General features: G+C 67.6%; 89 protein-coding genes and 1 riboswitch (1 of these 90 running past the window's edge). Of the genes, 47 read left to right on the top strand and 42 right to left on the bottom strand.

The genetic code is table 11. The features are described 5' to 3' along the window. A protein-coding gene (locus tag HV783_RS02770) for an energy transducer TonB family protein (RefSeq protein WP_175188668.1) crosses the window boundary here: on the bottom strand, window positions 1–190 show its 5' end (the start). Its footprint begins 704 nt before the window's first position; 190 of the gene's 894 nt are visible here — the first part of the coding sequence; its start codon is at window positions 188–190; the stop codon falls past the left edge of the window. Window positions 191–206: 16 nt separating this feature from the next. Beyond that, entirely contained in the window at window positions 207–1,094 is an 888-nt protein-coding gene (locus HV783_RS02765; RefSeq protein ID WP_116792528.1) for a LysR family transcriptional regulator, read from the bottom strand. Between the two features lie 149 nt (window positions 1,095–1,243). Here HV783_RS02765 and HV783_RS02760 point away from each other — a divergent pair, with 149 nt between their 5' ends. Next, on the top strand, window positions 1,244–2,887 hold the full coding sequence (locus HV783_RS02760; protein ID WP_175188667.1) for a GMC family oxidoreductase: 1,644 nt from the start codon (window positions 1,244–1,246) through the stop codon (window positions 2,885–2,887). Window positions 2,888–3,010: 123 nt separating this feature from the next. Here HV783_RS02760 and cfa read toward each other — a convergent pair whose 3' ends face one another. Then, window positions 3,011–4,186 (bottom strand): cyclopropane fatty acyl phospholipid synthase, encoded by a 1,176-nt coding sequence (gene cfa / locus HV783_RS02755; protein WP_175188666.1) that lies wholly within the window; start codon window positions 4,184–4,186, stop codon window positions 3,011–3,013. A gap of 401 nt (window positions 4,187–4,587) precedes the next feature. Between cfa and HV783_RS02750 the strand changes: the two genes are divergently transcribed. The 4 genes from HV783_RS02750 to greB all read left to right on the top strand — a co-directional run bounded on the left by HV783_RS02750 (window position 4,588) and on the right by greB (window position 7,813). Further along, window positions 4,588–5,160: a P-loop NTPase family protein gene (locus tag HV783_RS02750; RefSeq protein WP_175188665.1), complete on the top strand. Its 573-nt coding sequence runs from the start codon at window positions 4,588–4,590 to the stop codon at window positions 5,158–5,160. A 140-nt stretch (window positions 5,161–5,300) separates the two neighbouring features. Beyond that, on the top strand, window positions 5,301–6,236 hold the full coding sequence (locus HV783_RS02745) for an alpha/beta fold hydrolase (RefSeq protein ID WP_175188664.1): 936 nt from the start codon (window positions 5,301–5,303) through the stop codon (window positions 6,234–6,236). A gap of 90 nt (window positions 6,237–6,326) precedes the next feature. After that, a complete protein-coding gene (locus HV783_RS02740; RefSeq protein ID WP_054502213.1) occupies window positions 6,327–7,172 on the top strand; it encodes a 3',5'-nucleoside bisphosphate phosphatase in 846 nt (281 codons plus the stop codon). A gap of 89 nt (window positions 7,173–7,261) precedes the next feature. Beyond that, window positions 7,262–7,813 (top strand): transcription elongation factor GreB, encoded by a 552-nt coding sequence (greB, locus tag HV783_RS02735; RefSeq protein ID WP_049073253.1) that lies wholly within the window; start codon window positions 7,262–7,264, stop codon window positions 7,811–7,813. Between the two features lie 186 nt (window positions 7,814–7,999). Here greB and HV783_RS02730 read toward each other — a convergent pair whose 3' ends face one another. From HV783_RS02730 to HV783_RS02720, 3 genes are all read right to left on the bottom strand, one after another. Continuing rightward, complete coding sequence (locus tag HV783_RS02730) at window positions 8,000–9,031, bottom strand: DctP family TRAP transporter solute-binding subunit (RefSeq protein WP_175188663.1); 1,032 nt, start codon at window positions 9,029–9,031, stop codon at window positions 8,000–8,002. A gap of 73 nt (window positions 9,032–9,104) precedes the next feature. Next, a complete protein-coding gene (locus HV783_RS02725; protein ID WP_064526845.1) occupies window positions 9,105–10,403 on the bottom strand; it encodes a TRAP transporter large permease in 1,299 nt (432 codons plus the stop codon). Continuing rightward, a complete protein-coding gene (locus HV783_RS02720; protein WP_054502215.1) occupies window positions 10,400–10,951 on the bottom strand; it encodes a TRAP transporter small permease in 552 nt (183 codons plus the stop codon). The genes HV783_RS02725 and HV783_RS02720 overlap by 4 nt, the downstream gene beginning before the upstream one ends. 367 nt (window positions 10,952–11,318) lie before the next feature. Here HV783_RS02720 and purL point away from each other — a divergent pair, with 367 nt between their 5' ends. Then, the gene (gene purL, locus HV783_RS02715) at window positions 11,319–15,368 is read left to right on the top strand and encodes a phosphoribosylformylglycinamidine synthase (RefSeq protein WP_116792523.1); all 4,050 of its coding nucleotides are present in this window, start codon (window positions 11,319–11,321) and stop codon (window positions 15,366–15,368) included. 272 nt (window positions 15,369–15,640) lie between these two features. Continuing rightward, window positions 15,641–17,266 (top strand): methyl-accepting chemotaxis protein, encoded by a 1,626-nt coding sequence (locus HV783_RS02710; RefSeq protein ID WP_054502217.1) that lies wholly within the window; start codon window positions 15,641–15,643, stop codon window positions 17,264–17,266. A gap of 101 nt (window positions 17,267–17,367) precedes the next feature. Here HV783_RS02710 and HV783_RS02705 read toward each other — a convergent pair whose 3' ends face one another. Continuing rightward, entirely contained in the window at window positions 17,368–18,090 is a 723-nt protein-coding gene (locus tag HV783_RS02705; RefSeq protein WP_175188662.1) for a LysR substrate-binding domain-containing protein, read from the bottom strand. Window positions 18,091–18,126: 36 nt separating this feature from the next. Further along, on the bottom strand, window positions 18,127–18,900 hold the full coding sequence (locus HV783_RS02700; protein ID WP_175188661.1) for a MipA/OmpV family protein: 774 nt from the start codon (window positions 18,898–18,900) through the stop codon (window positions 18,127–18,129). A gap of 140 nt (window positions 18,901–19,040) precedes the next feature. Between HV783_RS02700 and HV783_RS02695 the strand changes: the two genes are divergently transcribed. Continuing rightward, window positions 19,041–19,709 (top strand): response regulator transcription factor, encoded by a 669-nt coding sequence (locus HV783_RS02695; protein ID WP_054502220.1) that lies wholly within the window; start codon window positions 19,041–19,043, stop codon window positions 19,707–19,709. Then, window positions 19,706–21,064, top strand: a complete 1,359-nt coding sequence (locus HV783_RS02690) for an ATP-binding protein (protein ID WP_116792520.1) — start codon at window positions 19,706–19,708, stop codon at window positions 21,062–21,064. Before HV783_RS02695 ends, HV783_RS02690 begins: the two co-directional genes overlap by 4 nt. 54 nt (window positions 21,065–21,118) lie before the next feature. On the opposite strand, the gene HV783_RS02685 is transcribed toward HV783_RS02690, so the two are convergent. Both HV783_RS02685 and HV783_RS02680 read right to left on the bottom strand, forming a co-directional pair. Further along, on the bottom strand, window positions 21,119–22,105 hold the full coding sequence (locus tag HV783_RS02685) for a Bug family tripartite tricarboxylate transporter substrate binding protein (RefSeq protein WP_064526831.1): 987 nt from the start codon (window positions 22,103–22,105) through the stop codon (window positions 21,119–21,121). An 18-nt stretch (window positions 22,106–22,123) separates the two neighbouring features. Then, window positions 22,124–23,077 (bottom strand): alpha/beta hydrolase, encoded by a 954-nt coding sequence (locus tag HV783_RS02680; protein ID WP_175188660.1) that lies wholly within the window; start codon window positions 23,075–23,077, stop codon window positions 22,124–22,126. A 110-nt stretch (window positions 23,078–23,187) separates the two neighbouring features. Here HV783_RS02680 and HV783_RS02675 point away from each other — a divergent pair, with 110 nt between their 5' ends. Next, the gene (locus HV783_RS02675; RefSeq protein ID WP_144657909.1) at window positions 23,188–24,105 is read left to right on the top strand and encodes a LysR family transcriptional regulator; all 918 of its coding nucleotides are present in this window, start codon (window positions 23,188–23,190) and stop codon (window positions 24,103–24,105) included. Window positions 24,106–24,153: 48 nt separating this feature from the next. Next, the gene (locus HV783_RS02670; protein WP_020928243.1) at window positions 24,154–25,626 is read left to right on the top strand and encodes a M20 family metallopeptidase; all 1,473 of its coding nucleotides are present in this window, start codon (window positions 24,154–24,156) and stop codon (window positions 25,624–25,626) included. A 45-nt stretch (window positions 25,627–25,671) separates the two neighbouring features. Here HV783_RS02670 and HV783_RS02665 read toward each other — a convergent pair whose 3' ends face one another. Continuing rightward, complete coding sequence (locus tag HV783_RS02665) at window positions 25,672–26,055, bottom strand: hypothetical protein (protein ID WP_167517710.1); 384 nt, start codon at window positions 26,053–26,055, stop codon at window positions 25,672–25,674. 128 nt (window positions 26,056–26,183) lie between these two features. Next, window positions 26,184–26,555, bottom strand: coding sequence for a fluoride efflux transporter CrcB (gene crcB / locus HV783_RS02660; RefSeq protein ID WP_026382997.1), 372 nt, complete (start codon window positions 26,553–26,555; stop codon window positions 26,184–26,186). Between the two features lie 163 nt (window positions 26,556–26,718). Continuing rightward, window positions 26,719–26,782: riboswitch (Fluoride riboswitch) on the bottom strand. Between the two features lie 104 nt (window positions 26,783–26,886). On the opposite strand from crcB, the gene HV783_RS02655 reads away from it, so the two are divergent. From HV783_RS02655 to HV783_RS02645, 3 genes are all read left to right on the top strand, one after another. Next, window positions 26,887–27,444, top strand: coding sequence for a DUF1415 domain-containing protein (locus tag HV783_RS02655; protein WP_175188659.1), 558 nt, complete (start codon window positions 26,887–26,889; stop codon window positions 27,442–27,444). A 247-nt stretch (window positions 27,445–27,691) separates the two neighbouring features. Beyond that, a complete protein-coding gene (locus HV783_RS02650) occupies window positions 27,692–28,684 on the top strand; it encodes a Bug family tripartite tricarboxylate transporter substrate binding protein (RefSeq protein ID WP_054445107.1) in 993 nt (330 codons plus the stop codon). Window positions 28,685–28,693: 9 nt separating this feature from the next. Beyond that, the gene (locus tag HV783_RS02645; RefSeq protein WP_175188658.1) at window positions 28,694–29,992 is read left to right on the top strand and encodes an alpha/beta fold hydrolase; all 1,299 of its coding nucleotides are present in this window, start codon (window positions 28,694–28,696) and stop codon (window positions 29,990–29,992) included. Window positions 29,993–30,075: 83 nt separating this feature from the next. Here the strand turns inward: HV783_RS02645 and HV783_RS02640 are convergent, their stop codons facing one another. Genes HV783_RS02640 through HV783_RS02630 form a run of 3 tightly spaced genes read right to left on the bottom strand, consistent with a single transcriptional unit; the run spans window position 30,076 to window position 47,184 of the window. Then, the gene (locus tag HV783_RS02640) at window positions 30,076–30,834 is read right to left on the bottom strand and encodes a SapC family protein (RefSeq protein WP_054502231.1); all 759 of its coding nucleotides are present in this window, start codon (window positions 30,832–30,834) and stop codon (window positions 30,076–30,078) included. Between the two features lie 9 nt (window positions 30,835–30,843). Then, window positions 30,844–45,504 (bottom strand): filamentous hemagglutinin N-terminal domain-containing protein, encoded by a 14,661-nt coding sequence (locus HV783_RS02635; protein WP_175188657.1) that lies wholly within the window; start codon window positions 45,502–45,504, stop codon window positions 30,844–30,846. 24 nt (window positions 45,505–45,528) lie between these two features. Beyond that, window positions 45,529–47,184 (bottom strand): ShlB/FhaC/HecB family hemolysin secretion/activation protein, encoded by a 1,656-nt coding sequence (locus HV783_RS02630; RefSeq protein WP_175188656.1) that lies wholly within the window; start codon window positions 47,182–47,184, stop codon window positions 45,529–45,531. 486 nt (window positions 47,185–47,670) lie between these two features. On the opposite strand from HV783_RS02630, the gene HV783_RS02625 reads away from it, so the two are divergent. Then, window positions 47,671–48,495, top strand: coding sequence for a response regulator transcription factor (locus HV783_RS02625; RefSeq protein WP_081273577.1), 825 nt, complete (start codon window positions 47,671–47,673; stop codon window positions 48,493–48,495). Beyond that, window positions 48,488–51,172, top strand: coding sequence for a hybrid sensor histidine kinase/response regulator (locus tag HV783_RS02620; RefSeq protein ID WP_175188655.1), 2,685 nt, complete (start codon window positions 48,488–48,490; stop codon window positions 51,170–51,172). Before HV783_RS02625 ends, HV783_RS02620 begins: the two co-directional genes overlap by 8 nt. 14 nt (window positions 51,173–51,186) lie before the next feature. Here the strand turns inward: HV783_RS02620 and HV783_RS02615 are convergent, their stop codons facing one another. Continuing rightward, window positions 51,187–51,855, bottom strand: coding sequence for an O-methyltransferase (locus tag HV783_RS02615; RefSeq protein ID WP_175188654.1), 669 nt, complete (start codon window positions 51,853–51,855; stop codon window positions 51,187–51,189). 83 nt (window positions 51,856–51,938) lie between these two features. On the opposite strand from HV783_RS02615, the gene HV783_RS02610 reads away from it, so the two are divergent. After that, window positions 51,939–52,601, top strand: coding sequence for a TetR/AcrR family transcriptional regulator (locus HV783_RS02610; RefSeq protein ID WP_175188653.1), 663 nt, complete (start codon window positions 51,939–51,941; stop codon window positions 52,599–52,601). Window positions 52,602–52,662: 61 nt separating this feature from the next. On the opposite strand, the gene HV783_RS02605 is transcribed toward HV783_RS02610, so the two are convergent. The 5 genes from HV783_RS02605 to HV783_RS02585 all read right to left on the bottom strand — a co-directional run bounded on the left by HV783_RS02605 (window position 52,663) and on the right by HV783_RS02585 (window position 59,039). Continuing rightward, on the bottom strand, window positions 52,663–53,661 hold the full coding sequence (locus HV783_RS02605) for an Lnb N-terminal periplasmic domain-containing protein (RefSeq protein ID WP_175188652.1): 999 nt from the start codon (window positions 53,659–53,661) through the stop codon (window positions 52,663–52,665). Beyond that, complete coding sequence (locus HV783_RS02600; RefSeq protein ID WP_064527084.1) at window positions 53,658–55,037, bottom strand: HdeD family acid-resistance protein; 1,380 nt, start codon at window positions 55,035–55,037, stop codon at window positions 53,658–53,660. The genes HV783_RS02605 and HV783_RS02600 overlap by 4 nt, the downstream gene beginning before the upstream one ends. A gap of 135 nt (window positions 55,038–55,172) precedes the next feature. After that, window positions 55,173–56,624 (bottom strand): NCS1 family nucleobase:cation symporter-1, encoded by a 1,452-nt coding sequence (locus HV783_RS02595; RefSeq protein WP_054502434.1) that lies wholly within the window; start codon window positions 56,622–56,624, stop codon window positions 55,173–55,175. A 243-nt stretch (window positions 56,625–56,867) separates the two neighbouring features. Then, on the bottom strand, window positions 56,868–57,662 hold the full coding sequence (locus tag HV783_RS02590) for an alpha/beta fold hydrolase (protein WP_064527082.1): 795 nt from the start codon (window positions 57,660–57,662) through the stop codon (window positions 56,868–56,870). 75 nt (window positions 57,663–57,737) lie between these two features. Next, entirely contained in the window at window positions 57,738–59,039 is a 1,302-nt protein-coding gene (locus HV783_RS02585; RefSeq protein ID WP_054502240.1) for a UDP-N-acetylglucosamine 1-carboxyvinyltransferase, read from the bottom strand. 238 nt (window positions 59,040–59,277) lie between these two features. On the opposite strand from HV783_RS02585, the gene HV783_RS02580 reads away from it, so the two are divergent. Continuing rightward, window positions 59,278–59,709 (top strand): DUF1801 domain-containing protein, encoded by a 432-nt coding sequence (locus tag HV783_RS02580; protein ID WP_064527078.1) that lies wholly within the window; start codon window positions 59,278–59,280, stop codon window positions 59,707–59,709. A gap of 16 nt (window positions 59,710–59,725) precedes the next feature. On the opposite strand, the gene HV783_RS02575 is transcribed toward HV783_RS02580, so the two are convergent. Beyond that, window positions 59,726–60,208: a hypothetical protein gene (locus HV783_RS02575; RefSeq protein ID WP_064527076.1), complete on the bottom strand. Its 483-nt coding sequence runs from the start codon at window positions 60,206–60,208 to the stop codon at window positions 59,726–59,728. Between the two features lie 61 nt (window positions 60,209–60,269). Between HV783_RS02575 and HV783_RS02570 the strand changes: the two genes are divergently transcribed. After that, a complete protein-coding gene (locus HV783_RS02570; protein ID WP_054502243.1) occupies window positions 60,270–61,067 on the top strand; it encodes a hypothetical protein in 798 nt (265 codons plus the stop codon). 61 nt (window positions 61,068–61,128) lie between these two features. Here the strand turns inward: HV783_RS02570 and HV783_RS02565 are convergent, their stop codons facing one another. The 4 genes from HV783_RS02565 to HV783_RS02550 form a co-directional block, all read right to left on the bottom strand. After that, window positions 61,129–61,767, bottom strand: coding sequence for a hypothetical protein (locus HV783_RS02565; RefSeq protein WP_054502244.1), 639 nt, complete (start codon window positions 61,765–61,767; stop codon window positions 61,129–61,131). A gap of 179 nt (window positions 61,768–61,946) precedes the next feature. Further along, a complete protein-coding gene (locus HV783_RS02560; protein ID WP_254603824.1) occupies window positions 61,947–62,354 on the bottom strand; it encodes an EF-hand domain-containing protein in 408 nt (135 codons plus the stop codon). A 151-nt stretch (window positions 62,355–62,505) separates the two neighbouring features. Next, the gene (locus tag HV783_RS02555) at window positions 62,506–63,414 is read right to left on the bottom strand and encodes a DNA/RNA non-specific endonuclease (RefSeq protein WP_162876671.1); all 909 of its coding nucleotides are present in this window, start codon (window positions 63,412–63,414) and stop codon (window positions 62,506–62,508) included. A 163-nt stretch (window positions 63,415–63,577) separates the two neighbouring features. Continuing rightward, window positions 63,578–64,405: a DUF7822 domain-containing protein gene (locus HV783_RS02550; RefSeq protein ID WP_054502245.1), complete on the bottom strand. Its 828-nt coding sequence runs from the start codon at window positions 64,403–64,405 to the stop codon at window positions 63,578–63,580. Window positions 64,406–64,664: 259 nt separating this feature from the next. On the opposite strand from HV783_RS02550, the gene HV783_RS02545 reads away from it, so the two are divergent. The 3 genes from HV783_RS02545 to HV783_RS02535 all read left to right on the top strand — a co-directional run bounded on the left by HV783_RS02545 (window position 64,665) and on the right by HV783_RS02535 (window position 69,050). Further along, window positions 64,665–66,830, top strand: a complete 2,166-nt coding sequence (locus HV783_RS02545) for a TonB-dependent siderophore receptor (RefSeq protein WP_254603823.1) — start codon at window positions 64,665–64,667, stop codon at window positions 66,828–66,830. Between the two features lie 142 nt (window positions 66,831–66,972). After that, window positions 66,973–68,148: a GGDEF domain-containing protein gene (locus tag HV783_RS02540; RefSeq protein WP_175188651.1), complete on the top strand. Its 1,176-nt coding sequence runs from the start codon at window positions 66,973–66,975 to the stop codon at window positions 68,146–68,148. Between the two features lie 107 nt (window positions 68,149–68,255). Beyond that, window positions 68,256–69,050: a hypothetical protein gene (locus tag HV783_RS02535; protein WP_254603822.1), complete on the top strand. Its 795-nt coding sequence runs from the start codon at window positions 68,256–68,258 to the stop codon at window positions 69,048–69,050. Window positions 69,051–69,162: 112 nt separating this feature from the next. Here the strand turns inward: HV783_RS02535 and HV783_RS02530 are convergent, their stop codons facing one another. Beyond that, window positions 69,163–69,585 (bottom strand): hypothetical protein, encoded by a 423-nt coding sequence (locus HV783_RS02530; RefSeq protein WP_175188649.1) that lies wholly within the window; start codon window positions 69,583–69,585, stop codon window positions 69,163–69,165. A 203-nt stretch (window positions 69,586–69,788) separates the two neighbouring features. Here HV783_RS02530 and HV783_RS02525 point away from each other — a divergent pair, with 203 nt between their 5' ends. The 6 genes from HV783_RS02525 (at window position 69,789) to HV783_RS02500 (ending at window position 74,700) form a co-directional block, all read left to right on the top strand. Continuing rightward, on the top strand, window positions 69,789–70,769 hold the full coding sequence (locus HV783_RS02525) for a Bug family tripartite tricarboxylate transporter substrate binding protein (RefSeq protein WP_026382972.1): 981 nt from the start codon (window positions 69,789–69,791) through the stop codon (window positions 70,767–70,769). A gap of 59 nt (window positions 70,770–70,828) precedes the next feature. Further along, window positions 70,829–71,785 carry a tripartite tricarboxylate transporter substrate binding protein gene (locus HV783_RS02520; protein WP_254603831.1) on the top strand — a complete coding sequence of 319 codons (957 nt, stop codon included), beginning with the start codon at window positions 70,829–70,831 and terminating at the stop codon, window positions 71,783–71,785. A gap of 85 nt (window positions 71,786–71,870) precedes the next feature. Then, window positions 71,871–72,515, top strand: coding sequence for a flavin reductase family protein (locus HV783_RS02515; RefSeq protein WP_020928207.1), 645 nt, complete (start codon window positions 71,871–71,873; stop codon window positions 72,513–72,515). 37 nt (window positions 72,516–72,552) lie between these two features. Then, a complete protein-coding gene (locus tag HV783_RS02510; protein ID WP_063581554.1) occupies window positions 72,553–73,167 on the top strand; it encodes a glutathione S-transferase family protein in 615 nt (204 codons plus the stop codon). 13 nt (window positions 73,168–73,180) lie between these two features. Next, complete coding sequence (locus tag HV783_RS02505; protein WP_175142785.1) at window positions 73,181–73,795, top strand: carboxymuconolactone decarboxylase family protein; 615 nt, start codon at window positions 73,181–73,183, stop codon at window positions 73,793–73,795. After that, window positions 73,792–74,700, top strand: a complete 909-nt coding sequence (locus HV783_RS02500) for an amidohydrolase family protein (RefSeq protein ID WP_020928204.1) — start codon at window positions 73,792–73,794, stop codon at window positions 74,698–74,700. The genes HV783_RS02505 and HV783_RS02500 overlap by 4 nt, the downstream gene beginning before the upstream one ends. Window positions 74,701–74,713: 13 nt before the next feature. Here the strand turns inward: HV783_RS02500 and HV783_RS02495 are convergent, their stop codons facing one another. The 6 genes from HV783_RS02495 to HV783_RS02470 all read right to left on the bottom strand — a co-directional run bounded on the left by HV783_RS02495 (window position 74,714) and on the right by HV783_RS02470 (window position 82,455). Then, window positions 74,714–75,676 (bottom strand): LysR family transcriptional regulator, encoded by a 963-nt coding sequence (locus tag HV783_RS02495; RefSeq protein WP_049073298.1) that lies wholly within the window; start codon window positions 75,674–75,676, stop codon window positions 74,714–74,716. 63 nt (window positions 75,677–75,739) lie between these two features. Then, a complete protein-coding gene (locus HV783_RS02490; RefSeq protein WP_175188647.1) occupies window positions 75,740–76,711 on the bottom strand; it encodes a Bug family tripartite tricarboxylate transporter substrate binding protein in 972 nt (323 codons plus the stop codon). Between the two features lie 44 nt (window positions 76,712–76,755). After that, window positions 76,756–79,086: an acyl-CoA dehydrogenase family protein gene (locus HV783_RS02485; RefSeq protein WP_175188646.1), complete on the bottom strand. Its 2,331-nt coding sequence runs from the start codon at window positions 79,084–79,086 to the stop codon at window positions 76,756–76,758. After that, complete coding sequence (locus HV783_RS02480) at window positions 79,083–80,306, bottom strand: CaiB/BaiF CoA transferase family protein (protein ID WP_175188645.1); 1,224 nt, start codon at window positions 80,304–80,306, stop codon at window positions 79,083–79,085. Before HV783_RS02480 ends, HV783_RS02485 begins: the two co-directional genes overlap by 4 nt. Window positions 80,307–80,401: 95 nt before the next feature. Next, entirely contained in the window at window positions 80,402–81,199 is a 798-nt protein-coding gene (locus tag HV783_RS02475) for an enoyl-CoA hydratase/isomerase family protein (protein ID WP_175188644.1), read from the bottom strand. 35 nt (window positions 81,200–81,234) lie between these two features. Next, a complete protein-coding gene (locus HV783_RS02470) occupies window positions 81,235–82,455 on the bottom strand; it encodes a CaiB/BaiF CoA transferase family protein (RefSeq protein WP_054429765.1) in 1,221 nt (406 codons plus the stop codon). Window positions 82,456–82,637: 182 nt separating this feature from the next. Between HV783_RS02470 and HV783_RS02465 the strand changes: the two genes are divergently transcribed. The 4 genes from HV783_RS02465 (at window position 82,638) to fhuE (ending at window position 87,666) form a co-directional block, all read left to right on the top strand. After that, a complete protein-coding gene (locus HV783_RS02465) occupies window positions 82,638–83,783 on the top strand; it encodes an alpha-hydroxy acid oxidase (RefSeq protein WP_175188643.1) in 1,146 nt (381 codons plus the stop codon). Between the two features lie 154 nt (window positions 83,784–83,937). Then, window positions 83,938–84,612: a hypothetical protein gene (locus HV783_RS02460; RefSeq protein WP_175188642.1), complete on the top strand. Its 675-nt coding sequence runs from the start codon at window positions 83,938–83,940 to the stop codon at window positions 84,610–84,612. A 64-nt stretch (window positions 84,613–84,676) separates the two neighbouring features. Further along, a complete protein-coding gene (locus tag HV783_RS02455; RefSeq protein ID WP_175188641.1) occupies window positions 84,677–85,270 on the top strand; it encodes a DUF8467 domain-containing protein in 594 nt (197 codons plus the stop codon). A gap of 200 nt (window positions 85,271–85,470) precedes the next feature. Next, window positions 85,471–87,666, top strand: coding sequence for a ferric-rhodotorulic acid/ferric-coprogen receptor FhuE (gene fhuE / locus HV783_RS02450; protein WP_064527054.1), 2,196 nt, complete (start codon window positions 85,471–85,473; stop codon window positions 87,664–87,666). A gap of 83 nt (window positions 87,667–87,749) precedes the next feature. Here the strand turns inward: fhuE and HV783_RS02445 are convergent, their stop codons facing one another. The 4 genes from HV783_RS02445 to HV783_RS02430 form a co-directional block, all read right to left on the bottom strand. Next, a complete protein-coding gene (locus HV783_RS02445) occupies window positions 87,750–88,352 on the bottom strand; it encodes a hypothetical protein (protein WP_020928195.1) in 603 nt (200 codons plus the stop codon). Window positions 88,353–88,409: 57 nt separating this feature from the next. Further along, a complete protein-coding gene (locus HV783_RS02440; RefSeq protein ID WP_054497448.1) occupies window positions 88,410–88,853 on the bottom strand; it encodes a DUF695 domain-containing protein in 444 nt (147 codons plus the stop codon). A 170-nt stretch (window positions 88,854–89,023) separates the two neighbouring features. Then, entirely contained in the window at window positions 89,024–89,887 is an 864-nt protein-coding gene (locus HV783_RS02435; RefSeq protein ID WP_175188640.1) for a prephenate dehydratase, read from the bottom strand. A 23-nt stretch (window positions 89,888–89,910) separates the two neighbouring features. Then, window positions 89,911–90,792 carry a LysR family transcriptional regulator gene (locus tag HV783_RS02430; RefSeq protein ID WP_020928192.1) on the bottom strand — a complete coding sequence of 294 codons (882 nt, stop codon included), beginning with the start codon at window positions 90,790–90,792 and terminating at the stop codon, window positions 89,911–89,913. An 85-nt stretch (window positions 90,793–90,877) separates the two neighbouring features. On the opposite strand from HV783_RS02430, the gene HV783_RS02425 reads away from it, so the two are divergent. The 6 genes from HV783_RS02425 (at window position 90,878) to HV783_RS02400 (ending at window position 96,612) form a co-directional block, all read left to right on the top strand. Beyond that, complete coding sequence (locus HV783_RS02425; RefSeq protein ID WP_175188639.1) at window positions 90,878–91,723, top strand: HpcH/HpaI aldolase/citrate lyase family protein; 846 nt, start codon at window positions 90,878–90,880, stop codon at window positions 91,721–91,723. A gap of 34 nt (window positions 91,724–91,757) precedes the next feature. Beyond that, a complete protein-coding gene (locus HV783_RS02420) occupies window positions 91,758–93,050 on the top strand; it encodes a CaiB/BaiF CoA transferase family protein (protein ID WP_175188638.1) in 1,293 nt (430 codons plus the stop codon). Window positions 93,051–93,101: 51 nt separating this feature from the next. Beyond that, window positions 93,102–94,100, top strand: coding sequence for a cyclase family protein (locus HV783_RS02415; protein ID WP_175188637.1), 999 nt, complete (start codon window positions 93,102–93,104; stop codon window positions 94,098–94,100). Between the two features lie 70 nt (window positions 94,101–94,170). Beyond that, the gene (locus HV783_RS02410; protein WP_175166827.1) at window positions 94,171–95,157 is read left to right on the top strand and encodes a tripartite tricarboxylate transporter substrate binding protein; all 987 of its coding nucleotides are present in this window, start codon (window positions 94,171–94,173) and stop codon (window positions 95,155–95,157) included. Window positions 95,158–95,222: 65 nt separating this feature from the next. Further along, window positions 95,223–95,678 (top strand): carboxymuconolactone decarboxylase family protein, encoded by a 456-nt coding sequence (locus HV783_RS02405; protein ID WP_175188636.1) that lies wholly within the window; start codon window positions 95,223–95,225, stop codon window positions 95,676–95,678. Between the two features lie 217 nt (window positions 95,679–95,895). After that, window positions 95,896–96,612 (top strand): hypothetical protein, encoded by a 717-nt coding sequence (locus HV783_RS02400; RefSeq protein WP_144419121.1) that lies wholly within the window; start codon window positions 95,896–95,898, stop codon window positions 96,610–96,612. An 18-nt stretch (window positions 96,613–96,630) separates the two neighbouring features. Here the strand turns inward: HV783_RS02400 and HV783_RS02395 are convergent, their stop codons facing one another. After that, a complete protein-coding gene (locus HV783_RS02395) occupies window positions 96,631–97,029 on the bottom strand; it encodes a hypothetical protein (RefSeq protein ID WP_144419122.1) in 399 nt (132 codons plus the stop codon). A gap of 220 nt (window positions 97,030–97,249) precedes the next feature. Between HV783_RS02395 and HV783_RS02390 the strand changes: the two genes are divergently transcribed. Next, window positions 97,250–99,163, top strand: coding sequence for a B12-binding domain-containing radical SAM protein (locus tag HV783_RS02390; protein WP_175188635.1), 1,914 nt, complete (start codon window positions 97,250–97,252; stop codon window positions 99,161–99,163). Here the strand turns inward: HV783_RS02390 and HV783_RS02385 are convergent. Next, complete coding sequence (locus tag HV783_RS02385; protein ID WP_175142777.1) at window positions 99,099–100,079, bottom strand: helix-turn-helix transcriptional regulator; 981 nt, start codon at window positions 100,077–100,079, stop codon at window positions 99,099–99,101. The genes HV783_RS02390 and HV783_RS02385 overlap by 65 nt on opposite strands. Before the next feature lie 205 nt (window positions 100,080–100,284). On the opposite strand from HV783_RS02385, the gene HV783_RS02380 reads away from it, so the two are divergent. Continuing rightward, window positions 100,285–102,465, top strand: a complete 2,181-nt coding sequence (locus HV783_RS02380; protein WP_175188634.1) for a TonB-dependent siderophore receptor — start codon at window positions 100,285–100,287, stop codon at window positions 102,463–102,465. Between the two features lie 38 nt (window positions 102,466–102,503). On the opposite strand, the gene HV783_RS02375 is transcribed toward HV783_RS02380, so the two are convergent. Next, entirely contained in the window at window positions 102,504–103,490 is a 987-nt protein-coding gene (locus tag HV783_RS02375) for a helix-turn-helix transcriptional regulator (RefSeq protein ID WP_175188633.1), read from the bottom strand. A 226-nt stretch (window positions 103,491–103,716) separates the two neighbouring features. Here HV783_RS02375 and HV783_RS02370 point away from each other — a divergent pair, with 226 nt between their 5' ends. The 3 genes from HV783_RS02370 (at window position 103,717) to HV783_RS02360 (ending at window position 108,537) form a co-directional block, all read left to right on the top strand. Next, window positions 103,717–105,834 carry a TonB-dependent siderophore receptor gene (locus HV783_RS02370; protein WP_175188632.1) on the top strand — a complete coding sequence of 706 codons (2,118 nt, stop codon included), beginning with the start codon at window positions 103,717–103,719 and terminating at the stop codon, window positions 105,832–105,834. Window positions 105,835–106,022: 188 nt separating this feature from the next. Next, window positions 106,023–106,733 (top strand): NYN domain-containing protein, encoded by a 711-nt coding sequence (locus tag HV783_RS02365; protein WP_175188631.1) that lies wholly within the window; start codon window positions 106,023–106,025, stop codon window positions 106,731–106,733. Window positions 106,734–106,896: 163 nt separating this feature from the next. Further along, window positions 106,897–108,537 carry a restriction endonuclease gene (locus HV783_RS02360; RefSeq protein WP_175188630.1) on the top strand — a complete coding sequence of 547 codons (1,641 nt, stop codon included), beginning with the start codon at window positions 106,897–106,899 and terminating at the stop codon, window positions 108,535–108,537. A 65-nt stretch (window positions 108,538–108,602) separates the two neighbouring features. Here the strand turns inward: HV783_RS02360 and HV783_RS02355 are convergent, their stop codons facing one another. Both HV783_RS02355 and HV783_RS02350 read right to left on the bottom strand, forming a co-directional pair. Then, on the bottom strand, window positions 108,603–109,475 hold the full coding sequence (locus HV783_RS02355; protein WP_175188629.1) for a leucine-rich repeat domain-containing protein: 873 nt from the start codon (window positions 109,473–109,475) through the stop codon (window positions 108,603–108,605). Window positions 109,476–109,643: 168 nt separating this feature from the next. Further along, window positions 109,644–111,656 (bottom strand): DUF4034 domain-containing protein, encoded by a 2,013-nt coding sequence (locus tag HV783_RS02350; RefSeq protein WP_175188628.1) that lies wholly within the window; start codon window positions 111,654–111,656, stop codon window positions 109,644–109,646. 274 nt (window positions 111,657–111,930) lie between these two features. Between HV783_RS02350 and HV783_RS02345 the strand changes: the two genes are divergently transcribed. The 4 genes from HV783_RS02345 to HV783_RS02330 all read left to right on the top strand — a co-directional run bounded on the left by HV783_RS02345 (window position 111,931) and on the right by HV783_RS02330 (window position 114,860). Then, window positions 111,931–112,353, top strand: a complete 423-nt coding sequence (locus tag HV783_RS02345; protein WP_156330738.1) for a hypothetical protein — start codon at window positions 111,931–111,933, stop codon at window positions 112,351–112,353. Continuing rightward, on the top strand, window positions 112,353–113,771 hold the full coding sequence (locus HV783_RS02340; RefSeq protein ID WP_175188627.1) for an FAD-dependent oxidoreductase: 1,419 nt from the start codon (window positions 112,353–112,355) through the stop codon (window positions 113,769–113,771). Before HV783_RS02345 ends, HV783_RS02340 begins: the two co-directional genes overlap by 1 nt. 96 nt (window positions 113,772–113,867) lie before the next feature. Beyond that, on the top strand, window positions 113,868–114,512 hold the full coding sequence (locus tag HV783_RS02335) for a hypothetical protein (protein ID WP_175188626.1): 645 nt from the start codon (window positions 113,868–113,870) through the stop codon (window positions 114,510–114,512). A 135-nt stretch (window positions 114,513–114,647) separates the two neighbouring features. Further along, window positions 114,648–114,860 (top strand): hypothetical protein, encoded by a 213-nt coding sequence (locus HV783_RS02330; RefSeq protein WP_082401909.1) that lies wholly within the window; start codon window positions 114,648–114,650, stop codon window positions 114,858–114,860. Window positions 114,861–115,343 lie beyond the last annotated feature (483 nt).

The following is a 115,343-nucleotide window of genomic DNA, read 5'->3' as shown; positions in this document are numbered from 1 at the left end:
GCGCCGTGATCTTCAGGGACAGGCTGATCGGGCCGCTGAGGCGGTGCGCCTCTTTCGGATAATCCAGGCGGCTGATCAGGCGGCGTTGCACGGCCCGGGTCCATTCGGCTTCGTTGCCGGGGGCGGCGGCCATGACGGGGACGGCGGCGCAGGCCAGGGCCAGGCCGATAGCGAGCAAGCGTGAGCGCATGGGGAGTCTCTCCTGGTCAGCCGAATGCCGCCCGCACCGCGTCGAAAGACGCGGCGATCATCGGCTCCTCGCGCCGCGCGGCCAGCGTGATGAAGGCCAGTTCCGCCTCGATCGACAGCCCCGGCGCCAGCGCCAGCCCGTGCGCCTGTGATTCGCGCAGGGCGATGGAGTCGCGCGCCAGGGTCAGGCCGACGCCGGAGCGCACCAGGTCCAGCATCGAGGCCTCCTGGTCGACTTCGGCGACCGCGTTGGGGGCGACGCCCAGTTCGCTGAATTTCGTCGCGAGCAGGCGGTGATGGACCGAGTCGGGCGGCGTCCAGATCCAGGGCAGCGCGGCGATCTCGTGCCAGCCGCGGCCGGCCAGTTGCGGACCCCAACCCTTGGGAGCGACCACGTAGTAGGAGAACGCCGCCAGCGGCAGGGCATGCAGGGCGGGCTGGCCGCTGGCCTGGTCGCGCGGGCCGAGGGAAAAGCCGACGTCCAGCTCGCCGTTGCGCACCTGGCGCGCAACCGAGCCGGACATGCCGTGGCGCAGCGTGGGGCGGATCTTGGGATAGTGCTGGACCAGGTGGCGCAGGGTGGCGCCCAGCCGCAGGAATTCGGGGTCGAGGATGGTGCCCAGGCGCAGTTCGCCCTGCACCGTGACGCGCAGCGCGCCGATGGCGCGCTCGAAGTCCTCGAGCGCGTCCAGCACGCGCTGGGCCGAGGGCAGCAGCGCGCGCCCATCGGCGTTGGGCGCCAGGCCCTGGGCGGTGCGGGTGAACAGCGGCAGGTCCAGGGCTTCCTGGAAGCTCTTGAGCTGCAGGCTGAGCGCGGGTTGCGTCAGGTGCAGGTGTTCGGCCGCGCGCGTCAGGTTGCCGACGCGCGCCACCGCGGCGAAGGTGCGGATGTGCTTGAGGTCCATGGCTCCGGTCCCGTCAGGGCGATACCCATTATTAAAGAGTCTTATAAAGCGCTTTTCAACAATTCATTGGACAGGGGCGTCCGGCTGCGCGACAGTGGCGCAGCGACTGGTGACTGACAAGAAGTCGAGACTCAAAAGAAGAAGCGCAAATGGAGACATACGACTACATCATCGTGGGCGCCGGGTCGGCTGGCTGCGTGCTGGCCAACCGCCTGAGCCGTGACCCGGCGGCGCGCGTGCTGCTGCTGGAGGCGGGCGGCCGCGACAACTACCATTGGATCCACATTCCAGTCGGCTACCTGTACTGCATTGGCAACCCGCGCACCGACTGGATGTACCGCACCGGCGCCGAGCCTGGGCTGGGCGGGCGGTCGCTGATCTATCCGCGCGGCCGGGTGCTGGGCGGTTGCTCGTCGATCAACGGCATGATCTACATGCGCGGCCAGCGCCAGGACTACGACGAGTGGGCCGAGGCCGCCGGCGATCCGTCATGGCGCTGGGACGAGGTGCTGCCGGTGTTCAAGCGCAGCGAAGACCATTATCGCGGCGGCGACGAATTCCACGGCGTCGGCGGCGAGTGGCGGGTCGAGGCCCAGCGGCTGCGCTGGGACATCCTCGACGCCTTCGCCGACGCGGCGGAGCAGGCGGGCATCCCCCGCGTGGCGGACTTCAACCGGGGCGACAACTTCGGGGTCGGCTATTTCGATGTGAACCAGCGCCGCGGCTGGCGCTGGAACACCGCCAAGGCGTTCCTGCGGCCGGTGCGCGAGCGGCCCAATCTGCGGGTGATGACGGGAGCGCACGCTGAACGCCTGCTGTTCGAGGGCACGCGCTGCGTCGGCGTGCAGGTGCGCCGCGAGGGGCAGTCCGTCAGCGTCCGCGCGGCGCGCGAGGTGGTGCTGGCGGCGGGCGCCGTCAATACGCCGCAACTGCTGGAATTGTCGGGAATCGGCGAGCCGGCGCGCCTGCGCGAAAGCGGCATTGCGCTGCATCACGCCTTGCCCGGCGTGGGCGAGAACCTGCAGGACCACCTGCAACTGCGCGTCATCCTGAAGGTGCGCGGCGTGAAGACGCTGAACCGCATCGCCTCGACCTGGTGGGGCAAGGCCGGCATCGGCCTGGAATACCTGCTGAACCGCAGCGGGCCGATGAGCATGGCGCCGTCGCAGTTGGGGGCCTTCGCCAAGTCCGATCCGGGCCAGGCGCGCGCCAACCTGGAATTCCACGTGCAGCCTTTGTCGCTGGGCGCCTTTGGCGAGCCGCTGCATGGTTTCGATGCCTTCACGGCCAGCGTCTGCAATCTGCGGCCGGTGTCGCGCGGCAGCGTGCACGCGCAGGGCGCGGACGGTTCGCTGCCGCCGGTGATCACGCCGAACTACCTGAAGGAAGAACAGGACCTGAAGGTGGCGGCCGACGCCATCCGGCTGGTGCGGCGCATCAGCGCGGCGCCGGCCTTGCAGCGCTACCAGCCGGAGGAATGGCTGCCGGGCCCGGCCTGCCAGAGCGAGGCCGAGCTGCGCGAGGCGGCCGGCAAGATCGGCACCACCATCTTCCATCCCGTCGGCACCTGCGCCATGGGCCGCCGCCCCGACGACGGCGCGGTGGTGGACGCGCGCCTGCGCGTGCACGGCTTGCAGGGGCTGCGCGTGGCCGACGCGTCGATCATGCCGACGATTACGTCGGGCAACACCAATTCGCCCACCATCATGATCGCGGAGCGGGCGGCGCAGATGATTCTGGAGGATGCGGTGCGCGTCGGCGCCGAGGCGCAGGAGGCCGAGCTGGTGGCGTGACGCGGAGCGGGACGCGCCCGTGGCGCGTTGGAGGGGGGCGGCCAGGCCCGACATTTCCAGCCTGGGGCCCGGGCGGCGCCTTCCAGAGGAGGCGGTCCCCGGAAGGCGCTCCCCGAGTCCGCCTCAGCGCAGCGACCGGTACATCTCCTGGCGCTGCGGATGCGTCAGGATCACCTGCCACAGTTGCCCCTCGCGCGAGCGGAAGAAGCCGGCGCAACACATCAGGTAGTACTGCCACATGCGGTAGAAGCGCGTGCCGTAGCGTTCCTGCAATTGCGGCCAGGCGCGCTGGAAGTTGTCCCACCAGGCCATCAGCGTGCGGTCGTAGTCGGCGCCGAAGTTGTGCCAGTCCTCGATGATGAAGCGGCCTTCGACCGCGGTGCTGATCTCGCGGGCCGACGGCAGCTTGCCGTTGGGGAAGACGTAGCGGTCGATCCAGGGATCGGTGCTCTGGCTGGTCGAGGCGATGCCGATGGTGTGCAGCAGGAAGATGCCGCCGGGCGCCATCAGCCGTTGCACATTGGTGAAGTAGGTGTCGTAGTTCTTGGGGCCGACGTGCTCGAACATGCCGACCGACACCACCTTGTCGAAGCTGCCCTGCAGGTCGCGGTAGTCCTGCAGCAGCAGTTCCACCGGCAGGCCGCGCACGCGCTCCTGGGCCAGCGCCAATTGCTCCTTGGAGACGGTGATGCCGGTGACCTTGACGCCATAGCGTTCGGCCGCGAACTTGGCCAGCCCGCCCCAGCCGCAGCCGATGTCCAGCAGCGTCTCGCCGGGCTTGAGCTGCAGCTTGCGGCAGATCATGTCGAGCTTGGCTTCCTGGGCGGTTTCGAGCGTGTCGGCCTGTTCCCAGAAGGCGCAGGAATAGATCATGCGGCTGTCGAGCATGGCCTCGAAGACGTCGTTGCCGGCGTCGTAGTGCTGCTCGCCGACTTCGAAGGCGCGGCTTCGGGATTGCAGGTTGAACAGCTTGTGGCGCAGGTGTTCGGCGATCAGCTTGACGCGCGCCAGGCCCAGCGCGGCCGAGCCCATGTCGGCGCGCAGCAGGCGGGTGAAGAGTTCGTCGAGCTGCTCGCAGTCCCATTCGCCGTCCATGTAGGACTCGCCCAGCCCCAGCGACCAACTGGCGAAGACGCGCTCGTACATGTGCTTGTCATGGACCTGGATGTCCCAGGGGCGCGAGCCGTTGATCCGGACATCCGCGCGCGCCAGCAGGTCCTGCAGGACCTTGGGCGGTGCGGGGGGGCCGGCGTCGGCGCGGGGTGGCGTTAGCTGAGTAGTCGGACTGCTTTGGTGCATAGTGGCTCCATATCAATTCTGGACTGACTGATCTGGCAATGCTCGAAGCGCATAACTCTCGCCCGGACCGGCGGATGGAATCCAATTTAATGATTGAATCGGCTCGATAGGCAATCGTAATTTCAGCGGGGTGTCAGCGCCGTGACACCGCGGCCGCTGACCCGGGACCCGCCAATCTTAACCAACGTATGCTGCTGCGCAAGGCCCAGACGCATCCTGCCACCAACAGGGCCGGGGCCAGGATAAAGACCATGGGGCCAATGGTGCCGTAGGCGCCCGACAGACGGTCGCACGCCGCTACACTGGTTGCCTGCAACGGCGCCGCCCGGGCCTGTCCGGGCGGCATTCGTGCCTGTCGCCGGCGGATTCCGCCGGGTCGCATCCGTCTCAAGGAGAGTCCCATGGCTGCGCGCATCCATCTTTTCGGCGCGTCCGGCTGCGGCGCCACCACGCTGGGCGCCGCGCTCGGCGCACGCCTGGGCGTGCCCCACCTCGAAGCCGACGACTACTACTGGCTGCCGACCGATCCGCCATTCACCGACAAGTATCCCAAGGAGGAGCGTTGGCGCCGCATCCGCGAACGGCTGCGAGGGCATGACGATTGGGTGCTCAGCGGCGGTTCGGTCTACCACTGGGGCGAGGGCCTGATTCCCGCGTTCGCGCTGGTGGTGTTCCTGCGGCTGCCGGCGGCCGAGCGCATGGCGCGGCTGCGCCGCCGCGAGGTTGAACGCTATGGCGCGGCGCTGGAAAACGATCCCGCGGTGCGTGAGAAGAGCCGCCTTTTCCTGGAATGGGCCGCCGGTTACGACACGGGCGCCGAGGGAACGCGCACTTTGGCGCAGCACCGGGAATGGATCCGCCAACTGCATTGCCCGGTGCTGACGCTGGATACGCGCGCCAGCGTGGACGACCTGGCGGACCAGGTGCTGGCCGCATTGCCGCCGGACATGCGGGTATCCAGGAGTCCGGCCTGAGGCATTTCAGCGGCCATCCCGCGCCGACTGGGGCGCGGCCGCCGCGTCGGCGTCCGGGCGGCGGCGCGCGCTTCCGATAAGATACCCGCCATGCACGGCGCCGCCATTGCGGCCGCGCGCCGGTTTTTCGGAGCACAACGATGCTGGATGCGAGCCTGGAACCCCGTTTGGAATTCGTCACCTGCGCCAGCCCGGCGGGCCTGCACCGCATGGCGTACTGGGAGTGGGGCGATCCGGCCAATGACCGGGTGCTGGTCTGCGTCCATGGCCTGACCCGCAGCGGGCGCGATTTCGATACGCTGGCGCGGCGCCTGGCGGGGCAGTTCCGCGTGGTGTGCCCCGACGTGGTCGGCCGCGGTCGCTCGGACTGGTTGGTCAATCCGGCGTTCTATACCGTGCCGCAGTACGTGTCCGACATGACCACCCTGGTGGCGCGGCTGCGGCCCGCCTCGCTGGCTTGGGTCGGCACCTCGATGGGCGGGCTGATCGGCCTGGGGCTGGCCGGCGCCGCCGCGTTCGCGCGGGCGATGCTGCCGCTGCGCCCGCATGCGGGCATGCTGCCGCCGCAGGACGGCATCCGTTTGTCGAAGCTGGTGCTCAACGACGTCGGCCCGCGCCTGGAGACCGGCGCGCTGGCGCGCATCGGCCAGTACGTGGGCGAACCGGGCGCGTTCGGCTCGTTTGCCGAGGCGGTGGCGGCCATGCGCGCCAATTCCGAGACCTTCGGCCCGCACACGGACGCGCAGTGGGACCACCTGGCGCGCTTTGTCTATCCGGAGGAGGGCGGGCAGTGGGTCAAGCACTACGACCTGGCGCTGGCGCAGCCGATGGCGTTGCAGACCGGCGAGGAACTGGCCGCCGGCGAGCAGATCCTGTGGCGTTCGTATGACGCGGTCGACTGCCCGATCCTGATCGTGCGCGGCGAGCATTCCGATCTGCTGACCCGCGCCACCGTCGACGAAATGCGCCAGCGCAATCCGCGCGCCCGGCTCTACGAGGTGCGGGGCGTGGGCCACGCGCCGACGCTGATGGCCGACGACCAGGTGACGGCGGTGGCGGATTTCCTGTTGGCGTGACGGCCGCCTCGGCGGCCCCGTCGATCAATTGGGGACGCCGCTGGCCGGCGCCGCTACCCAGGGGGGCGGGGCTTCTCTACAATAGGTTCCATGACTACGCCCGTTCTCAACATCGATTTGCATTGCCATTCCACCGTGTCCGATGGCGCCCTGGCGCCGCGCGACGTGGCGCAGCGTGCGCACGCCAACGGTGTCGATGTCTGGGCCCTGACCGACCATGACGAGATCGGCGGCCTGGCCGAGGCCGCGGCCATGGCCGGTGAACTCGGCATGCGCTTTGCCACGGGCGTCGAGATCTCGGTGACCTGGGCCGGCCTGACGGTGCACATCGTCGGCCTGCGTTTCGATCCGTCCAATGTGGCGCTGGCCGACGGCCTGCGCAAGACGCGTTCGGGCCGCGCCGAGCGGGCCCGCCGCATCGGCGAGCGGCTGGCCGAGATGGGCATGCCTGGCGCCTACGAAGGCGCGCTGCCTTTCGCCGGCAACCCGGAATTGATCAGCCGCACGCACTTCGCGCGCTATCTGGTCGAGGCGGGTTACTGTCCCGACGTGCAGACCGTCTTCACCAAGCACCTGGGCGACGACCGCCCCGGCCACGTGCCCATGCAATGGGCCACCTTGGCCGAGGCGGTCGGCTGGATCCGCGGCGCCGGCGGCATTGCCGTCATCGCGCATCCGGGGCGCTACAAGTACACGCCGCTGCAGTTCGCCGCGCTGTTCGACGAATTCCTGCAGTTGGGCGGCGTGGGCATCGAAGTCACGACCGGCAGCCACACCGTTGAAGAGGCGCGCCAGTATGCCGAGGTGGCGCGCCGCTATGGTTTCCTGGCCTCGCGCGGGTCGGACTTCCATAGCCCGAAAGAAAGCCGCATGGATCTGGGCCGGCTGCCCCCGCTGCCGCCGGACCTGAAGCCGGTCTGGCACGACTGGTTCTAGCGCGGGCGGCGCGTCGCCGCCCGGCTCCTGGCATGGAGTGTCCATGCCGCCCTTGAATTGACTGATCGCGCGTCGACCGCGCCGCCGCCATGAACAAAGCATTTGTCAAAGAATCCGACAACGAGGACGACGATGACCTGCCGCAGGCCCAGGCATTGCCGGCCGGCACCAAGAACTACATGACGCCGGAAGGCTACGAGCGCCTGCGCGGCGAGCTGACGCACCTGATGAACGTGGAGCGGCCGGCGGTGGTGCAGGTGGTGTCGTGGGCCGCATCCAACGGCGACCGTTCCGAGAACGGCGACTATCTCTACGGCAAGAAGCGCCTGCGCGAGATCGACCGCCGCATGCGTTTCCTGACCAAGCGCCTGGACATCGCCGAGGTGGTCGACCCGGCCGCCCAGCCGAACCGCGACCAGGTCTTCTTCGGCGCCACGGTGCTGTATTCCGACAAGGCCGGCGAGGAACATACCGTCACCATCGTCGGCGTGGACGAGGCCGAGCCGCTGGCCGGCAAGATCAGTTGGATCTCGCCGGTGGCGCGGGCGCTGATCAAGGCGCGGGAGGGCGACACGGTGGTGCTGCGCACGCCGGGCGGGATCGAGGAGCTGGACATCCTGGAAGTGCGCTACCCGGGGTAGCGCGATGCCACGCGGCGGCGTTGCGGCGCCCGCCGCCGAAACGGACCCTCCAAAAGGCGACGGGCGCCGGCTTGTGGCCGGCGCCCGTCTTTGGTGGGCGGGATCTGACGTCCCTGCCTCGGTTGGCGGCTTGCGCCGCCGTTCCCCTGGGGCTTGCTGCTTGTTCGGTATCGTGTCCTGGCCGGCTTACTTCTTGCGCGCCGCGATGGACTTCTCGGCCAGGTTGACCAGGTCATCGCCGATCTGCTTCTTCCACTTGTCGTAGACGGGCTGGGTGACCTTGGCGAAGGCGTCGTGCTCGGCCTGGCTGAGCGAGGTCACGGTGACGCCGTGGCCCTCGATCTCCTTGAGCAAGGACGGATCTTCCGGCGTGACGCCCTTGCGCGCGATCACGATCTGCTGCTTGCCGGCGTCCAGCGCGGCCTGGCGCACGATGTCGCGGTCCTTTTCCGACCACGAATTCCACACCTCGCGGTTGACCACGAAGATCAGCGGATCGGCCACGTAGTTCCACAGCGTCAGGTATTTCTGGCCGACGGTGTAGAGCTTGGAGCCGGTGTAGATCGACAGCGGGTTCTCCTGGCCGTCGACCGCGCCGCTGGCCAGCGCCGGCTGGGCGTCGGCCCAGCTCATCTGGGTCGGGTTGGCGCCCAGCGCTGTGAACGTGTCGATGTAGAGCGGCGAGCCGACCACGCGCAGCTTCATGCCCTTCATGTCCTCGGGCCGCTTGATCTCGCGCTTGGAGTTGCTGAGCTGGCGGTAGCCGTTTTCGCCCCAGGCCAGCGGCACCACGCCGGCCTTCTCGATCAGCTTGAACATCTCCTTGCCCACGTCGCCCTGCACCAGCGCGTCGATGGCGGCGTAGTCCGGCATCAGGAAGGGCAGCGAGAACAGGTTCAGTTGCTTGATCTGCGGCGACCAGTTGATGGTCGAGCCGACGGCCATGTCGATCACGCCCTGGCGGATGGCGGTGAATTCGCGGGTCTGGTCGCCCTGCACCAGCGAGGTGCCGGGGTAGACCTTGATGTTGATGCGGCCCTGGGTGCGCTCGCGCACCAGGTTCGACCAGATCTCGGCGCCCTGGCCCCACGGGAAAGTGGTGCCGACAACGATGGAGAGCTTGTATTCGGGCTTGTAGTTCTGCGCCTGCGCGGCGGCGGGCAGGCCAACCACGGCGGCGGCGCACAGGGTGGCGCCGATCAGCTTGCGGAAATTCATGTTGCGTCTCCTCTCTTTGCGGGTCTGTCTGTTGTTGTCATGAATGCATGCCGGACGAGCCGGTCCGGGTCCCTCAGTAGCCCAGCTTGTGCGGCAGCCACAGCGCCAACTGCGGGAACACCAGCACCGCCACCAGCACCAGGAACATCGCGCCCAGCAGCCACACCACCCAGCGCACGGTCGATTCCATCGGCACGCGCGCGATGCGGCACGACACCATCAGGTTGACCGCCAGCGGCGGGGTGAACTGGCCCAGCGCGACCTTCAGCGTCAGGATCACGCCGAACCACACCGGATCCCAGTTGTAGGCCTTGGCGATCGGCATCAGGAGCGGCACGAAGATCAGGAAGATGGAGATGCCGTCCAGGAACATGCCGACGGTCATCAGCAGCAGGATCAGCAGCGCCAGCACGCCCCATTCGCCCAGCCCGGAATTGACGATGGCGTGGGTGATCGGGTCGATCACGCTGAGCGTGGACAGGGCCCAGGCGAAGATGCCGGCCAGCGTCACCACCAGCATGATCACGGCCGACAGCTCGGCGGCCTCGCGCAGGATCACGTACAGGTCGCGCAGCTTGATGGTGCGGTGGATGCACATGCCCACGAACAGGCCGTAGAACACCGCGACCACGGCCGCCTCGGTGGGCGTGAACCAGCCCATGCGCATGCCGCCCAAAATCAGCACCGGCGCGGCCAGGCCCCACGAGGCTTCGCGCAGGCTTTTCCAGAACGGCGGACGCGGCAGGTGCGCTTCCAGCATGCCCATCTTGTGCTTGCGCGACAGCCACACGGCCGGCACGATCAGCGCCAGGCCGGCCAGGACGCCCGGCACCATGCCGGCGGCGAACAGCGCCGGCACCGAGGCCTCGGGCACCAGCACCGAATAGATGATGAAGGCCACCGATGGCGGGATCAGAATGTCGGTGGCCGCGCCGGCCGCCACCACCGAGGCCGAGAACGAGCCCGGGTAGCCGGCGCGCGACATGGCCGCGATCATCACCGCGCCCACCGCGGCGGCGCAGGCCGGGCCGGAGCCGGAGATGCCGCCCAGGAACATGGCCACGGCGATCGACACCAGCGGCAGCATGCCCGGGCCGCGCCCGACGATGGCGATGGCGAAATCCACCAGCCGCTTGGCCACGCCGGAGCGGTCGAAGATGGAGCCGACCAGCACGAACATGGGAATCGCCAGCAGCGGGTACTTGGCCAGCCCGGCGTAGAAGTTCTGCGGCACGGTCAGCAGGCCATACCAGGGCGTGTCCAGGTTGGACAGCACGATGGCCACGGTGCCGCCGATGCCCAGCGCCACGCCGACCGGCACGCCGATCAGCATCAGCGCGATGAAGACCGCGAACAGGATGCCGGCGATCATGCCTGGCCCCCGTCGGCCTTGGGTAGCGGCGCCTTCCACAGGCGCCGCAGCGTGCCCAGGGTGCGCAGCGAGATGGCGGCGGCCATCACCGGCAGCCAGATCGAATACCACCAGGTCGGCACGCCGATGGCGGGCGAGGTTTCCTCGTAGATGAATTCATCGGACACCAGCTTGACCGACAGCACCGTCAGCAGCACGAAGAACGCCAGCACGCAGAAGTTGGCGATCAGCGCCATGATGCGCTGGCGCCGCGGCGAGCCGTTGTCGGCCAGGATCTCGATGCGGATGTGGTGGTTGCGCACGAAGGCGACGCTGCCGCCGGCCATGGTCAGCACGATCAGCAGGAACACCGAGATCTCTTCGGTCCAGGCGAACGACTGGTCGGTGAAGTAGCGCACCAGCACGTTCAGGAAGGTAATCAGCGCCAAGGCCGCCAGCAGGATCACGGCCAGCCAGTCCTCGATGGCCAGCGGCACTTTCACGGCGGGGTCTGCTTCGGCGGGGATGATCGGTTCGACGGGCTCGGCGGGGGCTTCGGGGCGTGACATGTGAGGCGACGGCCAGCGCGGCGAGGCGCTTTCTTGGTATGGGGTCGCTGCATCCTACCGTCGGGGCGGAAGGGCGGGTGTTCGTGTTTTCCCGCGCTGCGGTATGGCCGCAACATGGTGCATCGCAATAGCCGGGGTGCTGGGGCGGGCCTTGGGCCCGCCATAATCCGCGCGGGCGGCAAGGCTTTGCGCGCCATATTGCTGTGCAGCAGGCCCCGCGCCTCGTCGCGGAATTCTTTTGTAACAATGACCAAAGCCGGACGAATTCGGGCCGGATCGGGACAGGGCCGTGCTTCCGTCCGGGAAAACCCGCCAAGCGGGGTAAAATCCTGTTTTTGCTTCCCTCCTTATATACGGCGCCCGCATCGTGTCCCTTGTTCAGCATCTGCCTGGTTCCTCCGTCCTGTCCTCCTTTCGTCGTGACCGCCTGCTGGCGCAACTGAAGGAAGCCGGCCTGCCGGTGGCCGACATTTCCGCCCGCTACGAGCACTTCGTCAGCACCGACGCCGCCCTGACGGCCGAGCAGCAGCAGCACCTGGCCCAATTGCTGGACTACGGCACCCCCGCCACCGGCGAGGCACCGGCCAAGAGCCTGGCGCTGCTGGTGATCCCGCGCCTGGGCACGATCTCGCCGTGGGCCAGCAAGGCCACCGACATCGCCCACAACTGTGGCCTGTCGGCCGTGCACCGCATCGAACGCGGCGTGCGCTACGTCATCACGCCCGAACGCGGCCTGCTGGGCAGCAAGACGTTCGACGCCGACATGCTGGCGCGCGCGGCCGACTGCCTGCACGACCGCATGACCGAAACCGTGGTCGACGCCAGCTTCGACGGCCAGGCGCTGTTCCAGCCGCTGGCCGGCAAGCCGATGCGCACGGTCGACGTGCAGGCGCGCGGCGCCGCCGCCCTGGTCGAGGCCAACAGCACCCTGGGCCTGGCCCTGTCCGATGACGAGATCGAATACCTGGCCAAGTCGTTCAGCGACCTGGGCCGCGATCCCACCGACGTCGAACTGATGATGTTCGCGCAGGCCAACAGCGAACACTGCCGCCACAAGATCTTCAACGCCCAGTGGGTGATCGACGGCCAGGAGCAGCCCAACACGCTGTTCGGCATGATCCGCGCCACCCACAAGGCGCAGCCGGAAGGCACCGTGGTGGCCTACTCGGACAACGCCGCCATCATGGCCGGCGGCCCGGCGCAGCGCTTCCAGGCCGGCGTGCCCGGGGTGACGGGCGAGGGCGTGGATGGCGCCAAGTACATCCGCCGCGACACCACCGTGCACACCCTGATGAAGGTCGAGACGCACAATCACCCGACCGCGATCGCGCCGTTCCCCGGCGCCTCGACCGGCGCCGGCGGCGAAATCCGCGACGAAGGCGCCACCGGCCGCGGCTCCAAGCCCAAGGCCGGCCTGACCGGTTTCACCGTCTCGCACCTGCGCTTCGACGACGCCACGCAGCCCTGGGAAGCCGACCACCACGGCCTGCCGGACCGCATCGCCTCGCCGCTGTCCATCATGATCGACGGCCCCATCGGCGGCGCCGCCTTCAATAACGAATTCGGCCGTCCCAACCTGCTGGGCTATTTCCGTTCGTTCGAGCAGACCGCCGGCGGCACCCGCTGGGGCTACCACAAGCCCATCATGATCGCGGGCGGCCTGGGCAGCATCGACGCCGGCCTGACGCACAAGGACGTGATTCCCCCCGGCGCGCTGCTGATCCAGTTGGGCGGCCCGGGTTTCCGCATCGGCATGGGCGGCGGCGCCGCCTCCAGCATCAGCATGGGCAGCAACTCGGCCGAGCTGGATTTCGACTCGGTCCAGCGCGGCAACCCCGAATTGGAACGCCGCGCCCAGGAGGTCATCGACCGCTGCTGGCAGCAGGCCGAGAACAACCCCATCATCGCCATCCATGACGTCGGCGCGGGCGGCCTGTCCAACGCCTTCCCGGAACTGGTCAACGACGCCGGCCGCGGCGCCATCTTCGATCTGAAGCGCGTGCCGCTGGAAGAATCCGGCCTGTCGCCCGCCGAGATCTGGAGCAATGAATCGCAGGAACGCTACGTCCTGTCGATCCTGCCCAAGGACCTGGAGCGCTTTGACGCCATCGCGCGCCGCGAACGCTGCCCCTACGCGGTGGTCGGCGTGGCCACCGAAGAACGCCAACTGCGCGTGGTCGACGGCGAGGGCCTGCCCGGCCTGGACACGATCCGTCCGCAGGGCGAGGCCGAGGTGCGTCCGGTCGACGTGCCGATCGACGTCATCCTGGGCAAGCCGCCGCGCATGACGCGCGACGTGCGCCGCCTGCCGGGCGTGTCCGAGCCGCTCGACCTGGCCGGCATCGACCTGACCGAAGCGGCCTACCGCGTGCTGCGCCACCCCACGGTGGCCAACAAGTCGTTCCTCATCACCATCGGCGACCGCACCGTCGGCGGCCTCTCCAGCCGCGACCAGATGGTCGGCCCGTGGCAGGTGCCGGTGGCCGACTGCGCCGTCACCCTGGCTGACTACCAGGGCTTCCGCGGCGAAGCCATGGCCATGGGCGAACGCACGCCCATCGCCATGCTGAACGCGCCGGCCTCCGGCCGCATGGCCGTGGCCGAGGCCCTGACCAACCTGGCCGCCGCCGACGTGGCGCGCCTGGAAGACATCAAGCTGTCCGCCAACTGGATGGCCGCCTGCGGCGTCGAGGGCCAGGACGCCGCGCTGTACGACACCGTGTCGGCCGTCAGCGAGCTGTGCCAGGCCGCGGGCCTGTCGATTCCGGTGGGCAAGGACTCGCTGTCCATGAAGACCTCCTGGGAACAGGACGGCGAGCAGCGCCAGGTGGTGGCGCCGGTGTCGCTGATCGTCACGGCCTTCGCGCCGGTCGGCGACGTGCGCGCCAGCCTCACGCCGCAACTGCGCACCGACGCCGGCGACAGCGTGCTGATCCTGATCGACCTGGGCCGTGGCCTGCACCGCATGGGCGGCTCGATCCTGGCGCAGACCTACAACCAGGTCGGCGAGACCGTGCCGGACATCGACTCGCCCGAAGCGCTGCGCGCCTTCTTCGTCACCATCCGCACCCTGGCCGAGGCCGGCACCATCCTGGCCTACCACGACCGCTCCGACGGCGGCCTGTTCGCCACTTTGGTGGAAATGGCCTTCGCCGGCCGCACCGGCATCTCGGTCAACCTGGACATGCTGACCTTCGACCCGCAATCGGCCGATTGGGGCGACTACAAGATCCGTCCGGAACAGGTGGCGGTGCAGCGCGACGAACTGACGCTCAAGGCGCTGTTCGCCGAGGAAGCCGGCGCCGTCATCCAGGTGCCGGCCGCCCAGCGCGACGCCGTCATGCAGGTGCTGCGCGGCGCCGGCCTGTCGGCCCACTCGCACGTCATCGGCGGCCTGAACGGCGGCGACGAGGTCGAGTTCTATCGCGACGGCAAGAAGGTCTGGGGCCAGCCGCGCGCCGACCTCGGCCGCGCCTGGAGCGAAGTCTCCTACCGCATCATGGCGCGCCGCGACAACCCGGCCTGCGCCCAGGCCGAGCTGGACGTCTGGAACGACACGCAGGATCCGGGCATGAGCCCGAACGTGGCCTTCGACCCGCAGGAAGACGTGGCCGCGCCGTTCATCAACAGCGGCAAGCGCCCGCGCGTGGCGATCCTGCGCGAGCAGGGCTGCAACAGCCAGGTGGAAATGGGCTGGGCCTTCGACACCGCCGGTTTCGACGCGGTCGACGTGCACATGACCGACCTGCTGGCGGGCCGCGTGGACCTGGCGCAGGTGCAGGGCCTGGTGGCCGTGGGCGGCTTCAGCTACGGCGACGTGCTGGGCGCCGGCGAGGGCTGGGCCCGCACCATCCGCTTCAACAGCAAGCTGTCGGATCAGTTCGCGGCGTACTTCGCCCGCCCCGACACCTTCGCGCTGGGCGTGTGCAACGGCTGCCAGATGATGGCCGCGCTGGCCCCGATGATCCCCGGCGCCGAGCACTGGCCGCGCTTCACCCGCAACCTGTCCGAGAAGTACGAGGCGCGTCTGTCGATGGTCGAGCTGGCCAAGTCGCCGTCGATCTTCTTTGCCGGCATGGAAGGCGCGCGCATCCCGGTCGCGGTGGCGCATGGCGAAGGCTACGCCGACTTCTCGCAGCAGGGCGACGCCGGCCGCGTGCTGGCGGCGGCGCGCTACATCGACAACCGCGGCAACGCCACCGAGGCCTATCCGTTCAACCCGAACGGCAGCCCGGGCGGCCTGACCTCCGTCACCACCGCCGACGGCCGCTTCACCGTGATGATGCCGCACCCGGAACGCGTGACCCGCAACGTCATGATGTCGTGGGCGCCCGAGAAGTGGGGCAACGCCGACAGCGGCGGCCAGTTCAGCCCGTGGATGCGCATTTTCCGCAACGCGCGCGCCTGGCTGAAATAAGAAGCGCCTCAGCCCGCGCGTGTCGCGCGAGCTGCCCCCGAGAGGCCATGCGTCACGCAGGACATGGCCCACCTGGCAAAGCCCCACCGGTTTCGGTGGGGCTTTTTTCATGCGAGCAACGCGCGGCGGCTGGGGAGGCTCGCCGGTATTCGCTCCGTTGCTGTAATCGGTGCTGTAACCCAATGAGATATTTAACTTTTCATTGCAATAAGCCGTAAACAGGAGGACAGCCGCCCGCGGCGGCCTCCTGCAAACCCCGAGTGGCCCTCCCCATGTTCAAGAATCTGAGTATCCGCGCCGTCCTGACGACCGCGCTCTGTATCTTTTTCGCCCTTTTCCTGGTCACCGGCATCGCCGTCTACCAACAACTGACCTCCAACCGCAGCTCGATCGAGGTGATGCTGGACACCAACCTGGTGCGCGCCAACGCGGTCGACTCGGCCGGGGCCGAGCTGCTGCGCGCGCGTCTGGTGTTGCTGGCGGCCCAGACCACCTTGCTGGAAGGCAAGAGCATCGACAGCCTGGCCAGCATGCAGCGCCTGGACGGCTACACCAAGAAGGCCGCCGACCTGATCCAGAGCGCGCGCCAGAATCCCGAAACGTCGCCGGTGGGCAAGCCCTTGTTCGACGAGGCGCTGGCCGCCTATGAGGTCTACCAGCGCGACGCGATCACGCCGATGATCGCCGCGATCCGCGCCGGCAAGGCGCAGGACGCCAGCCGCCTGAACCTGGAAAAGGTCACGCCGCTGGGCATCGCCTTCACCCAGGCGATCCAGAAGTACGTGGACTTCGCCGACGAAATCGGCAAGCGCGTGGCGCGCGAAGCCAACGCCCGCATCAACGGCGCTATCGCCTTCCTGATCGGCCTGCTGGTGGTGGTGGCGGTGCTGGTGGTGGGCCTGTACGCGGTGTTCGCGCGCTCGGTGTTCCGGCCGCTGCACGAGGCCGGCCGCCTGTTCGATCGCATCGCCGGCGGCGACCTGACCAACCGCATCGAGCAGCGCGGCAACAACGAAATCGGCGTGCTGTACGCGGCGGTCAAGCGCATGCAGGACAGCCTGGCGCGCACCGTGGCCGCCGTGCGCCAGGGCGTGGAAGAGATCCACACCGGTTCGCGCGAGATCGCGGCCGGCAACATCGACCTGTCCTCGCGCACCGAGCAGCAGGCCGCTTCGCTGGAAGAAACCGCCGCCAGCATGGACGAGTTGTCGTCCACTGTGAAGAACAACGCCGACAGCTCGCGCAACGCCTCGCAATTGGCGACGGCGGCGTCCGACGTGGCCACCCGCGGCGGCCAGGCGGTGGGCGATGTGGTCGGCACCATGCGCGCCATCGCCGACAGCTCCAACCGCATCGCCGACATCGTCGGCGTGATCGACGGCATCGCCTTCCAGACCAACATCCTGGCGTTGAATGCCGCGGTGGAAGCGGCCCGCGCCGGCGAGCAGGGCAAGGGTTTCGCGGTGGTGGCCAGCGAAGTGCGCGCGCTGGCGCAGCGCAGCGGCCAGGCCGCCAAGGAGATCAAGGGCCTGATCGACGACTCCGTGCAGAAGGTCTCGATCGGCTCCGACCAGGTCGAAGCGGCCGGCGCCACCATGCAGGAGATCGTGACCTCGGTGCGCCGCGTGACGGACATCATCAACGAAATCTCCAGTGCCTCCGAAGAGCAGTCGCAGGGCATCGAGCAGGTGAACCAGGCGGTGTCGCAGATGGACAGCGTGACGCAGCAGAACGCCGCGCTGGTCGAACAGGCCGCCGCGTCGGCCGCCTCGCTCGAAGCGCAGGCGCAACGCCTGCGCGAAGCGGTGGCGGTGTTCAAGCTGCAGACCGGCCGGGTGATCGACGCCGAGGCGCCGGCCTTGGGCCGCGGCGCCGAGCCGGCGCTGATCGGCGCCTGAATCGCCGCCTGAATCGCCGCCTGAATCGCCGTCCTTCGGGGCGCGGGACGCCTGTGCGTGCCGCGTCTTGTTGATGAGGTGGCGCCGCGCCGCCGTTGCGGTCAGTCCGCCAGCGCCTGCGTCAGGTGCGCGATCAAGGCGCGGGTGCGCACCGGCAGCCGGGGTGCGCTGGTCAACGCGTACAACGCCACCGGCTCCAGTTCCCAATCCGGCAGCACTGCGACCAGCCCGGGCGCGGCCTCGCGCAGCGGCGCGATGCCGGCGCCGCGCGCGGCCAACTGCCGCGCCATCTCGGGATCCTCCACGCAATAACGTTCGCGCGTCATGACGATGGCGCGGTCCTGGCCGCGCCGCAGTTGCCAGCGCGCGGGCGCGCCGTTGTCGTCGGCATGCACGCCGATGCAGTCGTGCGCAGCCAGATCGGCCGGGCGTTCCGGCGCCGGCCGTCGCGCCAGATACTCGGGGGCGGCATACAGGCGGGCGCGCAGGGCGCCCAGGCGATGCGCCAGCCAGGACGGGTCGCAGGGCGGTTCCAGCCGGATCGTCAGATCGGCGCCGTCCGGCGCCGGGGATGCGGCCGGCGTCACGCTCAATTGGAACCGCAGGCCGGGATGGCGCGCCGCGAAGGCCGCCAGCAAGGGCGCCAGCGCCTGCCGGGTGCGGGCGTCGGGCAGGTCCACGCGCAGCAGCCCGGCGTCGCGGCCCGCGCTGGCCGCCTGGCGCGGCGGCGGCGTCAGTGGAATGCCCAGCGCCGCGGCGGCGCGGCCGAAAGCCCCGACGCTGGTGACCTTGGCGAACACTTCCATCCTGGGCAGCGGTGTCATGGCGCGGGTTTCCTTGGAAGGCGCGGCCGGGGCCGCTCAGAAGGCGTAGACCATGCCGACGCTGCCGAACAGGTTGGCGCGGCGCTCGGTCAGCGGGCTGTCGCGTGCGTCGCCCAGCAGCGTGTTCACGCCCAGCGTGGTGATGGTGCTCCAGCTCGGGTTGATGCGGTACGACCAGGTGGTGAACAGCGCCGCCGACTTGAAGCCGGAGGACGGCGAGTAGGTCGACAGCCCGGCGCGGCTGCTGGCGGCCTGCGAGGAGGTGACGCCGTACCAGGTCTGCATGGCGTCGTGGCTGGCCCACTGCGTGCTGGCGCCGATATTGACGCGATGGGCGCCGTCCTGCCAGGCGGCGTAGGTGGCGCGCAGTTCGAGCGTGCCGCCGTAGGCGCTGCGCGCGGCCTGGCGGTAGGCGGCGCCCAGGGACAGTGGGCCGGGCGCCCATTCGACGAAGGCGCCGTAGGTGCCGTGGAAATCGATGTCGTCCAGGCCCTTGGTGCGGTCGGCGTCGCTGGAATCGCGGCCCAGGCCCATGCCGACGAACACGCCCGCCTTCCAGTCGGGCGCCAGTGCGGTCTGCAGGCCCATCGCAGGCAGGCCGGCGCGTGGCGAGATGAAGAAGTTGCCCGAGTGGTAGTTGACCAACGGCACCGGCAGGGCGCGGTATTCGCGCGAGCCTTCGTAGACCGGCACGTAGCCGACGCTCAATCCGATGAAATTGGTGCCAGGTTGATCGGCCTGGGCCGGGGCGGCGGCGCAGGCCAGGGTGGCGGCCGTGGCGGCGCCAGTTGCTAACATAGCCAGCTTCATTGCGGGAACTTTCCTTTCTCGTGGGCGGGCGCCCGGCGATGGCCGGAGCGCGGCAAGGCGCCATTGTCGGGGCCGGCTTTTAAAAATTCTTTAAATCCAGGGCGGCACAATGCGACGCCATGGAGAGTCAGGGAGCGTTCTTGCAAGTTCTACTGGTGGAAGACGATGCGATGCTGGGAGACGCCTTGCGCGCCAGCATGGCGCAGGCCGGCATGCGCGTGGACTGGGTGCGCGACGTGCCCGAGGCCCGGCTGGCGCTGGTCGACCACGGCTACGGCGCCGTGCTGCTCGACCTGGGGCTGCCCGGCGGCAGCGGCCTGGCCGTGCTCAAGCACCTGCGCGGGCGCTACGACGCCACGCCGGTGCTCATCATCACCGCGCGCGACCGCCTGAGCGAGCGGGTGCAGGGGCTGGACGCCGGCGCCGACGACTATATCGTCAAGCCGTTCCAGCTCGACGAGCTGCTGGCCCGGCTGCGCGCCGTCGTGCGCCGCAGCAGCAATTCGGTGGTCTCGGTCCTGCGCTGCCGCGATGTGTCGCTGGATCCGGCGCGGCGGGTGGTGACCCGCGCGGGCGCCGAGGTGACGCTCAGCGCCAGCGAATACCGCACCCTGCTGGCGCTGATGGAGCGCGCCGGCCAGACCGTCAGCCGGGAGCAGTTGGAATCCGCCGTCTACGGCGGCAGCGGCACGATCGAAAGCAACACCGTGGCGGTGTACGTGCACCAATTGCGGCGCAAGCTGGGCGAGGACCTGGTCGCCACCGTGCACGGGCTGGGCTATCGCATTGCCGGCGGGGACGCGCCGTGAAGACGCTGCGCAAGCGCCTGACCGTCACGCTGTTGCTGACCCTGCTGCTGACCTGGGCGGCGGTGTTCCTGTTCCAGCAGCACTCCATGACGGAGGCCCGCACCGGCATCCGCGACCAGGCGCTGGTGGACTCGGCCAACCAGACCATCCTGTCGCTGCGCCGCAGCCTGCTCGAGGAACGGCCGGACGAGCGCTTCGAACTGCCGCCGTCCAGCCATTTCCGCGGCGAGCGCGCCTCGGTGCAGATCTGGTCGCTGGCCGACCGGCGCCTGGCGCTGCGTTCGCCGGAATCGCCGGCCCAGCCGCTCAATCCGCATTTCGATGATGGCTTCCGCGACAGTGTGATCGACGGCAGGCGCTGGCGCGTGTATTCGCTCAGCGACGCCTCCGGTCAGGTGCAGGTGCAGTTGGCCCGCGCCGACAGCGTGCTGCGGGCCGAAACGGTGGCCGCCTTCAAGCGCGGCCTGGTCATCGTCACCGCCTTGTTCCTGCTGCTGGCGGCGGCCACCTGGATCGTGGTGCGCCAGGCCTTCCGGCCGGTCAACCAGGCCGGCGAAGCGATCCTGCGGCGCGCGCCGTTCGATCTGGCGCCCCTGCCGCTGGACCGCCTGCCGGGCGAATTGCATCCCTATGTGCAGTCCATCAATGCCCTGTTGCTGCGCCTGCAGGCCGCCATGGACCACGAGCGCCGCTTCCTGGCCGACGCCGCGCACGAACTGCGCACGCCGCTGGCCGCGCTCGGCGCCCAGACCGAAGTGCTGCTGCAACGCATCGCCGACACGCCGGCCGCCGACGCCGCCCTGCAATTGCGCGCGGTGGCGCAGCGCACCGCGCGCCTGGCCGAGCAATTGCTGGACCAGGCCCGCATGGACGCGGCCAGCGAATCCGACGCGGATTCCGGACCGGTGGCGCTGGATACGCTGGTGGTGCTGCTGGTGCGCGATTGCGAGGCGGCCGCGGCGCGCAAGCGCCAGCGCATCCTGCTGGACGTGCAGGCCTGCGGCGCGCGCGGCGACATGGACACGCTGGGGGTGCTGGTGCGCAACCTGCTCGACAACGCCCTGCGCTACACCCCCGAGGGCGGCCAGATCGCGGTGTCCTGCGGGCCGGACGAATCCGGCAGGGCCTGGCTGCGGGTGGCCGACGACGGTCCCGGCATCGCGCCGGCCGAACGCGCGCGGGTGTTCGACCGCTTCTACCGCGCCCCGGGCGCCAATGGCGGCGGCAGCGGCATCGGCCTGTCGCTGGTGGCGCAGATCGCCGCGCGCCATGGCGCCGTGGTGGTTTTCACCCCCGGCCTGAACGGCCGGGGGATCGGCCTGATGGTCACCTTTCCCGCGGCCGCCGCGACATGAAAAAGGCCGGCGCAAATCGCCGGCCCGCGAAACAGGCGCCGTGGCGCGCGCGGCTTACTGATCCAGTTGGATCTTGGCGTCGGCCGCCACGTTCTTCCACTTCTTCACGTCGCTGGCGATCACGTTCTTGAACGCTTCGGACGTGCCGGCCACCACCGTGCCGCCCAGGCTGGCCAGCTTGGCCTTGACCTCGGGGTTGTTGAGCGCCTTGACCGAGGCGTCGTGCAGCTTCTGCGTCACGTCGGCCGGCAGCCCCTTGGGCGCCAGCAGGCCGTTCCAGGCGTTGGCCTCGTAGCGCGGCAGGCCGGCTTCCTTGAAGGTCGGCGTGTCGGGCAGTTCGGGCGAACGGGTGTCGGCGGCGATGGCGATGGGGCGGATCTGGCCGCCCTTGATGTACGGCAGCGAGGCCGGCACCGGCTCCCAGATCATCGACACCTGGCCGCTGATGACGTCGGTGAAGGCCGGGCCGGCGCCACGGTAGGCGATATGCATGAGCTTGGCGCCCGTCATCGACTTCATCAGTTCCATCGCCAGGTTGCCCAGGCCGCCCGCGCCCGACGAGGCGTAGGTGTACTTGTCCGGGTTGGCCTTGGCGGCGGCGATCAGGCCGTTCAGGTCGGCGGCGGGGAAGTCCTTGGTCACGCTCAGTACGCCCGGCACGGTCACCAGTTGCGTGATGGCGGTGAAGTCCTGCACCGCGTCGTAGGTCAGGTTCTTGTACACCGCCGGGTTGGTGCCGTGGGTGCTGGACGAGGCCAGCAGCAGGATGTAGCCGTCGGGCGCCGCGTCGGCCACGAAGCGGGTGCCGATCGAGCCGCCCGCGCCGGCCTTGTTCTCGACCACCACGGTGGCGCCCAGCTCGGCGCCCAGTTGCGCGGCGAACACGCGGCCGATGATGTCGGCGGTGCCGCCGGGGGCGAACGGCACGATCAGGCGCACGGGCTTGTTGGGGTAGTCGGCCTGCTGCGCCGAGGCCGCGCCCGCGATCAGCGAGGCGCCGCTCAGCAACGCGACGGCGATTGCGGTTTTGGTTAGTTTCATGGTGTCTCCAGGCGAAGGTTAGTCGAGGCCGTTGAGCCAGTCGACGATGAGTTCGGCGATGCGGTCGCTGTTGCGGTCCAGCATGCAGAAATGGGAATTGCCGGCGATGCCCGCTGCGGGCAGGTCCAGCACGTCGGCGCGGCGGCCGGCCCGCCGCAGGGCGTCCCAGTAGGCGTCGGTCTGGGCGCGGTAGCGTTGCCAGGTGTCGTGGTGGTCGAAGTGGTCGCCCCAGACCAGCAGTTGCGGGGGCAGGGGGCCGTCGACGTGTTCGGGCGTGCCGGTCGGTTCCACCGCCACCACCGCGCGGATCGGGCCGGGGCATTCGCGCGCCAGTTGCGTGGCGTAGCCCCCGCCCTGGCTGTGGCCGATGACGATGCAGGGGCCGGCCAGGTCCAGCAGTTCGCGATAGGCATCCAGCGCCATGGCGTCATGCGCCAGCCAGCGCGGCACGAACTGCTTGGCGAAGGTGTCGAAGGCCTCGGTGGGGAATTGCTGGGCGGGGTGGGCGCGGCGCGGCTGGCCGGCGGGCGCGTAGCCGCCGGCCGGGCCGACGCGGAACAGGTGCCAGGCTTCTTCCTTGGAACGGAAGATCGGCGCCGCGTCGTAGATCTGCGGGTACATCGCCCACGAGGCGCGGCCGCGCTCGGGCGCGTCGGCCACGAACACGTCATAGCCGGATTGCAGCAGCCGCCAGAGCCAGCCCTGGCGGCCGTCGGGGGTGCTCTCCCATTGTGCGCCGGTCATGCCGCCGCCGTGCCACAGCAGCACCGGATGCGGGTGGCGCGGCTCGGCCAGGCGGTATTCCTGCACATAGAGCTGGCCGGCGCAGTAGCTGCCGTTCATGTCGATGGCGCGCGCGGCGCCGTTGCCCACCACTTGCTTGCGCAGCACCGGGAGTCCGCTGGCCGCGACCTCGCGGCCGCCCAGGAAGTGGCTGCGCAGGGATTTCAGCAGGATGGGGGCGTCGGACATCGGCATCTCCAGGGAATGCCGTAATACTAGTTGTAACAAGCGCGGGGTTTGTGCAAAATGTGCAGGGCCTGTGCCGATACGGCACAGCCACACAAGAAGAGGGGAGACGGATGGACATCAAGTGGCTGGAGGACTTCGTGGCGCTGTCGAAGGCGCGCAACCTGTTCCAGGCGGCCGAGGCGCGCAACGTGACGCATCCGGCCTTCGGGCGCCGCATCAAGGCGCTGGAGGACTGGGCCGGCGTGCCGCTGGTCGAGCGCGGCCACCAGGTGTCGACGCTGAACGCGGCCGGGCGCAGCATGCTGGCGGCCGCCATCGACGTGCTGGACATCCTGCGCGAGACGCGCCAGGGTCTGCAGAAGCCGGAACAGGAGCGTGTCCGCCGCATCGCCATCGCCTCCGGCAAGACGCTGGCGCATTCGGTGCTGCCGGGGCTGATGGCCAGGGTGCAGCAGGGCATGCAGCCGTTCCAGTTGAAGGTGGTCACCACCACGCTCAACTTTGGCATCGACATGCTGGCCGACGGCGAGGTCGATTTCCTGCTGTGCCACGCGCACGAGCCGCTGTACGCGCAGATCGACAACCCCAACTACCGCTTTCGCCGGGTCGGCGCCGACAAGCTGGTGGCGGTCAGCGCGCCGCTGGCGCCGGGCAGCCGCCATCCGCGCCATGCCGTGCCCAAGCTGGCCTCGGATCCGGCCGTGCCGTTCCTGGCCTACGCCGACAGCATGTCGCTGGGCCGCATCCTGCGCGATCGCCTGCGCGGCCTGTGCGTGCCGGCGCGGTTGCAGGCCATGTATGAATCCGACCTGGCGGACGCGCTGCATGCCATGGCGCGGCAGGGCTTCGGCCTGGCGTGGCTGCCCCACACGCTGGTCGAATCCGACCTGCGCGCCGGCGCCCTGGTGCGCGCCGACAGCGCGCGCAACGACATCCACATGGAGATCCGGCTGTACCAGTCGGTGGCCAACGCCAAGCCGCTGGCGCGCCAGGTATGGGGGCGGATCGAGGCCTACGCGGCGCGCTAGGCATAAAATAGAGGATTATTCCGCTTCCCGACCACAGGATCCCGCGCCATGAACGCACGCATCCCCGACGACGCACTTCCTCCTACCCTCGATCCGAAGGCTCTGCAGGCTTTTGTGGACGACAAGTGGGACAACGAGATCATCCCCGCGCTGACCGACTACATCGCCATCCCGGCCAAGAGCCCGGCGTTCGACGCCGACTGGGAAAAGAACGCGTTCATCGAGCGCGTGGTGCGCGACGCGGCGCAGTGGGTCGAAGCCCAGAAGGTCTCGGGCCTGAAGCTGGAAGTGGTGCGCCTGCCCGGCCGCACGCCGGTGATCTTCTTTGACGCGCCCGCCACCCGCAGCGACAACGGCGACACCGTGCTGCTGTACGGCCACCTGGACAAGCAGCCGGAATTCTCGGGCTGGCGCGCCGGCCTCGGCCCCTGGACCCCCAAGTACGAAGACGGCAAGCTCTACGGCCGCGGCGGCGCCGACGATGGCTATGCCGTGTACGCCTCGCTCACCGCCATCATGGCGCTGGACAAGCAGGGCATTCCGCGCCCGCGCTGCGTCGGCATCGTCGAGACCTGTGAGGAATCCGGCAGCTACGACCTGCTGCCCTATGTCGACGCGCTGCGCGACCGCCTGGGCAACGTGGCCCTGGTGGTGTGCCTGGATTCGGGCGCCGGCAACTACGACCAGCTGTGGATGACCACGTCGCTGCGCGGCATGGTGTCGGGCACGCTGGAAGTGCAGGTGCTGGACGAAGGCGTGCACTCGGGTGACTCCAGCGGCGTGGTGCCGTCGTCGTTCCGCATCCTGCGCCATCTGCTGGACCGCCTCGAAGACAGCGCCACCGGCCGCCTGCTGCCGCAGAGCCTGCACTGCGAAATTCCCGCCGACCGCATCGAGCAGGTGCACGCCACCGCCCGCATCCTGGGCGACGAAGTGTGGCGCCGTTTCCCCTGGAGCTGCGGCGCCGACGGCGGCTTCGTGCTGCCCATGACCACCGAGCCGGAACAGGCCCTGTTGAACCGCACCTGGCGCCCGACGCTGTCGGTGACCGGCGCCGAAGGCCTGCCGCCGCTGTCCAGCGCCGGCAACGTGCTGCGCCCGCGCACCGCCTTCAAGCTGTCGCTGCGCCTGCCGCCGCTGGTCGACGCCGTCGCCGCCTCGGAGGAAATCAAGGCCCTGCTGGAAGCCGACGCGCCCTACAACGCCAAGGTCCTCTTCAAGGCCAACGAAGGCGCCGCCACCGGCTGGAACGCGCCGGCCTCGGCGCCGTGGTTGACCCAGGCGCTGGATGCCGCCTCGCAGCAGTACTATGGCGCGCCCTGCGGCTACATCGGCCAGGGCGGCACCATTCCGCTGATGAGCATGCTGCAGAAGGGCTTCCCCAAGGCCCAGTTCATGGTGTGCGGCGTGCTGGGCCCCAAGTCCAACGCCCACGGCCCGAATGAATTCCTGCACGTGCCCTACGGCAAGAAGCTGACCGCCGCGGTCGCGCAGACCATGGCGGCGATGCCGGCGGCCTGATCGGCGTTGGCGGATGAAAGAAAGCCCGGCCTGGCCGGGCTTTTTTCATGGCGTGGGATGCGCTGCCGAGGGGCGCGCCGATGGGCGGAACACGACGCGCATGGCTGTCTCGGACGTCACCCGCAGGAGTACGTCGCAGCGGGGGCGGGTGAATCGTTGCGCGATCCGCCGCAGTAATGCCCATAGGCCGCTCAGGATGAAGACGGTGTCCGTGATCGGGTTGGGAATGAATGAGAGGGGGGCCGTATTTTGGGGCGCGATCTGTACTACGCTGTACAGGCCGTCCGTCGCCAGCAGCGCCTGCATGCGTCGCGTCAGCATATCCATGGCGCTGATGTTCTCGACGTAGAAGTTCTCGCGTTGCCGCAGCAGCATCACCAGTTCATCGTCGGACAGGCGGTTGGCGAAATAGGTGAGCGCGATGGCCATCCGTTTCTCTCGTGGTAGTCGTGGCGCCACTCTAGCGCGGCCCCGTCGCGCGGTGCCACAGGCTCCGGCAATGTCGGACGGAGGGTGGATGGCGAGCGCGGCCGTCAACGGCGCCCCGGCCGCCGCCGTCACAGCGTCCGCACCAGCGCCATCGCCCCGAACAGCGCCGCCAGCCCCAACCCGAGCGACAGGCCGGCATACAGCAGCGCGGTGCCGATGCGCCCCTGTTCCACATGCAGCGCGGTCTCCAGCGCGAAGGTCGAAAAGGTGGTGAAGCCGCCGACAATGCCGGTGGTCAGGAACAGCCGGGTCGGCTGCGACACCGAGAACTTCAGCGCCAGCAGTTCGGTGATCAGCCCCATGACGAAGCAGCCGATCACGTTGGTGGCCAGGGTGGCGTAGGGGAAGGCAATCCAGCCCAGGCGCAACGCGGCCAGGCTCATGCCGTAGCGCGCGGCCGATCCCAGGCCGCCGCCGATGAAAACCAGCACTAGATTCAAGATTTCTCTCCAGGTGAAACGATGGAGAGCAACAGCCTGGGGCTTGTCCACGGGCCGCGCCGGTTGCAGGCGCGGGCGGCCTGCGACGAGGCCGCGGCCCGAAAAACAAGAAACCCGCCGCGGCGGGTTTTGTCCGGACGGCACCCGCTGCGGGCATGTTGCCCGGTCAGCAGGAGCCATCAGCCGAAGGATCGGTGGTTTTGGGAAGCTCCATTCCCATTGCGATCGATTGTATCCCAGGCGCGGCGGCCGGGCGTGGCCCCAAAGCGAACCCGGTCGCGGGCGCCTTCCACCGGTCGCCTATACTCGCGGTTTGCCAGGATTACCCGCCATGATTTCCACTTCCGACGCCTACGCCAACGTGGTTGCCGAAACCCGCCACTGGCTCACCCAGGCCGTGATCGGCCTGAATCTCTGTCCGTTCGCCAAGGCGGTCCAGGTCAAGGATCAGATCCGCTTTGCCGTCAGCGATGCGACCGACGCCGAAGGCGTCCTGACCGACCTGCAGGACGAGCTGGCGCTGCTGGCCGAGGCCGATCCGGAAAAGATCGACACCACGCTGCTGATCATTCCCGACGCGCTCGACGATTTCCTGGAATTCAACGACTTCGAGGACCTGTCGGACCGCCTGCTCAAGCGCATGCGCCTGGTGGGCGAGCTGCAGGTGGCCACGTTCCACCCGCAGTTCCAGTTCGCCGACACCCAGCCGGACGATATCGAGAACTACACCAACCGGTCGCCGTATCCCGTCCTGCACCTGCTGCGCGAGGACAGCATCGACCGCGCGGTCGAGTCGTTCCCGGACGCCGCCGAGATCTACGAGAAGAACATCGACACGATGCAGCGGCTTGGCCTGGAAGGCTGGAAGCGGTTGATGAGCAAGTCCTGAGGCGGGTTTTGCTCAGGTTCCAGGCTGGCCTCTCCTGCGCGGGGCCGCGCAGGCGCGCGGCGTGGGGGCGAACCCGGCACCGGGATATCCCTAGATAGCCCCCGCGCCATATTGCATACAAGATACCGTCATTGAGACCCCCCGCCGTTCGGCGGGCGGCCTGTGCTTCCTTCCCCCTTGTTCATCGCATGGCTCGCGCGGCCGCCTGTCGCGCGGTCGTCGTGCGCGCCTGTCTGGAGAGAGCCTTATGCCGTTCACCCGCCGCCACGCCCTGGGCGCGCTTGCCGCGCTGCCGTTGATGCCTCGCCTGGCGCATGCCCAGGCCCAGGCCGATTTCCCCACCCGCCCCGTGCGCCTGCTGGTCGGCTTCGCGCCCGGCGGCCTGACCGACATCGCCGCGCGCGCGCTGGCCGAACGCATGGGCAAGGTCCTGAAGGGCAACGTGGTGGTCGAGAACCGGCCGGGCGGCCAGGCCATCATCGCCACGGTTGCGGTGGCGCGGGCCGAGCCGGACGGCTACACGCTGGGCTTTGCCGGCACCAACGGCATGATCCTGAACCCCTTGCTCTACAACAACCTGCCGTACCAGCAGTCGGACTTCAAGCAGTTGGGGTCGATGGGCAAGTCGCCGATGCTGCTGATCGTGCATCCGGCGCTGGGCGTCAAGAACGTGCAGGAATTCATCGCGCTGGCCAAGAAGAAGCCGGGCGACATCACCTGCGCCCATGCCGGGCGCGGCGTCATCAACCACCTGGCGCTGCTGCACTTCCAGTCCAAGACCGGCACGCAGTTCCAGGACGTGCCCTACAAGGGCAGCGGCCCGGCGCTGCTGGACCTGATGGCGGGCACGGTGCAGAGCACCTTCGATTTCCCGACCTCGGCGCTGCCCAACATCCAGTCGGGCAAGCTGCAGGTGCTGGCGGTGACGGCCGACCGGCGCCTGTCGAGCCTGCCCGACGTGCCGACCATGAAAGAGGCCGGCGTCGATGGCTTCGAGCTGTACACCCGCATGATGATCTCGGGCCCGGCGGCGATGCCGGCGGCGGTCGCCGCGACGCTGGAGAACGCGGTGCGCGAAGGCACGCGCGACCCCAGCCTGGTCAAGCAGTTCGCCGAGCAGGGGGTGACCGTGGAGTTCACCTCGTCGGCCGACCTGGACCGGGTCATCGCCGAAGAGTCCGCCATGTGGGCCGGCGTGATCCGCGCCAACAACGTGCCCAAGACCGATCTGAAAGGCTGAGGACGCGCCATGACTGAAACAGCCCGCATCACCGTCAGTCCCGAATCCGCGCTGATCGACGTGCCGCGCGAGATCCGCATCGACGGCTTTCCCGCCTACGCCTTCGTCACCGTCACGGCCCGCATGTCGATGAGCGGCGTGCCGTGGCGCTCGCAGGCGGTGTTCTTGGCCGGCCACGACGGCAGCCTGGACCTGGCGCGCGATTGCCCGGTGTCCGGCAGCTATGCCGAGCCGTCCGCCATGGGGCTGGTGTGGTCGATGACCTGCGAGGAGATGGACCGGGTGGTGTTTCCGCCCGATCGCACCGAGCCGCTGGCGATCGACCTGCACGCCACCGACGGCCAGCGTGAGGCTACCGCGCGGCTGGTGCAGACCTTCGTGGCCGAGGGCGTCACGCATCGCGCGGTGCGCGAGCAGGTCGGCGGCATGACGCTGTCGGGCGAACTCTACACGCCCGCCGGCCCCGGCCCGCACCCGCTGGTGATCTACATGAACGGCTCGTCCGGCGGCGTCAACGCGCCGCGCGCGGCGCTGTTCGCGGCCCGCGGCTACCAGTGCCTGGCGCTGGCCATCTTCAACTACGATGGCCGGCCCAAGTACCTGAACGACATGCCGCTGGAATACTTCGAGCAGGCGCTGCGCTGGGCCCGCGCCGAGCTCAAGCCGCGCGATGGTTTCGTGGCGCTGTCCGGCATCAGCCGCGGCGGCGAGACCTCATTGCTCGTGGCGTCGCACTATCCCGACCTGGTGAGCGCGGTGGTGGCCTACGTGCCGTCGCCGGTGACGCATGGCGTGGTCAGCGCCGGCGAGCCGGGCACGGGACGCAATGCGCAGGTCTGGCGCAAGGGCGGCGAACCCTTGCCGCACCTGTGGCAGGACAACCCCAGCGCCGATTGGGAGGCGGCCTACGCCTCGGATCCGCCCTATCGGCAGACCCATGCGTTCCTGAGCGCCAGCCGCGATGCCGCCGCGTTCGAACGCGCCCGCATCCCGGTGGAACGCTATCCCGGCCCGGTGCTGCTGGTGAGCGCGTCGGACGACGGCTTCTGGCCCAGCACCGCGTATTCCGAGATCGTCATGCGCCAGCGCGAGGCGCACGGGCTGCCCACGTCGCATTACGTCTGCAAGGGGGCGGGGCATCACGTGCACTATCCGTGCCTGCCGGCCACGCTGATCAGCAAGCCGCACGCCATGTCCGGCCTGTTGCTGGACGCGGGCGGCACGCCGCCGGCCAACGCTGCCGGCAATGAGGGATCCTATCGCGCGGTGCTGGCCTTCCTGGCGCGCGCGACCGGGCAAGGCCAGTAACGCGCACGGCCCCGACCGGAGAGGCCGGCGGGGCCGTGGGGCGCGGGCTGGCGCATGCGCCGGCCCGCGGGCGTTCCAGAAGATCATGCCTCGGCGGCGGCTTCCTCGGTCGCGGCGACCGGCTGCACCTGGTCGATCAGGCTGGGCCAGGTGTTGATCGACAGCAGGTGGCAATAGACCAGCGGCAGCCAGCCATTGGCGCGCCAGCGCAGGAATTCCGCTTCCGGCAGCTTGTTGAACTTGGCTTCGTCGATCACCTTGAAGCCGGACATGGCCAGGCGCTGGCCGTCGGCCAGGGTGATGTCGGCGCGGTTCTCGATCAGCAGGTCGGCGTCGGCCAGGGCGCGCGCGAATTCCAGCGTGTAGGCGTGCTGGTTCTGGTAGTCGCGGCAGAATTCCAGGGCGCTGCGGGCCAGCGCGGTCGGCTCGCCGGCCTCGTCGAAGAACGGGTTGTCACGGCCTTCGACCACCGAGGCGGCCTTCTCGTCGACGCACAGCGTGTACTGGCTGCGGTCTTCGTTCTCCATGAAGATGAAGGGATAGCGGCGCACGTAGGCCGGGATGTAGGTGCCGGGGCGCCATTGGCCCTGCGCGTCGACGAACAGGTTTTCCTGGCCGCGCACGCCCAGCACCGCGACCGGCGTGGGCTGTTCGCCATCGGTGAAGACGATGGGGAAGTGGCGGCACGCGGTCGGCAGCTCGGTGGCGACCAGCGGCACCGCGTTGGTCCTGGCGGCGTAGGCGAAGCCGGTGTTGCCGGCCAGCGACAGGTTGGCGTGCGCGCCGGCGGCGAGCGGACGGGGTTGCTCGTAGAAGAGGGGAAGCGAGGTTTGCGTCGTCATGGTGTCTGGTCAGAGAGTACGGGATTGGATGTCGGTGTCGCGGCGCGCGTCGTCGGCGGCGCCTTCGACGGCGGGGCGTTGTGGGTTGCCGCCCGGGGTTTGCAGCACCGGGTGGTTGCCGGTCGGCACGGTCAAGACCGCATTGTCGCCGGAAGGCAGTTGCCAGGAAAAGGCCGAGGCCACCGTCAGCACCTGCGGATCGGCGAAGGCGCCCAGCACGTCGGGGCCGAAGCCCTTGGACGGCACGGTGCCCTGGAACAGCGGGTTGGCGGTGGGCGTGCTGGGGATCACCGAGCGCGGGGCCGTGACCGCCGCCAGGCGGTCGATCACGTCCGTCTGGCCCCAGGCGGCGCCGTTCATGAAGTACGGCGCGCCGGCCAGCGAGCTGCGGATCGTGGTGGCGGCCATGGAGCCGGTCTTGCCGCCGATCGCGCCCCACATGTCGGCGGAGCCGGCGTTCTGCACGGTCAGCCCGGCCACGTTCAGCTTGTGGCTCGGATCCGCGTCGTTCAGGCCGATGCGCAGCGCGCCCACGCCGGAGGCCAGCGTCAGCGAGGTCTGCGGGCCGCTCAGGCCGATGGCGGTGATGTCGCCGTTGGTCTGGATGACCGCGTTGCCGCCTTGCAGCTTCGCCGGCGCGCCCAGGTTGATGGGGCCCTGCGTCACCAGCAATTGCGCCGGCAGCGTCAGCCCGGCGCCGCCGGTCTGGGTGAAGCCGGTGGCGGCCTTCACGGTGCTGCCCGCGCCAAAGGACGTGGTGCCGGTCGGGCTGGTATTGGCGATGCGGATCGAACCCGTGTCGGCGGTGACGTTCTTGCCAAATGACAGCGTGCCGCCCGAAATGTCGATGCCGTCCGGGCCGGAGGCGCGCACCGCGCCGTTGTAGCTGGCGGACTTGGCCTCCAACTGCTGCACACGGTAGGCGCTGACGTCGCCGTTGAACACGATGGTGTCGACGGCGCGCAGGGTCAGCGAACCCAGGCCGGTGGCGTCGCCCGCGACCTGGATGTTCTTGCCGGCGTTGACGTTCAGGTTGTTGCCGTTGCCGCCATCCAGCTTGCTGCCCAGGATCACCGAGCCGGTGTCGCTGGTCAGGTCGCGGTCGCCCTTCAGCGTCACGGCGCCGTTGTAGACCTGGTCGCCGGTGGTGTGCGTCTTGCCGCCGCCCAGGGTGGTGGCGCCCGTGACGGCCACGCTGCGCAGCGGCGTGGTGGCGCCGACGTCGCCCTGGATATCGGCGTTGCCGACGATGACCAGGCCTTGCTGGCCCGGCTGGGTGCCGTCGACGCCGGCCTTGAGCTGCACGTTGGCGCCGGTCAGGGTGGTGTCCACGCCGCTCAGGATGACGTGCTGGCCGTATTGCTGCGTGCCGGTGGTGTCCACCGAGCCGCCGTTGATCAGCACGTCGCCATTGCCGCCGGTCTGCACCGAGGCGGCGCGCACCGGGCCGTCCAGCACGATGTCGCCGGCGGCGCTGACCTTCAGGTCGCCCAGGCGCGAGCCCTGGCCGACCGGGCCGGAGAAGGTCACTTCGCCTTGGTTGGCGACGACCGTCAGGCCGTGGCCGCCATCGACCGCGCGGTCGAAGCCGATGTCGCCCTGGCGGCTGGTCACCGAGACGTTGCCGCCCACGGTCACATTGCCCTGGTACGACTGTTCGCCGTCGGTGACGATGCTGCCGGCGCCCAGCGTGGCGTTGCCCGTGACCGTCAGGCTGGCCAGCGGATCATTGGCGCCCAGCGGTCCCTTGAGCACGGCATTGCCGTCGATGGTCAGGTCGTGCTTGCCGTCGCCGCCGCCCAGCAGGCTGACGGTGCTGCCCTTGAGCACGGTGTCGGTGCTGAACACGGCGCGTTCGCCATAGGACTGCGTGCCGGTGGTGTCGATCAGGCCGCCGTTGATGGCCAAGGTGCCGCCCGCGTCGGTGTTGACCGACGCGGCGTACACGGCCTTCTCGAAGGTGGTGGCGCCGTTGCTGTTGACGGCCAGGGCGCCCAGGCGGCCCGTGGCGGCGTCGCCGACCTGTTCGGCAAAGCGCACGTCGCCGCTGCCGCTGCTGACCGTCAGGCCGCTGCCGTTGCCGCTGGTGACCGTATCGTTGAAGGTCACCTTGGCGTCGGCGGTGCTCAGTTGCGCATTGCCGGACAGTTCGACCTTGCCCAGGTAGGACTGTTCGCCCACCGTCTTGAGCGGGCCGCCGCCGAGCGTCGCGTCGCCGTCGACGGTCAGATAGGCCAGGCGGCCATTGGCGCCGGCGCCCACCGGGCCGTTGATCGTGGCCGGACCTTCGATGGTCAGGCCCTGGCCCTCGTCGGTCGAGTTCGCGCCGCCGGCCAGGGTGACGCTGGCGCCCTTGAGCGTGACGTTGCCGCCCAGCGTGACCAGCTCGCCGAATCGCATGACGCCAGTGGTGTCGACGCGCTCTCCCGTGATGGTCACGGCGCCCGGGTCGTCGGTCTGCACCGATGCCGCGTAGACCGAACCATTGAAGGCGGTCGTGCCGGCCGTGTCGACCGTCAGGCTGCCCAGGCGTTGCGTGGCGCTGCCGACCGCGTCGAAGCTGACGTCGCCGCCGGCCGTGGACACGACGTGCAGGTCATGCGTGCCGTCCAGCGCGCCGTCGAAGGCCACGCCGCCGGTGGTGGTGCTCAGCGTGTGATCGCCGCTCAGCGTCACGGCGCCCTTGTAGCGCTGGTTGCCGGTGGTGGCGATGCTGCCCGCATTGAGCGTGGCGGCGCCGTCCAGCGTCAGGCTGGCCAGCTTGGTGGTGGCGCCGATGGCGCCGGTCAGCAGGGCCGTGCCGTCGATTTCCAGCGCATGGGCGCCGTCGGCGCCGTTGGCCAGGGTGACGGTGGTGCCGGTCAGCACCGCATCGTCGCCCAGCGTCACGTGGCCGACGTAGGTCTGCGTGCCGCTGGTGGTGACGCTGCCGCCGTTGATGGCCGTGTCGCCGGTGCCCGCCTGGTTGAGCGAGGCGATGTCGACCGCGCCGCCGTAGGTGGTGGTGCCGCTGCTGGTGACGGTCAGCGCGTTGGCGCCCGACACGGCGCCCGTGAAGGCGACCGCGCCGCTGCCGGTGGTCACGCTCACGGTGCTGGCCAGCGTGGTGGCGCCGTCGACGCCGAAGGCGCCGTTGGCGGTGGTGTACGCGCCGCGCAGCGTGGTGGCGCCGTTGTACTGCTGAGCGCCGGTGGTGGCGACCTGGCGCAGGTCGATGTTGTTGCCGGTGATGGTCAGGCTGGCCAGGTTGGAGGCATTGCCGCCCAGCGTGACGTCGCCGTCGTCGGCCACGATCACGGCCTGCTGCGCGCCGCCGTTCAGCGCGCCCGAGAGGGCGACGCCGCCGTTGGCGCCGTTGGCCGTCAGGGTGCGCTTGCCGCCGGCCAGCGTGGCGTTGCCGGTGATGCCGATGGCGCTGCCGGTCAGGTCGCCGTTGAGGGTGACGTTGCCGGTGTAGGTCTGGCTGCCGCTGGTGTTGGCGGCGGCCATGGCGATGGCCGCGCCGCTCACGGACAGGTCATGCACGTCGGCGCTGGCGATGTCGTGGCTGACGGTGACGTTGCCGGCGGTGGAGGCCAGCGCGACGTCGCCGCGGTTGCCGGCCGACAGGCCGACCGTGCTCGCCAGGTTGCCGGCGGAGGCAATGCCGATGTTGCCGTCGGCCGTCGCGACGCGGCCCAGCGTCAACGGACCGGAGGCGTCCACATAGATGTCGCCGCTGCCCAGCACGTTGGCCTTGAGATTGCGGGCCGACGTGGTGAAGTGGTCGGCCTGGGTGCCGATGCCGGTCTTGCTGGTCAGGTCCAGGCTGTTGGCCATGAGGGTGTTGTCCAGCCCCAGCAGCGAGCCCTCGGCGGCGCTCAGGATCACGGTGCCGCTGGCGGCGCCGGCGTTGACGATGCCGATCTCGACATCGCCGTGCTGCGAGGTCAGCGCGATGGTGCGGTTGCTGCCGACGGCGGTGGCCGAGGCGTTCAGCGAGCCGGTGGCCGTGGCGCTGATGTCGCCGTTGGCGGCGCTCAGCGACGCGTCGAGCGCGCCGGTGTTGGTCAGCGTCAGGTTGGCCGGCGTGCTGGTGCCGGTCAGGCTGGCCCCGATGGTGCGGGCCTCGGTCGCCAGCGTGGTGTTGCCGCCCGCGGCGCCGCTGCTGAAATTCAGCGTGGTGCCCTTGACGTTGATCGTGCGCGGCGTGGCGCCGGCGGCCACCACGTCCTGCGTGCCCTTGAGCGTGATGGTGCCGTTGGCCTGCACGCCGGCGCTGGCCAGCGTCAGCTTGCCGCCCGAGGACAGCAGCAGGTTGGCGGCGGTGTTCGACATGCCGCCGCTGGCGTCCAGGTCGCCGGCCGTGGTCAGGTAGACCGAGCTGATGGCGCCGCTCTGCTGGATGTTGCCGCTGTTGGCGCTGAGGGCCCGCGTGCCGATGTTGTTGACCACGATGACCGCGCCGTCGGCGGCGGTCGACAGGTTGCCCAGGGCGCCGAGGTTGGTGCGCAGCGCGATGCCGCCCGAGCCATTGCCCGGGTAGGCGGCCGAGCCGATGCTGCCGCCGGCGACGGCTGTCAGCGTGTTGCCCAGGACCAGGTTGTTGGCCACCGCGCCCAGGATGGAGCCGGCCGCATTCAGGCTGATGTCGCCGCCCGCCGAGGCGTCGATCGTGTTCACCGACAGGTCGCCGCTGGTGGTGGCGATCGAGATGTTGTTGCTGGCCGAGCCGTTGCGGCTGATGGCGCTGGTGACCAGGGTGGGGCCGGCGGTGGTGATACCGATCGCGCCGTTCTGGGTGATGACCGACGCCAGCGTGGTGCCGGCCGCGCGGTTGTCGTTCAGGTAGATCGAGCCCGCGCCGGTGACTTCGGCGGTGATGTTGGCGGCGGTCGTCTGCAGGTTGTCGGGCGAGCCGGCGGCGCCGCCGATGCCCGCGCCGGCCTTGAGCACAACGTTGTTGCCGATGATGCGCGTGGAGTCCTCGCGGTCGTCGACGATGGTGCTGCCCGTCTTGCTGAAGTCGATGTTGACGCTGCCGGCGCCGGCGTCGATGTTGCCGGCCACCAACTGGCTGTTGGCGCCGTTGCCGGTGATCTTGATCGCGCCATTGGACGAGATCGCGTTGGCGATCTGCAGATTGCCGGCGGCGGCGATGTCGATGATGTTGCCCGACAGGTAGGAGTAGACGGAGTTGTTGTCCGCCGCCAGGTACATGCCGCCGCTGGTGGTGGCTTCGACGCGCTGGCCGGTCGCGTTGATGCGGCCGTTGCTGGCGCCGATGGCGTTGGCGGCGTTGAGCGCCACGCCGTAGGCCTTGACGGTGGCGCCGGCCGCGTCGGCCAGGATCGAACCGTTCTCGGCGTTGAGCGTGACCTGGCCGTGGTTGGCGCCGGCCTGCACGTTCTTGACCGTGATGTTGCCCGAGGTGGTCTTGACCGAGATGTCGTTGCCGGTGGCGTCGGTGCCAGAGGTGACGCTGGTCAGCGCCAGGCTGCCGTTGCCGGTGATGCGCGTCTCGCCATTGGCGACCGAGGTCGTCAGGCCGCCCAGCAGGTTGCCGCTGCTCTCCAGGTAGAGCGAGCCGTCGCCGGTGACGGTGGCCGACACCGGGCTGTTGGGCGCGGCGATCTTGATGGCCGCGTCGCGCGTGCCGATACCGTTCTGCGCCGTCAGCGTGATGGCGCCGGCGCCCGCGCCCGAGAGCGTGCCGCCGCCGTACAGGATGCTGCCGGTCTGGGCGTTCAGGGTCAGGGCGTTGCCAGTGCCGTAGCTGACCGTGCCGACCAGGATGTCGCCGGTGGTGGTGGTGACCGACAGGTCGCCGCCCGCACGCAGGTTGCCCAGGTTGATCGAACCGGTCTGCTTGAGCCAGATGCCGCCCGAGGCGGTGGCGGCGATGTTCTTGACCTGGGTGTTCAGGGCCAGGCTGGACGAGCCGATGGTGTTGGGCGTGTCGCCCGACCCGGTGGACAGCGTCAGGTCGCCGGCGACGATCTTGGAGGACGCGTTCATGCCCTGGATCGAACCGCCGGTGTAGTAGTACGGGTTGGTCGACAGTGTGACCGAGCCATTCTGGGTGACGTCGATGTCGTGCACGTTGATCGCGCCCACGGCCTGGTACGTGAAGTTCAGGCCGGTCGTGTCGCGCACGATGGTCAGCGCGGTGACGTTGCCGGTGTCGGCGCCGCTGAACGTCAGGTTCTGGGCGTCGATGGTCAGGAAGCCGGCGCTGCCCAGGTTCGAGCCCTGCGCGTTGTTGCGGATGATGGTCAGGTCGGACAGGTCGGCCAGGTTGTCGACGTAGATGCTGCCCGGCGTGGCCATCGTCAGCTTGCCGGTGTTCAGGTGCAGGCGCGCCGAGTTGGACGCGCCAATCGTCGCGGCCGTGCCGTAGTTGGCCGTCAGGTTGACGCTCTTGCCGGTGACCAGGTTGCTGTTGTTGATGCCGGTGATGCTGCCGCGCGCGGTCGACAGGGTGACGGCGCCGTCGGTGGACGTGACGGTGCCCACGGTCAGGTTGCGGCCGTTGCTGCCGGTGTCGGCGGCCAGCGTGATGTCGCCGGCCGCGGTAACCGAGGTTGCCTGCAGGCCATAGGTCTCGTTCAGCGCGATGCTGCCATCGGCGCGGTCGGTCTTGGTGGCGCTGAGCGTGACCGTGGTGGTGCCGCCGTTCAGGGCATTGGTGCGGATGGCGCTCTTGTTGCCGATCGAGCCGTTGGCCGTCAGGTTGACGGTGGTGGCGTTGTTGATCGTGCCGCTCAGGATCGAGCCGCCCGTGTTGTTGACCGAGAAGGCGTTGCCATTGGTGTTGACCGTGCCCAGCTCGATGTCGCCGAGGGTGTTGCCCACCGAGCTGGCGCCGGTCGAGGTCAGGCTCGGCAGGCTGGTGTTGCCTTCCACCGTGATGAACGCGCCGCCGTTGTCGGCGCGGCCGCTCAGCGTGCTGACGCGGGTGTCGATGGCGTTGCCGGTGCCGGCGGCGCCGATGGCGTTGGCCGCCGTCAGGGTCAGGCCGGCCGCGTCGATCTTGCTGTTGGCGTCGCCGTCGCCCAGCAGCGAGCCGCCGCGCGAGTACAGCGCCACGTTGTCGTAGCCGACATTGATCGCGCCCACGGTGATATTGCGGTCGCTGGTCACGCTCAGGTTCAGGCCGCCCGCGTCCTCGACCTTGGTCAGGACCAGGCCGGCGCTGCTGCCGCTGCCGCCGTCCGTGGCCTCGAACACGATGTTGCCGCCGTCGCGGGTGGGCGAGGTGATGCCGTAGCTGCGGGCGCTGTTGCCGGTGGAATACAGCGTCAGCGCGTCGATGTGGCGGTCGGAGTCGATGTAGACGTCGCCGGCGTTCTGGATGTTCACCAGCGGCGCCGACAGGTTGATCTCGCGGCCCACGGCGCCGATGGCGCCCGAGCCCTGGGTGGTGATCTGCACCGACGCGGCGGTGACGCGCTGGCTGTCGTCGGCGCTGCCCAGGATGCTGTTGTTGCTCGACAGGCGCACCGTGCCGTTCTGGGTGGTGTCGATGATGCCGATGTCCTGGCCGACGTTGCTCGACAGCATCAGGTTCAGCCCGGTGTTGTCGCGCACCTCGTTGACCTGCAGGCGGCTGCCATCGTGGGCCACGTCGAACAGCAGTTCGTTGGACAGGATCTGGTAGGTGGCCGCCGACGAGCCGGTGGCGTACAGCGACAGGCTGGCCAGGTCGCGGTCGTTGTCCAGGTAGACGTGGCTGCCGGCGGTCAGGTACAGCTCGCCGGTGGTGGTGTGGATCGAGCCCGAGTTGTCGCCCGACGCCACGCCGATCTGGCCGCTGGCGCCCAGCGTGACCACGTCGCCGGTGATGTGCGAGGTCGGCGTCAGGTTCAGGATGTGGGCGCCCGAGCCAAAGGCGCCCAGGCTCACGGTGTTGGCCGGGCCGACGTCGACGTTGCCGACGTACAGCGTGCGGTCGCCGTTGAACGAGAAGTTCAGGCCGGTCAGGTCGCTGACCTCGGTCATCGTGTAGACGCCGGCGTCGGTGACGTTGAACGTCAGGCCCTTGGCCGCCACCTGCACCACGTTGTCCACGGCGCTGTTGGCGTGGTTGGCGGTGATGTTCAGCGAGAACAGGTCGCTGGCGTTGTTGACGTACAGGTTGCCGCCCGACTGCGTGGTCAGTTGGCGGGTGTCGGTCTGCATCGCGTTGCCGGCGGCGCCGATCGACTGCGTGGCGGTCAGCGTCAGGACCGGCGTGACGAAGCGGCCGGCGCCCTGCGTGATCGAGCCGTTGGTCACGTTGACCTGGGCCGAGCTGGTGGCGCTGTTGTCCAGCAGCGTCAGGTTCTTGTTGTTCGACACCCACAGGCTGCCGCGGACATTGGACGAGAGCGAGTCGACGCTGACGAACAGCGGCTGGTTGGTGGCGTAGGTGCCCGTGACCGAACCGGCGTTCAGGGTCAGCGCGCCGGTGGTGATGTTGGGCGAGCTGGCGCTGGAGCTGTTGCCATAGATGGTGCCGTTGCTCGCCAGCGTCACCGAGCCGCCGGCGGCGGTGCTGACGTTGTTGACCGTCAGCGCGCGGTCCGACGAGATCGACAGCGCCAGGTTGCCCGTATTGGTGATGTTGTTGAGCGTCAGGCCGGCGACGCCGGTGGAGTCGCTCAGCGAGAACGCCGTCATGCCGCTGGCGCTGATGTTGTACGTGTTATTGATCGAACCGCTGCTGCTGTTGTGGTTGGCCGTCAGCGACAGCGCGGTCAGCGCCTTGTTGTTGGCGACGGACACGTTGCCGGCCGAGGCGATCGACAGGTTGGACGCGCTGGTCTGCGCCGAGACGCTGCCGTTGGTGCCGAGCGCGCTCAGGCTGACGTTGTTGCCGGTGATCAGGCCCGAGCCGCCGATGGTCGGGGCCAGGTCGGTATTGGCGTAGCGCGAGGTCAGCGACACCGAGCCGCTGCCGGTGTTGATGGCGTTGGCGGTGATGGCGGTGTCGGTATTGATCGTCAGCGCGGCGCCGCTCATGCTGGCGCCGATCGACAGATTGGTGCCGCCGCCGATCGTCAGCGACTGGCTGCCCAGGTTGCCGAAGGCGTAGCTGTTGGTGTCGAAGTTGGCGCTGCTGCCGGCGTCGCGGCGCGACAGGTACAGGTTCAGGCTGTTCAGCGCCAGCCCGCCGTTGTTCAGGTTGATGTCGCCGTTGTTGGTGATGGCCAGGTTGCTGGTGCTCAGGCGCAGCGCGCGGCTGCCGGCGCCGATGGCGCCGGTGTTGGCGTCGCGCGCGGTGTAGCTGTCCGAGCCGGTGGCGGACAGCGTGACGCTGCCGGCCGTGATGCGCCCGGTGCCGCCATCGCTGGTGATGCTGGAATAGACGCCGCCGCCGGCGGTGGTCAGGCTGACGGAATTGGTGGCGGTGATGGCGCCGACCTGGATGTTCTTGCGGCCGCTGAAGCTGAAGTCGGTCAGGCCGCCCGTGACCTGCTCCAGGTACTGGGTGGTGCCGTCGTCGCTGAGGGTGATGACCTGGCCGGCGCCGCCGCCGATGGCGAACGTGCTGGCGCTGCCGGCGTTCTTCAGGCTGTTGATGGTCAGGTTGCGCAGCACGGTGTCGCTGCCGACGTACATGTTGTTGCCGGCGGTCAGGCTGAGCGCCGAGGTGCCGCTCAGGGCCAGCGTGCCGCCCGTGATGGACGAGCCGATGGAGCCGTTCGAGCCGGCCGTCAGCGCGACGGTCGCGGCGCGGATGACGCCGGGACTGGCCGGATTGTCGTTGCTGATGTTCTGGGCCGATGCCAGGCTGACCTTGCCGTTGGCGCCCGCGTCGATGTTGCCGACCAGCAGGTTCTTGTTGTTGGCGGTGAAGCCGAAGTCCAGGTTGGTCGAGCTGGCGATGTCCGTCAGGTGGATGCCGAGGCCGTCGTCCGTGAGCGTGAAGGCCGTCAGGTTGGGCGCGGTGATGCCGTACACGCCATTGGCCGTGCCATTGCGCGTGACATTCAATCGCGTCAGGCCGGTGAGGCTGTCCACGGCGATGTTGCCGCCGCTGGTCAGGCTGACGTCGGGCGCCTGCAGCGTCAGCGCCGCGCCGGCCGCGCCGATCGCGCCGCCCGCCGTCAGGGCGATGTTGCTGGCGCGGATCACGGTGGCGGCATCGCCGTCGTCCAGCAGCGAGCCGCCGCTATTGGCCAGCGTGGCCGCGCCGCCGGCGCTCAGGCTGCCGATGGTGGTGGTGCCCGAGGACTGGGTGTAGCCGATCTGGCCGCTGCCGGCCTGCAGGCGCGTCAGCTTGATGTTGCCGGTGGTGCCGTTCAGGTAGATGTCGGTGCCGGCGGTGGCCTGTACGTTGGCCTGGCCCGCCGCGCCCACGCCGACGTAGCGCAGGGTGCCGCCGTACACGCCGCCGATCGTGCCCGCGGCCGACAGCGTGATGTCGTTGGCGCCCGCATAGACCCCGCCGCCGCTGCCGTACAGCGAGCCGTTGGCCACGTTCAGCGTGACGTTGCCGGCGTTGCTGCGCACCGTGCCGGCCAGCAGCGCGTCGCCCTGGCGCAGGTCGATCTGCACGGCGTCGCTGGCGGTGATGTTGTTCAGGGTGACGATGCCGGTGTAATTGGCGTAGCCGGTGGGATTGGGCAACTGGACATAGAAGCCGCCATTGCTCGCCGTGCCGCTCAGGTAGCCGGTCAGCACGTCCAGATAGCCCGTGCCGGTCGCGCCGACCGCCTTGCCGGCGCTCAGGTTGACCGAGTTGGCCAGCAGGCGGGTCTGCTTGTTGCCGTCGTCACGCAGGTCGCCCGCGGCGTTCAGCGTGATGCTGCCGCTGTAGCCGGCGTCGATGCTGCCGACCGTGATGTCGCGGTCGCTGTTGAAGCTGAAGTTGACCCAGTTGCTGTCGCGGACCTCATGGATCGTGTGGCCGCCGACATCGTCGGTGATGTTGAACAGCAGCGACGGCGCGCGCACGTCCAGCGTGTAGCGGTCGTCCACGTCCTTGTGGCGCGCGTACACCGTCAACGAGGTGAGGTCGGCGATGTCGGTGGCGTAGAGGTTGCCGCGCGTGTCCAGCGTCAGGCCCGGCGCGTTGACGGCGACGAAATTGGCGCTGGTGCCGATGTCCTGGGCGGCCCGGAGGCTGACGTTGTTGGCGGTGACGCGCGTGTCGGCGATGCCGTCGTCCAGGATGCTGCCCTGGTTCGATACCAGCGTGATGTTGCTGCCGGCGCGCAGGTTGCCCAGCTTCAGGCTCTGGTCGCCGGTGAACGAGAACTGGCTCAGCAGCGAACTGTAGACCTGGCGCAGCTCATAGGCGTTGCCCAGGTCGTCATTGACGTCGAAATTCAGGAACGGCGCGGCTACCTGGATGGTGTTGCGACGGGCCGGATCGGCGTGCGAATTGGTGATGGCCAGGTAGGTCAGCGTCTTGGCGGGATTGTCGACGTAGATGTCGCCGCCGCTGCCCAGCGTGAGGCTGGTGGTGGCCGTCGTGAGGTGGTCGCTGGCCGTGCCGATGTGTTGCTGGGCTTGCAGGAGGATGCTGCTGCCCGCCAGCGCGCTGTTGGCATTGGCGCGCACGATGCTGCCGCCCTGCGCGTTGAGCGAGAGCGTGCCGGTGCCGGCATCCAGCATGTTGGCGCTCAGGTTCGCCACGCCGGTGACGAAGATGCCGTTATTGGCCTTCAGGTCGTCCAGCAGCACCGAGCCCTGGGCCTGGTTCAGGTAGATGCTGCCGCCAGTGGCGTTCAGCACGCCGGCGGCGGTGCGCAGGTAGGTGCCCGCGGTGCCGACGGTGTAGCTGGTGTTGGCGGCCGGGGCCAGCAGGGTGACGACGTTGCCGGTGATCAGGGAGGCCGACGTGCCGGTGATGCTGCCGGCGCGCGCGGTCAGCGTGACATTGCCGGCGCCCGCGTTGATCTGGCCGGCGGCGATGCTGTTGCCGGTCAGGTTGATGGCGCCGCCGCCGGAGCTGACGTTGTTGGCCGAGACGCTGCCCGCGCCCGTGATCGTGACGGGTCCGCCGTCGGCCTGCGCCTGTGTGATGTTCAGGTTGGCGCTGGAGCTGTCCAGGTAGACGCCGCCCGCGCCCGCGGTGGCGGACAGGGTGCTGGCGTTGGTCTTGAGGGCGCGCGCGGCGTTGCCGATGATGCCCTGCGCGGCCGACAGCGTCAGCGACGAGGTGGAAATGCTGGTGGCGTCGTTGCCGTCGTCGACGATGCTGCCGAGCATCGATGTCAGCGCGGCGGCGCCGCCCGCCTTGATATCGCCCAAGGTCAGCGTGGCGGTGGTCTGGATGGCCAGGTTGCCGGTGGTGTCGATTGCCTTCAGGTTCAGCGAGCCCAGGCCGTTCACATAGATGCCGCCGGTGCCGCTGGTGGCGGTCAACCCCACGGTCTGCATGCGCAGGGCCTGCGCGGACGAACCGATCGCGCCGTTGCGGCCGTCGCTGCCGGCGGCGCTCAGCGTGACCTGGTTGGCGTTCAGCAGGCCGCCGGCCGTGCCGTAGATATGGCCGGCCGTCGACGTCAGCGCCAGCGTGCCGGTGCCCAGGGCCACGTCGCCGACGGTGATGGTGCGGTCGCCGGTGAACGAGAAGTGCAGGGCCGACTGGTTGACGGTGTTGAGTTGGTAGCCGCCGTTGTCCTGCAGCGCGAAGGCCAAGTCCGGCGAGGTCAGCAGGAAGCTGTTGTTGACGCCCGGTTGCGCGTGGCGGCTGGTGATGTCCAGCGACGTCAGGGCCTGGCGGTTGGCCACCGCCAGGTTGCCGCCGGTCGCCAGCGACAGCAGCGCCGTCTGGGTATTGACCGGGGCGGCCAGGTCGCCGATGCTGCCGCCGCTGGCGTCCAGCTTGACGGTGCTGCCCGCCACCACCTGGTTGGCGCCGCCGGTATTGCGGATCGAGCCGGCGCTGGTGCGGATCTGCGCCGCGCCGTTGCCGGCATTGATGACGTTGGCCAGGTTGATGTCGCCGGTGGCGTTCAGCGTGATCGCGCCGCCGCGGCTGGTCAGCTTGCCGATGTTGTCCAGCGTGCTGCCCACGCCCAGCGCTTCCAGCGTGATGGAGCCGCCCTGGGTGCTGATCTCGGTGTTCGAGTTCTCGAAGCGGATGCCACCCGTCTGGGTCGAGCGCATCGTGAAGCTGTGGCCGGCGGTGGTCTTCAGGTTGATCGCGGCCATGTCCGCGACCGTGATCTGGCCGGTGGCTTCCAGCTTGATATTGGTGGTGCCGGCCAGGCTTTCGAGCAGGCCGCGCGACACGGTGTTGTTGGCGGTGTTGGCGTCGCCGCCGTTGATGGTGCCGTCGCCGGCCGCGCCGTCCTGCGAGCCGCCGCCGCTGGCGGAGTCGACGATGCGCAGGTCGGTCGGGTCGATCAGCAGCAGGCCGGTCTTGCCCTTGGGCGCGCGCAGGTCGGCCGATCCGGTCAGGCCGATGTTCTTGTTGCTGGAGACTTCGGCGAAGCCGCCATCGCCGCCTTGCGCGCCGCCGCGCGCCGACAGGCTGCCGGCGAATGCGGTGGCGTCGTTGGACCACATGGTGACGTTGCCGCCGTTGCCGCTGACGAGCGCGTCGGCCTTGAGGGTGGCGCCCGCCGCCACCTTCACGGTCGACGACTTGCCGCTGAACGCGGCCGAGCCGTCGTCAGGCGCGACGCCCTGGCTGCCCAGCGCGATCTCGCCGCCGCCGGCCGCGCCGGACACGTCGATCGCGGCGCCGCGCGCCACGTTGACGTGTTCGCCGGTCACCACCACCTTGCCGCCACGCTCGCCGGCGTTGACGCCGGTGGCCTCGACGGTGCCGGCCACATTGACCGTGCCGGCGTCGCCGCCGGACAGCACGATCTTGCCGTTCTGCGTGCCCACCGCCTTGGCGCTGACGATGCCGTCGGTGTTGACCACGTTGTCGATCACGCCCTTGACCGCGCGCGCCGTCATCAGCACCGTGCCGCCGTCGGCGCGGATCACGCCGTTGTTGGCGACGAGGGCCGAGACCGGCTTGCCATCGGCGTCCTTGGGCAGCTCGCTGACGGCCGAGGTGGCGTCAAAGCTCAGCAGGCCGTCGCCGTGGAAGTCGACCGTGACGGTCTTTGCGCCGGCCAGGGCCACGCGGCCCAGCTTGGCCTCGATCACGCCCGAGTTGCGCACCGCCGGCGCCACCAGCACCGCCAGGCCGCTGTCCTTGATGCTGATCGTGCCTTCGTTCACGATCATGGCATTGGCCTTGGACGAGGGCTGGTCGAACTTGTACTTGCCGGCCAGGAAGTCCTTGTCGCTGATGTTGGCGGTGGTGGCGACCAGTCCGCCCACGTCCACGCGCGCGCCCTTGCCGAACAGCACGCCGTTCGGGTTGACCAGGATCACGTTGCCGTTGGCGTTGAGGCGGCCGAAGATGGCCGACGGATCATTGCCGACCACGCGGTTCAGCGTGACGCTGTTGCTGCCCGGCTGACGGAAATTGACCGTCTCGTTGGCGCCGATGCTGAAACCCTTCCAGTTGATGATCGCCTTGCCGGTCGACTGGTTGATGTCCAGCGTGCCGTTGCCGCGGTCATTGATGGTCGCGCCGCCAGCCACGACGTTGCCGCCGGTGGGGTTGGCGTGGGCGCCGCCGGAGACCAGCGAGCCGATCACCATCGCCATGGTGGTGAGCGCGGGCAGGGGCGGGGCCTTCAGGGCCTGGCGGCGGGCGGATTGGGCGAGGATGCGGGATTGACGAGTCATGGTCGGTCGCTTTTCTGTCGCGGATTAGTACTGGGCCGAGAGGCTGAAGAACACGCGGGGATCTTTGTTGCCCTGGGTCAGGACGTCGGAACTCATGGGCTTGGCCACTTCGATCGTGGCGTACAGATTTTTGGTCAGGTTGGCGCGCATGCCGGCGCCGTAGGAGGACAGCTTGGCGCGCGTGAGCGGCGCGCTTTCGCTGCGCGACCAGATGTGGCCGCCGTCCACGAACGTGTAGACGTGCGCGCCGCTGGGCAGGAAGCGGTCGGTGGAGATGGCATAGCGCAGTTCCAGCGACGCGGCCACGCCCGAGTCGGCCGACATTTCGCCGTCGTCGTAGCCGCGGCCGAAGTTGGGGCCGCCCAGGGCGAATTCCTCGCTGGCCAGCAGCGGGCTGGCGCTGTACTGGCCGGCGAAGGTGGCCACCAGGCTGAAGCGGTCGGACAACTGCTGCAGGCGGGTCAGTTCGGCGGTGAGCTTGAGGAAGTCCGGGCGGCCCTTGGCGCGCGAGGCCAGCTCGTTGCCTTCCTTGGAGGCGCCCATCGCGTCCAGGCCCTGGTGCACGGTGCCGCGCACGGCGGTGATGCCATTCCAACTGTCGGTGCGGTCATAGCTCAGGCCGGCGCGCAGCACGCGCAGGCGGTCGCGCGTGAAGGGGGTTTCGACAATGTCGGTGGCGACGTTGCGCACGTCGAGCATGCCGAAGGCGCGCAGGTTCTCCAGGCGCGACCGGATCAGCGGATGGGTGACGGTGGCCGAATAGGCCTGCACGTCGCTGGCGACGTTCAACGGAGCCAGTTCGCGCCCCGGCTCGCTCTTGGCGTAGCTGGCGGCCACGTCGACCGTCGTGCCGCTGTCGGACACCAGCATGTTGTAGTTGGCGCCCACGGCCTTGCTGCGGTAGGCCGGGAAGCCCACGCGGCCGGTCAGGGTGAGACTGTCGGCGCGGCCGCCGAACGAGTTCAGCGTGACCTGGCCGGTCATTTCGCTCCAGCCCAGGTAGGGCGAGGCGCGGTTGTCGATGCCCAGGCGCGCGTCGACCGCCTTGCGTTCGCTGCGCACCACCAGCACCGAGCCGCCCACTTCCGTGGGCGAGGCTTCCAGCGAGGCGCGCACGGTCAGGCCGTTCAGGTCGTTGGCGAGCAGCAACTGGCGCTCGACTTCCGCCACGTTGATGGGACGAACGCCGCGCAGGCGCTGCACCAGCTTCTCGACCGCCGCCTGCGCCGGGCCGATGTCGCCGTCATATTTGACGTCGGCGATGTAGCCCTCGACCACCATGATGCGGAAGCGGCCGTCATCGATGGTCTGCGCCGGCACGATCACGCGCGTGGTGACGTAGCCGTCGTTGCGGTAGCGCAGCTCGATCTCGTTGGCCACCTTGAAGGCGTCCGCGACGGTGATCGTCTTGCCGACCAGCCCCTGGTAGAGCGGGCGCAGCGAATCGGCCGGGTAGCGGGTCACGCCTTCCACGCGCATGTCGGTCAGCGTGAAGGTCAGCTTGTCGGCGCCGGCGGGCGCTTCCGTGGCGCCGCCTTGCTGCACCGTCACCGGCGGTGCGGCGGGGGCGCTTTCCGGCAGGACGGGTTGCGGCAACTGGCGGCCGGGTTCGGCGCCTGACGGCAGGCGCAACTGCACGTTCTGGGCGGCAACCGGCCCGGCGGCGAGCGCCAGCACCACGGCGGCAAAGCCGGCGCGTAGGGAGAAAGGGGGCTGGCGGAGGACGGCGGGGCGGGGTTGGGCTGGACGGCGCATGGATACGTAAGTGATGATTCGTTACAATCAGAATTAAACGAAGCTATTTGATATATTTCGTAAACATCAATAAACGGAATTTCTAAAGTTCTTTACAACTCCCCGACACTGCGGGATTCTTGGCCGGGCAATGGCATCCTTGCGGATGCGTCAGAAGAGGGAGCGTGCCGGCGTGGTGTCCAGGTGTCGTCGGGATGTGGTCATCGCGAGGCGTTGCGGTGGTTCGGGTCGACGAAGAACCCACCCTTCCGGCAGATTGCTCAATGTAACAAACACTATCATGTGTGAATAATGATTGCGATTGAGAGGTTTGCCGGAATGCACGGCACGTTTGCCAAAAGGAAAAATATTCACAAACCCGGCACGGTTTCGTCGCTTGTTACCAACGCGCCCCTGCCTCGGCATGAAAGAATGCGCGGCATGAATGACGCCGCTTCCCATCCGCTTATCCCGGGCCAGCTTGCCGGCTTGCGCGTGCTGGTCGTCGAGGACCGGCCCGAGGACCGCATGCTGCTGGTGGATTTCCTGACCAGCCAGGACTGCCGGGTCTACGTGGCCGAGGATGGCAACGACGGCTACCGCAAAGCGCAACTGGTGCAGCCGGACATCATCCTGATGGACGTGAACATGCCGGGCTGCGACGGCCTGGCGGCCTGCCGGCTGCTGAAGGCCGATCAGGCCACGCGCGCCATTCCGATCATTTTCCTGACCGCTGCCGCCCTGCCGGCCGAGCGGGTGGCGGGGCTGTCGGCGGGCGCGGTCGATTACGTCGCCAAGCCGTTCGATTTCGAGGAAGTGCGCCTGCGCCTGCTGATACATCTGCGGGTGGCGCCCGTGCTGGCCGCGACGCCGCCCGCCAAGCCGGCCGAGGACGGGGCGTCGTCCGCCGCCACCGGCGCGTCGCTCGACGGCGTGCTGTTCCGCGCCGCGCGCAAGCTGCTGCGCGAACGGCTCGACCACACGCCCGAGCTGGTGGCCCTGGCCCAGGCGCTGGGCACCAACGCCCGTCGGTTGAACCAGGCTTTCCGCCGCTGCGCGGGCACCACCGTGTTCGAGTTCCTGCGCGAAGAGCGCATGCGCGAGGCGCGCCGCCTGCTGTGCGAGACCGGCCTGGACATCCAGGCCATTTCGCAGGCGGTGGGGTATGGCAACCGCGGCAATTTTTCCACCGCTTTCCGCGAGCGTTTCGGCATGGCGCCCACCGCCTTGCGCCAGGAGCAGGATCCCCATGCCTGACCGTCGCCTGGGCTGGCTGGCCTGGTTGCTGTGGCTGGCCCTGTCCTGCCTGAGCCTGCCCGCGCGCGGGCAGGATGCCCAGCCCGTGATCGATCTGAGCACCGTGGGCGGCACCCTGCCGCTGGTCGGCGAGCTGCGGGGCATCGAGGACAAGGCCGGCGATCAGAATGCCAGCCAGGTCCTGGACGGCGCCTGGCAGCCGGTGACCGCCCGCTGGCTCAACCGGGGATATTCCGCCTCGGCGTTCTGGCTCAGGCTGGAGGTCAGCAATACCTCCGACCGCGCCCAGGAGCGCTGGCTTTCGTTCGGCGTGCCGCGGCTGGAGGACGTGCGCTTCTATCTGTTCGCGCCGGGGCAGCGGCAGCCTTCCGGCATTCTGCTGGCGGGCAACCGCGAGCCGCTGGCGCGGCGCGAGGTGCCGGCCACGGTGTCCGTGGTGCCGCTGCGGCTCGAACCGGGCCAGCGCATGACGGTGCTGGTGCGGGTGCAGAGCCGTTCGGCCATCAGCATGGAGCCCACCCTGCGCACGCCCGCGGCCTTCGTCGGCGTGACCCAGCGCAACACCATGGTGGTGGCGCTGCTGATCGGCGCGCTCATGATGGTGGGCCTGTATGCCGGGGTGCTGGGCGCGGCCCAGCGCGATCCGGTCTACCTGCTGCTGTCCTGCGCCATCTTCGTCGAAATCCTCTACAGCCTGTCGTTCCAGGGGCTGCTGTATCGGTATGTATTGACCGGCGGCGGCGAACTGGTGCTGCGCGCGCCCAGCGTCCTGGCGACGTTGGCGGCGTCGCTGTTCGGGCTGATGGCGATGCTGTTCGCCGACCTGCATCGGGTGCGCATCTGGCGCCGGGTCTATCTGGCGCTGATCGCCGCGGGCGTGGCCGGCGCGGTCTGGGCCGCGCTGGGCGACTACCGCGAAGCGGCGCAGGCGCTGATCGGGCTGATCTTCCTGTGGGCGCTGGTATGGCTGGTGTCCATGGCGGACGGCTGGCGCCGCGGCCATGCCAATGCGCGCATCTTCCTGCTGTCGTTTGCGATCTATTGTTCCTGCCTGTTCCTGCGCGTGGCCTATATCCAGGGCCTGCTGCCGGGCCGCTGGATCGGCGGGCCGGAAGTCGCCTGGGATCTGCTGTCTGTGTCGCTGATGCTGGCCGTGCTGCTGCATGGCCGTTCGCGCCAGCATCGCCAGGAACGGCTGGCGGCCCAGCGCGAACTGGCGCAGGCGCGCGAACGCGAACACCAGCGACTGGATCAGGCCGTCACCGAGCGCACCCAGGCGCTGCAGGCGGCATTGATCCTGGCCGACGAGGCCGGCCGCGTGCGCCAGGACTTCCTGGCGCGCATCAGCCACGACCTGCGCACGCCGCTGACCTCGATCATCGGCTTCGCCGACCTGATCCAGGCCGGCGGCCGCGACGACGCGCCGCGCGGCGCCGTCATCCGCCGCAGCGCCGACCACATGCTGGGCATGGTGAACGACCTGATCGACTACGCCGCCGGCGCGGACGGCCAGGCCTTGCGCCTGGCGCCCGAGTACGTGCACGCCTTGCTCGACACCGTGGCCAAGGAATCCGCGCCGATCGCGGCGCGACAGGACAACCGTTTCGAGCTGCGGGTGGCGGACGCGCTGCCGGCCGTGCTGGAGATGGACGGCAAGCGAGTGCGGCAGGTGCTGTCCAATCTCATCGACAATGCCGCCAAGTTCACGCGCGGCGGCGTGCTGACACTGACGGCGGACTATGCCGCTCCAGGCGCGGGCGAAGCCACGGGCTGGTTGACGCTGTCGGTGCGCGATACCGGGTGCGGCATCGCGCCCGCGGACCGGCAGCACATCTTCGAACCGTTCCAGCGGCTGGGCGCGGCCGAGAGCCAGCCCGGCGTCGGGCTAGGCCTGGCCATCGTCCAGCAATGGGTGCAGCGCATGAATGGCCGCATCCACGTCGACAGCGAAGTCGGCCAGGGCACCACCATCAGCGTGTCGCTGCCGGTCAGGCAGGTGGACGAATCGGGCGTGTCGCATCACTACATCGCCGCCGCGGCGCATGTGCTGCCCCAGCTCGACGGATCCGGGCGTCGCATCTGGCTGGCCGAGGACACGCCGGAAATCCGCGAGTTCCTGGTCGAGGAACTGGCCAGCCTGGGCTTCCAGGTGGAAAGCGAGGCGGACGGCCGCGGCATGGTGGCGCGCATCCAGGCCGATAACGCGCGCCGGCCCGACCTGATCCTGACCGATCACCGCATGGAAGGCGCCGACGGCTCGGCCGTGCTGCGCGCGGCCCGCGCGCGCTGGCCGGACCTGCCGGTGGTGGCGGTATCTGCCACGCCGCAGGAGACCGCGGCCCTGGACGGCGTTGGCTATGACGCCAGCCTGCTCAAGCCCATCAATCTGGTTGAGCTGCGCCACTTGCTGGGCCGGCTGCTGCATCTGCCGATGCCTTCGACGGCCGGCGAGCCGGCCCCGGCGCCGTCGCCGATGCCGCGCCTGTCGCGCGCCGAACTGGAACAGGTGCGGCGCCTGCTGGACATCGGCGGCATTTCGGACCTGATGGATTGGGCGCGCGCCGTGCAGGCGCGCGATCCGGCCTTTACGGATTTCAGCCAGCAGGTGCAGCGCCTGGCGCGGCTGGGCGATCTCGCGGCCATCGGCGAGCTGTGCGAGCGCATGCCGGTGGCGTGAGCCGGCGCCGCGTCCTACCCCAGCCGCATCGACAGTTCCACGTCGCCGCCGAAGGGCGTCGACAGGTAGCCCGACGCCGGCGAGCGCACCCGCGCCAGGTATTCCGGGCAATGGTCGGCGTTGTCCGCCACGATCAGCGCGCCGGGTCGCAGGCGGTCCTCCAGCAATGCCAGGACGTCCGAATAGAGCGCCTTGGCGCCATCGAGCAGGACCAGGTCGATGCGGTCCGGCAGCCCGGTGGCGAGCGTTTGCAGCGCGTCGCCCTGGCGCAGTTCCACCAGGTCGGCCAGGCCGGCTTCGGCCAGGTGGCCGCTGGCCAGCGAGACCTTGGAAGGCTCGAATTCGGTAGTGATCAGCCGGCCGCCGCCGTTGTCGCGCAGCGCCGCCGCCAGGTGCAGCGTCGAGATGCCGAACGAGGTGCCGAATTCGATGATGGAACGGGCCTGTGTGCTGCGCGCCAGCATGTACAGCAGCGTGCCGGTCTCGGGAGACACGGCCAGCGGCAGGTCCTTCATGCGGCCGTAGAACTCGCGGTATTCGGTCTTGCTGCGCATCAGCCGCGACTGTTCGGCGTCGGACATGTTCGCCAGGGCGGGGCCGGCATTGGCCCAGGAGGCGTCGGCCTGCGTGAACAGCCGGTCGAGCAGCGAGGCCAGGGGCGCGGAAGTCAGGGTGTTGGTCATGGTGATGGGTTTCCAGTCGGAGGGCTCCGGTTTAGAATACGACGAATTCGTCGCATTTCCCTATTCGCATTTCGCGCGCCGCCATGACCACACGCCGCAGCACCCGGCTTTCCGAGAGAAAACAGCCGCAGCAGGCCCGTTCTGCCGAGCTGGTCGCGGCCATCCTGCAGGCGGGGGCTCAGGTTTTGGCCAAGGAGGGGGCCACGCGCTTCACCACTGCCCGCGTGGCCGAGAAGGCCGGCGTCAGCATCGGTTCGCTCTATCAATACTTCCCCAACAAGGCCGCCATCCTGTACCGCCTGCAGACGCAGGAATGGCAGCAGACGTCCGACCTGTTGCGGCGTTTGCTCGAAGACACCCGCTACGCGCCGCCCCGGCGGCTGCGCAACCTGGTGCATGCCTTCGTGCGCTCGGAATGCGAAGAGGCCGTGATGCGCGTCGCCCTCAACGACGCCGCGCCGCTGTACCGCGATGCGCCCGAGGCGCGCGCCACCAAGGAAGAGGGCGGCCGCGTCGTGCTCGCCTTTCTCGGCGAGGCCTTGCCTCAGGCCAGCGACGCCACCCGCGCGCTGGCCGGCGATCTCATCACCCACACGCTCAGCGCCGTCGGCAAGCAGTTCTCGGAAAGCCCGCGCACCGAGGCCGAGATCGAGACCTACGCGGACGCGCTGGCCGACATGCTGTGCGCGTATCTCGAGAGCCTGGCGGGCGACAGTCGACAGCCGCGCCGGCGTGCCGCCAAGTAATCTGCAAGGGGGAGGCTGTCTCTCGCGCCATTGCGTACAACTGCCGGGGAGGCGGACGCCATTACTGTTCCACCGACGACGGTTGCGCGACGCCCGGCACGCCGCGCCGGATGTTGCGCGAATACTGCGCCGCGTCCCGCGTGGCGCGGGCGCGGTCGGTGTAGCGGCCGGCGTCGCGGTACGCCTGCAAGCTGTCCGCGCCCGCCAGGGCCCCGAGCCGGTACAGATATTCCGGCAGGTACCCGGACAGCAGCAGGCGGTAGTCCAGCGGCAGGCCCGGCACGATCTTGTCGGCCAGCCGGTACACGATGGTGATGCAGTTGGCCGTGAGCGTGTTGTAGAAGCGCGGCTGGCGCCGCAGGCGCGTGGCCGTTTCCACGTACGACAGCAGCAGTTTGCGCGGCGCGCCGGCCGGCATGCGCACGCGGTAAAGGTAGCCGTCCTCGCCGCGCACGTTGGTGCGCACGCGCAGGCTGTCTTCCTCGGCCGAGGCCAGCACCGACAATTCGTACTGGCGGAAGAATCCGCCGATCTCCGAGAATGTGTCATTGCGCTTGCGCCGGATTTCCACCGAGAACACCACGTACTGGCCATCGGTGAACCCGAACGACACCAGCGCATGCGCGATCGCCGGCCGGCCCCAATACGACAGCGCCAGGTCCACCGAGGCCAGCTTCGACAGATCGTAGCGGCGGGTTTCCCAGCGCGCGTCGAAGTCGGTGCGCGAACGCCAGTCGAAGTTGCGCACGTTATGCAGCGTCAGGCGGTCGCCGTCCACCTCGCCGTAGGTGGTGCGGGCCACTTCCGGCATCCAGTCGCGATCGTTGGATGGCCGCATGCCCCAGATCCACCAGGCCAGCAGAATCAGCAGCATTGCCGCGAACACCGCCGCGGGCAACCGATATCCCCAGGCCAATCCGGCCAGCGCGGCGGCGGCCAGTGCCAGCCAGGCCAGCGGCGCCAGCAAGCGCGCGCGGCCCCCGCCGGGCGACTGGAACCACAGCGCCAGCGCGCCCCACAGCGCGCCCGCGATCACCACGGCCGCCAGCAGCCCCGTCATGACTGGGTCTGGGCGTTGCGGGCGACGGCCTCGCGGTCCTGGCGGCGCCAGCCGGCGCGCAGCGCGGCGATCTGGCGCAGCGCCGCCTGCGACATCTTCCACCAGCCGAACGGGCGCGGGTCGGCCAGCATGCTGAGCGCGCGCGCATAGTCCAGCGTCAGGCCCGGGGTCCAGGCCATGGTCAGGGCGCGCTTGCGGATCTGCGCCGCCACCCATAGCTCGGGCGTGAACAGCAGGCGCCACATCACCCCCCAGCCGGCATCCGGGCCATGCAGGCGGCCGACCACGCCATCCAGCGCCGCTTCCAGCGCAGCCGAGACCGAGCTGGAACAGTTGCGGTGGGTCAGGTTGTAGATCTCGGTCTTGCGGTATTCGTCCCAGAAGGCCGCCAGCTTGGCCGCGTCGTAATTGCGGATGCGCACCTGCATGGTCGACGGGCACCAGGCCTGGGACTCGGTGGCGTAGTCGGGCTGGTACACGCCGGGCACGTTGTTGTCGGCGGTGGCGCGCAGCAGCGTGCCGAACTGTTCGGGCGAGTGGTCGATTTCCACCGCGGGGTACAGGCTGATGTAGATGCCTTCGGGCGATTCGAGCGCGGCATGGCCGGTGGACACGACGCCATTGATGTCCACGGCCGCGATGTAGCGGTCGACCACCGGGTAGTGGCGGGTCTCGGTCCTGGCCGAGCCCGACGGCGTCCATACATGCACGGTCAGGGCGCGCTCGCTGGCCTGGGGCGGGCCATCGAACACTTTCTGCGCCGGGCCGTCGGCGCGCGTTGGCATGAAGGCGGGGTCGGGATTGGCGGCCAGCGCCGGGTTGGCATCGAGGCTGCGCACGCGGCGCGCCAGCCACAGCAGCTTCACACCCGAAATCGCCAGGAACAGGCCGATGCAGTACGGCACCGTGCCGACGTAGTGGGTGGGGTAGGGCTGGAAGAAGAAGATTGCCAGCAGCACCTCGGCCACGCCCGAGGCGAACACCACGCGCCAGCGCTGGTAGCGCACCACGTAGGCGGCGATGCACTGGATCAGCCCGTCCACCAGGAACAGCAGCCCGAAGATCATCGACAGCACGAAATGCCCGTGGTGCTGGCCCGCCAGCACCAGCGTGCCGGCCGCCAGCACGAACACGCCCTTGGTGTAGCGCAGCACACGCTGGCCGCCGACCCCCGATTTGGCGATCGCCAGGGTGGCGATGCCTTCGACCACCAGCAGCGCGGCGAAGAAATTCAGCGGAAAGTAGAGCGCATTATCGAGCGCGTCGATGAACACGAACGCGCCGGCGGCCAGCATCAGCCAACCGCCGATCATCAGGGCGCGGGCGCGCTTGTGCAGATAGTCGACACCGAGCAGCAGCAAAACCAGGTGGCTCATGGGGGCGGAGTCTCCATGCAAGGGTGCGATGCCACGTAGGGCGGATATCGCATGCAGGGTACCGCGAGCGCGGCCCGGTCGTCGAGTCGCGGCTGCCCGCGCCGGCGCCTGGAGGCCGGCTCGGGCAAGGACGCGTCAGGCCAGGGCCGGGACCGCGCGCGGGCGCAGCGTGGCCAGCACCCAATAGACGCCGCCGCCGATTCCCACGCCGAAGAACCAGCCGTAGGTGGCCCACCAGGCCGGCAGCAGGTCGGTGAAGTTGGGCAGGATGGTCGAGAACACGCTGCCGATGCCGGTGGCGATCAGCGCGTTGATGTTCCAGCCGCCCTGGTAGCGGTATTCGCCGTGCTCGTCGTACAGCGCCGCGACATTGATGCGGCCCTTGGCCACCAGGTAATAGTCCACCAGGATGATGCCGAGCAGCGGCCCCATCGTGGCGCCGATGGCGTTGACGAAGTGCGCCGCGCCGCCTTCCCACGGCGCGAACGGATACAGCACCAGCGCGATCAGCGCCGCGATGTAGCCGCCGCGCTTGAAGTCGATGCGCTTGGGGAACACGTTCGAAATATCGAACGCGGCCGACACGAAATTCGCCACCACGTTGATGCCCAGCGTGGCCACCGCGAAGGTCAGGGCGGCCAGCAGCGCCAGCACCCAGCTATCGAACTTGGTGGAGATCTGCTCGGGGTGCAGCAGCACTTCGCCATAGACCTTGTAGGCGGCGATGGTGGTGACGCCCGCCACCAGGGAGAACGCCACCAGGTTCACCGGCAGGCCCCACAGGTTGCCGCGCTTGACGGCCTGCCTGTCGCGGGCATAGCGCGAGAAATCGCAGAAGTTCAGGTACAGCGCCGCGAAGTAGGTGATCCAGGTGGCGCCCACCGCCATCAGCGCCCAGAAGCTGCCCGGCGCGCCGTTCACGCCCGCGTCGCGCGTCTTGTCGAGCAGCACGTCCATCGGGATGCCGTGGTCCAGGCTGAAGCCGCCGGCCTTCACGCACAGCCCCACGGCCAGCACCAGCATGGCGATCCACACCGCCGGGCCGGCCCAGTCCTGGAAGCGGCGCACGGTCTCCATGCCTTTCTGGATGATGAGCAGTTGCAGCGCCCAGATGCCGACGTAACAGATCAGCTCCAGCCCCGAATGCCCCAGCCATTGCGTGTTCTGGTGGAAGGCCAGCAGGCTGTCGTTGCGCACCAGCAGCGCCACGATGGCGCCCGAGGCCGCCGCCGTCTGCGCGCCGTACCAGAAACAGGCCACCACCGCGCGCACCAGCGCCGCCAGGTTGGCGCCCCAGATGCCGAACGAGGCGCGCGCCAGCACCGGGTAGGGCACGCCGGTCTTTTCGCCGGCATAGCCCATCAGGTTCATCAGGAAGAAGATCACCAGCGAGCTCAGGCCGATGGCGATCAGGAAGTTGACGAAGCTGCCGCACAGCAGGAACAGGCTGGCGGCCAGGTAGTAGCCCCACAGGCTGTGCACGTCCGAGGTCCAGACGTTGAAGATGCTGAAGGCGCCCCAGCGGCGCTCCTTGGTGGGGGCCAGGTCCTCGTTGTAGAGACCGGGCGACGGATTTCGGATATCGATGGCGAGCTCCCTGACCCACGTGTGGGCATGGCCGTAAAGGAAGCCGGGCCGACCAATACAGCAGCAACACTTGGACGGAGCCTGGCGCGTACTATGGTGTGCAAAGAGTGTATACAACCTTTGCGCCAAATCGCCCCTGGGGTTTTCCCTTCCGGTGGGCGCGTGCGGGGAGCGGGCGGGAGGCGCGGACGCCGTGGGGGCGGCGCCAGGGCGTGGCGTCGGGACCGGCGAGGGCCGGAGGGATCAGCCCGGCAGCGCGCCCCGCAGCCACTGGCTGGTCAGGTCCAGCACGATGTGCGGTTGCTCGCGGTGCGGCACGTGGCCGCAGTTTTCCAGCAGCGCCTGCCGGCCGCCGGCCAGGCGCGCGATGATGCCGGGATGGGCGGACGAGCCGTACTCGTCCTCTTCGCCATGCAGCGCCAGCACCGGGCATTGCACCCGGCGCAGCGCGTCATCGAGGTTCCAGTGCGCGAAGGCCGGCGACAGCCAGGTGTCGACCCAGGCGCTCAGGACCCAGGCGGCCTTGTCGCCGTGATACTTCTTCAGGCGGTCCAACTGGCCCGGTTCGGCGAAGTTGCGTTGCGCCGCGCGGATGCCGTCGAGCGTGCGGTCCTCGGCGAAGGTCTGGGCCGACTCGGTGATCAGCGCCCGGCAATCGGCCGCATGGGCCGCCGCGCAGCAGATGCCCATGCCGCCGCCGACGCTGTGGCCGAAGGCGATGAAGGGGCCGATGTCGAGCGCCCGCCGCAGGTCCTGGAAGCCGCCGTCGGCCTCGGCTTCGACGAAGCCCGTGGCCAGCGTGGCGGGGTTGGGATCGGAGCGGCCGAAGCCCAACCGGTCATAGGCGATGACGGCGCGGCCGGTGGCCAGGGCCAGGCGCTCGGGAAAGTCGCGCCACAGTTCGACGCAGCCCAGCGAATCATGCAGCAGCACGATCGGCGCCGCGTCCGCATCGCGCCCGGCCGGATCCCAGCGCCGCGCGAACAGGCGGCCTTGCGGGGTGGGCACATGGACATCCTGGCTGGCAATCGACGACATGGAGGGATCCTGGGAAGCAAAAAGGCGCCGTGGCGCCGTTTGGAGGAATCGCGGGATTATAGAAAACCGCCCGCGCTATTCCTCGGCCGTCCATTCGACCTGCACGCCCAGGCTGCGCAGGTTCTCGACAAAGCGCGGATGGGCGCGGCGGATCGGGGTGGCGTTGCGGATCTCGGAGCGTCCCTCGATGCTGCTGGCGATCATGAACAGCGCGATCGCCACGCGGATGATGTAGGGGCTTTCGACCACCGCCGGCGTCAGCGGATTGCCGCCGAAGGTGATGACGCGGTGCGGGTCCGACGAGAACACGTGGGCGCCGAACTTGGACAGCTCGCCGGTCCAGCCCAGCGCGCCGTCGTAGACCTTGTTCCAGAACATCGCGTTGCCCTGGGCGCAAACGCCCAGCGCGATGAAGATGGGCAGCAGGTCCACCGGGAAATACGGCCAGGGCGCGGCCTCGACCTTGGTCAGCACGTTGCTGGTGAAGGGCGTCTGCACCTTCAGCGGGCCGTCGCGCAGCGCGCGCGACCAGCCGTTTTCATGCACGATCTTCACGCCGAACTTGGCGAAGGTGCGGTCGATCAGGGGGAAGTTGGCCGGCGTGCTGTTGCGCACCACCACGTCGCCGCCGGTGATTGCGCCCAGCGCCAGGAAGGTGGTGATCTCGTGGAAGTCTTCCTCGAAGGTGAACTCGCCGCCGCGCAGCGTGGCGCCGCCGCGCACCGTCAGGCGCGAGGTGCCGATGCCGTCGATGTCGGCGCCCATCATCGTCATGAAGCGGCAGAACTCCTGCACGTGCGGCTCCGACGCGGCATTGGTCAGCGTCGATTCGCCGGCCGCGGCGGCCGCGCACAGCACGAAGTTCTCGGTGGTGGTGACCGAGGCGTAGTCGAGCCAGTGATGGGTCGGCTTGAGCGGGCCGGCGCTGCGCACCAGCAGCGAGCCGCTGGCGCGTTCGACCTCGCCGCCGAACGAGCGGAAGATGTCCACGTGCGGATCGATCTCGCGCACGCCCAGCGTGCAGCCCTTGACGTTGTCTTCCAGCCGCGCCACGCCGAAGCGCGCCAGCAGCGGGGACACCAGCATGATGGACGAGCGCATCTCTTCCGGCAGGCGGTGGCGGGCGGCGTCGAAGGTGGTGTCGCGGTGGTGCAGGTCCAGCGTGCGGGTGCTTTCATCCAGCCGCACTTCGCTGCCCAGCGTGCGGAAGATGTCGAGGATCTTGCGCACGTCGGTGATGTCGGGCACGCCATGCAGCCGCAGCGGCTGGTCGGTCAGCAGCGTGGCGCACAGGATCGGCAGCACTGCGTTCTTGTTGGCCGACGGGATGACGCGGCCGCGCAGGGGGGTGCCGCCGTGGACGATGAGATTGGACATGGGTGAGGAGCTTGGACGACAGGTGGGACGGCTAGGGGAAAACGCGGGGGAAATTGTACCGGCATGGCCCGATGGGCGTTGGCCGTGCTCAGGGGAAATGGTGTCAGACTGCAAACCGGGTGACCGGACGTCGCGGCCGCGGGGGAGGGCGTGGCGCGCCGCCGCATGGACGCATGCCGGCGGCTTCGGTATAAAGACCGGCAGGCGCCGCGCCCGGCGCCACCCACAGGGAATCGCCATGCCCAGCGCCAAGTCCGTCACGAACGCGCACGCCCCGTCGCAGTTGATCGATGCCCGCATCCGCGAGCTGCACGACTGGCGCGGCCCGTTGCTGGCGCGGGTGCGCGAGGTGATCCTTGCGGCCGATCCCGGCGTGATCGAAGAGTGGAAGTGGCAGGTGCCGGTGTGGTCGCTGGGCGGCATCCTGTGCACCGGCGAAACCTACCAGCGCGCGGTCAAGCTGACTTTTCCCAAGGGCGCGGCGCTGCCCGACCCCGCCGGCCTGTTCAACGCCAGTCTGCAGGGCAACGCCCGCCGCGCCATCGACATCCGCGAGGGCGAGGCCATCGACGCGCAGGCGCTGACGGCGTTGATTCGCGCCGCCGCGGCGCTCAATGCCGCCGGCGGCAAGGCGCCCGCCGCCGCCCGCAAACACGCCAAGCCGGCCTGAGCGGCGCCTCCCGTTTTCAGGCCGAGGGGCCGCGGTTCGCCGGGGAGCGGAACTTGCGCAGCATGACCGCGCCGCCGATCGTCAGCGCCAGGCCGCCGCCCAGGTAGGGCAGGCCGAAGATCAGCAACCAGAAGAAGAGCGCCGTCTTGGCGTCGCGCGCCTCGGCCGATCCGGCGGCATGCCCGCCCAGGTCCATTCCCGGCAGGGCGGCCAGCAGCGTCAGCAGCAGCGTCACGCCCAGCACCAGGCAGCCCCACGCAATGCGGCGCCGGTTGTCGGCCACGCGCAGCAGCGCCGCCGCCACCACCACCGCCACCACGAGGCACAGCACACTGCCCGTGATCAACATGCGGTCCAGCGCCACCGGGTCGAGCGGCGCGTCGGGCTGGTCCAGCCCGAAGGCCATCTGCAGCAGTGAGTTGAGGACGCCGTAGGCGGCGCGGCCAATGACCAGGCCAAAGCCGACGCTGGTCAGCCACTTGATTACGGTCGGGTTCATTCAAGATATCCTTGCTGTTGCCTGAACGTCAGAGAATACGCTATTACGAGGTTCGCCCCGGATGTCCGAACATCACCAGTTCATCTTTCCCCGTTACCCCCATCTGCCGCCGCCCGACTGGCCGGCGCTGCAGACGCGCCTGCTGGCCGAGGGCTATCTGCTGGAGCCGCGCGGCGATCGCGTGCCGCGCGAGGCCCTGGACGACCTGAGCCATCGGCTGGCGCGCTTGAAGGAAGGCTCGTTCCAGTATCGCCACGGCCTGCGCACCACCGGCGACGTGATCGCGCTCTATCAGTCCGCCGGCCATCTGCCGCCCGATATCCCGGTGCGTCATCACGACACGATGGAAGAGACGCTGGCATTGCTGGCGGCGCACGGCGTCGCGCCTGATGCGTCGCTCGACGATGAGCGCAGCAACTGGCGCGGCCCGTATTGCTGCCTGGGGCCGGCGGCCCGCGCACTGCTCAACCCCGCGCAGCGCGCGCATTACGACGCCGATCCGGCCGGGTTCAGCGTGGTGATGCTGGCCTACGAGGGGGCCGAGCCGTATGTCGGCGTGGGCGAGAACCTTGAAGTGCCGAGCCTGCCGGGCTCGGATGAACGGCTGGAGGAATTGCCGCCGTTCGGCTCGCACGTCGATTTCATCGGCGTGGCGTACGAGGATCCGGCGGTGCGTTGGCGCAACCCGGCGGACGGGCGCGAATACCATCTGTTCGACCTGGACTGGCATTACAGCCTGGCGCTGGGGTTCCGCATGATCCGCGCCAACTGCCTGGAAGAAGGCAGCGCCGAGGCGCTGGCGCGGGCGATCGGCCAGATGGTCGACCAGCCGATGGCATGCAGCCACCGGCATCTGTGAAACGCGGACGCCAGGCCTGCTGTGGCAGGCCGGGGGCGTCGCATCGAGGCCGTCGCGTCGATCAATAGTAGATGTCGACGTAGTCGGTCAGGCCGCCGCACGCTTCCATCTGCTGCAGGCGCCAGTACTTGCGCTTGCCGGTGGCGCGGAACTCGTAGTCGCCGGTGCGTTCGCAGCGGCGGCCCTTGTCCGGCGCATCCACGATCAGGATGGTGCCGCGGAAGGTGAAGCGGTCGGCCGAGATCGACAGCACCTGGCCCTTGATCGTCACCGAGCCATTTTCGTTGGCGTGGCCGCCTTCCAGGCGCACCACGTCGTTCTCGTCCACCGCCTTCAGCTTGCCGCGCGCGTCGGTCCACAGCCATTGCACGCTGATGCCGCTGTTATGCAGCAGTCGCTCGTAGGCGGCCTGGTCCTTGATCTCGGTTTTCTGCGCGCCCTGGGCCTGGGGTTGCGCCGGCGCCTGGCTCTGCGTCTGCGCCGAACCGCGCGGCGGCAGGCGGCCGTCGTTCTGCGCGGGCGGCTGCTGGGTCTGCATCTGCGTCTGGCCCTGCGATTGGGCAGCGGCGCCGCCGCGCGGGGGCAGATCGCCCGCCAGCGTGGCGGAGGCCGCGGTGGCCAGGGCCAGGCCCAGCGCCAGCAGGCCGGCTATCCGTTTCTTGCCGGCCAGGGCCGGGGCGCGATCTTGGTTCTTGTGCATGATTGTCGTGAAGAAAGGAAGGGGGAAAGCGCGCTGTCGCCGACGCGCGGGCGGTGGCGCCGTCAACTGGGGACGTAACTTAGCACGTGGCCGCGACGGGGTAATTGCGATTTCCGTCTTGTGTATCCAATCGTTAACTTGGCAGCGCAGGCGGCGTCGGGAGCCGCCCGCGCGTGCCTTCACGGCTTGGCGTAGTGGTTCTTTTCATACTTCGGCCGGGCCTGGAAATTCTTCAGGGCATAGGCGAGGAATTCGGCCTTGCTGATGCGGCCGTCGCCATCCGTGTCCATCGCGGTGATCTGCTCGGGCGTGGCTTCCTGCAGCAGCGGGCCGCGGGTCAGATAACCGTCGGCATTGATGTCCTGCTTGTTGAACGCCGCTTCCATGCGGGTCAGGTATTCCTGCTCGCTCATGGGGCCGTGGTTGGCGGGCTCGATGGCTGCGTCGGGCGCGGCCGGTTTGGCGGGGGCGGCTTTCGCGGCCGCGGCCGGGGCGGCGGCGGTATCGGACGCCGCGATCGCGTTGCCCGCAAGGCCGGTCAACAGCATCGCCGCGACCAGCCTGGCCATCAGGGTGGCGTGTTTCATGATTCTCCTTGTTCTCCGAAAGGCGGCCATGCCGTCAGGCGGGGGCGTGCCGTGGCCGCGCGCGGCTCATTTTGCCTGAAGCGGCGACGCCGGCGCCGGATGCAATCTTTCGGTTACCAATCCGCCGCGCCAGGCCGCGTGCAGGCCGCGATTATTGCGGCAGCAGCCGCAGCCCGGTGCGCTTGACGAACTCGTCGTAGCCGATCGGCGGCCCGGCCTTGGTGCTGGCGCTGTTGGCCTGCCAATGCACCCACGAGCGGTGCGTGGTGGCGTCGTACACGACCTTGTATAGATACGTGGGCACGGCCACGCCGGCGCCGATGGTCTTGGGACGGTCGTCATACACCGGGCCGGTGAAGACGTACACATCGCCGGCCGCCCGCATCACATACTGGCGCGTGTCCTGCTCGATGCGGCTCCAGGGGCCGGCATTGTGGCTCTGGTCCTGCGGCACCATGTTGGCCAGCGAAAAACTCTGCGCCATGGCCTCGGGCGTGGCCATGTCGCCGGCCGGCGCCATGTGGCCGCGCGAGTAGCCCGAGCCGCGGTAGTCATCCAGCTCCGAACGCTCGGCGCGCGGCACCCGCGCCTCGGCGTAGAACTTGTCGGTGCGGTGCAGTCCCTTGGCCTGCGCCAGGTTCTCGCGGTTCAGCCGCTCGGCCACGAACACCGGCGTCTTGGTCGAGCCGTTGTGCAGGATGGCGAACGAGGAGAAACAGACTTCGCGCAAGCGTTGCGCGGCGGGCACCGCGGGCGGCTGGGCATTCGGGAAGAACTGCGGACAGTCGCTGAAGGCGGTCTGCACCAGCGCCGCGTTGGGCGCGGGCAGGGCCACCGGCGCGCTGCGCTGCAGCGATGGCCATTCCAGGCGCGACAGCATGTCGCCAACCGCCGCCGGCATCTTCCATTGCGGATGCAGCACATAGGTGGCGGCGCCGAAACTGGCGAGCGAGGTGACGATCAGCGCGCGCAGGAAGCGCGGCACGCGGCCGGCGGCGCGGCTTTGGGATCGGGAGGGGGAGCTTCTCTTTCTGGGAGCGGGTTTCTTCGCGCGGGTCATGCTACCTGGGGGCTACGGACCGGCCGCCATGCGGGCCGGCCAAGGTGACCCCGGATTGTAGATGAGTGACGGATTTGTCACGCCGCGCCGCGCCCGCGCCGGAAGGGACATGATGTCGCATCCGGCCCGGACCCCTCGGCGGGGCCGGGCAATCCACGGACTATCAAGCCTCTGCTTCGGGTTCCCGCCGCTGCGCTTCGAATTCCGCGCGGTTGTGCAGATCGAAGTACAGCACCTCGCTCCATTCCAGCCCGAGGATGTAATCCACGCGCTGGTTGCCGCCGCCGTCGAAGCCGTCATCCAGGCGCAGGCCATGGAAGGCGTCCAGCGGCGCCGCGCCGCGTTCGCGGGTGGCCGCCAGCAATTGGCGGCCCGCCTCGGCCGGGTCCGCCGGCAAGGCGTCGAGCGCTTCGCCCGCGCGCCGGCAACGCGCCAGCTCCCGTTCCACCTGGGTCTTGAGCGCGGCTTTGTCCGCTGCCGCCATCAGATCCAGTTCGACCGTTTCCAGCAGCAGATAGTCGTTGCGATGCGCCTCCAGGAAGGCGATGGTCTCGTCCAGCGCCGCCAGCAGTCCGGACGGCGCCCGCGTGTCCGTTTCGGTCTTCGCGCGGGCCGGCGCGAACAAGCGCTTCAGGCCCGCTAGCAGTGACGGCTCCGGGTCCTGCGCCACGTCTTGCGCGGCGGGCGCGGGGGCCGATGCGCCGCCCGGCGCCACGGTCGTCCGCACGATGTCGGCAAAGCGCTTGATCCGCGCCAGCCCCGGCTCGAAGCGGCTGCTGATGGCGTGCAGCGGGGTGCGCTGTTCCGGTTCGTCGTTATCCAGGCCGTCGGAGATCAGGGAGGCGCACAACTGTGGATCGCCCGACATCAGCAGGCGGTACGAGAACGGCACCGCGTAGGGCCATTCGGACAGCCCGGTGATGGTCTCGGGCCGGTCGGCGTAGGCGGCGGGTCGATTGCTCAGGCTGTAGAGATAGGATCGGTTGGCCATGGGGGCGCGGCGCGTGGGAAGGGAAACGGGACGCCGGCTCCGGGGAAGGGCGCGGCACGGATGCGGCGCAGGCCGCCGCGTGGCGCTATTGAACCGCGGCGGCCTTGGCGCACGGTTGCAGACTGCCACGATTTACCACCAGGTATTTCTGGCGCGGCGGCCCGTCCCTGGCATTTAGCTGAAACAGTGTGACTATAATTCCGCCTCACCATGTAATAAGACTGGTTCTTATTGCCATTCACATGCGAGCGGAGTTTCCATGGCTGTAAGCCTTTCATCCCGCCGGTGCCCGGTGCATTTCCGGGCCCGGCAATTGCCTTTGATCGTATTCGGCCTGGGCCTGCCGGGCGCCGTCCTGGCGCAGTCCGCCCCTGCCGAGGTCCACTTGCCCGCCGTCACCGTCACGGGCAGCGATGTCGAACAGACCGCGGTCGGCCCCGTGCAGGGCTTTGTCGCCAAGCGCGCCGCCACCGCCACCAAGACCGACACGCCGGTGATGGAAACGCCGCAGTCGATCAGCGTCATCACCCAGGATCGCATGACGCTGCAGGGCGCCCAGTCGGTGCAGCAGGCGGCGGGCTATACCGCCGGGGTCACGGCCGGCGCGTTCGGGCCGGACAATCGCGGCGACTCCATCAAGATCCGCGGCACCGATTCCACCCAATACCTCGACGGCCTGCTCAACGCCGTGGGGTCCTACAACAACACCCGGCCCGATCCCTACGCGCTGGAGCGCATCGAGATCCTGCGCGGGCCGTCGGGCATGCTGTACGGGCAGGGCGCCATCGGCGGCATCGTCAACCAGATCAGCAAGCGGCCGCAGCCCGAAGCGATGCGCGAGATCGGCGTCAGCTACGGCAACCACAATCGCAAGCAGATCCAGGCCGACCTCACCGGCCCGATCGACGAAGACGGCAAGTGGCTGTATCGCGTGGTCGCGCTGGGGCGCGACAGCGACAGCTCGGTCAAATACGTCGACGACGATCGCTATTTCATCGCGCCGTCGTTGACCTGGCGGCCCAGCGCCGCCACCTCGTTGACGCTGCTGGCCAATTTCCAGAAAGACAATAGCGGGTCGATGGTCGGTTTCTTCCCGTGGCGCGGCACGCTCACCAGCACGCCGGCCGGCCGCATCCCGCAGGACTTCTTCGTCAGCGAACCCGACTTCGACAAGTACACCGCCAGGCAGAGTGCGGTGGGCTACCAGTTCGAGCACGCCTTCAACGACAACGTCACGGTGCGGCAGAACCTGCGCTACACGCACAGCGAGGTCGACTATCGCAGCATCTACACCGCCGGCTTCAACGGCGCCGGCCACGGCTGGGTGCCGGGCAGCGACACGCTGCTGCGCCGCGTGATCTACCAGAACCAGCCGACCCTCAAGCAGTTCGTGGTCGACACCCAGGGCCAGTTCAAGTTCCAGACCGGCCCGATCCGCCACACCCTGCTGACCGGCATCGATTACCAGCGCTCCGTGCTGGATGCGCGCCAGGGAGTGGGCGGCACGGTCGCGCCCATCGACGTGCACAACCCCGTGTACGGCAACTTCACGCCGCCCACCTCGACGGTCAGCGCGCCGACCTCGCGCGGCAACCAGTTGGGCCTCTACATGCAGGACCAGCTCGAATGGGAGCGTTGGCTGCTGATGCTGGGGCTGCGCCATGACCGCTCGCGCGCGTCGGTGGACGATACGCCGTCCGGGTCGCGCGATGACAGCGAAATGAGCAAGCGCTTTGGCCTGATGTATCGCTCCGAGGCCGGCCTCAATCCCTATCTGAGCTACTCGGAATCGTTCCAGGGCCTGGCCGGCTTCAACCGTGCCAACCAGGCGTTCAAGCCGCTGCGCGGCAAGCAATGGGAGGCCGGCCTGAAGTACCAGCCGCCGGGCGAAAACCTGACGGTCACCGCCAGCGTGTTCGACATGACCGAGAAAAACCGCAAGGTCGCCGGCGTGGTCAACGGCATTGCCGACACCGTGCAAGTGGGCGAGGCCCGCACCAAGGGCGCCGAACTGGAGGCGCTGGCGTCGCTGGGCAATGTCGATCTGGTGGCCACCTACACCTTCCTGGACGCCAAGGTGGCCAAGGGCACGCCGGCCGAACAGGGGCGCCAACTGGCCAGCATTCCCCGGCACATGGCGTCGTTCTGGGCCAACTACCGCTTCAGCGTGATGGGAACCCCGGGCTTCCTGGCGGGGGCGGGCGTGCGCTACAACGGCAGCAGCGATGACGGCACCGGCCAGAACGGCGTGCCCGCCGTCACCCTCTATGACGCCGTGCTGGCCTACGACGCGGGCCCCATGCGCCTGGCGCTGAACGTCACCAACCTGTTCGACAAACAGTACGTGGGTACCTGCCTTGCCCGCGGCGATTGCTTCTTCGGCACCCGCCGCACGGTGATCGGGAGCGTGACCTACCGGTTCTGACGTCCCGCCGGGAGCGCGGTCAAATTGGGGACTTATGACCCCGGGCGACCGCTTTCCCGTCACCTATCCGCGGCGGATTTCCCCCTAAAATTGCGAACGCCGCCGCAATTTCCTTCTGGCGTGCCACCTCTTTCCGGCCGAGATGCACGTCGATCTCCTCACCCTGTACTTCATTACCATCGGGACGCTGCTGGCCAGTGCCGGCCTGACGTTCTGGGAGTATCGAACCCACCCCCACCGCAGCCGCTCGCTGGGCATCCTGGCGGTCGGCTTCGGCACGCTGGCGCTGGGCTGTATCTGCGCCTTGTTCCGCGCCGATCTGCCGGCCGCGATCGGCGCGCCGCTGAGCAACCTGGTGATCCTCGGCGGTTACCTGCTGGTGCTGGACAGCGTCGCCTCGCTGAGCGGGCGCCATTACCGCAAGCGTTCGATGGGCTTGCTGGCGGTCATGGCGCTGATCTGGCTGGCGGCCGGCGTGCCGGGGCAGGACGTGGTGTGGAAATACGTCAGCGCCTTGCCCATCGCCCTCGTCAGCGCCCTGACCGCGTGGGAACTGCTGCGCTGCGATTCCATGGGGATGCCGAAAACCCGCAACTTCGCCGTGGCGGTGGCCGGCGTGCACGCGCTGATCTATTTCGGCCGCGCCTTCCTGCTGCCGTGGTGGGTGGCCGCCGAGGGGCCCTGGGTGCAACTGCTGGCCAGCAACATCACCATGTACGAAGGGGTGCTGTATTCGGTGCTGCTGCCGATGACGCTGATCAAGCTGATCCGCGAGGAAACCCACGTGCAACTGGTGCACGAGTCGCAGACCGACTACCTGACGCGGCTGGGCAACCGCCGCTGGTTCTTCGAGCAGGGCGCGCGCCTCATCGCGGCCAGCGCGGGGCGTGAGCCTGTCGCCGTGCTGGCGTTCGACCTGGACCAGTTCAAGGCCATCAACGACCGCTACGGCCACCATACCGGCGACCTGGTGCTGGCGGCGTTCGCCACCGTGGCCCGCGACGCGCTCGGGCCGCAGGTCATCCTGGCGCGCCTTGGCGGCGAGGAATTCGCCGCGCTGCTGGCGGGCGATGACGCCCGCCGCGCCCATCAATTGGGGGCGGCGGCGGCCCGCCGCTTCGCCACCACCATCGCCAACCCGGCCGACGGCCTGGGCATCGCCGCCACGGTCAGCATCGGCCTGGCCTATTTCGACGAGGACGTGCCGCCGCTGGCCGATGCGCTGTCGCGTGCGGACCTGGCGCTGTATCGCGCCAAGTCCCTGGGCGGCAACCGGCTGGAAGCGGCCCTGGCGCCGGAGCGCGCCGCCGCGGACTGAGGCGCCGCCGTCGCGGCCAGTGGCGCGGCCCGCGCGGCGAAACGCCCGGGGCCGTTCAGGGACGGGCCTATGCTTTGCGTCGACGCTTTGGACCGATAATGACGGCCATGACGACTTCCACGCCCGCTTCCTCCGACCGCGACGGTTTCTGGTTCGACGCCGCCGATCCCGACATGGCGCTTGAACGCGCCGGCAACCATGTCCGCCTGGCGCGCGCCGAGCCGCCCTGGCTGGTCGTCGATCAATCCATTGCCACCATGACGCTGGGCCGCCGCTGGCCCGGGCAGTTGTGGCGCGTGCGCGTGACACAACTGGGCGACATGTCCGGACTGGTGGCGCAACCCGGCTACTGGCGCGCCGCCGCGATCGAACTGCTGCAACCGCTGCCGCTGGGCGCGCTGTTCGGCCCGCACGGCGAGGCGGTGGTCGACATCCTGGCCCGCATTCCCGAACTGACGCGCGAACAGGCGCGGGCGTTGGGCGCCGATCTGCCTGCCGACGGCTGGGACCGCTACGGTCGCGCCTGGGAGCGCTGGTCGAAAGACGAAGAGGGTGTCCCCACGCCTGCCGATGCGCCGCCGCAATCGGAATGGTATGGCGTGCTGGCCGCCGCGAGCCGTCGGGGCGGGGCGCGTTCGCCCGTGCATGGCGGCTTGCTGCAGATCCACGGCCTGCTGCGGCAACGCGCCCAGGCCGTCGATGGCGACGCCGCGTTCATTCGCGAAGTGGACGAGGACGGCGAGGTCGACGAGTCGCTCGCGGCGCCGTGGGACGGGGCCAGCGACGCCTTGCTGTTCGCCGCCATGGCGCGGGGGGCGCCGCAATACCTGTCGACGGCGGACGCCGATGCGCTGTCGCGGCCCTGGCGCGAGGTGTTTGGCGTCCGGGCCGGATCGATGTGAGCCAATTCGGCCGCTTTATCGTTTCACCGCAGCGTTCGGATGATTTCACGCCCGTCGCCATGTTGGCAGCCGTCAGGGCATGCCGCGCGGCGCAAGGGCGCGCCGGCGCGCTTTATTCCTCGCCCCGCCAGGACTTGCGCCGCCGCGCCCGCGGCTTGGGCGCCACGCCCAGGCGCGGATCGCGCGCCAACGCCAGTTCCACCAACCGGGCCGCCAGCGTCTCGAACGCCTCGTCGGTCTGCGGCAGGTACAGCCACTTGCCCAGTTCCGGGTGCGGCAGCAGGCTCGGCATATCGGCCAGCAGCGCCGCGTGGCGGTCATGCGAGGTGCACACCATCACGCCGTTCCAGGGGATGTCGCGGTCGGCCACCACCAGGTACAGCGCGCCGTCCAGGTAGGCGGCGTCGCAGCCGAACATCTTGCGGCGCAGATAGCCGGGATCACGCTCGAGCGGGTCGAGGATCCACAGCAGTGAATTGGCGCGGGCGGCGCGCTGGCGGGAAGGGGGCGAGAACAGGTTGGGGCGTTGGGGCATTGCGAACGGCGCGGGCGGATGGGCCAGGTTCAGACGATACCCGATCCCGGCCGCGCGCCGTTCAGGGGCATCCGTTACCCAGGCCTGCGGGCGCCGGCCCGCGCGGTGTCCGCACAAAGCAGATATGCGATCCCGCGCATAGCGCCATCGCCGCCCCGCGCCTACCATGCTGCAAACACAAGAACCCCCAGGGTGGAGACAGCATGAGAATGGCAAGTGCGCTGACCGCGGTCAGCCTGTGGCTCGGCGCGGGCCTGATATCGGCGGCCGTGGCGGCCGGGGCCTATCCCGACCGGCCGGTCAAATTGATCGTGCCGTTCCCGGCCGGCGGCGCCACCGACCTGATGGCGCGCTCGCTGGCGCAGGGCCTGGGCGAAAAGCTGGGCCAGACCGTGGTGGTGGAGAACCGCGGCGGGGCGGGGGGCACCATCGGCGCCGAGGCCGTGGCCAGCGCCGCGCCCGACGGCTACACGCTGCTGTACTCCACCATGGGCGTGCTGACCATCAACCCGTCGCTGTACCCCAAGCTGCGCTACGACCCGCAGCGCAGCTTCGCGCCGGTGTCGATGACCAACCTGACCTCCAACCTGCTGGTGGTCAACCCCGACCTGAAGGTCAGCTCGGTCGCCGAACTGGCCGAACTGGCGCGGCAGCGGCCGGGCGAGCTGACCTTCAGCTCCTCGGGCAACGGCACCACCAGCCACCTGGCCGGCGAGATGTTCAAGACGGCGGCGCATGCCGACATCCGCCATATTCCCTACAAGGGCACCTCGGGCGCCATCAACGACTTCCTGGCCGGCCGCATCTCGATGATGATCGACACCTCGTCCAACTTCATCGAGCAGGTCCGGCAGGGCAAGGTGCGGGCGCTGGCCGTGACCAGCCGCCAGCGGCTGGCGGCGCTGCCCGACGTGCCGTCGATGTCGGAGACGCCGGGTTTCGAGGACTACGAGGTCAGCCTGTGGTCCGGCGTGCTGGCGCCGGCGGGCACGCCGCGTCCCGTCATCGACCGCCTGAACGCCGACATCAAGGCGGTGATGACGTCGCCGCGGATGGTCGAGCGCATGGCCGGCTACGGCATCCAGACCACCCACAGCACGCCCGAAGCCTTCGCCGAACGCATCCGCGTCGATACGGCGAAATGGGCGCGCATCATCGAACAGTCCGGCGCGCGCGCCGATTGAGGCCTCGGCTCCCGGCCCGCCCCGCGGCCGGGCCCCTGGAAGGAAATCCCATGCGATTGATGCTTCGATCCCTGCTGGCGGCGGTGGCCCTGTCCATCGGCGCCGCGTCCGCGGCGGCGGCCTATCCAGACCGGCCCGTCATCGTGGTCAATCCCTACGCCGCCGGCGGCCCCGCCGACGTGGTGGCGCGCAGCCTGGCGCGGGCGCTGGAAAAGCGCCTGGGCCAGCCGGTGGTGGTGGAGAACAAGCCCGGCGGCGGCGCCTCCATCGGCACCGGCTTCGTGGCGCGCGCCAAGCCGGACGGCTACACGCTGCTGCTGGGCACCTCGGCCGGCCACGTGGTCACGCCGCTGATGCAGAAGACCGCGTACGACGGCGTTAAGGGCTTCGCCTTCTGCTCGGTGGTGGCGGTGCAGCCCATCATGCTGGTGGTCAATCCGTCGCGCGGCATCCGCTCGGTGTCCGAGCTGATCGCCCGCGCCAAGGCCGAACCCGGCAAGTGGAGCTACGGCTCGGCCGGGGTGGGGGGCGCCACGCACCTGGGCGCCGAACTGTTCCAGCAGGTTGCCGGCGTGCAGTTGAACCACATTCCCTATGCCGGCGCCTCGCCCGCCGTCAACGACGTGGTGGGCGGCCAGACCGACCTGGCCATGCTGAACCTGTCGGCCAGCCTGCCGTTCATCCGCCAGGGGCGCCTGCTGGCGCTGGCCTATGCGTCGGACAAGCGCTCTCCGCTGCTGCCGGACGTGCCGACGCTGGCCGAGGCCGGCGTGGCGGGCGCGGACGCGGCCACCTGGTACAGCCTGGCCGCGCCGGCCGGCACGCCCGCGGACATCGTGCGCACCCTGAGCGACGCCGTCCGGGCCGTGAACGATGATCCCGACTACCGCCGCGTCATGCAGGAGCAGGCGATAGCGTTGATGGCGCTGTCGCCGCGGGAAGCGGACGCCTACGTCGCCAAGGACCTGGCCGACATGCGCAGGCTGCTGGGCACGCTGGGCTTGCTGGCCAAATGAACACAGGGTCACCGGACACACGACCACGCATGCGCACGGCCGTCGGCCAGGCGCGGACGCGGCGCCGGCCACCAGGAACGCATCCATGAACTTCGATTTCAGCGAACTCAGCGCCACCAACGCCTTCAAGCTGCTCTCCAGCGTGGTGGTGCCGCGCCCCATCGCCTGGGTGGTGAGCCAGTCGGCGCAGGGGCAGCGCAACGCCGCGCCGTTCTCGTTCTTCAACGTGGTCAGCAGCGACCCGCCCATCGTGGCGCTGGGCATCGGCCCGCGCGGCGGGCAGTTGAAGGACACCTCGCGCAACATCCTGGAGACCGGCGAGTTCGTCATCAACCTGGTGTCGGCCGAACTGGCCGCGCAGATGAACCACACCAGCCTGGACTACGTGGCCGACGTCGATGAGCTGACCCGCGCCGGGCTGGCGACCGCTCCCTCGCGGGTGGTCGCGCCGCCGCGCATCGCGCTCAGCCCGGCGGCGCTGGAATGCCGCGTGTGGCAGGTGCTGGATGCCGCGCCACAGCGCGTCATCGTGCTGGCGCGGGTGGTGGCGCTGTACCTGCGCGACGACGCGCTGCTGGACGCGCAGCGCTTCCATGTGGACACCCCCGCGCTGCGCCTGCTGGGCCGCATGCACGGCGCCGGCTGGTACGCGCACACCAGCGACCTGTTCCAGATGCGCGCGCCGGACGCCGCCAACGATCCGGCGGTGCGGCCCGCGCAAGGCCATTGAACCGCGTCACGATTTCAAATTTCCTGGGAGCCTCTTGATGAAACTGCATTGGTCGCCGCGCTCGCCCTTCGTGCGCAAGGTGATGATCGTCCTGTACGAAGCCGGCATCGCCGACCGCGTGACGCTGGTGCGCACGCCGGTCGCCATGGACAAGCCCAACCTCGACCTGGTGGCCGACAACCCGCTGATCAAGCTGCCGACGCTGGTGCTGGACGACGGCACGCCGGTCTACGACTCGCGCGTCATCTGCGCCTATCTGGACGGCCTGGCCGGCGCCGGCCTGCTGCCGGCGGACCCGGCCGCGCGGCTGCTGGCCGAGCGGCGCCAGGCGCTGGGCGACGGTTTCCTGGACGCGCTGCTGTTGTACCGGCAGGAACGCAACAAGCCGGTCGAGAAGCAGACCCAGGCCTGGCTCGACGCCTTCGCGCTGAAGACCCGCGCGGTGCTGGCCGTGCTGGAGGCCGAGGCGCCGGCCCTGCGCGCCAGCCGCTTCGACCTGGGCCTGATCGCCATCGGTTGCGCGTTGTCGTATCTGGACTATCGTTTCCCGGACCTGGCCTGGCGCGACGGCCATCCGGCGCTGGCCGCCTGGCACCAGGACTTCAGCGCGCGGCCCTCGGTTGCGCGCAGCCAACCCGACGAAACGCCTTGAGCGAAGGACGATGATGAGCCGCATCCCACTGCCCACGCCCGACAGCATGAGCGACGACCAGAAGCGCGTCTACGAACGCATCGTCTCCGGCCCGCGCGGCCGGCTGGTCGGCCCCTTGCGCGCCGCGCTGCACAACCCCGAACTGGCCGAGCGCTGGCAGGCGCTGGGCGCCTTGCTGCGCTTTGGCACCAGCCTGCCGCCGCGCGTCAGCGAACTGGCCATCGTGGTCACCGCGCGCCGCTGGAACAGCCAGATCGAATGGCACATCCACGCCCAGGCCGCCCGCGCCGCCGGCATTGCCGACGCGGTGTTGGACGCCATCCAGGCCCGGCGCGAACCCGTATTCGACAACCGCGACGACGAGATCGTCTACGCCTACGCCCGCCAACTGCAGGAGACCGGCCAGGTCGAGCCCGCCCTGTACGCCGAGGCGGTGCAGCGCTGGGCCGCCGTCGGCGTGGTCGAACTGACCGCCGTCATCGGCTACTACACCATGGTGTCGATGACGCTGAACGCGCACGAGATCCCGATGCCGGACGACGCGCCCGCGCCGCTGGACGCGCCGCAACAGGACGGCTGGCCGGCGCTGAGCCGGCTGGCGCCGCTGGCCGGGGAGGGCAAGGCATGACCGCGCCCGCCGACTCCACGCAACCCTACGTGCCCGACAGCGTCGAGACGCCGCGCATGCCACAAGCGCCCACCGAACCGTTGCCGCCTCTTGCCTGCGACACGCATTGCCACGTGTTCGGCCCCTACGAGCGCTTCCCGCTGTGGCATCCGTCCTCTTACGCCGCGCCCGACGCGCCGGCGCAGCGCTATCTGCGCATGCTGGACACCCTGGGCGCCGCGCGCGGCGTGCTGGTGCAGCCCGCGCCCTACGGCACGCATCCCGATGCCTTGCTGGACGCGTTGGCGCAGGGCGGCGACCGCCTGCGCGGCATCGCGGTGGCCGACCCGTCGGCCAGCGACGCGCAACTGCGGGCCCTGTATGACGGCGGCGTGCGCGGGCTGCGCTTCGTCGAGGCGCGCGACCCCGCCGGCAATCTGTTTCCGGGCAGCGTGGGGTTCGACCAGGTCGCCGCGCTGGCCCCGCGCATGAAACACCACGGCCTGCATGCACAGTTGTGGGCGCCGTGCGATACCTATCTGCGCCACCTGCCGGCGCTGGCGAAGCTGGACCTGCCGCTGGTGATCGACCACCTGGGCAGCCTGGTCCCGGCGCGTGGCGACCAGGACCCGGCGTTCCAGTTGCTGCGCGGCCTGCTGGCCGACGGCCGCCTGTGGATGAAGCTGACGCTGTGCCGCGTCGGCAGCGCGCCGGACTACGAGAATGCGCGCTTCCTCCACGACGCCTTCGTCGCCGCCAACCCCGACCAGGTGCTGTGGGGCTCCGACTGGCCGTTCGTGCGCATGGGCGCGTCTGCGCCGTCCGCCGACGCCCTGGTGGCGGTGGCGCAGCGCTGGCTGGGCGATGACGCCATGCGCCGCAAGGTCTGGGTCGACAATCCCGCGCGGCTCTACGGCTTCGATTGAAGCGCCGGCCCCGTCAGGGGCTGGCGTGCCACACGCCTTCGCCGCCGATCTCGCGCACCAGGCTCTGGATCTGCGCGGCCACCTCGGTGACGGTGCGGCCCGGCCCCTTGGCGCGGGCGAAGGCCATCGAGATGATGCGTCCCATGGCCGGATCGCGCAGCGCCGCGATGCCCAGGCGGCCTTCCTGCACCTCCTGCCAGACCGCGTGCAGCGGCAGCACCGTGTACATGTGTTCGTGCTCGACGATGGACTTCATCAGCGGCAGCGAATCGGCCTCGATCAGCGGCGCGATGCTGATCTTGCGCGCCCGCGCCAGCCCGTCCAGCGCATTGCGCAGGCCGTTGGGCGCGCCGGGCAGGATGAAGGGCAGGCCGTCCAGTTGTTCGAAGGCGACCTCGCCGCCGCGCGTCAGCGGGTCGCCGGCCGCGCCCACCAGGTACGAATCGACCGAGGCCAGCGCCTGTTCGCCCGGCGGGCATTTGTCGCCATAGCGGTACAGGATGGCGATGTCGACGCGGCTGTCGGTCAGCCATTCCTCGATCTGGCCGCTGGAGCCTTCCAGGATTTTCAGGTGCACCTTGGGAAACTGCTTGCGCAGCCGCGAGAACAGCCGCCGGATCAGCGGATGCGCGGTGGACGGCAGCAGCCCCAGCGTGACCTCGCCGGCCGGCTCGCGCGCCTCGCCGTTCAGCTCCAGTTCCAGCCGCTCGGCGTCGCCCAGCAGCGTGCGCACCAGCGGAAACAGGCGTTCGCCCACTTCCGACAGGTGCACGCCGCGGCCGGTGCGGTTGAACAGCCGCGCGTTGCACTCGCGTTCCAGCGCGTTGATGCGGCGGCTCAGCACCGACTGGTCCTGGTCCAGGTAGAGGGCGGCGCGCGAGATGCTGCCCAGTTCCGCGATCGCCAGGAAGGCCCGCCACTTGTGCAGGTCGGCGGTGACGTCCAGGCTCAGGCCCGTGGCTTTGGCAGGCGGCATGATGGATAAGGCGGCAACGAAAGAGACGGCATAAGGGTACGGCAAAAGCGGGCCGGCATGGGACTATTCCAGCCCCAGCTTGCCGCGCCGGATCACCTCGCCCCATTTCTTCGATTCGGCCTGCATCAGCGCCTGGTAGGCCTCGGGCGTGGTGGCCGTGGGAATGGCGCCCTGGTCGATCATCTTCTGCCGCAGGGCCGGTTCGGCCAGCGTCTCGGCGATGGCTTGCGACATCTTCTGCACCATCTCCGGCGGCGTGCCGGTGGGGGCGATGATGCCGTAGTTCGATTCCACGATCACACCGGGAAAACCCGCCTCCTTGGTGGTCGGCACGTCCGGCAGGCCCTCGAAGCGCGTCGGGCTGGCCACCGCCAGCGTGCGCAGCTTGCCGGCCTTGATGAAGCCCAGCACCGCCGAGGCGTCGCCGGGGAACATCTGCACCTCGTTGGACAGCAGCGCCGTCACCGCGGGCGAGGCGCCCTTGTACGGCACGTGCATGATGTCGATGCCGGTCTGCTGCTTGAGCAGCTCGCCGCCCAGGTGCGGCGTGGTGACGTTGCCGGCCGAGCCATAGTTGTACTTGCCGGGCTGGCGCTTGGCGCTGGCGACGAAGTCGGCCAGCGTGGCGTCGGGCAGGGACGGGTTGACCACGATGACCAGCGGGATGCGCGCCACCAGCGACACGTACTGGATCCTGGACACGTCGTACGGCACCTTCATGACGTGCGGCAGGCCGGTGATGGCGCCCGGCACGCCGAAGCCGAAGGTGTTGCCGTCGGGCGTGGCGCGCACCGTGGCGTCCACGCCGATGGTGCCGCTGGCGCCGGCCTTGTTCTCGATCACGATGGTCTGGCCCAGCCGCTGGCCCAGCGCCGGCGCCAGCAGCCGCGCCAGGTTGTCGACCGAGCCGCCGGGCGGGTAGGGCACGATCAGCCGGATCGGCTGGCTCGGCCAGGGCGCGGCGGCCTGGCCCGGGGCGGCAAAGGCGGCGCCCAGCAGCAGGGCGGCCGCCGTCAGTGCGGTAGCGTTTTTCATCTGTCTCTCTCCTGTGGCGCCGGCTCGGGGCCGGCGCGTCGTTGTCATGCGCCTTCCAGCCCCAACTGCTTGGCGTAGATATTGCGCTGGATCTCGTTGGTGCCGCTGAAAATGGTCGCCGCCAGCGCGTTGACGTATGGCGCCAGCGCGTGCACCTGGCCGTTGCCATAGCCCAGCCGCATCGCCGCGCCGCCGTATTCCTCGGCGATCTGGATCAGCAGGGCGCCCAGCCGTTCGTGCGTCTCGGTGGCCCAGACCTTCAGCAGCGACAGCTCGGGCGGCAGCGGCCGGCCGGCCTTGGCCAGCTCGGCGAAGACGCTGTACATGGCGGTCAGGTCGGCCGCGTCCAGCCGCAGCTCGGCCAGCCGGTCGGCGAACGCCGGGTCGGTCAGCAGGCCGCGCTGGCGCGCGATGCTGAAGATCTGCTGCAGGGCATGGTTGGCGTGCTTGGGGCTGCCGCTGAACAGGCGCTCGAAGCCCAGCAACGCCTTGGCGATGCCCCAGCCGGCGTTCAGCTCTCCAACGACGTTGGCGCGCGGCACGCGCACCTGGTCGAAGAACACCTCGCAGAACTCCTCGTGCCCCGACAGCGTGCGGATGGGACGGCGGCTCACGCCCGGGCTGGCCAGGTCCACCAGCAGGAAGCTGATGCCGGCCTGCTTCTTGACCGTCTTGTCGGTGCGCACCAGCATGAACATGTGGGTCGCGTCCTGCGCCAGCGTCGACCAGGTCTTCTGGCCGCTCACGATCAGGTCGTCGCCGTCCACCAGCGCCTCGCAGCGCAGTGAAGCCAGGTCCGAGCCGGCGTTCGGCTCCGAATAACCCTGCGCCCACACCGCCTCGCCCGACAGGATGCCCGGCAGGAAGCGCGCGCGCTGTTCCTCGGTGCCGTGGCGGATCAGGATCGGCCCCAGCATCACCAGCCCCTGGTCCGGCGCGCGCGCCACGCCGTGGCGTTCGGCTTCCTCGATGAAGGCGATCTGGCGCGCCGGCGACAGCGCCATGCCGCCGTGCTCGCGCGGCCACGACGGCGCGATCCAGCCCTGGCGCGACAGCGTGAAATACCAGTCCTTGATTTCGTCCCAATGCAGCCGCCACGGCACGTGGCGCAGGTGCTCGGGGTAGTGGGCGCGGAAGAAGCCGCGCACCAGCCGGCGGAAGTCGGCTTCCGGCATGCCGTTCCAGTCGGCCTCGCGCGGGAAGTCCGTGATGGGCGTGGCGTCGTCGTCATCGGCGCTGGGCGCGGGCAGCGCCGCCAGCGCGCCGTAGCGCTGGCGATGGGCGGCGGCATTGCCCAGCCAGGCCGCCAGGTGCAGCGCGCTGCGGAAGTACAGGCTGACGTCGCATTCCTCGGTGTAGCCGATGGCGCCGTGCAGTTGGATCGCCAGCCGCGCCGCCTCCAGGCCGGCGCGCGCGGCGCGGGCCTTGGCGCGGCTGGCCAGCGTCTTGCGCAGGGTGGCGTCGTCCGGTTGCGCGGCCAGTGTATCGAGCGCATCCAGCAGGCTGTTGGCTGCCAGCTCGACCTGCATGGCGGCGTCCACCAGCCGGTGCTGCAAGGCCTGGAACGACGCCAGCGGCCGGCCGAACTGCTGGCGCGTGTTCAGATAGGCCACCGAATCGGCCAACACCTGCCGCGCCACGCCCACCAGTTCCGCCGACTGCATCAGGCGGCCCAGGTCCAGCGCCTCGTCGACCGCGTCCAGCACGCCGTCGCGCGCCAGCAGCGCGTCCGCCGGCACCACGGCCGACTCGATCGCCAGGTGGCAGGCGGCGGCGCCGTCGGCGCGCGGGTGGACCTGCGCGGTCACGCCCGGCGTGCCGGCCGCGACGAAGAAGAGGGCGGTGCCGCGCTCGCCATCGGCCGTGACCAGCCAGCCATCGACGCCGGCCCCCGGCACCACGTGGCGCTTCTCGCCATTGAGCACATACGCGCCCTCGCGTTCGATCACGCTGACGCCGAAGGCCGTGGCGGCCTCGCCGGCCTCCAACTGGCCCTCGGTTTCCTGCCAGGCCAGCCCCAGCAGCGTTTCGCCGCCGCACACGGCCTGCAGCAGCGCGTCGCGCCGCGCCGCATCGACGGGCGCGATCCGCGCCAGCAGCGCCGCCGGCAGCACGCCGGCGCCGACCAGCGGCTCGGGCAACTGTGCGCGGCCCGCTTCCTCCAGCACCGCCGCCATCGCCCGCCAGCCCAGGCCCAGGCCGCCCAGCGTCTCGGGCACGCTCATGCCGAGCCAGCCGACCCCGGCAATTTCGCGCCAATAGTCGCGGTCCGGCGGCGCCTCGGCGCGCTTGCGCTGGCGCTGGTCGCGCCGCTGCAGGAAGTCGCGCGCGCTGTCGCGGATCTCTTCGATCAGGTCATGGTCGACGCCGCTCATACGATGCCCTCCGCCCGCAGCCGGGCGATTTCGTCGTCGGACAGCCCCAGTTCGGCGCGCAGGATCTCGGCCGTGTGCTCGCCCAGCAGGGGCGGCGGCAGGCCGCCCGCGATCGGCGTGCCGGAAAAATGGATCGGGTTGCGGATGACCGGCAGGGCGCCCAATCGAGGATGCTCGACGCTGCCCAGCACGCCGCGGTGGCGCACCTGCGGATCCTCGAACACCTGGTCCATGGTGTAGATCGGCCCGCAAGGCACGTTGGCCGCCGCCAGCGCCTGATTCCAGTCCCGCACGCCGCGGGCGCGCATCGCCGGCTCGATCAGCCGCGACAGTTCGGGCTGCGCGGCGGCGCGCTTGGGGTTGGTATCGAAGCGCGCATCGCGCCCCAGCTCGGGCAGCCCGATCACCTCGCAGAAGGCGCGGAACTGCGAGTCGTTGCCCACCGCCACCATCAGGTGGCCGTCACTGCATTCGAAGGCGCGGAACGGCGCGGTGATCTGCGAGGCCGAACCCATGCGCGCCGGCAACTGGCCGCTGGCCAGGTAGTTCATGCCGATGTGCGACAGCGCGGCGATCTGTGCGTCCAGCAGCGCCAGGTCGATGTGCTGGCCCGCGCCCGACACCTGGTCGCGGTGCCGCAGTGCCGCCAGGATGGCGCATACCGCATAGAAGCCCGCCGTCAGGTCCGACACCGAGTAGCCCGCCTTGACCGGCCCCGCGCCCGGCTCGCCGTCGGGCACGCCGGTCACGCTCATCAGTCCGCTCATGGACTGGAAGATCGGGTCATAGCCCGGCAGGTGGCTGTAGGGCCCGCTCTGGCCGAAGCCGGTGATCGAGCAATACACCAGGCGCGGATTGAGCGCCGCCAGCGCGGCGTAGTCCAGCCCGTAGCGGCGCAGGTCGCCGGCCTTGAAGTTCTCGATGACGATGTCGGCCTGCTGCGCCAGCCGCCGCACCAGCGCCTGGCCCTCGGGCCGGGAGATGTCGATGGTCAGCGACTTCTTGCCCCGGTTCATGGCCACGAACGACGAGGTCTGCGGGCTCGGCGCGCCGTCGCGGCCAGGCAGCGGATAGCCCTGGTGGCGCACGTCGTCGCCGCGCCCGGGGCGCTCGACCTTGATCACGTCGGCGCCGAAGTCGGCCAGCATCTGCGCCGCCCACGGCCCCGAAAACACCCGGCTCAGGTCCAGCACCTTCACGCCGTCCAACGCGCTCGTCATGTCGTCTCCTTGTCTTTTTTTGCGAAGTGTAGGCAGCGCCGGGCCTTGCACCTACGGCGCCGCCGCAATAGCTGTTATGCGCGGGGTCCGTGCCGCTAACGGCCCTGGAACACCGGCGCGCGCTTTTCCAGGAAGGCGCGGCGCGCCTCCATGGCGTCCTCGGTCTTGGCGATGGCCGCCGTCATGTCCTGCTCGTAGCGATAGCCGTCGCGCAGGCTCATGTCCTCGATGGCGTTGAGCGTCTGTTTGGCCAGCATGGTCGCCAGCGGGCTCTTGGACGCCAGCTCGCGCGCCAGTTCCAGCGCGCGCGGCATCAGCGCGTCCGCCGGCAGCGCTTCCTCGACCACGCCGAGCCGGTACAGCTCGTTGCCGTCCACCCGCAGCCCGGTCAGCATCATGCGCCGCAGCCGCGAATGGCCGAACAGCCGCATGCCATGGCGGCCGCCGCCCAGCAGCCCAACGTTGATCTCGGGCAGGCCCACCACCGCGTCGGACGCCGCCAGCAGGATGTCGCACGAGGCCACGATGGCCAGCCCCGCGCCCAGCGCGGCGCCGTTGATGGCGCCCACCACCGGCTTGGCGCATTCGCGGATGGCATGGAAGCACTCGCGCGTGCGGCGCGAGTGCTGCGGCAGGTCGCCCGGCCCCTTGATGGCGGCGGCGCGGTTCTTCAGGTCGGCGCCGGCGCAGAAGGTCTTGCCCTGGCCCGACAACACCACCGCCCGCACCTCGGGCGTCTCGGAAATGCGGTCCAGCACCCACGACAGCTCGTTCATCATCTCGGTGCTGAGCGCGTTGACGGGGGGATTGGCCAGCAGGATGGTGGCGACGCCGCCGTCGAGGCTGACGTCCAGCGCGGTGTAGGGCCCGGCCAGGTTTTCCGGCATGGTCATGGTGTGTCTCCTTGTGGTCCGGTCTGTGGGGCCGGTCAGATGATCTTGCGGTCGCGGTAGTCCTGGATCTGCGCCGCGCTCAGTCCCAGTTCGGCCAGCACCTCGTCGGTGTGCTGGCCCAGCAGTGCTGGCGCGCGGTCCACCCGCAGCGCCGATTGGCCAAAGCGCAGCGGGTTCATCACCTGCGGCACCTCGCCGGCGGCGGGATGGGGCAGGCGCCGCAGCATGCCGCGGTGCAGCACCTGCGGGTCCTCGAACACCTCGGGCACCGTGTTGATCGAGCCGGCCGGCACCCCGGCCCGCTTGAGCAGGTCCAGCCAGTGGGCGCGCGGCTCGCGGATGAAAATGGCGTCCAGCAGCGGATCGAGCGTGTCCAGGTTCTTCACGCGCTGGCTGTTGCTGACATAGCGCGGATCGCGCGCCAGGCCGGGCTGGCCCAGCGCCTCGCACAGGGTGGCGAACTGCGCGTCGTTGCCCACCACGATGACGATGTCGCCATCGGCGCAGGCAAAGGTGCGCTGCGGCTGGATATTCGGGTGCGCGGTGCCGGTTCGGCGCGGCACCCGTCCGCCCAGCAGGAAGTTCATGGCCTGGTTGGCCAGGAGGCCCACCTGCACGTCCAGCATGGCCACGTCGATGTACTCGCCCTGGCCGGTCTGCGCGCGCCGCAGCAGGGCGGCCACGATGCCCAGCGCCGCGTACACGCCGGTGGTCAGGTCGACGATCGGCACGCCCACCTTCTGCGGCCCGCCGCCCGGCCGGTCGTCGCGCTCGCCGGTCACGCTCATCAGCCCGCCCATGGCCTGGATCAGGAAGTCGTAGGCCGGCTCGGCCGCGCGCGGCCCGGTCTGGCCGAACCCCGTCACCGAGCAATACACCAGGCGCGGGTTGATCGCCGACAGCGACGCATAGTCCAGCCCCAGCCGCGCCAGCGTGCCGACCTTGTAGTTCTCCAGCACCACGTCCGCGTCGCGGCACAACTGCTTGACCAGCGCCTGGCCCTCGGCTGTCTGCAGGTCCAGCGTGATCGAGCGCTTGCCCCGGTTGGTGGCCACGAAATAGGCGCCGTCCGCCGTGTCCTGGCCCTGCTCGTCCTTCAGGAAAGGCGGCCCCCAGGACCGGGTGTCGTCGCCCTGGCCGGGCCGCTCGACCTTGATGACATCGGCGCCCAGGTCGGCCAGGATCTGGCTGGCCCAGGGGCCGGCCAGCACGCGGCTCAGGTCGAGCACTTTCAGGTTTGATAACAGCGGCTGCAACGCCTTCTCCTTGACTGCTGTGAAGTGCGGCCAGTCTAGGATTTCCGCGCCGCGGCAGGCTCCACCCGGATGGCAAAGCTGTTATGCGTGATGGGACGCCGTCCCCGGTACAATTCGGCCCATCATGCCCGGGTCGCAAGGGGCATTCCGGTAGTCCGTGCAGCGTAGACAAAGGTCCCCCGATGCGCCTGAACCAGTGCCAGAATTTCCACGACTTTCGCCGCATGGCGCGCCAGCGGCTGCCCGGCCCGATCTTCAACTACATCGACGGCGCCGCCGACGATGAGACCACCTACCGCCGCAACACCGAGGCCTTCGAGGCCTGCGACCTGGTGCCCGACGTGCTGCGCGGCGTGGCGGATGTGGACATGTCCGTCACCGTCATGGGACAGAAGCTGGCCATGCCGGTCTATTGCTCGCCCACCGCGCTGCAACGCCTGTTCCACCACGACGGCGAACGCGCCGTGGCCGCCGCCGCCGGCAAGTTCGGCACCATGTTCGGGGTGTCGTCGCTGGGCACCGTCAGCCTGGAAGAGGCGCGCCGGATCAGCGGCGGCCCGCAGGTCTACCAGTTCTACTTCCACAAGGACCGCGGCCTGAACCGCGACATGATGGCGCGCGCCAAGGCCGCCGGCGTGCAGGTCATGATGCTGACCGTCGACAGCATCACCGGCGGCAACCGCGAGCGCGACAAGCGCACCGGCTTTGCCATCCCGTTCCGCCTGAACCTGGCCGGCATCGCCCAGTTCGCCATCAAGCCCGCCTGGGCCATCAACTACGCCACCCACGAACGCTTCCGCCTGCCGCAGCTCGACGGCCACGTCGACATGGGCGGCGGCGCCATGTCCATCAGCCGCTATTTCACCGAGATGCTCGATCCCGCCATGACCTGGGACGACGTCGCCGCCATGGTGCGCGAGTGGGGCGGCCAGTTCTGCCTGAAGGGCATCATGTCGGTCGAGGACGCCAGGCGCGCCGTCGACATCGGCTGCACCGGCATCGTGCTGTCCAACCACGGTGGCCGCCAGCTCGACGGCTCGCGCAGCGCCTTCGACCAGCTCGCCGAGATCGTCGACGCCGTCGGCGACCGCATCGACGTGATGATGGACGGCGGCGTGCAGCGCGGCACGCACGTGCTCAAGGCGCTGGCGCTGGGCGCCAAGGCCGTGGGGCTGGGCCGCTACTACCTGTTCCCGCTGGCTGCCGCCGGACGGCCCGGCGTGGAACGGGCGCTGGAACAGATGCGCGTGGAGATCGAGCGCGCGATGAAGCTGATGGGTTGCCGGACGGTGGCAGAGCTGCAGCGGCGGCACCTGCGGTTCCGCTGAAGCGGCCGCTGGCGGCGGGTTTGATACAGTCGCGGAACTGCCCGATAAACAGAACCCCACGCCGGTGGACCGCCGCTCGTCAGTTGGATAGCAATCCGGCTTGTGGGATGTCGGGGACCAGCCGGGCCCGGATCGTCGACGCTTTGGAGTTTTCATGCACATTCGTCCCCGTCTGACCGCTTCGATCGCCGCGCTGACGCTGGCGCTGCTGGCCGCGCCGCCGGTCATCGCCGCCCCTGTCCAACCCGAAGCCCCCGCGGGCGCGACCGCGTGCGCCTTCAGCGCCTGGGCCAACTACGACAAGCCGTCGATCACCGTGCGCGACGCGCCGTCCGCCAGCGCCAAGGCCCTGGGCCAGATCCCCGCCAGGCCCGCCGCCGGCGAGCCGGAGTATTCGTACAGCGTCACCTTCGACGTGAAGGAAACGAAGGACGGCTGGCTCAGGATCGCCAACGCCAGCGACGCTTACAACGAGGAGGAATATCCGGAGCGTGCGCCGCGCAAGCTCTACAAGGGCGAAGGCTGGATCCGCGCCGACGATGCGCGGGTCGGCATCCAGTCCGCGCGCGGCTATGCCAGGCCCGACGCCGCCAGCCAGCGGTTGGTGGACCTGGGCAGCGACTGGCTGACCGAAATGGGCAAGATCCAGGGCATCCGCGCCTGCCACGAGGACTGGGTGCTGCTGGATTACCTGGTGGACCGCAAGCGCTCGCCGCAGGACGAGATCGTCGAGCGCGCCAAGGGCGAACGACTGGCGGGGCGGGCGTGGTTCCGGGGACTGTGCGACGTGCAGGAAACGACCTGCGACATGAAATCGGTGGATCGGTGAGGGCAGGGTTCATGCCGGTGATCCTGGCGCAGGCATCCATTGCGCAACCGGAATAGGGCGACCCGTGGCCGGCTCCAAGATGATTCAACAGTGCTTATTCATGACTTCAGTGGATGAGGCTGAATTCGCCGGCGCGCTCATGAAAGCCCGCCCCTCGGTCCGGTTCATCAACATGCAGGAGCAGCCGGACGTCGAGCGGCCGGGATACAAGAATCGAATCGATGTGTGTGGCGGGGTCCACGTGACGATCGTGGATTCCTCCATCATCTCCGAAGCGGATTTTCACAATCGCTATGTGAAACGTCATCCCTCGGGAAAGGGCTGGATCTACGCGCTGGTCGGGTCAGGGCTGGTCAGCCTTTTGAGGTCAAGAACCGCGGATTTTCTCCCGGATTCCCTTCTCAACGGCGAGCTGCGGGCGTCAATTCCGGCGGGTGACGAGGATACCGAGGCATTCGTGGCGATCGTGCTGCGCGAGGCAAGGGCGCGCGCGGAGAAGTTGGTATCCATCGACGCGGCCACCGGTCAGCGCGGAACCAGGGTCGACCGGAAATTCATTGCATGGCCGGACGCGGCACGCAGATTCGACGGCGTGAACGGGGCATACCTGGCCAATGGCGCGCACGCATTATTTGTTCCGACGGGTGTTGGGAAGTAGTTCCCGCCAAGCCAGGCCCGACGCGGCCAGGACAGCGGCGCCATAGCCCGGACGCGCGCGTGCCACGCGTCGAAAACCCCTACAAGGCCTGGCCAAATCGGGGCTATCCCTATTGTGCATATTCGCAACACAAATGCACATGATAAGAGTTCGCATTACACTTGCTTGCCAATTATTCACCAACCCTGCAAGGAAGCGTCATGCAAGACCCGCGGCCCGCCAGCCTGATTTTCCCCGTTCGTCCACGCCTCGCCCTGCGGCGCACCACCAGCCTGGTGCTGATGGCGCTGGCCAGCGGCACAGCGCTGGCGCAGGAGTCGGGCGTCGCCACCTTGCCCGCCGTGCAGGTCCAGGCAGACGGCGACCCCACCACCACCGAGGGCACGGGTTCCTACACCCCGCGCGCCACGGCCGCCAGCACTGGTCTGCCGCTGACGCTGCGCGAAACCCCGCAATCGGTCACCGTGGTCACGCGCCAGCGCATCGAAGACCAGGACATGCGCTCGCTGACCGACATCCTGGGCAACACGCCCGGCATCTCGGTGCAGAACTACGACAGCGAACGCTACACCTTCAGCTCGCGCGGCTTCGCCATCAGCAACTATCTGTACGACGGCGTGCCCACCAGTTTCGATATCGGCTATGCCGGCGGTGAATCTTCGTTGGACTCCATCATCTATGACCGCGTCGAGGTGGTGCGCGGCGCCACCGGCCTGCTGACCGGCACCGGCAACCCGTCCGCGTCCGTCAACCTGGTGCGCAAGCACGCCACCAGCCGCGAATTCACCGCCGACCTGAGCGTCAGCGCCGGCACCTGGGACACCTACCGTGCCAGCGCCGACCTGTCGTCGCCGCTGAACGCCAGCGGCAGCGTGCGCGGCCGCATCGTCTCGGCCTACCAGGACAACCACTCGTACCTGGATGGCTACCAGAACCGCAAGAAGGTCTTCTATGGCGTGGTGGACGCCGACCTGACCGCCCGCACCACCTTGAGCGTCGGCTTCAACTATCAGGACAACGACCCGCAACGCAGCAGTTGGGGCGGTTTCCCGCTGTGGTACGCCGACGGCGGCCGCACCGACTGGAAACGCTCGCTCAACACCGGCGCCGACTGGACCAAGTGGGCCAGCACCACCGAAGGCGCCTTTGCCAGCCTGGAGCACCGCTTCGATAACGGCTGGCGCGTGCAGGCCGTCGGTTCGCACTCCAAGCACGAAATGGACGGCAAGCTGCTCTACCTGTATGGCTGGCCCGACCGCAACACCGGCCTGGGCATGGGCGCCTCGGCCCAGCGCTACTACGGCGACCGCAAGCAGAACAGCCTGGACCTCAAGGCTTCCGGCCCTTTCTCATTGTTCGGCCGCCAGCACGAAGCGGTGGTCGGCGCCAGCTTCACCCGCCAATACGCCGATTTCCGCAACCGTGGCGCGGTCTCGCCGGCGCCCATCGGCAATTTCCTGGACTGGGACGGCTCGTATCCCGAACCGCAGTGGAGCGACACCTCCACCCTGGCCAGCCGCTACACCACCAAGCAGGCCGGTTGGTACGGCGCGCTGCGCTTCAGCCTGGCTGATCCGCTCAAGCTGATCGTCGGCGGCCGCTACAGCACGTGGAAGACGGATGCGGTAGGGTGGGGCGGCAGCAGCCGGCAGGCGTTCGACAAGGACGCCTTCGTGCCGTACGCCGGCCTGCTGTACGACATCAACGAGAACTATACGGCGTACGTCAGCTATACCGAGATCTTCAATCCGCAGGACAAGCAGGACCGCAACGGCAACTGGCTCGATCCGCTGGAGGGCAAGGCCTACGAGGCCGGCATCAAGGGTGAATTCCTCGAAGGCCGCCTGAATGCCTCGGCGGCGGTATTCCAGATCAACCAGGACAATCTGGCGCAGGACGACGTCGGCTATCTGGTGCCCGGCACGCTCAACCAGGCCTCGCGCGCCGCCAATGGCACGCGCAGCCGGGGCTTCGACCTGGAAGTGTCGGGGGAAGTCTCGCCCGGCTGGAACGTGGCGGCGGGATGGTCGCACTGGACCGCGCGCGACGGCGACGGCAGCCCCATCCAGACAGACCAGCCGCGCAGCCTGGTGCGCTTGTTCACCACCTACCGATTGCCGGGCGACTGGAACCGGTTGACGGTGGGCGGGGGCGTCAACTGGCAGAGCCACGTCTACACGATCGCCAACGGCCCCAATGGCGAGGAGCGCGTGGGGCAGGGCAGCTATGCGCTGGTCAACCTGATGGCGCGCTACCGGTTCGACAAGAGCCTGTCGGCGCAGTTGAATATCAACAACCTGATGGACCGCAAGTACTACTCGCAGATCGGCTTCTACAGCCAGGGCGCGTGGGCGGCGGGGCGTAGCGCGACGTTGACGATGCGGTATCAGTATTGAGCGCGAGCCCGGCCGGTTCGGCCGGGCTGACTCATCGTCCTGGAGACGGCGCCCGTCATGCCTACCGCGGGCGCCGGGCCCGGTCAGAAGCTCGGCTTGCGGCTGTTCGACTGGTTGATGAACTCGATCCGCGCGTTGGTCCAGGCCGGGTCATACAACTGCACGCTGACGCCGCTGTATTTCAGCACCGCTTGCGTCATGTCGGTCGAGCAACCCATGCCGGGATTGGTGCTGGGCTTCTGGCACCACTCCAGGTTCAACTGGTTGGGAAAGTTCGACTGCTTGCCGTATTTCTGCACCACGGCCTGCGCCATGGCGTCCTTGTTGGCCGGCGTCCACGGCATTTCGTAGCGGACCTGGGACACCGCCAGCGGCCGCTGCTTGTCGACCGGCACGCGCGGCTCGAAATGCACCACCAGCCGAACGCCATCTTTTTCGTAGCTGAAATTCTGCGGCTGCTTGGTGTTGGTGACGGGGTTCAGCGTCGGGTAACCCGCCTTGATCTGATTCTTGCCCACGCCGAAATTCTTCGCCGCGGCGGCGACCGCTTCGTCGTAGTCCATGCCCGTCTTGACGCCGGCGATGTCGAAACTCCGGGCATCGACCGAGCGCGGCGGCTCGGCATTCGCGGGGGCGGCAACCACGGCGGTGATGGCGGAGATCAGGAGTGCGGCTTTGAACTTCAAAATAATATCCTCTGCAGGTGGCGACCGGCCTGATCGATGGCGCGGCCGGTTGGCCTTTCAGTGAAGCTGGTCGGAGCCTTCCGGCTGTAGTTCCGCCAGGCCATTCCAATCGGGATCCTTGTACGTGCCCAGTCGGATGGGATAGACCGGATGCCCCGCCAGGCAGGCATTGAACGCATCCAGGAACGCTTCGACGTCGTGCGTGTAGAAACGCCATTCCTTCTGGTGATTGCCGGTCAGGCAAGCCACCTGCACGCCGATGTCGGAGTCGTCGAACGCCTGTTCGATGGCTTCTTCGAAGCGGTTGGTGCTTTGCTTGTCTTCTTCATTGGGCATGCCGTTTTCGATGCCCGTGTACGGCCAGGAAATGATGACCAGGTTCTCATTGACCTGGCGTGTGGGCGCCGGCGGCAGGCCGGTGCGCAAGCGGACCACGACCAACAGATCGTTGATGCGGGCTTCGCCCACGGACCAGAGGTCGCCTGGAAAAATACGGCTCATTGAACGGGATCCCGGGTTGCTGGCCGGGCCCGCGGGCCCGGCGCTTTTTATTGCCCGGCAACGTTGCGCGCACGCGCTGCCGAGGGAAGGTCCGCATTATCAAGGGCGGATTTGCGTATGTCCCCAATAAAGTGCAACCGGATCTTTCGCCCCATCGGCGAGCGCGGGGATCACTGGCGGGGATATGAGCCCAGCAGCCGTATCCCCGGATGGGCCGCCAGCAGGGACGCCAGCGGCTCCTGCCGGGCATGGCCGGCCACCTCGATCACGTAGCGATGCGTGTCCAGCGTCTTCTTGCTGGGCCGCTCGTAGATCGTCAGCACCGGCACCTTGGCATCGACCAGCGCCGCCAACGTGTCGTTGAACCTGTCGTCGGATGTGTCGACCAGCAGCGAGGTCTTGTCGCGCCCCGTCGGCGCCGGCATCGCGCGGCCCAGCACCCACCAACGGGTCACGTTGTGCGGCCCTTGCTCGATGCCGTCCACCAGCGATACCAGCGAATAGACCGACGCGCCGACCTTGGGGCCGAACGACGCCTTGTCATGGCCCGGGCTGTCGGCCACCGTCTTGGCGGCGGCGCCGCCGCTGGCGGCCTCGGTGCGCTTGACCTTGGGCATCTCGCGGTCGACCCACGGCTTGACCTCCTCGAACGCCACCGGGTGCGCCAGCACCTCCGTGACGTCCGCCAGTTTGGTGCCCGGCTTGGCCAGCAGGCTGTAGCCGAGCATCTTCGGATACTCGGCCACGATCATCACGTCCGGCAGGTCCAGCACGGCATCCAGGTACGGCGTCACGCCCACCACCGACGTGGTTACGGGCACGCAGGCGCGCTCGATCTTGCCGGACTGGTAGCCCTTGAACAGGTCGTCGCGCGTCAGCGGCACCAGGTCAGCGGGGCCGAACAGATCCAGGCAGGCCTGGTGCGTCCAGGAACCCGCGGGCCCCAGGTAGCCGATCTGGCCGGCCGCGCTGGCGGCCAGCGGCAGTGCGAACATCGAGCAGCCGACGAGCGTCGACAGAATGGTCTTCTTCATGCTTTCCCCTTGTAGAGCGCGGGTCAGGCGCCCGCGTTGGCATACTCTACAACGGCAATGTCGCGAAAGGCGCGGATCAGCGCCAGCCGTGGCGACCCGCGCGACCAGATCAGGCCGAAGCGGCGCGGCTCGCAGGGCTCGGGCAACGGCAGGGCGAGCAGGCCGAGCCGTTCGATCGCGCCGTTGGTGGAGCGCGGCAGGATCGCCACCCCCAGGTCGCGGCTGACCATCACCGCGATGGATTCGATGGCGTTCAGCTCGAAGCGCTCGCGCGGCGTGATGCCGACGCGCCGCAGGTAATCGTCGATGTGCTGGCCGCCCCAGTCGCTGCGCTGATAGCGGATGAAGGGCTCCGCCGTCAGCAGGCTGTGCGGGTGCCGACCGGCATGGCGCGGCGCCGCCGCCAGCACGTAGGGTTCTTCGCGCAGCAACTGCCAGCCCAGGCTCTTGGACAGCGGGTAGGGCGCTTGCAGCGCGATGGCGGCGTCCAGTTCGCCGCTTTCGATGGCGGGGTAGAAGCGCGCCGAATGGCCCGGCTGGATCTCGACGTTGATGAGCGGATGGCGCCGCACCAGGTGTTCCAGGATGGCCGGCACCATCGAATTGAGCGCCGTATTGCCGGCCCCGAGCCGCAGCTCGCCCATCATCTCGTCGGAACGGGCCAGGTAGCGGATCTTCTCGATCCGTTCCAGCACCTCGCGCATCGGCCCGATCAGTTCGGTGGCCTTTGCGGTCAGGTGCACGGTGCGGCCGGCGCGCGCCACCAGCGCCACGCCCAGCTCCTGTTCCAGCTTGCGGATCTGCTGCGCCACGGCGCCGTGGGTCAGCCCCAGGCGGCGGGCGGCTTCGGCCATGGAGCCATGGCGCGCCACGGCGGCCAGCGTGTGCAAGAAGTCGGTGTTCATGATGATAGATATTCTATCGTCTTATCGTAATTTGGCTGTCCCCGATCGCACGTCTCCAGCGCCACAATGCGGCCAGGAGACATCAATGAGAAGCAAGCTTTTCGTTCCCGCCTCGCGCCCGGAACTGTTCGACAAGGCCCTGGCCAGCGCGGCCGACGCGCTGTCCTTCGACCTGGAGGACGCGGTCGCGCCGAGCCGCAAGCAGGAAGCCCGCGCCGCCTTGGCGGCCTGGCTGGCCGCGCCCGCGTTCGCCGCCGTCCGTGAACAACATCCCAAGAAAATTATCGTCCGCGTCAACGCCGCCGACACGCCCGACTTTGCCGCCGACCTGGCCGCGCTGCGCGGCCTGCCCATCGACGTGCTGAACCTGCCCAAGGTCGAAAGCGCCGCCGCGCTGCGCGCCGCGATCGACGAGGCCATGGACGCCGGCTTCGCCGGTGAATTCCTGGTCACCATCGAAACTCCGCTCGCGCTGGCCGACGCCGCGCAACTGGCGGCGGCCCATCCGCGCGTCGCCGGCCTGCAACTGGGCCTGGCCGACCTGTTCGAGCCGCTCGGCATCGAGCGTTACCAGCCCGACACGCTGCGCGCGGTGATGCTGTCCCTGCGCCTGGCCGCCGGCTGCGCTGGCAAGTACGCCATGGACGCGGCCTACGCCCGCGTGCGCGATGCCGAGGGCTTTCGGGCCGAGGCGCAACTGGCGCGCTCGCTCGGGTTCCTGGGCAAGTCCTGCGTGCATCCCAGCCAGATCGCCATCGCCAACGAAGTGTTCGGCTTCAGCGCGGACGAGATCGCCGAGGCCGAGCGCATCGTGTCCGCCAGCCGCGAGCATGACGGCGTCGGCGCCTTCGTGCTCGACGGCAAGATGATCGACGCCCCCTTCGTGCGGCGCGCCCAGGACGTGCTGCTGGCCGCCGGCCGCGCCGCCTGACGCGGCCGCGCTACCGATTTTGAGTGAATCCGCAATGCAACAAGCATCCCCCGCCGACCTGCCGCTGGCCGGCATCAAGGTCCTGGACCTGAGCGCCTACATCGCCGGCCCCTATGGCTGCGCCCTCTTGGGCGACATGGGCGCCGACGTCATCAAGGTCGAGCCGCCCGAAGGCGACAACCTGCGCAAGTACCCGTCGACGCTGGCCAGCGAAAGCCGCGCCTTCCTGGGCATCAACCGCAACAAGCGCGGCCTGTGCCTGAACCTGAAGGAAGCCGCCGGCCACGAGATCCTGCTGCGCCTGGTGCGCGAGGCCGACGTGCTGGTCCACAACTTCCGGCCGGGCGTGCCCGAGCGCCTGCGCATCGACTTCGCCACGCTGTCGGCGGTCAACCCGCGCCTGGTCTATTGCGCCATGACCGGTTATGGCGCGGTCGGCCCGATGGCGCGCCACGCCGGCTACGACCAGGTGCTGCAATCGATGACCGGCATGTGCGCCGCCCAGGCCAAGGCCGACGGTCCGCCCGAAGTGCTGTACGGCTCGGTGGTCGACTACTACGGCGCCGCGCTGATTTCCAACAGCGTGGCGGCGGCCCTCTACCGCCGCGAGAAGACCGGCCGTGGCCAGGCGATCGAGGTCTCGCTGTTGGGCAGCGCGCTGGCGATGCAGTCGGCCCGCCTGGTCTGGGCCGATGGCGAACCGCGCCACATCGAGCGCGACATGCGCTCGGGCGGCATCACCGGCATCCATCCCACCCGCGACGGCTACCTGTACCTGTCGGCCAACACGCCGCACTTCTGGCGCGCGCTGTGCGGCCACCTGGACCTGCCGGAGCTGGCCGAACACCCTGACTACGACTCCGTCAAGAAACGCGCCGCCCAGGCCGCCGTGCTGGTGCCCCGGGTGCGCCAGGCGCTGGCGCGCGCCTCGGCGCGCGAATGGGCCGAGCGCTTTGGCCAGAGCGTGCCTTGCGCCGAAGTGCGCCCGGTCGAGGACATGTTCGACCATCCCCAGGTCGAGGCCATGGGGCTCATGCGGCCGTACCACAACCCGCAGGCCGGCGACTACCTGGGCCTGGCGCAATGGGCCCACTTCGGCGGCGCCGCGCAAGCGCCTGCCGATGAGTCGGGGGAGGGGCGCGGCGAATCTGGAGCAGGGCGCGGTGGGTCCGAGGCAGCGCGCGACGAGTCCCGGGCAGGGTGTAGCGAGTCCCGAGCAGGGCGCGGCGCGCCCGGTCTGGGCGAACACAGCGAAAAAATTCTGTCCACCCTGGGATACACCGCGTCCGAAATTGCCCAATTACGGCAATCCTCGGTGGTGCAATAGCCGCCACAACGATCATAAGACTCGTCCGAGACAGAACGAGGAGACAAGAAAATGCGTCCACGCTACCAGCAGCGTCCCGACGGCTCCAACTGGGGCGACTTCGGCGACGACGACCAGCTCGGCACCCTGAACCACCTGGGCCGCCAGGCGCGCCTGGCCGCCGTCGCGGAAATCCGCGAAGGCCTGTCGTTTTCCCTGAGCCTGCCGCTGACGGTGCCGCGCGCGCCCGTGCTCAACCCACGGCGCAAGGGCCCCGTGATCCAGCCCGCCGAAAAGAACGGCGTGCCGGTGTACCGCTATCCGCTGGCGCGCGACGTGCCGGGCGCCACCGACGTCGTCAGCGACGACCGCGTCACGCTGTCGCCGCAGTACTCCACCCAATGGGACGCCCTGGGCCACGTCGGCGCGATGTATGACGCCCACGGCACCGGCCAGCCGCAGCCGACCGGCTACAACGGTTTTACCGTCAGCGAACCGCGCGCCGACGGCTTCACCGGCACCCAGGACCTGTCCATCGCGCCCATGGCGCGGCACGGCATCCAGGGGCGCGGCGTCATGGTCGACCTGCGCGCCCGCTTCGGCGACGCGCATCGCAAGGTCTCGTACCAGGACCTGATGGACGTGATGCATGCCGACGGCGTGCAGGTGCGCCCCGGCGACATCCTGTGCCTGCATACCGGCCTGGCCGACCTCGCGCTCACGCTGGGCGATGACGAGCAGGACCGGCTCAAGACCAGTTGCTGCGTGCTGGACGGCGCCGACGCGCAATTGCTGGCCTGGATCAGAGACAGCCGCATCGCCGCCATCGCCGCCGACAACCACGCGGTGGAATTGCGCAATCATCATCTGGAGAGCGGCAGCGGGCCGCTCCTGCCGCTGCACGAACAATGCCTGTTCAAGCTGGGTTTGCCGCTGGGCGAACTCTGGCACCTGACCCCGCTGGCGCACTGGTTGCGCCAGCACGACCGCCACGCCTTCTTCCTGACCGCCGCACCGATGTACGTGCCCGGCCTGGTGGGCGCGCCGGTCAACCCCATCGCGACCGTCTGACCTCGGACGGACCGCGCCACGATCCTTGATCCATTCAACATCCCCCGCAGGGGAGACGTGAGGAGCACACATGAAGAAAACCCGTCACGCGGCCCTGGCCGCACTGCGCCCCGTGGCCGCCGCATTGGCCCTGGCCGGCACCCTGGGCGCGGCCCACGCCGCCGGTTACCCCGACCAGCCCATCACCGTGGTGGTGCCGTACTCGGCCGGCGGCGGCGCCGACAACGCCGCGCGCATCATCGCCCAGGGCATGGGTGAAGTCGCCGGCCAGAGCGTCGTCATCGAAAACAAGGGCGGCGCCAGCGGCTCCATCGGCGCCGCCTACGTGGCCCGCGCCAAACCAGATGGCTACACCGTGCTGTACGACGCCTCCGCGTTCTCCATCAACCCCGTGCTGCGCAAGCTGCCCTACGACGCCAAGAAGGACTTCATTCCCGTCTCGCAGGCCGTCAGCGTGCCCAACATCCTGGTCGCCGCCACCGGTTCGGCCTTCAACAGCCTGCCCGACTTCGTCAAGGCCGCGCGCGCCAACCCCGGCCGCTACACCTACGCCTCGTACGGTCCGGGCAGCCTGGCGCAGATGGCCGCCGAACTGCTCAAGAAGGACGCCAAGATCGACATCGTGCACGTGCCGTACAAGGGCGGCGCGCCCGCCATCGTCGACGTCATGGGCGGGCAGGTCGACGTGTACTTCGCCAACGCCGCGTCCAGCCTGAACTACGTCAGCACCGGCAAGCTCAAGGCGCTGGCCGTCTCGTCGGCCGCGCGCATGCCCGACCTGCCCAACGTGCCCACCGTCAGCGAAGGCGGCGTCAATGCCTTCGACGTCGTCGAATGGAATGGCTTCTTCCTGCCGGCCGGCGCCGATCCGCAGGTCGTCGCCAAGCTGCAGGACCTGGTGCAGAAGGCGCTGGCCCGCCCCGAAACCCGAGACAAGCTCGCCAAGCTCGGCCTGACCCCGGTCGGCAGCAGCGCCGCGGACTTCGCCAAGTTCGTCGACGCTGAACAGGTCCGCTGGGCCGAGGTCGTGAAAACCAATAACATCACCGTGAACTGATCGGCCGGGGCGGGCAGCGCCGTTGCCCGCCCCGCCGACGCAAACACCCAAGGGGAGATGCCGCAATGAGCCGGGAAGACGATTTCGAGCGCGGCCTGGCCAACCGCCGCGCCGTGCTGGGAGAAGAATGGGTGCAGCGCTCGCTGGACCGCGCCACCACCTTCACCGCCGACTACCAGAACCTGATCACCCGCTACGCCTGGCACGACATCTGGAGCCGCCCGGGCCTGCCGCACAAGGCGCGGCGCATGATGGTGCTGGCGGTGACCTTGTCCTTAGGGCGGTGGGAGGAATTCGAGCTGCACGTGCGCGCCGCGCTGACGGCGAAGGACGAATCGCGGCTGAGTCCGGATGAACTGAAGGAAGTGCTGCTGCAGAACGCGATCTACGCGGGCGTGCCGGCGGCCAATACCGCGTTCAATCTGGCGCATGGGATTCTGCGTGAGGTGGCGGGGGAGATTGGGTATGTGGTGGAGCCGGCGGAGGCGCGGGGGGCGGATTTGTTTGGCGGGGGAAATTGAGGTTTTAGGCGCGAATGGCGAACAGATACCGTTATCTGCCTGATAATGGGAATTCCATAGCGCTTAGATGTTGGCAGTGTAAGATTGCTCGCTTTCCTAATAATGCAAGGTTATGCAGCTCCCTACGCTTACGGAAGAACAAGTCGGCAAGTTCCGATGGATATGCGAACGCTTTGGGCACGATATCCGACTGCCGCCAGCGGATCATTGGAAAACGATGTCCGATACCGATATTTGGATCCGCGTCGTAAGCCAGGTTGTCGTGGTGGGAAAATCCGATCCCGCCAAGCGGCTTTCCGAGGCCGCCATCCGGGAAAAATTGAACTACGAACGTCTATGTGCCATGCCCGAAGCCCAGGTGGCAATGGTGCTTGGCGAAGTGTTGCGTGAAATAGGTGCGCGCTATGTGTCCGACGTTAATCCGGAGCTTTCGCCAAAGGTCCTTGCCCTGATAAAGAACTTCGCCTTTCTTAAGGCGTACAAAGGCGGGCCGAGCGGTTTCATACGCTACGTGGTGGCGCTGAAAACGTCAGAGGAACGCTGGCAATATGTTGCGAAGTCTCTGGCCTATGTCAAGAACAAGGGAGCGCGTGACTTTCTTACATCCGGCTTTGGTCTGGCCACTGATCGCATTGCATTGGATAGCCGGGTCATGGGAGTGGTGAACAGAATCGTTCCTGAACTTCCAACAAAGGTACCTGCAACCTCATATGCCGCCGTCGAGACTCTTCTCGCGCAGGATGTATGCAAACCGCTTGGCATCACCCCTGCATTTTTGGATCAACTCCTGTTCAAAAATTATGGCTCGATTCTTGAAGGGCTTGGGTCGTCGATGGGTGACGCAGATCTGACTCGCGTGAGTACCGAATCCCTACTGCTGCAGTATCGTCAAATACAGCATGAATTGAAACGACGGGAAGTCCTGTACGAATAGCGAGAGAGTTAGGGTGCGTCAATCGAGGGTATCGCACCCGCAATCGAGCCGGGCAATATCAAATTCGACGTGTCCGGTCTCGGGTGTTTCTCCGAATTCGATCAAGAATCCCATCGTTTCAACCAAGCCTTCAGATGCCTTGGCTACGCGCCCGCGGCCTCGATAGGCGTAATGTCCGGTACGCTCCAGTTGTTCCGCCGACGCGGCGTCTTTCTCACCCTGAGGCCAGTCAACTCCGTAGGCGCCGCCGACTTCACCATCCATTGCAGACAGGCGATTCATGACGACGTCACCGGCCTTGACGGAGCAGGGCCAGCAGAAAACGGTGACTTCCCCTTGGTCGCTGCGAAGCGTGACCGAGGCGGCATCGTCGTCTGGTGCGTATCTTTCTACTGATACAACGGTGAGTGGTTTCATATCTCGGCTGCTCGCCTCTGTTTCCAATGCAGGATCATAAATCGCTGTCTTTATGTCGTTCCCGGTTCGGCACGAAACACTCCTTGTGGTCGAGGGAGGAATGGGGAAGCCGGTTGCCCACGTTATGCCCCTTGATTTCCCGTGTTACGCCGATGAGAACTCGCCGATAACTATAATCCCCCCTCGATCCCCGCTTTGACGGCATTTCCCGCCGTGTCTCATGTCCGCCACGCCCCTTCGCGTGCTGTCCGTCATCCCGCCGATGACGCAGCTCAATACGCCATACCCGTCCACCGCCTACCTGACCGGCTTCCTGCGCTCCCGCGGCGTCACGGCCACGCAGGAAGACTTGGCGTTGGCGCTGGTCTTGCGCCTGTTGTCGCCCGACGGCCTGCGCGCCGTGGCGGCCAAGGTGGACGCGTTGCCGCTGGACAAGCACACCCCCGCGATCCAGGCCTTCGTCGCCATGCAGCCGCGCTACCTGGCCACCATCGGCCCGGTGATCGCCTTCCTGCAGGGGCGCGACGCGACGCTGGCCCACCGCATCGTTGGCCGTAACTTCCTGCCTGAAGGCCCGCGCTTCGCTTCGCTGGACGTGTACGTCGACGACGAGGGCGGCGATCCGCTGGGCTGGGCCTTCGGCGCCCTGGGCCTGCAGGACCGCGCCAAGCACCTGGCCACGCTGTATCTGAACGACCTGGCCGACGTGCTGCGCGACGCCATCGATCCGCGTTTTGAATTCGTGCGCTACGCCGAATCGCTGGCCGGCAGCCAGCCGACCTTCGACCCGTTGGCCGAAGCGCTGGCCGCGCCGCTGAACCTGGTCGACGATACCCTGCGCGACCTGACCCTGGAAGCGTTGGCGCGCCACCAGCCCACCATGGTGCTGCTGTCGGTGCCGTTCCCCGGCGCCGTCTACGCCGCCTTCCGCATCGCCCAGGCCATCAAGGCGCAAGATCGCAGGATCATCACCGTGCTGGGCGGCGGCTTCGTCAACACCGAGCTGCGCGAACTGAAAGACCCGCGCGTCTTCGACTATTTCGACTTCGTCAGCCTCGACGCCGGCGAGCGCCCCTTGCTGGCGCTGATGGAACACGTCGAAGGCAAGCGCTCGCGCCAGCGCCTGGTGCGCACCTTCCTGCGCGACGCCGACAGCGGCGCGGTGCGCTACGTCAACCTGGTCGAGCCCGACGTCGCCTTCGCCGAAGTCGGCACGCCCACCTGGGACGGCCTGCCGCTGGACCGCTACCTGTCGCTGCTGGACATGCTCAACCCCATGCACCGCCTGTGGAGCGACGGCCGCTGGAACAAGCTGACCGTGGCCCACGGCTGCTACTGGAAGAAGTGCAGCTTCTGTGATGTCAGCCTGGACTACATCGGCCGTTACGAAGGCGCCTCGGCCACCGTGCTGGCCGACCGCATCGAGGCCATCGTGCAGGAAACCGGGCAGACGGGATTTCACTTCGTCGACGAGGCCGCGCCGCCCAAGTCCCTCAAGGCCCTGGCCACGGAACTGATCGACCGCAACGCCGGCATCTCGTGGTGGGGCAACATTCGCTTCGAGAAGACCTTCACCCCCGAGCTGTGCGAACTGCTGGCCGACAGCGGCTGCATCGCCGTCTCGGGCGGCCTGGAGGTCGCCTCGGACCGCCTGCTGAACCTGATGAAGAAGGGCGTGTCGGTCGACCAGGTGGCGCGCGTCACGCGCGCCTTCAGCGACGCCGGCGTCCTGGTGCACGCCTACCTGATGTACGGCTTTCCCACGCAGACCGTGCAGGACACGGTCGACGCGCTGGAATACGTGCGCCAGTTGTTCGAAAACGGCTGTATCCAGAGCGGGTTCTTCCACCGCTTCGCCTGTACGGTGCATTCCCCGGTGGGGCTGAACCCCGAGGAATACGGCGTGACGCTGCGGCCGCTGCCGGACGTGACGTTCGCCAAGAACGACATCGGCTTCGACGACCCGACCGGGGTGGATCACGACGCGCTGGGACGGGCGTTGAAAAAGGCGATCTATAACTACATGCACGGGATCGGGCTGGACGAGGACGTGCGTAGCTGGTTTCCGTTCAAGGTGCCGAAGACGACGGTGGGGCGGCATCGGATTGCCAAGGCGTTGAGCCAGCGGGGGTAGGGGGCTGGTTGCGCTTGTATTCGCCAGGGCCAACGCCGAATTGCTTGCGGAACGCCACCGCGAAATGACTGGGGTTCGAGTACCCGAGCCCGAATGCCACCTCCATGACGGTCACCCCGCCTGCCCGCAGGCGCCGACGCGCCTCGCGCATCCGTTCCTGCTGGAACAGCCCGTACACGCTGTGCCCGAACAATTCCCGGAATCCGCGCTGGATGCGTATGGCGCTGATGCCAGCTTCAAGCGCCATCTGTGCCAAGGTGGGGGGACGGGCCAGATCGGCGAGCAGGTGATCGCGGGCGGCTAGCAGTTGCTGGCGATGCGTTACGACCCGACCCTGGCGCCCGCCGCTGGCGCGCCCGGTCTCCAGGAAGTGACCCACCAATAGCAAGGCGTGGCCTTCGCGAACCAGGCTGGCGCCCGCCGTCACCGGTGTCGTCGTCGCGGCATGTTTGAGCGCACGGCTGAGGGTATAGGCCGCCTCGTGTAGCCGGGCGCCGCGATAGCCCGCCATGAAGCACGCGCCGGATTCCACCGATCGCCGCAATGGTCGGTCCAGCTCGCCGATCCAGTCTTGCAGCATGTCCGGACGCACCGCAACCGAGACACTCTCGCACGCTCCCTGTTGATGAAAACGGCTGTGCCGGCCCGGCGCGAATTGGATGCTGCCAGCGTTCTCACGCATGTATTCGCCTCGGCTTGCCGTCCCCCGATCCAGCCAGCATTGGGTGCGGCCGCGCAATTGGTATGTGAATAGCACGCGATGATGATCGCCTCGCGCGTCCAATGTCACCGGTTCCTTGAACGCGCTCTGCCAATAGTGCAGTTCGATACCGTCGCTGGCGGGCAGGGAGACCAGGCGGTGGCGTTGCCGCGCCAGCAGCGTCGCCAGGCGGGCCGGATCGAGCATGGCCGACATGTGTACTTCGGACGGGGCGGGCAGTTGGCTGGGCGTCATTGTGTCGATGGTGATCCGATGCGGGTGGAATGGACTTGATTCAGGTGTGGCCGGGCAGGGCACGCCACATCCAATGAGGTGGCTTGAAACAGCATCCATGCGCGTCCGAGGAATGGCTTCTGTCGCCGCGCGGGTGCCTTGCCGTCAACCCACCGGATGTACGACTATGATCTTCCAATTCCGCTCCCCATATGCGACGTCCCGACTTCTCGGCGTCGGATTTCCCCTGCTGCTATTGGCGTGGACCCAACCGGGCGTCGCGCAATCGGCCAATGCTGGCGAGGCCGCCACGTTGCCCGTCATCGAAGTCGCCGCGCCGGCCGAGGACGACGGCCTCGTGCCCCGGCGCGCCAGCGCGGCGACTCGCAACAGTACGCCGCTAGTCGAGATCCCGCAGTCCATCTCAGTGGTCACGCGCTCTCAAATGGATGCGCAAGGCGTCCATTCGGTCAACGAGGCCTTCCGCTATGCGCCCGGCATCGCGACAGAAGCCTGGGGTGGCGTCAGCGGATATGATGAGCTCACCATCCGTGGTTTCACGTCGACCAACGATATGGCGGACACCTTTCTGGACGGCTTGCGCATGGGCGAAGGCCTGGTCTTCGGATCGCAGCAGGTCGACGCATTTCTACTCGAACGCATGGAGGTTCTGCGCGGTCCGGCATCGGTGTTGTATGGCAGGGCCAACCCCGGCGGGGTGGTGGTCCTGACCAGCAAATTGCCGCGCGATCAGGCCATCCGGCGGGTCGAGCTGGAGGGGGGCTCGTATGGCAACCGGCGCGCTTCCTTCGACCTGGGCGGCATGGCCGATGCGAGCGGCACGCTGCTGTTTCGCGTCGTCGGCACGGCCATGAACAGCGACGGCCACATGGACGGCGCGCCGGTTCGTCGCCGCGCGGTCGCTCCGTCGTTGACCTGGCAACCGAGCGCGGCCACCCGCTTTACGTTGTACGCGCGTTATCAGGGGGACCCCCAGTCCGGCATGATCGGTTCGCTGCCCGCGCAGGGCACGATGCTACCCAACCCGCACGGTCGGCTGCCAATGCGCTTCAACACGGGCGAGCCTTCGTATGATCGCTTCTCTCGCACCCAGCGCGCGGCGGGCTATCAATTCGACCAGCGTCTGGCCGACGACTGGTCGCTGTCGCTGAACGGCCGCTACGCCGATATCGACGTGCAGTACGCCGCCGTGCGCATGACAGGCTTGCGGCCGGACCTGCGCACCATCGATCGCTACGCCAACGCGTCGGACGAACGCTATAACACCCTCGCGCTCGATAACCAGGTGCGCGGACGCTTCGCCACCGGGGTCTTGCAACACGAACTGCTGGCCGGCATAAGCTGGGAACAACTGCGGGGTCGTGGCGACTTCAGAAAGGGCAAGCCGCCGTCGCTGGACATCCCGTCGCTGGACATCTTCGAACCGGCGTACGGGATGCCCATCCCCGCCGCCTTGCCCGTGGGCATGGACAATCGCGTGCGCTCGACGCAGATGGGCTTCTACCTGCAAGACCAGTTGTCGCTCGGCGGTTGGCACACCATGCTCGGCCTGCGGCATGACCGCTCCACCATCGACACCGTGGACTTTCGTTGGCACAACGACTTTACGCAGCGTGATCACGCCACTACTGGTCGCATCGGCACGCTCTATCGTTTCGAGAACGGTTTGGCGCCCTTTGCCACCTACGCGCAGTCGTTCCAGCCCATCAATCAGCTTTCGGCCAGCGGCACGCCGTTCAAGCCCAGTCGGGGAGAATTGTTCGAGGCGGGCCTCAAATACCAGCCACTGGAGTGGGACGCGCTGTTTACCGCCGCCCTTTACAACCTGACGCAAGCCAACGTGCTCATCCCAGACCCCGCCAATCCATGGCAACGTATCCAAGAAGGCGAGATGCGTTCCCGAGGCCTGGAACTGGAAGCCCGTGCGCGCCTCGCCGCGCAATGGAGCGTGATCGCCGCCTACACCTGGCAACAGGTTGAATACACCAAGGGCAGTGCGGATATCGTCGGCAAGCGGCCCGTGCGCGTGCCGGCTCAATTCGGCGGCGTTTGGCTGGCATGGGATGCGCCGTCGGGCCTCGGTGCGGCGCTGGGCGCGCGCTACCACGGCAATACCGCCGGCGGCATGCAGGTGGAGGAATTCCGCGCGCCGTCATTCACGCTGTTCGATGCGCAACTGCACTACGATTTCGGACGGCAATCGCCATCCATGAAGGGCGCCCGGCTGCAGCTTAACGTTGCCAACCTGACCAACAAGCGCCACGTGGCGGGTTGCTATGACATGGGCACGGGTTGCTTCCCTGGGTTGGGCCGGCAGGTGAATCTGACTTTGGCGTATCAGTGGTAACCGGGACGGGGCCGGCATTGCGAGGCGACGCCGGCGCTTCAGACGCCCGCCGCCCTGCGCTTATATTCCCCCGGCCCCACGCCAAACTCCTTCCGGAACGCCGCCGCGAAGTGGCTGGGATTCGAGTACCCCATATCGAAGGCCACCTCCATCACCGTCACCTTGCCCGCCCGCAGCCGCTGCTGCGCCTCGCGCATCCGCGCCTGCTGGAACAAGCCATAGACGCTGTGCCCGAACAACTCGCGGAATCCGCGCTTGATGCGCATGGCGCTCAAGCCCGTTTCCGCGGCCATCTGCGCCAGCGTGGGCGGATGGGCGAGGTCGGCCAGCAGATAGTCGCGCGCCGCCATCAGGCGTTGCCGTTGCGGCGTGGCGGCATTGGCACGGCGCGGGTCCGCGTGGCCGGTTTCGAGAAACAGGCCGGTGAGCATCATGGCCTGCGCTTCGCGGATCAGCCGCGCGCCGGGCGTGTCGCAGGCAGGCGTGCGCAGGTGCTTCAACTCGCGGCTGATGGCGAGCGCGGCTTGATGCAGCTTTTCGCCGCGGTAGCCGGTGCGAAAGCAACTGCCGGAGTCCAGTGAGCGCCGCAGCGCCGCGTCCTCTTCGTCCTCGATCCACGTGCGCAGCACGTCCGGCCGCAGCGCAACGGTCAGGCTCTCGCACACCCCATGTTGGGCAAAGTGTCCACGGCGATCTGGCGTGTAGTACAAGCAACCCGACGTTTCCCTGATGGCCTCGCCCTGTCCGGCGACGCCGCCTTCCAGCCAGCAATCGGTCTCGCCGCGCAATTGGTACGACAGCAATACGCGGTCGCCGTCGTCACGCGTGTGCACGGTGAAGGGCTGCTCGAATGCGCTTTGCCAATGGCACAGCTCGATGCCATCCGCCACTTCCGCGTACACCAACCGATGTCGTTGTCCTGACAGGTAGTGCGCCAGGAAGTCCGTGTCGAACATCGAGGACGTGGGCACATCGGGCAGGGAGGAAATGGCGCCGTGGCGCGGCGCGTCGGGATGGGTCTTCATGAAGCGATGCCGGGGGACCCGTTTCGGGGTTGACGACCCGATCCGGGTAGTTAAAGGAATGAGACGCAATATTAAATGGAGCGGCTTCCAAGCAATGCCCATACATCGCGCCGGCGACACGCGCCGGGTCTCGGGATGCATGCCATCAAACAAACGGACCACGCTCATGATCTTCCAATCCCGCGCCAGATGCGCATCGCCCCGGGTTCTTACCGTCGGATTTCATTTGCTGCTGCTGGCCTGGACCCAGCCCGGCGCGGCGCAGGCGGCCGCAGCGGCCACGGCGGGGGACGCGCGCACTTTGCCGTCCGTCGAGGTCGTCGGCATCCCGCAGGACGACGGCGTGGTGCCGCGTCGCTCCAGTTCCGCCACGCGCACCGACACGCCCCTGATCGAGACGCCGCAGTCCCTCTCGGTGGTCACCCGCGAGCAGATGGACGCGCGCAACGTGCGCTCGGTCAACGAGGCCTTCCGCTACGCGCCCGGCGTCGCCACAGAATCCTGGGGCGCCGTCACCGCCTATGACGACATGAGCATCCGCGGCTTCAGCACGGGCAACGGCCCCGTCGACACCTTCCTGGACGGCATGCGCCTGAACCGCGGCGTCGTCTTCGGCGGCCAGCAGGTCGATCCTTTCCTGCTCGAACGCATGGAAGTGCTGCGCGGCCCCGCCTCGGTGCTGTACGGCACCTCCACGCCCGGCGGCGTCATTGCGCTGACCAGCAAGCTGCCGCGCGAAGACGCCGTGCGCCTCATCGAGCTTGAGGGCGGCACCAGCCGCTACCGTCGCGGCTCGTTCGACCTGGGCGGCAAGGCCGACGAACGCGGCACGCTGCTGTTCCGGGTCGTCGGCACCGCCATGAACAGCGATGGCCAACTGGACGGCACCTGGCTGCGCCGCCGCGCGGTCGCGCCCTCGCTGACCTGGCAACCCAGCGCTGCCACCCGCTTGACGCTGTACGCGCGCTACCAGGACGATCCCGGCCTGGGCATGATCTCGTCGGTGCCGGGCATCGGCAGCGTGCTGTCCAACCCACACGGCCAGCTGCCGCCCCGCTTCAACGTGGGCGAGCCGGGCTACGACACGTTCGCGCGCACCATCCGCGCCGTGGGCTACCAGTTCGACCAGAAGCTGGCGGGCGACTGGTCGATGAGCCTGAACGGCCGCTACACCCGCGTCGACAGCGACTATGACGCCGTGGTCCTGGCCGCCTTGCAACCGGACCTGCGCACCATCGACCGCCAGGTGCTCGGTTCCACCGAGCGCTACGACAGCCTCACCCTGGACAACCAGTTGAAAGGCCGCTTCGCCACCGGCGCCGCGCGCCACGAACTGCTGGCCGGCCTGGTGTGGGAGCAGATGCGCGGCGACGGCGACTACCGCACGACCTACAACGGCACCAAGCTGGACCTCTACAACCCCGTCTACGGCGCGCCGCAGCCCGTCCCGCCCACGGTCATGGACAAGGGCATGCGCTCGACGCTGACCGGCCTTTACGTGCAGGACCAGATCGCGCTGGGCAACTGGCACACCACCATCGGCGTGCGCCAGGACTGGTCGACCATCGATTCCACCGACAGGCTCTGGCACAGCGGCTTCACGCAGAAGGACCAGGCAACCACCGTGCGCGTCGGCACGCTGTATCGCTTCGGCAATGGCCTGGCGCCGTATGCCACCTACGCGCAGTCCTTCGAGCCCGTGAACAGCCTGTCCGCCAGCGGCGAGCCGTTCAAGCCGACCCGGGGCGAACTGTTCGAAACCGGCCTCAAGTACCAGCCGGAGAACTGGGACGCCCTGTTCTCCGCGGCGATCTACCACCTGACCCAGACCAACGTGCTGAGCGCCGACCCCGCCAACCCGCGCCTATCCGTGCAGTCGGGCGAGGTCCGCTCGCGCGGGCTGGAGCTGGAAGCGCATGCGCGGCTGTCGCCCCAGTGGAGCGTGATCGCGGCCTATACGTGGCAGAACGTCGAATACACCAAAGGCAATGCCAACGAAGTGGGCAGGACGCCCTCGCGCGTGCCGACGCGCTTTGGCGGCGTCTGGCTGGCGTGGGATGCGCCCTCCGGCCTGGGCGCGGCGCTGGGGGTGCGGCATAACGGGGGAAGCTGGGGCGGGTACCAGACGTTGCAGGATTTCCGCGTGCCGGGATACACCTTGGTGGATGCGCAACTGCATTACGACCTGGGGCGGCAGGTGCCCAGCTTGAAAGGGACGAAGGTGCAGTTGAATGTGTCGAACTTGACGGACAAGCGGTATAGCGGGGGATGCTATGACCTGGATAACGGCTGCTTCGCGGGGGCGGGGAGGGTGGTCAGTTTGAAGGTGGGGTATCAGTGGTGAGGCGGGTGGGATAATGATTGGATAAATTGGCCGGCATCCTCCGCGATCTAGTCTATATCCTTCACGAAGGCTAACTGCATTGGCAATCCACTAGAATCGGGTCGATCCTGAGTAAAGCAATCAATAGCGAGTGTTTTTGGCAGGCTGCATTTGATCGAATCCGACATCCATAACAGGAGGAGAAGACCATGGCCAATGGTGATGTGAGCAGATTGGCGGTGCTCGTCGATGCGGACAATGCCTCGGCGAAGGTGATTCAAGATCTGCTGGGCGAGGTCTCTAAATACGGGACTGCGACGGTGAAGCGCGCATATGGAGACTGGACCACTTCAAATCTGGCCGGCTGGAAAGCTCAGCTACATCGGCACGCAGTCCAGCCCATTCAGCAATTCGCTTATACCTCCGGGAAGAACTCCACCGATTCCGCATTCATCATTGACGCCATGGACCTGCTTTACGCGGGTAACGTGGACGGGTTCGTATTGGTGTCCTCCGACGGTGACTTCACGCGGCTCGCGACCCGGCTGCGAGAGGCGGGTAAGGTGGTTTATGGGTTGGGCGAAAGAAAGACGCCGGAGGCCTTCATCGCGGCCTGCGACAAGTTCATCTTCTTCGAGGTGTTGCATGACCTGCCGAAAGCCGATGCCGAAGCTGCTGAGAGCGGGGAGTTGAAGGTGTTGCTGGCGAGGGCCATTGAAAACACTGCCCGTGACAACGGATGGGCACCTTTGGGAGCGGTCGGGTCGTATATCGTCAAAAATAACGCGTCTTTTGATTCCCGCAATTATGGTTTTGCCAAGCTGGGCGGGCTCGTGCGTGCCCAACCTTATATCGAGATAAAAGAAGTCGGGGATCCATCCGTCATCACGAATATGCACATTCGGCTGAAACGAAAGTAAAGCAGAGAAGTCGGGTGTCGCGATGGCTTCGTGCTGTTCTAGGATCAGGGGTATTTTGAGTTCAGGTAATATTTGCATACATTAACCTCGGGCCGATATATCCGTCCGAGGTGAGGTGGACCTGAACCATTCAATCCTTGGCTTAGTAGATTTTGGGGGCAGCATGGCACGCCGTAGCGGTTTCGGAGCATTTATCAGAGCAGCGGCGCGTGCGGCCGCAGCGTCCGAGCGAGAGCGTAATCGCGCTGCCCGGATGCAGCTTGCGTATGCCAGACAAGTCGAGCGCGATGAACGCAGGGATACGGCGCAGCGTCATCGCGATGAGCGAAGACTGGCCGCGCAGCAGGCCCGGGAAGACCGCGAAGCCGAAAGGGCGCTGAAGGCGCAGTACCTTCTTGATCGGCAAGCTGAAACAGACGACCTCAATGCCGAATTGAGCGAACAGGTCGAGGCGTTGGAAGATATCCTTCCGCACACACTCAGGCGTGATGACGTCATTGACTTCGATAGCCTGCGGCATTTCGAGCCATTCGCACCTTTTGAGATCGCCGCAGAACTCCGGCCTGCAGAGTCGCCTCCGTTGATCACGGTTCCAGCTCCTTCGGGTTTGAAGCGGCTGATCCCTGGGGCCGGAAAAAGGCACCAACTGGCCAAGGAGAAGGCCAGGATACAGAACCAACAGCGGTTGGAATCGTTCGAGTTATGGGAAGAGGATAAGCGGGCACAGGTTGCCACGCTGCGTGACCAGTATCTCCAAAAAAAATCTGCATACGATGCCGAGATGGCTCGGCGCAATGCTGAGGTCGACGAGTTTCAAGCGGCCTATCAGGCGCGCGAGGGTGATGCCGTCATTGCGTACAACGAGATGGTCTTGGTTCGCTCGGAATACCCCGAGGAAGGGTTTCCGCAGAAATTCCGAATGACCTATCTCGAAGAGAACAAGACGTTGGTTGTGGAGTATGAACTACCCCATATATCCGTCGTGCCTACGGAGTTGGAGCATCGCTACGTCAAGACCCGAGACCAGATTGACACCAAAGCGCGAAAGCCCGCGGATATCAAACGCCTATACCAAGGCGTCATAGCAGCGATAACGCTGCGAACCCTGCATGAATTGTTCGAAGCGGATCAAGCCGATGCGCTCGCGCTTGTGACCTTCAATGGCATCGTGGATACCATAGATCCATCCAACGGGCGGGAGGTCCGTGTTCCAGTAGTCTCCGTGAGGGCAGAGAAATCCGAGTTTCAAGAATTGCTTCTGGATCGTGTCGACATGATCGCCTGCTTGCGCAATCTGGGGGCACACGTGTCGAGCCGTCCCGACGAACTGCAGGCTATCAAGCCGATCGTTGAGTTCGATATGGTCGACAAACGTTTCATCGAGCAAGGAGACGTGCTCAGCGATCTGGAGTCGAGGCCTAATCTGCTGGACCTGACCCCTGGTGAATTTGAGGTGCTGGTGTCGAACCTGTTCAGCAGCATGGGACTGGATACCAAGCTCACCCGGGCGTCTCGGGATGGAGGCGTCGATGCCGTTGCCTTTGATACGCGCCCGATCCTGGGGGGCAAGGTCGTGATCCAGGCTAAACGGTATCGCGACACAGTTGGCGTGGCAGCGGTACGAGACCTTTTCGGCACGATGATGAACGAAGGCGCGACCAAAGGTATCCTCGTATGCACAAGCGGCTATGGAGTCGACGCCTACAAGTTTTCTCAGGACAAGCCCATTGAATTGATTGACGGAGGCGGGTTGTTGTATCTGCTTAGAGAGCATGCGGGTATCGAGGCAAAGATCCTGGTCTAGAGGGCAGGGGGCTTAGCCCTCTTTACAAGCGAATCGGATCTGAGCCGACATCCTTTAGCGCGACTCTAAGTTGTTGCCCCGATATTCACTCGCGGGATTTGTGCGCGTAATTTGGCTTCCCAATCGCGTAGCCCTATATCGCCGCAACCCACCAATGTCATCTCCTGCAATCCCGCAAGCTCTCCCAGCACGTCGATATCCGTGATTCGCTTGCAATATTGGATATTCAATTGTTCCAACGCAGGCAGGGCGGCAATCGGGCCAATGGTTTCCAATAGGCCTTGATTCTTGAGCCGCAATGAACGCAGTCCGGAAAGCTGTTCGATTCCCGCCAGCGTTTTCAATGAGCGCCCCGCCATCAGGCCCAGCGATAACAGGGGCAACGCCGCGATGCGGTGAAACAGCGATTCATCGAACGGGACATTGAACAGATTCAATTCCTGCAGCGGCAGCCGCAAGGCCTGATCGAGCAGTTTGCCGGGTTTGTCCGGCAACATCGACAGCGACTTCAGCGCCGGAAAATCCTCCGCCTTGAACCGCATCGGAACGTTGACCTCCAGCGACTCCAACTGCGGCATCAGCCCGGCCGACCAGGTATATGACCCCGGGCAATCAAAAATCGACAGATGCCGCAGGCTGGCCGGCAGCATCTCGGCGCGCAGGTTCTTGACCACCGAGGCTTGGATATTGCCGGGTCCGATGGACAGATGCGTCAGGGCGGGTAGTCGGGAGATTAAGTCCGGCAGTTCCAGCACCGGGTCCAAAGGTGGCGCCCATAGATGGACGTATTCGATCGTCGCCAGCGTGGCCGGGTCCGGCGGCGCATCGTAGAAAAGCACTTGATCCGAGCCATGCGCCTGCGCGGCTTGGCGGCTGTGCATCAACAGCCATCGCTTGTCGCGGCCGGGTTGGGGCGTTGAAAACGAAACTGGCGACATACGGGCTCCGGAGTCATTACGTCTGTCGGCAGCGCGAGCATGGCGACAGCGGGACAGGCATGGTCGAAGGGTAGAACAATAAAGCAGAACGGCAATGCCGGGCGAGCCGGATTTCCGTTCTGTTTTGGCGGCGCCGTGAAAGGCGCCTCCGTTTTCCCGCCAGACAGTTTATTCAGCCGGCTTCGGCGGCAGATCCTCCGCCGTCACGCCGCCCCGTCCCAGATACGCCCCGAACACCGTGCCGATGGTCTTGACCAGACTATGCGAGTTCATCACCTCGCCATGGATCTCGTCGATACCTTCGTCGTCCGGTTGCAGCTTGCTGGCGTGTCCGACCCATTCGATGGCGGCAAAACGGTTCTTCTTGGCGCCGTGGCCGCGCGCATAGGCCAATCCGATTTCGGCGCTGGCGCGGGCGGCGCGCCAGTCGTCGTCTTCGTCGACCAGCGGCCGTAGATAATCGCGCACGCCGCTCTGTTTTTCCGCGTCGGTGCCGTGGTCGCGCAGCAGCACCCCGATGCGCAAGCGCGCCAGGCCGTCGGCGCGAGGTTCTTCGCGCGACTCCTGCAACAGCCGCAATACCGTCTCGACATTCTCGCGGCGCGAGAAATCCATCTTGCCGTCGAACAGGTGCCGATGCGCCATGTTGTACTTGGCCAGCGGCGAACCATCGTCCACCGCGCGTTGCAGCCATTCGTCGCGCACCGCCTCGTCCAGATAATGGTCGGGCGTGTTGTCGCGGAAACCGCGGTGAATGTCGTACATGCTGCTGGCCGCGTCGGGAAAACGCCGATCCGCCAACTGGCGTGTCAGGAAATAACCTTCCTCGTGCGCGCCGCCATCCCACAGCATTGCGGCCGCCGCCAGCACATTGAAACTGTCGTCCGTCTGGTCGCGGCCAAGTTCGGCGGCGCGATCCAGCAGTTGTTGCGCCTTGGCCGGATCCTTTTCAAACCCCCACAGCCCGAACTGATGCGCCACCGCCACCAACCCCAGCGGTGTCGCCAACTGGTCCCAGCCGCTCATGCGCTCGAGCACGCGCTTGAACGCGCCGTCGTCGTCCGGGATGTGGTGAATCAGCGTCACGTGCGCGAAACTGCGGAATGGCCCGTCCACTTCGCCAAAATACATATTTCCCGGGAACGCCGCCACGCTCTGCGCGTGCAGCGCGCGGGCACGCGCATGGTCTCCCAGCGAATAACTGACGAAATTCGCGAATCGACCGAGCGCCTCGCCGCGTTCCTGGGGCCGCAGATCGCGTTGCAGGAACGATTCGAAGGCCTGGCGATGGGCTTGCACCGCCTGCGTTTCTTCAGATTCTGGAAAATCGCTCAGCTCGTCCCACAGGCCGATCCAGCGGATCGCGTTGCGCTGCGGTTCCGTCAGCGTCTCGCACAGCGGGCCGCTGGCCAGGCCGTCGATATCCTCGTAACTGCCGCCCCAACGCGGTTGCAGATACTGCGCATACCCGATCAGCGTTTCCAGGTGGCCGGGGCGCAATTCCAGCGCGCGCAGCAGCCAGTAATCCTTGCCCTGTTCCATTTCATGCTCGGCGCGCGGCGCGAGCCATGCGGGCAGGGACCGCGGCGCCTGATCCGGTTGCAGGCGCGGCACGCCGTATTCCGCCAGATGCGCCAGCGCGGCGTCCATCAGGCCGGGTTCCTCGACATCGTCGTGGGTAATGGTTTCCGGAGGATTGCCTTCGAACAACTGGCGCAGCCAATACGGCTCTTTGAAATGCGCCGCCATTTGCATCATGGTCACGCAGGCCGCGACGGGACGCGGCGACAGCGTCATGGCTTTCAACAGCGCGGCGGCGGCGGTTTCGCAGGCCAGGGCGGCGCCGATCCAGCGATCCTGCGTCACGCTGTCCGCCCAGCCAAAGCCGCGGATATCCGCGGCGCGGCCGAAGCAGAAGTTACCCAGGACCAGGTGTGCGTGGTAGGAGTCGGGGCAGGCGGCGATCCAGGCCTGGAGAAAGTCGGCGGCTTGGGGGTAGGGGACAGTGCTGTAGTCGAAGAGGGTGCCGGAGAGGGCGGCTTCGGAGTACGCGGAAATCTGGCTGGCAGGGAGCGACCAATCCTGTTGTTCCAGGTCGGCGTAGTAGGCGTCGATTTGGGAAAACGCGCGGGATTGGACCAGGGTGCGGAGGTCTTGGCGGATGGTGGTGAGCGTGCGCAAGGATCTACCTGTCGTTAAATGCGGAGCGACCTGTAGGGGTCGGAATAACGCTTGATTATTGAAGCAAATTCACGATGGAGCGGGAGGATGATAAATTTCCATTTCGAAATGTAATATGATCCTTCGGGTCTGAGGTCTGAACAGGTCAGGTGGCTACCGTCTGGGATCCGTTATCTAGATAGCGGAGAGATTTACGACGTAATGCTGATAAGTACCAAGACCAATGGATGGAGGCTTGAGTTAGAAGTCGGCTCTGAACTTCTTGTGAGGATGTATGGAAGACATAAAAACAGCTCTCAATAGATACTTAAATGATAACTATTCTGATGGTGATATCGTTGAGGTTAAGAAAGTTAGAGATGATCTAGCTCCCGATTTTTTGTATGCGGGTAATCCGCTTTCGAAGATTTTATCCGAAATCAGTAGCGGCTTCCGTGCATTAGTAAGAGCGCGGATGCTGGAGCGAGTTAGGCCCGGAGTCTATTATTACAGGCCGAACAAATATTCCGATTCAATTGAAAATCTCCCGGTCGAATATAGTGGGCGTTCAGCGGTTTCTATAGTCGAGCCCCAGAATCTGATCGACATTATGAAACAATTTGAAGATGTGAAGTCTCTGGCAAGGAGTTCGGTTTTTTTAATTCAGCGAGACCTTGCTACGGCGGATGTGGGGCTGTTGCAGGAGGTTAGTTTTTAATGGATGCCGTTAATTCTCTAAGGCCAGGAACTAAGGACGGCCTTGCAATATTGGCTTTTAAAGTCCAAGCCTTGCAATTCGATCTGAATCGGGACTTGCAATTTATAAGTATGAAAGATCAATTGATACGCGGGCGTACGTTAGTACTGGCTGCTGCGAAAGCGGGTCTTGTTAACCCAGGCAGGAGCCTGGCGAACGGGAGTCCAAATATAATTGTTGTTGGGGGAGGTGTCGGTGGTGTATCTGCCGCTCTCATGGCGTGTGAACTAGGGCTAACAGTGCAACTTGTAGAGTCGACGTCTGCGTGTTTTTCCCTTTTAGGATTGGGTAGCGATAGACTATTTAGTGCGACAGTATACGATTGGCCCCATGAACATAGTGGTGGGCACTCCTTTCCCTATATGGAGCCTCTTCGGAATAAGGAAACTATCTCAAATCTTAAAAAGAAGGCTGCGGTGCTGCGTTTTCCGGATGTTCCCAAAACGGGAGCGGAAATGCGAAAATCTTTCCTGTTGCAGCTGGATAAATATAAAGAGAAGTATAGAGATAATATTGAAATAATATATGAACATAGCCTTCATAGCATGGATGATGTCGCCGTGAATGAAGCGAGCGGAAGAGTGCGGGTCGATGTTTATGGTAAGGGGGGTGTAAGAAATTTAAATGCGCAAATAGTCATATTTGCTATCGGATTCGGCTTGGGTAAAAGTAATGAGCAAACTCTCGCTGCGAGAGATTTTTTTTCCTATAACGAGTTGGAAAGTGACATTAATAAGGCGCTCAATGGTAAAGGGAAGATTCGAATTTTTGGGGGAGGAGATGGAGGGTTGCAGGAGGCTCTCAGATTCTGTCTCGACCCGAATTGGCATGATCTTGGTGGTTGCGTGAATGAGCTGCGAGAAATTCTACGACATGCAAATCATGGGGCGCATTGGGCGCAGATGTGTGGGCGCATTCAATCCGCAGAGGATCAAGCCGTTCGCGCGTCGATGTGGGGTTATGAGGACGGTTGTGTATATCAGGAATTGGATCAAATATATTGGCGAGAAATGGAAGAATTGAATAATTTGGCGCCAGCAGCTCTCAAGGCTTGGTATGAAAGGGTTGTGCGAAAAGTCGAAATTGAAATTGAGCTTGTGGATGAATTGAAATTCAGCAAGAAGGTGTATGGCCTTAATCGTTGGTTGGTAGGGCTACTAATTCGATTGTCCGTTAAGGGTTCTGGGCGTGCCTCATTGTTTAGAAAGACCTCTGAAATGATCAGAAGCTTCGGTAATGAGGCGCCTGATGTTGAGTTACGCCGGATCGGGTTTTCTAGCGTGAGCAAGCAGGAGCAAGTGGGAACGGCAGGGTCGGAGGATCTGTTGCGACGCCTTGCTTTTCAAGGAATTCCGATGAATCTTGATCCCGTGGTGTAGGCCTTGAGTATTTTTGTGTTTGATATATGATTTATTTTTTTTTGATTATTTCTAGATGATATATCTGTAGGAGAAAAAAATAATGGGATTATTGGCGTGAAATTTACTGACTATTCTGGTGGTCCGGTGTCAGTTTTAGTTGTCCAAAACGCCATAGTGGCAGGTATAAAAAAAGCAGCTGGCGCCTACCCTAAAATTTCAGGACTTTCTCTGGATGCGGCTCCTGAGTATTTTTTGACGACGTCTATAGCCGTTCAGGTTGGGAGATTGGGTGTTCTAATTGATCTTGAGAAATCAGTAAAAGAGACGCTAATCAATAGCGGGGCGATTTCTACTGGCGTTGTGCCGAAGGATATCCGCGGTAATGGTCGGTTTGATATGGTTGTCCATAAAAAAAACGAGAAACCACGTTTTCTTGTTGAGGTGAAGCATCCGGTGGGATCATTTCATAGAATTGAGCGTGACGTAAAACGTCTCTCTGCGGTATTGGCAAGAGGTGGAGAGAGAAATTGCCTTCAGTCCGGATTCCTTGCCTTATTCGTTCGAAAAAATGTTCAGGTTGGTGCCGAAGATAGGCTCAATCGTTTGCTGGATGAGATAGGTGGTAGGTGTCAGAAATTGGTAGAAAAGCAAGGTCAAAGAATAATTTTGAGTAGTATAGCAATGGATAAGGGAAGTGCATACGCGAGTGCCGCAGTGTGTATTCGAATTGATAAGGCCTCGCGCAAGAAAACCAAATAAAAACTGAGATTTTGTGAAAATTAATGACGATCGTTAGGAGGCTTTTTTATCGATCGTTAGGAGGCTTTTTATAGGGTGAGATGGCATCTTCGTTCGCGTCTATGTCGTACACTTCTCCGACAACCAAGGAACCCCATGTCGATTCAAACCCTAGGCCGTTGCGGTGTCGTTCTGTTTCTCGCCGCGCTGACTTGCGGCTGTTCCCTGACCAACGAATGCCGCTGGAACCGCAGCAGTTGCATGTATGACGGCAAGTATGAGCCGGGCGAGGAAGAGTACGCGGAATCCGAGGCGAAACGCCTGAACAAGGCATCGACCGATCGGTTGCGCAGAAGCTCGGGTGATTGAGCGATAGCTAAGCGTAGGCGGTGGCGTGGCTAGTAGTCCGGCATCCTGTCGGTTGCCCACGCTTGCGACGTGCTGGCATCCCGATGGCGCCAAGCACATCGCAACCGCGCCAATCAATGCAATGACCCTTCCGTCATCGCCACCCCAATATCCAACCGTGCCCCGTCCATAGCCGACTCTGCAAGATCCACAATGTGATCGCAGAGGCTCTCAATGCCGCCCAGCAAGTTGGCGCTGACCCAAGGCTCCAGTGGCGCCGCCCCGGTGCTCTCGGGTTCCGTCGCGCTGTTCCCCACAATCCGGGCGATGGCCCAGATGCCCAGGCAAGCCCGTTCTATTTTCCGAAGATCAGCAAACCGAATAGGGACGCTCTGTAATGACCCAGTGAAAACCTGCTCACGTCATAATCGAGGGAATTGACGATGAGCATGAAGATGGAAGACGACATCAAACGCTGGACGGCCAAGCGCAAGAGCGCGCTAG

The sequence above is a fragment of the Achromobacter dolens genome (genome assembly GCF_902859745.1).
GTDB classification, from domain to species: Bacteria; Pseudomonadota; Gammaproteobacteria; order Burkholderiales; family Burkholderiaceae_B; genus Achromobacter; species Achromobacter dolens.
The sequence above is the reverse complement of the archived record's forward strand: the minus strand, read 5'-3'. Positions and strand labels throughout refer to the sequence as shown.

Coding starts and splice junctions, on each gene's coding strand:
- HV783_RS02390 (WP_175188635.1), top strand. CDS start 97,250: ATGTCCGCCACGCCCCTTCGCGTGCTGTCCGTCATCCCGCCGATGACG.
- HV783_RS02605 (WP_175188652.1), bottom strand. CDS start 53,661: ATGACGGGGCTGCTGGCGGCCGTGGTGATCGCGGGCGCGCTGTGGGGC.
- HV783_RS02615 (WP_175188654.1), bottom strand. CDS start 51,855: ATGACCAACACCCTGACTTCCGCGCCCCTGGCCTCGCTGCTCGACCGG.
- HV783_RS02655 (WP_175188659.1), top strand. CDS start 26,887: ATGATTTCCACTTCCGACGCCTACGCCAACGTGGTTGCCGAAACCCGC.
- HV783_RS02525 (WP_026382972.1), top strand. CDS start 69,789: ATGAGAATGGCAAGTGCGCTGACCGCGGTCAGCCTGTGGCTCGGCGCG.
- HV783_RS02725 (WP_064526845.1), bottom strand. CDS start 10,403: ATGATCGCCGGCATCCTGTTCGCGGTCTTCATCGCGCTGATGCTGATC.
- HV783_RS02530 (WP_175188649.1), bottom strand. CDS start 69,585: ATGCCCCAACGCCCCAACCTGTTCTCGCCCCCTTCCCGCCAGCGCGCC.
- HV783_RS02645 (WP_175188658.1), top strand. CDS start 28,694: ATGACTGAAACAGCCCGCATCACCGTCAGTCCCGAATCCGCGCTGATC.
- HV783_RS02705 (WP_175188662.1), bottom strand. CDS start 18,090: ATGACACCGCTGCCCAGGATGGAAGTGTTCGCCAAGGTCACCAGCGTC.
- HV783_RS02760 (WP_175188667.1), top strand. CDS start 1,244: ATGGAGACATACGACTACATCATCGTGGGCGCCGGGTCGGCTGGCTGC.
- HV783_RS02590 (WP_064527082.1), bottom strand. CDS start 57,662: ATGTCGTCGATTGCCAGCCAGGATGTCCATGTGCCCACCCCGCAAGGC.
- HV783_RS02415 (WP_175188637.1), top strand. CDS start 93,102: ATGCGTCCACGCTACCAGCAGCGTCCCGACGGCTCCAACTGGGGCGAC.
- HV783_RS02465 (WP_175188643.1), top strand. CDS start 82,638: ATGCGCCTGAACCAGTGCCAGAATTTCCACGACTTTCGCCGCATGGCG.
- HV783_RS02485 (WP_175188646.1), bottom strand. CDS start 79,086: ATGAGCGGCGTCGACCATGACCTGATCGAAGAGATCCGCGACAGCGCG.
- HV783_RS02625 (WP_081273577.1), top strand. CDS start 47,671: ATGCGCGGCATGAATGACGCCGCTTCCCATCCGCTTATCCCGGGCCAG.
- HV783_RS02340 (WP_175188627.1), top strand. CDS start 112,353: ATGGATGCCGTTAATTCTCTAAGGCCAGGAACTAAGGACGGCCTTGCA.
- HV783_RS02745 (WP_175188664.1), top strand. CDS start 5,301: ATGCTGGATGCGAGCCTGGAACCCCGTTTGGAATTCGTCACCTGCGCC.
- HV783_RS02585 (WP_054502240.1), bottom strand. CDS start 59,039: ATGTCCAATCTCATCGTCCACGGCGGCACCCCCCTGCGCGGCCGCGTC.
- HV783_RS02640 (WP_054502231.1), bottom strand. CDS start 30,834: ATGACGACGCAAACCTCGCTTCCCCTCTTCTACGAGCAACCCCGTCCG.
- HV783_RS02750 (WP_175188665.1), top strand. CDS start 4,588: ATGGCTGCGCGCATCCATCTTTTCGGCGCGTCCGGCTGCGGCGCCACC.
- HV783_RS02680 (WP_175188660.1), bottom strand. CDS start 23,077: ATGTCCGACGCCCCCATCCTGCTGAAATCCCTGCGCAGCCACTTCCTG.
- HV783_RS02765 (WP_116792528.1), bottom strand. CDS start 1,094: ATGGACCTCAAGCACATCCGCACCTTCGCCGCGGTGGCGCGCGTCGGC.
- HV783_RS02405 (WP_175188636.1), top strand. CDS start 95,223: ATGAGCCGGGAAGACGATTTCGAGCGCGGCCTGGCCAACCGCCGCGCC.
- HV783_RS02420 (WP_175188638.1), top strand. CDS start 91,758: ATGCAACAAGCATCCCCCGCCGACCTGCCGCTGGCCGGCATCAAGGTC.
- HV783_RS02355 (WP_175188629.1), bottom strand. CDS start 109,475: ATGTCGCCAGTTTCGTTTTCAACGCCCCAACCCGGCCGCGACAAGCGA.
- HV783_RS02410 (WP_175166827.1), top strand. CDS start 94,171: ATGAAGAAAACCCGTCACGCGGCCCTGGCCGCACTGCGCCCCGTGGCC.
- HV783_RS02435 (WP_175188640.1), bottom strand. CDS start 89,887: ATGAAGAAGACCATTCTGTCGACGCTCGTCGGCTGCTCGATGTTCGCA.
- HV783_RS02510 (WP_063581554.1), top strand. CDS start 72,553: ATGAAACTGCATTGGTCGCCGCGCTCGCCCTTCGTGCGCAAGGTGATG.
- cfa (WP_175188666.1), bottom strand. CDS start 4,186: ATGCACCAAAGCAGTCCGACTACTCAGCTAACGCCACCCCGCGCCGAC.
- HV783_RS02375 (WP_175188633.1), bottom strand. CDS start 103,490: ATGAAGACCCATCCCGACGCGCCGCGCCACGGCGCCATTTCCTCCCTG.
- HV783_RS02560 (WP_254603824.1), bottom strand. CDS start 62,354: ATGAAACACGCCACCCTGATGGCCAGGCTGGTCGCGGCGATGCTGTTG.
- HV783_RS02550 (WP_054502245.1), bottom strand. CDS start 64,405: ATGGCCAACCGATCCTATCTCTACAGCCTGAGCAATCGACCCGCCGCC.
- HV783_RS02475 (WP_175188644.1), bottom strand. CDS start 81,199: ATGACCATGCCGGAAAACCTGGCCGGGCCCTACACCGCGCTGGACGTC.
- HV783_RS02635 (WP_175188657.1), bottom strand. CDS start 45,504: ATGACTCGTCAATCCCGCATCCTCGCCCAATCCGCCCGCCGCCAGGCC.
- HV783_RS02580 (WP_064527078.1), top strand. CDS start 59,278: ATGCCCAGCGCCAAGTCCGTCACGAACGCGCACGCCCCGTCGCAGTTG.
- HV783_RS02490 (WP_175188647.1), bottom strand. CDS start 76,711: ATGAAAAACGCTACCGCACTGACGGCGGCCGCCCTGCTGCTGGGCGCC.
- HV783_RS02495 (WP_049073298.1), bottom strand. CDS start 75,676: ATGCCGCCTGCCAAAGCCACGGGCCTGAGCCTGGACGTCACCGCCGAC.
- HV783_RS02440 (WP_054497448.1), bottom strand. CDS start 88,853: ATGAGCCGTATTTTTCCAGGCGACCTCTGGTCCGTGGGCGAAGCCCGC.
- HV783_RS02380 (WP_175188634.1), top strand. CDS start 100,285: ATGATCTTCCAATTCCGCTCCCCATATGCGACGTCCCGACTTCTCGGC.
- HV783_RS02515 (WP_020928207.1), top strand. CDS start 71,871: ATGAACTTCGATTTCAGCGAACTCAGCGCCACCAACGCCTTCAAGCTG.
- HV783_RS02505 (WP_175142785.1), top strand. CDS start 73,181: ATGAGCCGCATCCCACTGCCCACGCCCGACAGCATGAGCGACGACCAG.
- HV783_RS02385 (WP_175142777.1), bottom strand. CDS start 100,079: ATGTCGGCCATGCTCGATCCGGCCCGCCTGGCGACGCTGCTGGCGCGG.
- HV783_RS02565 (WP_054502244.1), bottom strand. CDS start 61,767: ATGCACAAGAACCAAGATCGCGCCCCGGCCCTGGCCGGCAAGAAACGG.
- HV783_RS02610 (WP_175188653.1), top strand. CDS start 51,939: ATGACCACACGCCGCAGCACCCGGCTTTCCGAGAGAAAACAGCCGCAG.
- HV783_RS02400 (WP_144419121.1), top strand. CDS start 95,896: ATGTCCGATACCGATATTTGGATCCGCGTCGTAAGCCAGGTTGTCGTG.
- HV783_RS02710 (WP_054502217.1), top strand. CDS start 15,641: ATGTTCAAGAATCTGAGTATCCGCGCCGTCCTGACGACCGCGCTCTGT.
- HV783_RS02520 (WP_254603831.1), top strand. CDS start 70,829: ATGCTTCGATCCCTGCTGGCGGCGGTGGCCCTGTCCATCGGCGCCGCG.
- HV783_RS02700 (WP_175188661.1), bottom strand. CDS start 18,900: ATGAAGCTGGCTATGTTAGCAACTGGCGCCGCCACGGCCGCCACCCTG.
- HV783_RS02460 (WP_175188642.1), top strand. CDS start 83,938: ATGCACATTCGTCCCCGTCTGACCGCTTCGATCGCCGCGCTGACGCTG.
- HV783_RS02545 (WP_254603823.1), top strand. CDS start 64,665: ATGGCTGTAAGCCTTTCATCCCGCCGGTGCCCGGTGCATTTCCGGGCC.
- HV783_RS02360 (WP_175188630.1), top strand. CDS start 106,897: ATGGCACGCCGTAGCGGTTTCGGAGCATTTATCAGAGCAGCGGCGCGT.
- HV783_RS02670 (WP_020928243.1), top strand. CDS start 24,154: ATGAACGCACGCATCCCCGACGACGCACTTCCTCCTACCCTCGATCCG.
- HV783_RS02650 (WP_054445107.1), top strand. CDS start 27,692: ATGCCGTTCACCCGCCGCCACGCCCTGGGCGCGCTTGCCGCGCTGCCG.
- HV783_RS02535 (WP_254603822.1), top strand. CDS start 68,256: ATGACGACTTCCACGCCCGCTTCCTCCGACCGCGACGGTTTCTGGTTC.
- HV783_RS02570 (WP_054502243.1), top strand. CDS start 60,270: ATGTCCGAACATCACCAGTTCATCTTTCCCCGTTACCCCCATCTGCCG.
- HV783_RS02600 (WP_064527084.1), bottom strand. CDS start 55,037: ATGAGCCACCTGGTTTTGCTGCTGCTCGGTGTCGACTATCTGCACAAG.
- HV783_RS02665 (WP_167517710.1), bottom strand. CDS start 26,055: ATGGCCATCGCGCTCACCTATTTCGCCAACCGCCTGTCCGACGATGAA.
- HV783_RS02425 (WP_175188639.1), top strand. CDS start 90,878: ATGAGAAGCAAGCTTTTCGTTCCCGCCTCGCGCCCGGAACTGTTCGAC.
- HV783_RS02540 (WP_175188651.1), top strand. CDS start 66,973: ATGCACGTCGATCTCCTCACCCTGTACTTCATTACCATCGGGACGCTG.
- HV783_RS02365 (WP_175188631.1), top strand. CDS start 106,023: ATGGCCAATGGTGATGTGAGCAGATTGGCGGTGCTCGTCGATGCGGAC.
- HV783_RS02720 (WP_054502215.1), bottom strand. CDS start 10,951: ATGTCACGCCCCGAAGCCCCCGCCGAGCCCGTCGAACCGATCATCCCC.
- HV783_RS02620 (WP_175188655.1), top strand. CDS start 48,488: ATGCCTGACCGTCGCCTGGGCTGGCTGGCCTGGTTGCTGTGGCTGGCC.
- HV783_RS02430 (WP_020928192.1), bottom strand. CDS start 90,792: ATGAACACCGACTTCTTGCACACGCTGGCCGCCGTGGCGCGCCATGGC.
- greB (WP_049073253.1), top strand. CDS start 7,262: ATGAACAAAGCATTTGTCAAAGAATCCGACAACGAGGACGACGATGAC.
- HV783_RS02685 (WP_064526831.1), bottom strand. CDS start 22,105: ATGAAACTAACCAAAACCGCAATCGCCGTCGCGTTGCTGAGCGGCGCC.
- HV783_RS02555 (WP_162876671.1), bottom strand. CDS start 63,414: ATGACCCGCGCGAAGAAACCCGCTCCCAGAAAGAGAAGCTCCCCCTCC.
- HV783_RS02675 (WP_144657909.1), top strand. CDS start 23,188: ATGGACATCAAGTGGCTGGAGGACTTCGTGGCGCTGTCGAAGGCGCGC.
- HV783_RS02330 (WP_082401909.1), top strand. CDS start 114,648: ATGTCGATTCAAACCCTAGGCCGTTGCGGTGTCGTTCTGTTTCTCGCC.
- HV783_RS02730 (WP_175188663.1), bottom strand. CDS start 9,031: ATGAATTTCCGCAAGCTGATCGGCGCCACCCTGTGCGCCGCCGCCGTG.
- HV783_RS02345 (WP_156330738.1), top strand. CDS start 111,931: ATGGAAGACATAAAAACAGCTCTCAATAGATACTTAAATGATAACTAT.
- fhuE (WP_064527054.1), top strand. CDS start 85,471: ATGCAAGACCCGCGGCCCGCCAGCCTGATTTTCCCCGTTCGTCCACGC.
- HV783_RS02395 (WP_144419122.1), bottom strand. CDS start 97,029: ATGAAACCACTCACCGTTGTATCAGTAGAAAGATACGCACCAGACGAC.
- HV783_RS02575 (WP_064527076.1), bottom strand. CDS start 60,208: ATGAACCCGACCGTAATCAAGTGGCTGACCAGCGTCGGCTTTGGCCTG.
- HV783_RS02500 (WP_020928204.1), top strand. CDS start 73,792: ATGACCGCGCCCGCCGACTCCACGCAACCCTACGTGCCCGACAGCGTC.
- HV783_RS02740 (WP_054502213.1), top strand. CDS start 6,327: ATGACTACGCCCGTTCTCAACATCGATTTGCATTGCCATTCCACCGTG.
- HV783_RS02480 (WP_175188645.1), bottom strand. CDS start 80,306: ATGACGAGCGCGTTGGACGGCGTGAAGGTGCTGGACCTGAGCCGGGTG.